Origin of the sequence: Halomonas sp., assembly GCF_034520545.1 — a bacterium.
GTDB lineage: Bacteria > Pseudomonadota > Gammaproteobacteria > Pseudomonadales > Halomonadaceae > Halomonas.
On the sequence record NZ_JAXHNN010000010.1, the window covers coordinates 512,334 to 623,788 of the forward strand.

The 111,455-nt window shown below is 64.5% G+C and carries 114 protein-coding genes, 4 tRNA genes and 2 pseudogenes (2 of these 120 cut by a window edge); 67 read left to right on the forward strand and 53 right to left on the reverse strand.

Features of this window, described 5'->3' with window-relative positions; translation table 11 throughout:
* The 5 genes from leuS to U5L98_RS11010 all read left to right on the forward strand — a co-directional run.
* Nucleotides 1-217, forward strand: partial view of a leucine--tRNA ligase gene (leuS, locus tag U5L98_RS10990; protein WP_322558343.1) — the end only. Its footprint begins 2,366 nt before the window's first position; 217 of the gene's 2,583 nt are visible here — the last part of the coding sequence; its start codon lies beyond the left edge, outside the window; its stop codon occupies nt 215-217.
* 26 nt (nt 218-243) lie between these two features.
* A complete protein-coding gene (gene lptE / locus U5L98_RS10995) occupies nt 244-735 on the forward strand; it encodes an LPS assembly lipoprotein LptE (protein ID WP_322558344.1) in 492 nt (163 codons plus the stop codon).
* Nucleotides 736-745: 10 nt separating this feature from the next.
* Nucleotides 746-1,804 (forward strand): DNA polymerase III subunit delta, encoded by a 1,059-nt coding sequence (holA, locus tag U5L98_RS11000; RefSeq protein WP_322558345.1) that lies wholly within the window; start codon nt 746-748, stop codon nt 1,802-1,804.
* A 239-nt stretch (nt 1,805-2,043) separates the two neighbouring features.
* Nucleotides 2,044-2,439: a PA2779 family protein gene (locus U5L98_RS11005; protein WP_322558950.1), complete on the forward strand. Its 396-nt coding sequence runs from the start codon at nt 2,044-2,046 to the stop codon at nt 2,437-2,439.
* Between the two features lie 97 nt (nt 2,440-2,536).
* Nucleotides 2,537-3,430, forward strand: a complete 894-nt coding sequence (locus U5L98_RS11010) for a PA2778 family cysteine peptidase (RefSeq protein ID WP_322558346.1) — start codon at nt 2,537-2,539, stop codon at nt 3,428-3,430.
* 341 nt (nt 3,431-3,771) lie between these two features.
* Here the strand turns inward: U5L98_RS11010 and U5L98_RS11015 are convergent.
* A tRNA-Ala gene (locus U5L98_RS11015) sits at nt 3,772-3,847 on the reverse strand.
* Nucleotides 3,848-4,077: 230 nt separating this feature from the next.
* Here U5L98_RS11015 and uvrY point away from each other — a divergent pair.
* The 8 genes from uvrY (at nt 4,078) to nadB (ending at nt 10,460) form a co-directional block, all read left to right on the forward strand.
* Entirely contained in the window at nt 4,078-4,725 is a 648-nt protein-coding gene (uvrY, locus tag U5L98_RS11020) for a UvrY/SirA/GacA family response regulator transcription factor (RefSeq protein ID WP_322558347.1), read from the forward strand.
* Between the two features lie 68 nt (nt 4,726-4,793).
* A complete protein-coding gene (uvrC, locus tag U5L98_RS11025) occupies nt 4,794-6,608 on the forward strand; it encodes an excinuclease ABC subunit UvrC (protein ID WP_322558348.1) in 1,815 nt (604 codons plus the stop codon).
* 66 nt (nt 6,609-6,674) lie between these two features.
* Entirely contained in the window at nt 6,675-7,226 is a 552-nt protein-coding gene (pgsA, locus tag U5L98_RS11030) for a CDP-diacylglycerol--glycerol-3-phosphate 3-phosphatidyltransferase (protein ID WP_322558349.1), read from the forward strand.
* Between the two features lie 64 nt (nt 7,227-7,290).
* Nucleotides 7,291-7,365, forward strand: a tRNA-Gly gene (locus U5L98_RS11035).
* Between the two features lie 115 nt (nt 7,366-7,480).
* Nucleotides 7,481-7,554, forward strand: a tRNA-Cys gene (locus U5L98_RS11040).
* 35 nt (nt 7,555-7,589) lie between these two features.
* Nucleotides 7,590-7,679 (forward strand) — tRNA-Leu (locus U5L98_RS11045).
* 58 nt (nt 7,680-7,737) lie between these two features.
* A complete protein-coding gene (locus U5L98_RS11050; protein ID WP_322558350.1) occupies nt 7,738-8,883 on the forward strand; it encodes an FUSC family protein in 1,146 nt (381 codons plus the stop codon).
* Nucleotides 8,880-10,460, forward strand: a complete 1,581-nt coding sequence (nadB, locus tag U5L98_RS11055; RefSeq protein WP_322558351.1) for an L-aspartate oxidase — start codon at nt 8,880-8,882, stop codon at nt 10,458-10,460. Before U5L98_RS11050 ends, nadB begins: the two co-directional genes overlap by 4 nt.
* 34 nt (nt 10,461-10,494) lie before the next feature.
* On the opposite strand, the gene U5L98_RS11060 is transcribed toward nadB, so the two are convergent.
* Nucleotides 10,495-10,893 (reverse strand): protein YgfX, encoded by a 399-nt coding sequence (locus tag U5L98_RS11060; RefSeq protein WP_322558352.1) that lies wholly within the window; start codon nt 10,891-10,893, stop codon nt 10,495-10,497.
* Nucleotides 10,853-11,146 (reverse strand): succinate dehydrogenase assembly factor 2, encoded by a 294-nt coding sequence (locus U5L98_RS11065; protein ID WP_322558353.1) that lies wholly within the window; start codon nt 11,144-11,146, stop codon nt 10,853-10,855. Before U5L98_RS11065 ends, U5L98_RS11060 begins: the two co-directional genes overlap by 41 nt.
* 224 nt (nt 11,147-11,370) lie before the next feature.
* Here U5L98_RS11065 and U5L98_RS11070 point away from each other — a divergent pair, with 224 nt between their 5' ends.
* The 3 genes from U5L98_RS11070 to lapB are packed head-to-tail and all read left to right on the forward strand — an operon-like array spanning nt 11,371 to nt 13,210.
* Nucleotides 11,371-11,667 carry an integration host factor subunit beta gene (locus tag U5L98_RS11070; protein ID WP_089849146.1) on the forward strand — a complete coding sequence of 99 codons (297 nt, stop codon included), beginning with the start codon at nt 11,371-11,373 and terminating at the stop codon, nt 11,665-11,667.
* Nucleotides 11,668-11,718: 51 nt separating this feature from the next.
* Complete coding sequence (locus U5L98_RS11075) at nt 11,719-12,024, forward strand: LapA family protein (RefSeq protein WP_322558354.1); 306 nt, start codon at nt 11,719-11,721, stop codon at nt 12,022-12,024.
* Nucleotide 12,025: 1 nt separating this feature from the next.
* Nucleotides 12,026-13,210: a lipopolysaccharide assembly protein LapB gene (gene lapB / locus U5L98_RS11080; protein ID WP_322558355.1), complete on the forward strand. Its 1,185-nt coding sequence runs from the start codon at nt 12,026-12,028 to the stop codon at nt 13,208-13,210.
* A 6-nt stretch (nt 13,211-13,216) separates the two neighbouring features.
* Here lapB and pyrF read toward each other — a convergent pair whose 3' ends face one another.
* Nucleotides 13,217-13,918: an orotidine-5'-phosphate decarboxylase gene (gene pyrF, locus U5L98_RS11085; protein ID WP_322558356.1), complete on the reverse strand. Its 702-nt coding sequence runs from the start codon at nt 13,916-13,918 to the stop codon at nt 13,217-13,219.
* A gap of 212 nt (nt 13,919-14,130) precedes the next feature.
* Between pyrF and U5L98_RS11090 the strand changes: the two genes are divergently transcribed.
* Nucleotides 14,131-14,421 carry a ComEA family DNA-binding protein gene (locus U5L98_RS11090; RefSeq protein ID WP_322558357.1) on the forward strand — a complete coding sequence of 97 codons (291 nt, stop codon included), beginning with the start codon at nt 14,131-14,133 and terminating at the stop codon, nt 14,419-14,421.
* A 78-nt stretch (nt 14,422-14,499) separates the two neighbouring features.
* Here U5L98_RS11090 and U5L98_RS11095 read toward each other — a convergent pair whose 3' ends face one another.
* Nucleotides 14,500-15,261: an SDR family oxidoreductase gene (locus U5L98_RS11095; RefSeq protein WP_322558358.1), complete on the reverse strand. Its 762-nt coding sequence runs from the start codon at nt 15,259-15,261 to the stop codon at nt 14,500-14,502.
* 221 nt (nt 15,262-15,482) lie between these two features.
* Between U5L98_RS11095 and U5L98_RS11100 the strand changes: the two genes are divergently transcribed.
* The 4 genes from U5L98_RS11100 to U5L98_RS11115 all read left to right on the forward strand — a co-directional run bounded on the left by U5L98_RS11100 (nt 15,483) and on the right by U5L98_RS11115 (nt 19,217).
* The gene (locus U5L98_RS11100; RefSeq protein ID WP_322558359.1) at nt 15,483-16,007 is read left to right on the forward strand and encodes an FxsA family protein; all 525 of its coding nucleotides are present in this window, start codon (nt 15,483-15,485) and stop codon (nt 16,005-16,007) included.
* A gap of 210 nt (nt 16,008-16,217) precedes the next feature.
* Nucleotides 16,218-16,511: a co-chaperone GroES gene (locus tag U5L98_RS11105; protein WP_133484406.1), complete on the forward strand. Its 294-nt coding sequence runs from the start codon at nt 16,218-16,220 to the stop codon at nt 16,509-16,511.
* A 63-nt stretch (nt 16,512-16,574) separates the two neighbouring features.
* The gene (gene groL / locus U5L98_RS11110) at nt 16,575-18,221 is read left to right on the forward strand and encodes a chaperonin GroEL (RefSeq protein WP_322558360.1); all 1,647 of its coding nucleotides are present in this window, start codon (nt 16,575-16,577) and stop codon (nt 18,219-18,221) included.
* Nucleotides 18,222-18,482: 261 nt separating this feature from the next.
* Nucleotides 18,483-19,217: an RNA methyltransferase gene (locus tag U5L98_RS11115; protein ID WP_322558361.1), complete on the forward strand. Its 735-nt coding sequence runs from the start codon at nt 18,483-18,485 to the stop codon at nt 19,215-19,217.
* On the opposite strand, the gene U5L98_RS18995 is transcribed toward U5L98_RS11115, so the two are convergent.
* From U5L98_RS18995 to U5L98_RS11175, 13 genes are all read right to left on the reverse strand, one after another.
* The gene (locus U5L98_RS18995; RefSeq protein WP_416208237.1) at nt 19,212-20,084 is read right to left on the reverse strand and encodes a Na+/H+ antiporter NhaC family protein; all 873 of its coding nucleotides are present in this window, start codon (nt 20,082-20,084) and stop codon (nt 19,212-19,214) included. The genes U5L98_RS11115 and U5L98_RS18995 overlap by 6 nt on opposite strands.
* Nucleotides 20,085-20,561, reverse strand: coding sequence for a hypothetical protein (locus tag U5L98_RS19000; RefSeq protein ID WP_416208238.1), 477 nt, complete (start codon nt 20,559-20,561; stop codon nt 20,085-20,087).
* Between the two features lie 285 nt (nt 20,562-20,846).
* On the reverse strand, nt 20,847-21,869 hold the full coding sequence (locus U5L98_RS11125; RefSeq protein ID WP_322558362.1) for a DUF4105 domain-containing protein: 1,023 nt from the start codon (nt 21,867-21,869) through the stop codon (nt 20,847-20,849).
* A 51-nt stretch (nt 21,870-21,920) separates the two neighbouring features.
* Nucleotides 21,921-22,889, reverse strand: coding sequence for a branched-chain amino acid transaminase (locus U5L98_RS11130; protein WP_322558363.1), 969 nt, complete (start codon nt 22,887-22,889; stop codon nt 21,921-21,923).
* Nucleotides 22,890-22,910: 21 nt separating this feature from the next.
* Nucleotides 22,911-24,020, reverse strand: coding sequence for a class II histone deacetylase (locus tag U5L98_RS11135; RefSeq protein WP_322558364.1), 1,110 nt, complete (start codon nt 24,018-24,020; stop codon nt 22,911-22,913).
* On the reverse strand, nt 24,017-24,958 hold the full coding sequence (locus U5L98_RS11140; protein ID WP_322558365.1) for an ornithine cyclodeaminase family protein: 942 nt from the start codon (nt 24,956-24,958) through the stop codon (nt 24,017-24,019). Before U5L98_RS11140 ends, U5L98_RS11135 begins: the two co-directional genes overlap by 4 nt.
* A gap of 1 nt (nt 24,959) precedes the next feature.
* On the reverse strand, nt 24,960-25,316 hold the full coding sequence (locus U5L98_RS11145; RefSeq protein ID WP_322558366.1) for a RidA family protein: 357 nt from the start codon (nt 25,314-25,316) through the stop codon (nt 24,960-24,962).
* 26 nt (nt 25,317-25,342) lie between these two features.
* On the reverse strand, nt 25,343-26,377 hold the full coding sequence (locus U5L98_RS11150) for a histone deacetylase family protein (protein ID WP_322558951.1): 1,035 nt from the start codon (nt 26,375-26,377) through the stop codon (nt 25,343-25,345).
* Between the two features lie 11 nt (nt 26,378-26,388).
* Nucleotides 26,389-27,666, reverse strand: a complete 1,278-nt coding sequence (locus U5L98_RS11155; protein ID WP_322558367.1) for a TRAP transporter large permease — start codon at nt 27,664-27,666, stop codon at nt 26,389-26,391.
* Entirely contained in the window at nt 27,663-28,208 is a 546-nt protein-coding gene (locus U5L98_RS11160; protein WP_322558368.1) for a TRAP transporter small permease, read from the reverse strand. Before U5L98_RS11160 ends, U5L98_RS11155 begins: the two co-directional genes overlap by 4 nt.
* Before the next feature lie 132 nt (nt 28,209-28,340).
* The gene (gene dctP, locus U5L98_RS11165; RefSeq protein WP_322558369.1) at nt 28,341-29,414 is read right to left on the reverse strand and encodes a TRAP transporter substrate-binding protein DctP; all 1,074 of its coding nucleotides are present in this window, start codon (nt 29,412-29,414) and stop codon (nt 28,341-28,343) included.
* Nucleotides 29,415-29,502: 88 nt separating this feature from the next.
* The gene (locus tag U5L98_RS11170; RefSeq protein ID WP_322558370.1) at nt 29,503-30,348 is read right to left on the reverse strand and encodes an AraC family transcriptional regulator; all 846 of its coding nucleotides are present in this window, start codon (nt 30,346-30,348) and stop codon (nt 29,503-29,505) included.
* An 88-nt stretch (nt 30,349-30,436) separates the two neighbouring features.
* Entirely contained in the window at nt 30,437-30,796 is a 360-nt protein-coding gene (locus tag U5L98_RS11175; RefSeq protein ID WP_322558371.1) for an FCD domain-containing protein, read from the reverse strand.
* Here U5L98_RS11175 and U5L98_RS11180 point away from each other — a divergent pair.
* Both U5L98_RS11180 and U5L98_RS11185 read left to right on the forward strand, forming a co-directional pair.
* Nucleotides 30,750-31,517, forward strand: a complete 768-nt coding sequence (locus tag U5L98_RS11180) for a DMT family transporter (protein WP_322558372.1) — start codon at nt 30,750-30,752, stop codon at nt 31,515-31,517. The two genes, U5L98_RS11175 and U5L98_RS11180, sit on opposite strands and share 47 nt — an antisense overlap.
* A gap of 13 nt (nt 31,518-31,530) precedes the next feature.
* Nucleotides 31,531-32,637, forward strand: coding sequence for a pyridoxal phosphate-dependent aminotransferase (locus tag U5L98_RS11185; RefSeq protein ID WP_322558373.1), 1,107 nt, complete (start codon nt 31,531-31,533; stop codon nt 32,635-32,637).
* 77 nt (nt 32,638-32,714) lie between these two features.
* Here U5L98_RS11185 and U5L98_RS11190 read toward each other — a convergent pair whose 3' ends face one another.
* A complete protein-coding gene (locus U5L98_RS11190) occupies nt 32,715-34,706 on the reverse strand; it encodes a winged helix-turn-helix domain-containing protein (RefSeq protein ID WP_322558374.1) in 1,992 nt (663 codons plus the stop codon).
* Nucleotides 34,707-34,925: 219 nt separating this feature from the next.
* On the opposite strand from U5L98_RS11190, the gene U5L98_RS11195 reads away from it, so the two are divergent.
* The 12 genes from U5L98_RS11195 to U5L98_RS11250 all read left to right on the forward strand — a co-directional run bounded on the left by U5L98_RS11195 (nt 34,926) and on the right by U5L98_RS11250 (nt 45,589).
* Nucleotides 34,926-35,543 carry a DUF1326 domain-containing protein gene (locus U5L98_RS11195; RefSeq protein ID WP_322558375.1) on the forward strand — a complete coding sequence of 206 codons (618 nt, stop codon included), beginning with the start codon at nt 34,926-34,928 and terminating at the stop codon, nt 35,541-35,543.
* Between the two features lie 23 nt (nt 35,544-35,566).
* Complete coding sequence (locus U5L98_RS11200) at nt 35,567-36,325, forward strand: DUF2182 domain-containing protein (protein WP_322558376.1); 759 nt, start codon at nt 35,567-35,569, stop codon at nt 36,323-36,325.
* Nucleotides 36,326-36,473: 148 nt separating this feature from the next.
* Entirely contained in the window at nt 36,474-37,682 is a 1,209-nt protein-coding gene (locus U5L98_RS11205; RefSeq protein WP_322558377.1) for an MFS transporter, read from the forward strand.
* Nucleotides 37,679-37,804: a hypothetical protein gene (locus tag U5L98_RS11210; protein ID WP_322558378.1), complete on the forward strand. Its 126-nt coding sequence runs from the start codon at nt 37,679-37,681 to the stop codon at nt 37,802-37,804. Before U5L98_RS11205 ends, U5L98_RS11210 begins: the two co-directional genes overlap by 4 nt.
* 78 nt (nt 37,805-37,882) lie before the next feature.
* On the forward strand, nt 37,883-38,968 hold the full coding sequence (locus U5L98_RS11215; protein ID WP_322558379.1) for a patatin-like phospholipase family protein: 1,086 nt from the start codon (nt 37,883-37,885) through the stop codon (nt 38,966-38,968).
* Between the two features lie 200 nt (nt 38,969-39,168).
* Nucleotides 39,169-41,964 (forward strand): monovalent cation/H+ antiporter subunit A, encoded by a 2,796-nt coding sequence (locus U5L98_RS11220; protein WP_322558380.1) that lies wholly within the window; start codon nt 39,169-39,171, stop codon nt 41,962-41,964.
* Nucleotides 41,964-42,302, forward strand: coding sequence for a Na+/H+ antiporter subunit C (locus U5L98_RS11225; RefSeq protein ID WP_322558381.1), 339 nt, complete (start codon nt 41,964-41,966; stop codon nt 42,300-42,302). The genes U5L98_RS11220 and U5L98_RS11225 overlap by 1 nt, the downstream gene beginning before the upstream one ends.
* Nucleotides 42,299-43,822, forward strand: a complete 1,524-nt coding sequence (locus U5L98_RS11230) for a monovalent cation/H+ antiporter subunit D (RefSeq protein WP_322558382.1) — start codon at nt 42,299-42,301, stop codon at nt 43,820-43,822. The genes U5L98_RS11225 and U5L98_RS11230 overlap by 4 nt, the downstream gene beginning before the upstream one ends.
* Nucleotides 43,819-44,325 carry a Na+/H+ antiporter subunit E gene (locus tag U5L98_RS11235; RefSeq protein WP_322558383.1) on the forward strand — a complete coding sequence of 169 codons (507 nt, stop codon included), beginning with the start codon at nt 43,819-43,821 and terminating at the stop codon, nt 44,323-44,325. Before U5L98_RS11230 ends, U5L98_RS11235 begins: the two co-directional genes overlap by 4 nt.
* Entirely contained in the window at nt 44,322-44,591 is a 270-nt protein-coding gene (locus U5L98_RS11240) for a K+/H+ antiporter subunit F (protein WP_322558384.1), read from the forward strand. Before U5L98_RS11235 ends, U5L98_RS11240 begins: the two co-directional genes overlap by 4 nt.
* Complete coding sequence (locus U5L98_RS11245; protein WP_322558385.1) at nt 44,588-44,932, forward strand: Na+/H+ antiporter subunit G; 345 nt, start codon at nt 44,588-44,590, stop codon at nt 44,930-44,932. The genes U5L98_RS11240 and U5L98_RS11245 overlap by 4 nt, the downstream gene beginning before the upstream one ends.
* A 96-nt stretch (nt 44,933-45,028) precedes the next feature.
* Nucleotides 45,029-45,589: a flavin reductase family protein gene (locus tag U5L98_RS11250; RefSeq protein ID WP_322558386.1), complete on the forward strand. Its 561-nt coding sequence runs from the start codon at nt 45,029-45,031 to the stop codon at nt 45,587-45,589.
* A 62-nt stretch (nt 45,590-45,651) separates the two neighbouring features.
* Here the strand turns inward: U5L98_RS11250 and U5L98_RS11255 are convergent, their stop codons facing one another.
* A complete protein-coding gene (locus U5L98_RS11255; RefSeq protein WP_322558387.1) occupies nt 45,652-46,557 on the reverse strand; it encodes a helix-turn-helix transcriptional regulator in 906 nt (301 codons plus the stop codon).
* 119 nt (nt 46,558-46,676) lie between these two features.
* Between U5L98_RS11255 and U5L98_RS11260 the strand changes: the two genes are divergently transcribed.
* The 3 genes from U5L98_RS11260 to U5L98_RS11270 all read left to right on the forward strand — a co-directional run bounded on the left by U5L98_RS11260 (nt 46,677) and on the right by U5L98_RS11270 (nt 48,993).
* Complete coding sequence (locus U5L98_RS11260; RefSeq protein ID WP_322558388.1) at nt 46,677-47,381, forward strand: ABC transporter permease; 705 nt, start codon at nt 46,677-46,679, stop codon at nt 47,379-47,381.
* Entirely contained in the window at nt 47,378-48,103 is a 726-nt protein-coding gene (locus tag U5L98_RS11265; RefSeq protein WP_322558389.1) for an ATP-binding cassette domain-containing protein, read from the forward strand. The genes U5L98_RS11260 and U5L98_RS11265 overlap by 4 nt, the downstream gene beginning before the upstream one ends.
* 74 nt (nt 48,104-48,177) lie before the next feature.
* Nucleotides 48,178-48,993, forward strand: a complete 816-nt coding sequence (locus U5L98_RS11270) for a substrate-binding domain-containing protein (protein ID WP_322558390.1) — start codon at nt 48,178-48,180, stop codon at nt 48,991-48,993.
* A gap of 57 nt (nt 48,994-49,050) precedes the next feature.
* Here the strand turns inward: U5L98_RS11270 and U5L98_RS11275 are convergent, their stop codons facing one another.
* Nucleotides 49,051-50,010, reverse strand: coding sequence for a LysR family transcriptional regulator (locus U5L98_RS11275; RefSeq protein WP_322558391.1), 960 nt, complete (start codon nt 50,008-50,010; stop codon nt 49,051-49,053).
* Nucleotides 50,011-50,136: 126 nt separating this feature from the next.
* Between U5L98_RS11275 and U5L98_RS11280 the strand changes: the two genes are divergently transcribed.
* The 7 genes from U5L98_RS11280 (at nt 50,137) to U5L98_RS11310 (ending at nt 61,083) form a co-directional block, all read left to right on the forward strand.
* Entirely contained in the window at nt 50,137-51,078 is a 942-nt protein-coding gene (locus U5L98_RS11280) for a sodium-dependent bicarbonate transport family permease (RefSeq protein ID WP_322558392.1), read from the forward strand.
* Between the two features lie 244 nt (nt 51,079-51,322).
* Entirely contained in the window at nt 51,323-52,492 is a 1,170-nt protein-coding gene (locus tag U5L98_RS11285; RefSeq protein WP_322558393.1) for an isovaleryl-CoA dehydrogenase, read from the forward strand.
* Between the two features lie 101 nt (nt 52,493-52,593).
* Nucleotides 52,594-54,201: a carboxyl transferase domain-containing protein gene (locus U5L98_RS11290; protein ID WP_322558394.1), complete on the forward strand. Its 1,608-nt coding sequence runs from the start codon at nt 52,594-52,596 to the stop codon at nt 54,199-54,201.
* A 7-nt stretch (nt 54,202-54,208) separates the two neighbouring features.
* On the forward strand, nt 54,209-55,039 hold the full coding sequence (locus tag U5L98_RS11295; RefSeq protein WP_322558395.1) for an enoyl-CoA hydratase/isomerase family protein: 831 nt from the start codon (nt 54,209-54,211) through the stop codon (nt 55,037-55,039).
* Nucleotides 55,036-57,069, forward strand: coding sequence for an acetyl/propionyl/methylcrotonyl-CoA carboxylase subunit alpha (locus U5L98_RS11300; protein ID WP_322558396.1), 2,034 nt, complete (start codon nt 55,036-55,038; stop codon nt 57,067-57,069). The genes U5L98_RS11295 and U5L98_RS11300 overlap by 4 nt, the downstream gene beginning before the upstream one ends.
* Nucleotides 57,070-57,333: 264 nt before the next feature.
* The gene (locus tag U5L98_RS11305) at nt 57,334-58,233 is read left to right on the forward strand and encodes a hydroxymethylglutaryl-CoA lyase (RefSeq protein WP_322558397.1); all 900 of its coding nucleotides are present in this window, start codon (nt 57,334-57,336) and stop codon (nt 58,231-58,233) included.
* Between the two features lie 2,469 nt (nt 58,234-60,702).
* Nucleotides 60,703-61,083, forward strand: a complete 381-nt coding sequence (locus U5L98_RS11310; RefSeq protein ID WP_322558398.1) for a hypothetical protein — start codon at nt 60,703-60,705, stop codon at nt 61,081-61,083.
* A gap of 171 nt (nt 61,084-61,254) precedes the next feature.
* On the opposite strand, the gene U5L98_RS19005 is transcribed toward U5L98_RS11310, so the two are convergent.
* Nucleotides 61,255-61,425, reverse strand: coding sequence for a TIR domain-containing protein (locus tag U5L98_RS19005; RefSeq protein WP_416208239.1), 171 nt, complete (start codon nt 61,423-61,425; stop codon nt 61,255-61,257).
* 1,894 nt (nt 61,426-63,319) lie between these two features.
* Between U5L98_RS19005 and nfo the strand changes: the two are divergent.
* Nucleotides 63,320-64,170, forward strand: a pseudogene (gene nfo / locus U5L98_RS11315) (deoxyribonuclease IV).
* A gap of 303 nt (nt 64,171-64,473) precedes the next feature.
* Here the strand turns inward: nfo and U5L98_RS11320 are convergent.
* From U5L98_RS11320 to U5L98_RS11330, 3 genes are all read right to left on the reverse strand, one after another.
* A complete protein-coding gene (locus U5L98_RS11320) occupies nt 64,474-65,262 on the reverse strand; it encodes a LysR family transcriptional regulator (protein WP_322558399.1) in 789 nt (262 codons plus the stop codon).
* A gap of 151 nt (nt 65,263-65,413) precedes the next feature.
* Complete coding sequence (locus U5L98_RS11325; protein WP_322558400.1) at nt 65,414-65,746, reverse strand: AMP-binding protein; 333 nt, start codon at nt 65,744-65,746, stop codon at nt 65,414-65,416.
* A gap of 251 nt (nt 65,747-65,997) precedes the next feature.
* Nucleotides 65,998-66,366 (reverse strand): AMP-binding protein, encoded by a 369-nt coding sequence (locus U5L98_RS11330; protein WP_322558952.1) that lies wholly within the window; start codon nt 66,364-66,366, stop codon nt 65,998-66,000.
* A gap of 188 nt (nt 66,367-66,554) precedes the next feature.
* Between U5L98_RS11330 and U5L98_RS11335 the strand changes: the two genes are divergently transcribed.
* Nucleotides 66,555-66,692, forward strand: a complete 138-nt coding sequence (locus U5L98_RS11335) for a hypothetical protein (RefSeq protein ID WP_322558401.1) — start codon at nt 66,555-66,557, stop codon at nt 66,690-66,692.
* A gap of 457 nt (nt 66,693-67,149) precedes the next feature.
* On the opposite strand, the gene U5L98_RS11340 is transcribed toward U5L98_RS11335, so the two are convergent.
* From U5L98_RS11340 to U5L98_RS11350, 3 genes are all read right to left on the reverse strand, one after another.
* The gene (locus U5L98_RS11340; RefSeq protein ID WP_322558402.1) at nt 67,150-67,764 is read right to left on the reverse strand and encodes an enoyl-CoA hydratase-related protein; all 615 of its coding nucleotides are present in this window, start codon (nt 67,762-67,764) and stop codon (nt 67,150-67,152) included.
* Nucleotides 67,765-67,790: 26 nt separating this feature from the next.
* Nucleotides 67,791-67,946 carry a hypothetical protein gene (locus tag U5L98_RS11345; RefSeq protein WP_322558403.1) on the reverse strand — a complete coding sequence of 52 codons (156 nt, stop codon included), beginning with the start codon at nt 67,944-67,946 and terminating at the stop codon, nt 67,791-67,793.
* A gap of 154 nt (nt 67,947-68,100) precedes the next feature.
* The gene (locus tag U5L98_RS11350; protein ID WP_322558404.1) at nt 68,101-68,238 is read right to left on the reverse strand and encodes a hypothetical protein; all 138 of its coding nucleotides are present in this window, start codon (nt 68,236-68,238) and stop codon (nt 68,101-68,103) included.
* Between the two features lie 457 nt (nt 68,239-68,695).
* Between U5L98_RS11350 and U5L98_RS11355 the strand changes: the two genes are divergently transcribed.
* From U5L98_RS11355 to U5L98_RS11375, 5 genes are all read left to right on the forward strand, one after another.
* Entirely contained in the window at nt 68,696-69,751 is a 1,056-nt protein-coding gene (locus U5L98_RS11355) for a solute carrier family 23 protein (RefSeq protein ID WP_322558405.1), read from the forward strand.
* The gene (locus U5L98_RS11360) at nt 69,676-70,017 is read left to right on the forward strand and encodes a hypothetical protein (protein WP_322558406.1); all 342 of its coding nucleotides are present in this window, start codon (nt 69,676-69,678) and stop codon (nt 70,015-70,017) included. Before U5L98_RS11355 ends, U5L98_RS11360 begins: the two co-directional genes overlap by 76 nt.
* 119 nt (nt 70,018-70,136) lie before the next feature.
* Nucleotides 70,137-70,856: an FAD-dependent oxidoreductase gene (locus tag U5L98_RS11365; protein WP_322558407.1), complete on the forward strand. Its 720-nt coding sequence runs from the start codon at nt 70,137-70,139 to the stop codon at nt 70,854-70,856.
* Nucleotides 70,857-70,994: 138 nt separating this feature from the next.
* Complete coding sequence (locus tag U5L98_RS11370; RefSeq protein WP_322558408.1) at nt 70,995-71,258, forward strand: hypothetical protein; 264 nt, start codon at nt 70,995-70,997, stop codon at nt 71,256-71,258.
* Nucleotides 71,255-71,566, forward strand: a complete 312-nt coding sequence (locus tag U5L98_RS11375) for a hypothetical protein (RefSeq protein ID WP_322558409.1) — start codon at nt 71,255-71,257, stop codon at nt 71,564-71,566. Before U5L98_RS11370 ends, U5L98_RS11375 begins: the two co-directional genes overlap by 4 nt.
* Before the next feature lie 9 nt (nt 71,567-71,575).
* Here the strand turns inward: U5L98_RS11375 and U5L98_RS11380 are convergent, their stop codons facing one another.
* From U5L98_RS11380 to U5L98_RS11395, 4 genes are all read right to left on the reverse strand, one after another.
* Nucleotides 71,576-71,878 (reverse strand): type II toxin-antitoxin system RelE/ParE family toxin, encoded by a 303-nt coding sequence (locus U5L98_RS11380; RefSeq protein WP_322558410.1) that lies wholly within the window; start codon nt 71,876-71,878, stop codon nt 71,576-71,578.
* On the reverse strand, nt 71,866-72,123 hold the full coding sequence (locus U5L98_RS11385) for a type II toxin-antitoxin system Phd/YefM family antitoxin (RefSeq protein ID WP_022990189.1): 258 nt from the start codon (nt 72,121-72,123) through the stop codon (nt 71,866-71,868). Before U5L98_RS11385 ends, U5L98_RS11380 begins: the two co-directional genes overlap by 13 nt.
* 110 nt (nt 72,124-72,233) lie before the next feature.
* Nucleotides 72,234-74,147, reverse strand: a complete 1,914-nt coding sequence (locus U5L98_RS11390) for an ABC transporter ATP-binding protein (protein ID WP_322558411.1) — start codon at nt 74,145-74,147, stop codon at nt 72,234-72,236.
* Between the two features lie 109 nt (nt 74,148-74,256).
* On the reverse strand, nt 74,257-74,820 hold the full coding sequence (locus U5L98_RS11395) for a LysE family translocator (RefSeq protein WP_322558412.1): 564 nt from the start codon (nt 74,818-74,820) through the stop codon (nt 74,257-74,259).
* 43 nt (nt 74,821-74,863) lie between these two features.
* On the opposite strand from U5L98_RS11395, the gene U5L98_RS11400 reads away from it, so the two are divergent.
* On the forward strand, nt 74,864-75,163 hold the full coding sequence (locus U5L98_RS11400) for a hypothetical protein (protein ID WP_322558413.1): 300 nt from the start codon (nt 74,864-74,866) through the stop codon (nt 75,161-75,163).
* Nucleotides 75,164-75,202: 39 nt separating this feature from the next.
* On the opposite strand, the gene U5L98_RS11405 is transcribed toward U5L98_RS11400, so the two are convergent.
* The 4 genes from U5L98_RS11405 to U5L98_RS11420 all read right to left on the reverse strand — a co-directional run bounded on the left by U5L98_RS11405 (nt 75,203) and on the right by U5L98_RS11420 (nt 82,825).
* Complete coding sequence (locus U5L98_RS11405) at nt 75,203-76,075, reverse strand: DMT family transporter (protein ID WP_322558414.1); 873 nt, start codon at nt 76,073-76,075, stop codon at nt 75,203-75,205.
* A gap of 112 nt (nt 76,076-76,187) precedes the next feature.
* Nucleotides 76,188-79,232 (reverse strand): efflux RND transporter permease subunit, encoded by a 3,045-nt coding sequence (locus U5L98_RS11410; RefSeq protein WP_322558415.1) that lies wholly within the window; start codon nt 79,230-79,232, stop codon nt 76,188-76,190.
* Nucleotides 79,229-80,290, reverse strand: coding sequence for an efflux RND transporter periplasmic adaptor subunit (locus U5L98_RS11415; protein ID WP_322558416.1), 1,062 nt, complete (start codon nt 80,288-80,290; stop codon nt 79,229-79,231). Before U5L98_RS11415 ends, U5L98_RS11410 begins: the two co-directional genes overlap by 4 nt.
* Nucleotides 80,291-80,599: 309 nt before the next feature.
* Nucleotides 80,600-82,825 carry an OsmC domain/YcaO domain-containing protein gene (locus U5L98_RS11420; protein ID WP_322558417.1) on the reverse strand — a complete coding sequence of 742 codons (2,226 nt, stop codon included), beginning with the start codon at nt 82,823-82,825 and terminating at the stop codon, nt 80,600-80,602.
* 190 nt (nt 82,826-83,015) lie between these two features.
* Here U5L98_RS11420 and U5L98_RS11425 point away from each other — a divergent pair, with 190 nt between their 5' ends.
* The gene (locus U5L98_RS11425; protein WP_322558418.1) at nt 83,016-83,285 is read left to right on the forward strand and encodes a hypothetical protein; all 270 of its coding nucleotides are present in this window, start codon (nt 83,016-83,018) and stop codon (nt 83,283-83,285) included.
* Here the strand turns inward: U5L98_RS11425 and U5L98_RS11430 are convergent.
* Both U5L98_RS11430 and U5L98_RS11435 read right to left on the reverse strand, forming a co-directional pair.
* A complete protein-coding gene (locus U5L98_RS11430) occupies nt 83,282-83,764 on the reverse strand; it encodes a GFA family protein (RefSeq protein WP_322558419.1) in 483 nt (160 codons plus the stop codon). The genes U5L98_RS11425 and U5L98_RS11430 overlap by 4 nt on opposite strands.
* Before the next feature lie 178 nt (nt 83,765-83,942).
* Nucleotides 83,943-84,521, reverse strand: coding sequence for an acyloxyacyl hydrolase (locus U5L98_RS11435; RefSeq protein ID WP_322558420.1), 579 nt, complete (start codon nt 84,519-84,521; stop codon nt 83,943-83,945).
* Nucleotides 84,522-84,647: 126 nt separating this feature from the next.
* Between U5L98_RS11435 and U5L98_RS11440 the strand changes: the two genes are divergently transcribed.
* A complete protein-coding gene (locus U5L98_RS11440) occupies nt 84,648-85,313 on the forward strand; it encodes a CIA30 family protein (RefSeq protein WP_322558421.1) in 666 nt (221 codons plus the stop codon).
* Between the two features lie 186 nt (nt 85,314-85,499).
* Nucleotides 85,500-86,819: a peptidoglycan-binding protein gene (locus U5L98_RS11445; RefSeq protein WP_322558422.1), complete on the forward strand. Its 1,320-nt coding sequence runs from the start codon at nt 85,500-85,502 to the stop codon at nt 86,817-86,819.
* A gap of 100 nt (nt 86,820-86,919) precedes the next feature.
* Here U5L98_RS11445 and U5L98_RS11450 read toward each other — a convergent pair whose 3' ends face one another.
* Nucleotides 86,920-88,206, reverse strand: coding sequence for a GGDEF domain-containing protein (locus tag U5L98_RS11450; RefSeq protein WP_322558423.1), 1,287 nt, complete (start codon nt 88,204-88,206; stop codon nt 86,920-86,922).
* A 90-nt stretch (nt 88,207-88,296) separates the two neighbouring features.
* A complete protein-coding gene (locus U5L98_RS11455; RefSeq protein WP_322558424.1) occupies nt 88,297-88,566 on the reverse strand; it encodes a CDGSH iron-sulfur domain-containing protein in 270 nt (89 codons plus the stop codon).
* A gap of 180 nt (nt 88,567-88,746) precedes the next feature.
* On the opposite strand from U5L98_RS11455, the gene U5L98_RS11460 reads away from it, so the two are divergent.
* Entirely contained in the window at nt 88,747-89,652 is a 906-nt protein-coding gene (locus tag U5L98_RS11460; RefSeq protein WP_322558425.1) for a cation diffusion facilitator family transporter, read from the forward strand.
* A gap of 30 nt (nt 89,653-89,682) precedes the next feature.
* Here U5L98_RS11460 and U5L98_RS11465 read toward each other — a convergent pair whose 3' ends face one another.
* Both U5L98_RS11465 and U5L98_RS11470 read right to left on the reverse strand, forming a co-directional pair.
* The gene (locus tag U5L98_RS11465; RefSeq protein WP_322558426.1) at nt 89,683-91,323 is read right to left on the reverse strand and encodes an MBL fold metallo-hydrolase; all 1,641 of its coding nucleotides are present in this window, start codon (nt 91,321-91,323) and stop codon (nt 89,683-89,685) included.
* Nucleotides 91,324-91,339: 16 nt separating this feature from the next.
* Nucleotides 91,340-91,786, reverse strand: coding sequence for a PaaI family thioesterase (locus tag U5L98_RS11470; RefSeq protein WP_322558427.1), 447 nt, complete (start codon nt 91,784-91,786; stop codon nt 91,340-91,342).
* Nucleotides 91,787-91,934: 148 nt separating this feature from the next.
* On the opposite strand from U5L98_RS11470, the gene U5L98_RS11475 reads away from it, so the two are divergent.
* On the forward strand, nt 91,935-92,378 hold the full coding sequence (locus U5L98_RS11475) for a RidA family protein (protein WP_322558428.1): 444 nt from the start codon (nt 91,935-91,937) through the stop codon (nt 92,376-92,378).
* 4 nt (nt 92,379-92,382) lie between these two features.
* Here the strand turns inward: U5L98_RS11475 and U5L98_RS11480 are convergent, their stop codons facing one another.
* From U5L98_RS11480 to U5L98_RS11500, 5 genes are all read right to left on the reverse strand, one after another.
* A complete protein-coding gene (locus tag U5L98_RS11480) occupies nt 92,383-92,769 on the reverse strand; it encodes a hypothetical protein (protein WP_322558429.1) in 387 nt (128 codons plus the stop codon).
* Nucleotides 92,763-93,854 carry a mechanosensitive ion channel family protein gene (locus U5L98_RS11485; RefSeq protein ID WP_322558430.1) on the reverse strand — a complete coding sequence of 364 codons (1,092 nt, stop codon included), beginning with the start codon at nt 93,852-93,854 and terminating at the stop codon, nt 92,763-92,765. The genes U5L98_RS11480 and U5L98_RS11485 overlap by 7 nt, the downstream gene beginning before the upstream one ends.
* A gap of 29 nt (nt 93,855-93,883) precedes the next feature.
* Nucleotides 93,884-94,135, reverse strand: a complete 252-nt coding sequence (locus tag U5L98_RS11490; RefSeq protein WP_322558431.1) for a hypothetical protein — start codon at nt 94,133-94,135, stop codon at nt 93,884-93,886.
* Between the two features lie 45 nt (nt 94,136-94,180).
* Nucleotides 94,181-95,245, reverse strand: coding sequence for a L,D-transpeptidase family protein (locus U5L98_RS11495; protein ID WP_322558432.1), 1,065 nt, complete (start codon nt 95,243-95,245; stop codon nt 94,181-94,183).
* A 185-nt stretch (nt 95,246-95,430) separates the two neighbouring features.
* Entirely contained in the window at nt 95,431-95,787 is a 357-nt protein-coding gene (locus U5L98_RS11500; protein ID WP_322558433.1) for a hypothetical protein, read from the reverse strand.
* Between the two features lie 151 nt (nt 95,788-95,938).
* On the opposite strand from U5L98_RS11500, the gene U5L98_RS11505 reads away from it, so the two are divergent.
* The 6 genes and pseudogenes from U5L98_RS11505 (at nt 95,939) to U5L98_RS11530 (ending at nt 102,500) form a co-directional block, all read left to right on the forward strand.
* Complete coding sequence (locus tag U5L98_RS11505) at nt 95,939-97,093, forward strand: ChaN family lipoprotein (protein ID WP_322558434.1); 1,155 nt, start codon at nt 95,939-95,941, stop codon at nt 97,091-97,093.
* On the forward strand, nt 97,090-99,063 hold the full coding sequence (locus tag U5L98_RS11510) for a M1 family metallopeptidase (RefSeq protein WP_322558435.1): 1,974 nt from the start codon (nt 97,090-97,092) through the stop codon (nt 99,061-99,063). The genes U5L98_RS11505 and U5L98_RS11510 overlap by 4 nt, the downstream gene beginning before the upstream one ends.
* Before the next feature lie 79 nt (nt 99,064-99,142).
* Nucleotides 99,143-99,550: a glutaredoxin gene (locus U5L98_RS11515; RefSeq protein ID WP_322558436.1), complete on the forward strand. Its 408-nt coding sequence runs from the start codon at nt 99,143-99,145 to the stop codon at nt 99,548-99,550.
* A 270-nt stretch (nt 99,551-99,820) separates the two neighbouring features.
* Nucleotides 99,821-100,830, forward strand: a pseudogene (locus tag U5L98_RS11520) (chloride channel protein); the annotation flags it as partial.
* Between the two features lie 216 nt (nt 100,831-101,046).
* Nucleotides 101,047-101,403: a CBS domain-containing protein gene (locus U5L98_RS11525; protein WP_322558953.1), complete on the forward strand. Its 357-nt coding sequence runs from the start codon at nt 101,047-101,049 to the stop codon at nt 101,401-101,403.
* 20 nt (nt 101,404-101,423) lie between these two features.
* Complete coding sequence (locus U5L98_RS11530; RefSeq protein ID WP_322558437.1) at nt 101,424-102,500, forward strand: extracellular solute-binding protein; 1,077 nt, start codon at nt 101,424-101,426, stop codon at nt 102,498-102,500.
* Here the strand turns inward: U5L98_RS11530 and U5L98_RS11535 are convergent.
* The 3 genes from U5L98_RS11535 to U5L98_RS11545 form a co-directional block, all read right to left on the reverse strand.
* On the reverse strand, nt 102,497-103,702 hold the full coding sequence (locus U5L98_RS11535) for a methyltransferase (RefSeq protein WP_322558438.1): 1,206 nt from the start codon (nt 103,700-103,702) through the stop codon (nt 102,497-102,499). The genes U5L98_RS11530 and U5L98_RS11535 overlap by 4 nt on opposite strands.
* A gap of 462 nt (nt 103,703-104,164) precedes the next feature.
* Nucleotides 104,165-104,905: a hypothetical protein gene (locus U5L98_RS11540; RefSeq protein ID WP_322558439.1), complete on the reverse strand. Its 741-nt coding sequence runs from the start codon at nt 104,903-104,905 to the stop codon at nt 104,165-104,167.
* A 114-nt stretch (nt 104,906-105,019) separates the two neighbouring features.
* Entirely contained in the window at nt 105,020-105,301 is a 282-nt protein-coding gene (locus U5L98_RS11545; protein ID WP_322558440.1) for a DUF503 domain-containing protein, read from the reverse strand.
* Nucleotides 105,302-105,439: 138 nt separating this feature from the next.
* Here U5L98_RS11545 and U5L98_RS11550 point away from each other — a divergent pair, with 138 nt between their 5' ends.
* The 3 genes from U5L98_RS11550 (at nt 105,440) to U5L98_RS11560 (ending at nt 106,953) form a co-directional block, all read left to right on the forward strand.
* On the forward strand, nt 105,440-106,105 hold the full coding sequence (locus U5L98_RS11550; RefSeq protein ID WP_322558441.1) for a glutathione S-transferase family protein: 666 nt from the start codon (nt 105,440-105,442) through the stop codon (nt 106,103-106,105).
* A gap of 87 nt (nt 106,106-106,192) precedes the next feature.
* A complete protein-coding gene (locus U5L98_RS11555) occupies nt 106,193-106,582 on the forward strand; it encodes a gamma-glutamylcyclotransferase family protein (protein ID WP_322558442.1) in 390 nt (129 codons plus the stop codon).
* Entirely contained in the window at nt 106,567-106,953 is a 387-nt protein-coding gene (locus U5L98_RS11560; RefSeq protein WP_322558443.1) for a hypothetical protein, read from the forward strand. Before U5L98_RS11555 ends, U5L98_RS11560 begins: the two co-directional genes overlap by 16 nt.
* Before the next feature lie 127 nt (nt 106,954-107,080).
* On the opposite strand, the gene lpdA is transcribed toward U5L98_RS11560, so the two are convergent.
* The 3 genes in view from lpdA to aceE are tightly spaced (at most 17 nt apart) and all read right to left on the reverse strand, a layout consistent with a single transcriptional unit that may run on beyond the window.
* Nucleotides 107,081-109,186, reverse strand: coding sequence for a dihydrolipoyl dehydrogenase (gene lpdA, locus U5L98_RS11565; protein WP_416208240.1), 2,106 nt, complete (start codon nt 109,184-109,186; stop codon nt 107,081-107,083).
* A 14-nt stretch (nt 109,187-109,200) separates the two neighbouring features.
* Nucleotides 109,201-110,502 (reverse strand): dihydrolipoyllysine-residue acetyltransferase, encoded by a 1,302-nt coding sequence (gene aceF, locus U5L98_RS11575; protein WP_322558444.1) that lies wholly within the window; start codon nt 110,500-110,502, stop codon nt 109,201-109,203.
* Nucleotides 110,503-110,519: 17 nt separating this feature from the next.
* On the reverse strand, nt 110,520-111,455 hold the end of the coding sequence (aceE, locus tag U5L98_RS11580) for a pyruvate dehydrogenase (acetyl-transferring), homodimeric type (RefSeq protein WP_322558445.1). The gene runs 1,728 nt beyond the window's last position; 936 of the gene's 2,664 nt are visible here — the last part of the coding sequence; its start codon lies off the right edge, out of view; the stop codon is at nt 110,520-110,522.

The following is a 111,455-nucleotide window of genomic DNA, read 5'->3' on the forward strand; positions in this document are numbered from 1 at the left end:
GGTCGACGAATCGGCGCTGGAACGCGAAAGCATCGAGCTGGTGGTGCAGGTGAACGGCAAGCTGCGTGCGCGCATCGAGGCCGATGCTGGTGCCACTAAGGAAGCCGTCGAGGCCCAGGCGCTGGACGCCGAAAACGTCCAGCGCCATATCGAAGGCAAGGCCATCCGCAAGGTTATCGTGGTGCCCGGCAAGCTGGTCAATATCGTGGTCGGCTAAACGCCGCATACTGACGGGAGAGACCCATGCAGCGCCGAACCCTACTACTACTCGGCCTCGCCGCCGGCGCCTCCCTGGCGCTGGCCGGTTGCGGCTTTCGCCTGCGCGGCCTCGACCAGCCGATGTTGGCCAGCGACGCCCTGGCCCTGGAAGGCGCTGACAGCGAACTGGCCCGGCAGGCCGCCCGGCGCCTGGTGCGTGCCGGCACTCGGATCGATGACCAGGCGGCGCTCGTGCTCAATCTGGGACGTGAGACTTTCCGTGAGCGACGCCTCAGCGTGCTCGACAGCGGACCCCGCGAACTTGAGATCTCCCTGGAAGTCCCCTTCTCCGTTCAGCGCCGAGACGACGGCGCCTACCTGCTCGACCAGCAGCGCCTGGAAGTCAGCGAGCGCATCACGGTCAATGATGATCAACTGCTGGCCCAGGATGACCTTCGCGAGGCCACTCACGACCGGCTGCGTGACAATGCCGTACGCCAGTTGATGGAGCGCCTGCGCGCGCTGGACACTCAGTGAAAGAGCTTTTGTGAAGATCTTCCCGGACAAGCTTCCCGAGGCGCTGGCCAGGAAACTGCCCCCGGTCGTGATCGTCGCCGGCGAAGAGCCGCTGCAACACGTGGAGGCCTGCGACGCCGTTAGGACCGCCGCCCGTCAGGCCGGAGTCGAGGAGCGCGAGATCCTTCACGTGGAGGCCAACTTCGCCTGGGGACGCTTGACCGAAGCCGCCGCCAACCTCTCGCTGTTCGCCACGCGGCGGCTCATCGAAGTGCGGCTTGGCAGCGGCAAGCCCGGCCAGGAAGGCGCCAAGGCGCTGCGCGACTATGCCGAGTCCATAAAGGGCAGCGACGATATCTTGCTGCTCTCCACCGGCAAGCTCGACTACCGCGAACAGAAGAGTGCCTGGTTCAAGGCCCTGGACAAGGTGGGGCTCTTCGTGCCGGTCTGGCCAGTAGACGTATCGCGCCTGGGTTTCTGGCTGCGTGACCGCGCCTCCCGCCACGGCCTCTCCCTGGACCTCGATGCAGCAAGACTGCTTGGTGAACGCACCGAGGGCAACCTGCTGGCCGCCGATCAGGAACTGCAGAAACTCGCCCTTATGCTTCCTGCCGGCGCGCGCGTCGGGCCACGCGAAATAGCGGGTGGTGTAGAAGACAGCGCCAGATACGACGTCTTTACCCTGATGGACGCCTGTCTCAAGGGCGAGCGTGCGCGAGTCACGCGGATCATGGCCGGCTTGCGCGGCGAAGGGGTCGAGCCTCCCATCGTGCTCTGGGCGCTATCCCGGGAACTGCGCATCTTGCTCTCAATTCAGCAGCACCTTGATCAGGGCCAGAGCCTGGAACATGCCTGCAAGGCACAGAAGCCGCCAATTTTCGAGAAGCGCCGCCCCGCCTATCAGCAAGCCATCGCAAGGCTGCCGCTTAAACGACTGCACAAACTATTACTTTTTGCCCAGCGCCTGGACCTGGCGATCAAGGGGGGCAGCAGCGTGCCGCTGTGGGATGGCCTCCACGACCTGGCACTGACGCTTTCTGGCGGGCGAGGCCTGCTCGCCGAGCTGCCCTCGTCCTACCGCATCGGCTGACCGCCACTGCGTACATGTCGAGGCGTCAAACACTCCATCGCATCGCCGTCGAGTCGAAGCGTCAAACCGTTCGCTCCTACAGTAGCCTCGATTCCGATTTCCCTCCCACAAGGGCATGAAATGTCACGGCATTCCGTCCTATACTCAGACGGCATCGTTGCTTCGTAGTCCTGCATGGAAGCCGCACCGACGAAGCCTGGAACCGGAAGCCCATCCCGACAAGAAGGAACACCGCCATGATGAAGAAACTCTACCGCTATCTCAGCCCGCTGCTGATCGCCGCGCTGGTGCTAGGTAGCCTGCCCGTTGCTGCTGCCCCCACCACTCCAGGGAGTGGCCTGGTCACCACCCAGGAAGCCCTGAATGCCGAAAGGTCCCAGGGAGATCGGGAACGGATTCACGAAATCCTCGCGCGTGACGACGTGCAGAAGCAACTCGTCGCCCAGGGCGTCGACCCAGCAGAGGTTGAAGCCCGCGTGGCCGCCCTCTCCGATGCGGAAGCCGTCCAAATGGCCGATCAGCTCGAGCAGCTGCCGGCCGGCGCCAGTGTGGTCGGTGCCCTGTTCGCCGTCTTCGTGATCCTGCTGGTCACCGACATCCTCGGCCTGACGAACGTCTACCCGTTCGTCCGCTGATAGGGAGTGTCGCATGACTCCATGCCCCACCAGGCATTTCGCGAACACCACCCTCTTGAACGCCCGCCTTGCGGGCGTTCTCGCATTGGTGATATTGATGCTTGCGATGGCCGGCTGCGCCAGCACGCCCCAGCTAGCCGAGACCACAAGACGTGAGCTACCCCGCGAGACCCTGCTCGAGGATATTCCCTTCCGCGCGCAGCGCGACTACCAGTGCGGCCCCGCCTCGCTGGCCATGGTACTAAACGCCTCCAACGTGCCGGTAGCGGTCGACAACCTGATTCCACAGGTCTTTCTGCCCGAACGTGAAGGCAGCGTGCAACCGGAAATGCTGGCCACCGTGCGCCGCCATGAGCTTATCCCCTTCGTGATCGACGGCAAGCTCGATGCCCTGCTTACCGAGATAAACGCCGGGAATCCGGTGGTAGTGATGCAGAACCTCTCGTTGCCTGCCTGGCCGGTCTGGCATTATGCCGTGGCCATCGGCTTTGATCTGGACGCGGAGACCCTGACCCTGCACAGCGGCATGGAGCCGCAGCGCGTCGAATCCTTCAAGCGCTTCGATGCCACCTGGGCTCGCAGCGATCGCTGGGCCTTCGTTGCCCTGCCCCCAGGCAAGATGCCGGTGACCCATGAGGCCGAGAGCGCCCTGGATGCCATCGCGGACTTCGAGCGCGTGCAAGGTGCACAGGCCGCCCTGCCCGCTTGGGAATCCCTCGTCGACCGCTATCCGAGGCATGCCATGGGGCATTTCGCCCTGGGCAATGCCCGCTACGCCAACGGCGACCGCCAGGGCGCCGTCGCAGCGTTCGAAGGAGCCGTGGAACAGGACCCCGACCTCGCCGTCGCCTGGTTCAATCTGGGGCTGCTATATCGCGAGTTAGGGAAAAACGACAAAGCAAAAGAAGCCTTTCAGAAAGCCGCCGCTCTGCCCGGCGCCTGGCAGAACCAAGCCCGCCAAGCCCTCGATAGCCTGAAGATTGACGATTAACCGTAGCCTACGACATCGTGCTCAAGCGAATCTGCGAGCCGGTAGATAGCCGGGATGGTGTACGAGTATCCATCCGTCTTCAAACGGGTAGAAAGGACCGCGAGAGCCTTTTACTGACTGAATGATATCGGACTAACGGGCGTGGCCATTTTTGGTTGTGCAGGGTTTCTACCTTCTCGCGGAAGCCCTTTATTGCGTAGATTTTCGTCCCGGAAAAGCGCGAGTAATTGTTGAAGATTTTGCTCGGCCATCGACAAACGACCCTACTCGCAAAACAACCCTACTCGCAATAAAAAGCCCCCTGGCGGGTTACGCCAAAGGGCTGATTCAGATGTTCTTTTTGGTGGAGCCTAGCGGGATCGAACCGCTGACCTCAACACTGCCAGTGTTGCGCTCTCCCAGCTGAGCTAAGGCCCCACAGTGTTCGCGGATTGCTTGAACGAGGCGAATGATACGCAGCCCCATCAGGAGCGTCAACCCCATGCTGGCAATTTCACTCTTCTGCCTTTGACCAATTCTCCTTAGGGACGGGATGTGCCACCCTGCCTAGACTGGTACCTGGCCAGCTGGCACGTTGGTGCCTTAGTACTTGGCCAGGTCCCGCCCAGGGACGAAATCCATCCACTACGTTTTCAGGAGCGTCTGCGTTGATCAGGGTTCTTGTAGCCGATGACCACCACCTGGTTCGGACCAGCATCGCCCACCTACTGAATGCCGAACGCGGGATACGCGTGGTGGGTGAGGCCGCCGATGGCGAGGAGGCCATTACCAAGGCACGCAAGCTCGAACCGGATATCGTGCTGATGGATATTCGCATGCCGGGAATCGGCGGCCTGGAGGCCACCCGCAAGATCAAACGCTTCGCCGGTGACATCCGCATCCTGGTACTGACGGCCTTTATCGAGGAGACCTTCGCTCAGCGCCTGCTCGAGGCCGGTGCCCACGGCTTTATCAGCAAGGGCTGCCAGCACGAGGAGATGGTCGAGGCGATCCACTGCGTGTTCGGCGGCAAGCGCTATGTCAGCCCCGAGATCGCCCAGCGGCTGGTGCTGTCGCGCATCGATGCGCCGGACAATCCCTTTGACCAGCTCTCCCAGCGCGAGCTCCAGGTGGCGATGATGGTCGTCAACTGCCAGCGCGTCGCCGACATCGCCGATCGGATGTTTCTCAGTCCCAAGACCGTCAACACATACCGCTACCGAATCTTCGAGAAGCTCGGCGTCACCTCTGATGTGGAGCTGACCCACCTCGGCCTGCGCCACGGCCTCGTCGACGGTTTTACCGACGCCGATTGAGCGCCTTTCCGATGGCCCGGATCTGGTAGCATGAAGGTCCTGTTTTCTTTCCCCGACACGCCGTCTCCATGAGCTTCGATTCCCGCGACTTCCTCGGCAGCGTCAGCGAATCCCCGGGGGTCTACCGCATGCTCGATGAGCACGGCGAGACCCTCTACATCGGCAAGGCGCGTCGCCTGAAGGCACGTCTGGCAAGCTACTTTCGCGGTGCGCTCAACACCAAGACGCAAGCCCTGGTCGGGCGCATTGCCGACATCCAGGTGACGGTGACCAATAGCGAGACCGAGGCGCTGCTCCTCGAACAGACCCTGATCAAGGAACTACGTCCGCCGTACAACATCCTGCTACGCGACGACAAGTCCTACCCCTTCGTCTTCGTCAGCGACCGCCACCCCTTCCCCGCCCTGGAGTACAAGCGCGCCCGGGTGCGACGCGAGGACGGCCGCTACCTCGGCCCCTACCCCAGCAGCGGCGCCGTGCGCGAGAGCCTGTCGCTGATGCAGAAGATCTTCCGCATCCGCAACTGCGAGGACAGCGTCTTCGCTCACCGTACCCGCCCCTGCCTGCAGTACCAGATCCAGCGCTGCAGCGCCCCCTGTGTGGGCTACATCAGCGAAGCGGACTATCGGCGCGACCTGGAGCATGCAGTGATGTGTCTCGAGGGCAAGAGCGACACGGTGACCCACGAGCTGAGTGAGGCCATGGAAGTCGCCAGCGCCCGCCTGGATTTTGAGGAGGCCGCACGGCTGCGTGACCAGGTCCAGCATCTGCGCCAGATGCAGCAGCGCCAGTTCGTCGACACCGGAGGCGGCGATGCCGATGTCTTCGCCCTGGCCAGCCGCCCCGGGGCATTGTGTATCTCGGTGCTCACGGTACGCCAGGGCCGCCTGCTGGGGGCCAGGCACCATGCCCCAGCCAACGGGCTTGACCTGGGCCCCGAGGCACTGCTCGGCGACTTCATCAGTCAATTCTACCTGGGTCAGGCCAGGGAGATTCCGGCGGAGGTGATTACCAGCCATCCGATACCGGATACCGAGCTAATCGCCCAAGCACTCGGTGAACGCGCCGGCAAGCGCATTCGCCTGACCAACCAGGTCCGTGGTCATCGCGCCCAGTGGCGGGAACTGGCTCGCACCAATGCCGAACAGCAGCTGGCCAGCCAGTTGGCCAGCCAGACCCAGCTGTCGAAGCGTTTCGCGGCGCTGCGCGAAGCCCTGGAACTCGAGGACACCCCTCGCCGACTGGAATGCTTCGACATCAGCCACAGCCATGGTGAGGCCACAGTCGCCTCCTGCGTGGTGTTCGACGAGAATGGACCGCGCAAATCCGACTATCGCCGCTTTAATATCGAGGATGTCGCCGCCGGTGACGACTATGCCGCCATGCACCAGGCTCTCACCCGCCGCTTCAAGCGCCTTGCCGAAGGAGAGGGCGAAAGCCCGGACATCCTGATCGTCGATGGTGGCAAGGGACAGTTGAACATGGCCCGGGAGGTGTTCACCGAACTGGGCGTCAGCGGCATCACCCTTCTCGGCGTGGCCAAGGGCACGACGCGCAAGGCGGGCCTCGAGACACTGTTCGTCGAGACCGTCGATCGCAGCCTGGATCTAGACGGTGCATCCCCAGCCCTGCACTTGATCCAACACATTCGCGACGAATCCCACCGATTCGCCATCGCTGGCCATCGGGCACGACGCGACAAGACGCGTCGAACCTCCACCCTGCAGGAGATTCCGGGTGTGGGGCCGCGTCGGCGACGCGAACTGCTGCGATTCTTCGGCGGCCTACAGGGGGTCAAGCAGGCCAATCGCGAGGAACTAGCCCGTGTCCCCGGCATCAGTGCCACTCTGGCCGAAACGATTCATCGCGCCCTGCATGGATGAGTAGAGCCCCGAAGGATAGAATAAGAGGGTTTCCGGTATCTCCCAAGGCAAGGATCGCACCTCCCGATGAACATACCCAACCTGCTAACCCTGGCCAGAATCCTCTTCATTCCGCTGCTGGTGGTGTTGTTCTACCTGCCCTTCGCCTGGAGCATGCTGCTCGCCGCCGCCCTGTTCGCCCTGGCCGCGATAACCGACTGGCTCGATGGTTATCTGGCCCGACGTTGGGACCAGTCCACGCCCTTCGGTGCCTTCCTCGATCCGGTCGCCGACAAACTGATGGTGACCGTGGCCCTTGCCCTGCTGATCGAACGCTACGATGCCATCTGGCTGACCCTGCCGGCTCTGGTGATCATCGGCCGTGAGATCGTCATTTCGGCCCTGCGCGAGTGGATGGCCGAGATGGGCAAGCGCGGCCAGGTGGCCGTTTCGTGGATCGGCAAGGTCAAGACCACCTTGCAGATGATCGCTCTGCTGGTGCTGCTGGCCTTCGCCCCGGGCACCCCCATCGCTCTACTGGGCGTGGTGACCCTCTACATAGCGGCCCTGCTGACCCTCTGGTCGATGTTCCTCTACCTCAAGGCGGCATGGCCGCACCTGAGCAGCTCGATGCGCTGAGGAGGGAGTGACAAAAAGTGTTTGACAGTCACCGACTTATCCGTATAATTCGCTTTCGAGTCAGGCGGGAATAGCTCAGTGGTAGAGCATCGCCTTGCCAAGGCGAGGGTCGCGAGTTCGAATCTCGTTTCCCGCTCCAGACTCGAAAGCAGTAAAAGAGTCATTGTGTGCGATAGTGAGGGTCGCGAGCTGGAAGGCCAGCCCCGTCGAATCTCGTTTCCCGCTCCATTCCCCACGAATGGTACGACTCATGAGGCTGGATGGCAGAGTGGTTATGCAGCGGACTGCAACTCCGTGTACGCCGGTTCGATTCCGACTCCAGCCTCCATCACTCCCCCAGCTGCCCCCGCTCGGAACCGTGCCGCCCGGATGGCGAAATTGGTAGACGCAAGGGACTTAAAATCCCTCGGAGGCAAACCCTCCGTGCCGGTTCGAGCCCGGCTCCGGGCACCAGCTTTTAAGCACCCTTCTGGAAAGCGTCGGGCGCGACCCTCCAACGGGACGCCATGACATGATCCTGCCGCGCCTTCGCGACCCCTATTTCAATTACCAGCATCGGCGCAAGCTGCATGTGCTGCGCATCGTAATGGCACTATGCATCACCTTCGGCATCATCGAATTCTTCGCCGTTCAGCATAGCGGCTGGGCACTGGTCAGCACCATCATGGTGATGGGCAATCTTCCACATATCGGCGGTGTGCTCGACAAGGGACGCCAGCGTCTGCTGGGCACCTTGCTCGGCGCTGGATGGGGCCTGTTGCTGATCCTGCTGCCGCTGCCCTGGCCGCCGCTCGCTCCCCTTGCCGCCCTGGCCGGCATCGCCGTTGCCACCTGGTTGACCTTCAGCAACCGGCATGGCTACAGCGGCCTGATGTTCGCCATCAGCCTGCTGCTGGTGATCGGTGACGGTACCCGGGAACTCGATATCGCCCTGTGGCGCGCCTTCGACGTGCTGCTCGGCACCCTGGTAGGCATTACCGTCACGGTGCTGGTGCTACCGCAGAAGGCTACCGACATGCTGCGCTTCATGCTGGCCGACAACCTGGACCGCATGGGCCGTCTCTACCATGCTCACACCTCGGCCACGGCGGCCCCCGACATCGATACCCGCGAGATGCTCAAGGCCACCAGCAGCCTGCTGGTCAAGCAGCGCGGCCTGGTAGATGCCATCCATCGCGAGAAACGACTGAGTCGCCAGGAGCTTGATGACCTGATCTCGCTGCAGCGGCGTATGCTCTCCACCGTCGAGCTGCTGCTTGAGACTCACTGGACAAGCCGAGACGGACATGATCGCATCGACGCCATGACCGGCCTCCGGGAAGAGCAGCATACCTTGGCCCGCGGCATCGGCACCCTGGCCTTCCAGGTGCGGACCGGCCAGCCGGTCAACGTGACCATCACCCCCTTCGAGCTGCAACGCCACGCCGAACTGGCCGCCAATAGCCGGTCAGCCGATGGCCGCGTGCTGTTCAGTCCCAGCGGCTACCTGTGGCTCAATCGGGAACTGGCACGCCTAACCGCGGACCTCACCCGGCGATTGGGCGGCCTCGAACGCCTACCCAGCCGGCGGCTGCGTCGCCGAGCACCCCACCACGGTCTCACCGAGGACCTCTCCGCCATGACGCGAGCCACCAAGCCAGATAGGAAAGGCAGATGACAGACGGCAAGCATGAGGTGCTGGTCATCGGCGGCGGGGTCGCCGGACTGGTACTAGCGCTGGAGGTGGCCGACCACCGCAGGGTCACGCTGCTGCGACCGGCCAGTGATGACCAGGGCGCCAGCCGCTGGGCCCAGGGTGGCATCGCCGCCGTACTCTCTCCCCAGGACGACATCGAGGCCCATGTGGCCGACACCCTGGTGGCGGGAGACGGCCTGTGCGACGAGCAAGCAGTGCGCTTCACCGTGGAGCAGGGGCCCTCGGCAATCGAGTGGTTGCTGTCGCTGGGCGTTCCCTTCACGCCGGACTCGAGTACCGATACCGGCTACCCCTACCACCTCACCCGCGAAGGGGGGCATGGCGCGCGGCGCATCATCCACGCCGACGATGCTACCGGCCGTGCCGTGGTCGAGACACTCAGACAGCATGTCGAGGCGCACCCCAATATCCGGAAATACGGTGAACTAGATGCCATCGGACTGATCGGCGACAGCGAGGGCCACTGCCGCGGGGCACGCTGCCTGGACGCCGGCGGCCGGCTTCACGAGCTGTTGGCCGAAGACACCGTGCTCGCCACCGGCGGGGCCAGCGGCCTCTATCGTCATACCACCAGCCCCCAACCCGCCAGCGGCGAGGGTATGACGATGGCCGCCGAACTCGGCGCCGAACTGATGAACCTGGAGTTCCAGCAGTTCCACCCCACCTGCCTGTACGATCCCGAGGGCCCTGCCTTCCTGGTCAGCGAGGCGGTGCGCGGCGAGGGCGGGCTGTTGATCAACGCGGCGGGCGAGCGCTTTATGCCAGCGCTGGACCCCCGGGCCGAGCTAGCTCCCCGCGACATCGTTGCCCGGGCCATTGATGCCGAGATGCAGCGCACCGGCATCGACCATGTCTTTCTGGACATCCGTCATCTCGGTGAAACTGCCATCCGTCAACACTTCCCGACCATCCATGCCCACTGCGCCAGTCGTGGGCTCGACATCGTGCACCAGCCGATACCGGTGGTGCCGGCTGCCCACTACAGCTGCGGCGGCATTGCCACCGACCTCGGCGGTACCACCACGGTCCCGCGGCTGCACGCCATCGGCGAGGTCGCCTGCACCGGTCTGCATGGGGCCAATCGCATGGCCAGCAACTCCCTGCTGGAGTGCCTGGTCTATGCCCGGAGCTGTGCACGACGGCTTCACACCGCCGGGACCCTGCCGATTGCCGAGCTGACTCCGGCGCTGTGGGGCAATCAGAAGGTCTCCCTGGACAGCATCGAAGAGATCCGCGAGACGATGCGCCAACTGATGAGTGCCCGTATGGCCATCGTGCGTACCGATCAGGGGCTGGACGAGGCTGCCCGGGGTCTGGCGCAGTTGCATAACCGTCTCGCTTCCCAGGTGAAGAGTGCCGCGCCCTCGGTGCCCCTGACAAACCTCTGGCATGCACTTCGCCTGGCGCGCCTGAGCGTGAACTGCGCCCGTGCAAGACGCGAGTCTCGCGGCCTGCACTTCAACCCGGATTGCCCGATACACGGCGATGAAAACCCGCACCCTTCGCGAATCCGGCTGCAGGCCCTCGAGGAGATGTGATCCGCTGCTGCTTCTCTGGTGGAAACCGGCAACTTCAAGGGAGTGGCGACAGTTCCCGGCGAAGGCGGCGAAGCGATTCGGCGTCGCTGCTGTCGGGCCACAGCCACAACCGACGCCCCTCGACCTTCAACCCGATCAGCCAGGGGCCGAGGTAGTCGCAGCGCAGGCTCACCGGACGCCATGCCTGGTCGGCGCTGTCCCGCCATGACCAAACCACGCCGCCCGCCGCCTTCGGCGTGCCACGCAACTCGCCACGCGGGCAGTACCTAGCCAGCGTCAGCAATACCCCACCTAGCACCAAGGCAGCCAGCATGCCGGCCCAAGGCGATGCCACCACCGCCATAAGACCGACAACCGACACGGCCAGCAGACCATGGGCGGCCAGCGACAGCCTAGAGGTTACGATAGCGATCGTTGTCTGTGGTCTCGGCATGCTCGACGATCATCTTGACGATGCGCCGCCGGGCGGGGTCCTCGGGCCATTCCCGGCGCATCAACCAAGCGAACAGGTCCTGATCCTCCTCCTCGATCAATGATCGAAAGGCCGCCTGGTCCGCCTCGCCCAGACCGCCATAGCACTGCTCGAGGAAGGGAATCAACAGCAGGTCCAGTTCCCACATGCCACGGCGCGAGTGCCAGTAGAGGCGCTTGCGGAGGATGGCTTCCGGAGACGAATCGTCGCTCAAGGTCGGCCTCGTTGTGTTGGATGAGTGTGGTGTCAGTATACCCGAGCCCTGCCCTGCCGGCAGCCCGCCGGGCCTTCGCTGACCTCACTCTGCCCTCGCACGGCCCTCGGATTCGAGAAAAGGTCGTAGTGCGTTGTTTTCTCGACACTTGCACAGTATGCTTTGAAAAAAACAACAATGCCGGGATCGCGTCGACCCAGGCTGGACCGCACGGAGTAGAGCCGATGACCAAGTCCGAACTGATCGAACAGATCGCCATGCGACAGCCTGAGCTGTCGGTCAAGGAAGTCGAGGCGGCAGTACGCCTGATCCTCGACGACATCACCGACACCCTGTCCGAGGGAGGGCGCGTGGAGATCCGCGGCTTTGGCAGCTTTTCGCTGCACTATCGGGAGCCACGGGTGGGTCGCAACCCCAAGACGGGGGAACCGGTCGCACTCGATGGCAAGTTCGTGCCACACTTCAAGCCCGGCAAGGAGCTGCGCGAACAGGTGGATGCCAGCCGCGCGCTCGGCTACTGAGCGGCGCCCCGCGACCGCCGACTCTCCTTCAACCGACATGGGAACAAGCACATGCGTTGGCTAAAAGGCCTGATCCTGGCCATTATTCTGCTGGCGGTGCTGCTGATCGGCATCCTCTTTGCCGTCAACAACCAGCAGGCCCTGCCCCTCAACCTAATCTGGATCGAGCTGCCTGCAGCCTCGCTCTCCGTCTGGCTTCTGGCCTCGCTTGCCGTGGGTGTGCTGTTGGGCATGCTCGCCATGAGCGGCGTCTACCTGCGCCTGCGCACCCTGCTGACCCGCGCCCAGCGGCACAACCATCAGCAGCGCAAGGAGCTCGATCGCCTGCGTGTCCAGGAGATGAAGGAACTCCCCTAGAATGCCCGATGTTTTCCTGCTGGCCCTGCTGGTGGTGGCTGTCGCCATCGGCTGGTGGTTGGGCCGCCGGGAGCGCCAGGGAGCCGGCAGAACATCAGTGCCACCGGCGCTGCCGCGGGACTATTTCGTCGGCCTCAACTACCTGCTCAATGACCAGCAGGACCGGGCCATCGAAACCTTCATCGGCGCGCTGGAGGTCAACAGCGAGACCATCGAGACACACCTGGCGCTAGGCAACCTCTTTAGGACCCGGGGCGAAGCCGACCGCGCCCTCAAGATCCACCAGAACCTGCTCGCACGCCCGACGCTGACCGCCGGGCAAAGTGACAGGGTACAGCTCGAGCTCTCCCGCGACTTTCTTGCCCTGGGGCTGCTGGACCGCGCCGAGCGCTTACTGCAGAGTCTGGTGCGCGACAGCCAGGATGACGAACTTCGCGATACGGCAAGGAGGCTCCTGGTCGACCTCCTGGAACGGGAGGGCGAATGGCAGGCCGCACTGGATGTCGCCCTGCCCAGGCTGGTCCGTCAGCACGACGACATCCGCCGCGCGGCGGCGCACTGGCTGTGCGAGCTGGCCGAACAGGAGCGTCACTCGGCCAGCCCCGTACTGGCCAGGCGCCACCTGCGCCAGGCGCTGAACACCGATCCCCACTGCGTGCGCGCCAACCTGCTGATGGCCGCCATGGAACATGACACCGGTCACTACAAGCCGGCCATCCGGCTGCTCAGACGAATTCCCGACCAGGATCCCGCCTTCACTCCTGTCATCCTCGACCCTCTGACCCGCGCCTATCGCCTGCTGGACGACGAGGAGGGCCTGATCCGCTGCCTGAGGGAACTCCTCGAGCAGTCACCCAGCACCAGCCTGATCACCCGCCTGGCCGAGACATTGCGTCATCATCACGGCGATGACCGGGATGCCCTGACGCTGGTCACCGGGCAACTCGACCGGGAGCCGAGCCTGGGCGCTGTACACTACCTGCTGTCCCTCTACCGTCACGACGCCAAGGAAGATGAGGACGAGCGCCTCGCACTGCTGCAGCACCATATCCACACCCTGGTGCAGACCTTGCCTCGTCACCGCTGCCGGCGCTGCGGTTTCTCTGGCGAACGGCTGCGCTGGCAGTGCCCCCGCTGCCGCAACTGGGGCACCACCAAGCCCATCACCGGCATCGAGGGCGAGTAGCCGGGCTCAGCCGCCCGAAAGCTCGCTCTCGATGGCTGCCAGGGCGGCCATGGGATCTTCTGCCCGGGTCACCGGGCGCCCCACCACCAGATGGCTACTGCCGGCAGCCAGGGCATCGGCCGGGGCCATGACGCGACGCTGGTCGCCGTGCACGGTAAAGATCGGCCGAATGCCGGGCGTGACCTTTAGAAACGCGTTGCCGCAAAGATCGCGCAGACGTGACGCTTCCTGGGGCGAGCAGACCACCCCGTCCATGCCGCTGTCACGGGCCAGCACGGCCAGACGATCGACCTGGTCGGCAGGCGACGCCTCGAAGCCCACCTCCGCCAGGTCAGCGGCCTCCATGCTGGTCAGCACCGTCACGGCGATCAGCCGGGTCGCCAGCCGCTGGCGATCCAGACGCTCGCGGGCCGCCTCCATCATCCGGCGGCCACCGCTGGCATGGACATTGACCATCCACACGCCCTGCTCTGCGGCGGCCTGGATTGCCCCGGCCACGGTGTTGGGAATGTCGTGAAACTTGAGATCCAGGAACACTTCGAAACCGCGCCCGTGCAGCGCATCGAGCACCTCGGGCCCGCTGCGGGTAAAGAGTTCCTTGCCCACCTTGAGCCGGCAGCGTGAGGGATCGAGGCGATCGGCCATGCACAGGGCGGCATCCAGGGAAGCAAAATCGAGGGCGATGATCAGGGGGGAGGCGGTGGGCACGGCAGGCTCCTGACGGGATGGGAGAGCATCCCAGTATATCAGCCATGGCCTACAGGTCATGTCGGCGAAATCGCAGCCTTTCTTACGCAATCGCTGACATCACACGGCGGCATTAGATGACAAGGGCTGCGCCGCGGGCACACTAGCTTGAGAAGGGAAGACCGACACTCCGTAGTGGCGGCCAACAATCATCGGGAACAAGGAGAGGAATCATGAACAACATCATCAAGCGCCGCCTGTTCGGACTGCTGCTGACCATGCTGCTGGGCTTCACCCCCTTGGTCGCCGGCCAGGCCCTGGCCCAGGATATGGAGCCGATCAACGTCAACACGGCAGACGCCGAGTTACTGACCGAACTGCCTGGTATCGGGGAAACGCGCGCCGCCGCGATCATAGAAGACCGGGAAGCCAACGGCCCTTACGAGAGCGCCGAGGACCTGACACGGATCAGCGGAATCGGCGAAGCTACCGTAAAGGGATTCGCCGACCAAGTAACATTCTGAACAGGGCCATGTCTCACAGCCCCGACGACGCCGGCCGCACGACCGGCGTCGTCGGGCAATCGCTGGCTGGAGAGTTGTCTAGAGTCGCAAACCGCCATCGCACTCGATCACGCGTCCCGTGAAGTAGTCGTTGGTCATGATGAAGGCCACGCTCTCGGCGATATCATCAGGCTGACCGAGCCGTCGAAGCGGTACCCCCGCAGTCAACTTGTCGAGCATGTCCTGACGCATCGAGGCGGTCATGTCCGTTTCGATGAACCCCGGTGCCACCGCCCCCACGCGAATACCGTAGCGTGCCAGCTCGGTTGCCCAAGTCGTGGTCAGCGCCACCACCCCGGCCTTGGACGCGGCATAGTTACTCTGGCCCATGTTGCCGGCCCGAGAGATGCTCGAGATATTGACGATAACGCCTTGATGGCCCGCCTCTATCATCTGTACCGAGGCCTCGCGTCCGCACAGGAAAACTCCCGTCAGATTGACATCGATCACCTGTTGCCACTGCTCCACCGGCAGGGTCTTCTCCACCTTGCCATCCTTGGCCTTGACGAGCAGGCCGTCGCGCACGATGCCCGCATTGTTGACCAGTCCATGGATAGGGCCCAGCGATGACGCGATGTCACCGAACGCCTGCTTAACGGACGCCTCATCGGCTACGTTGACCACGAAGCCGAGGGCCTCGACTCCCTCGGCGTGAAGGGCGGAAACGGCGCTGTCCAGGCTATCGCCATCCATGTCCATCAGGGCGAGCTTCGCTCCCTGCGCACCGAGTTGACTTGCCATGGCCAGGCCGAGGCCGCGGGCGCCGCCGGTGATGGCGATGACGCTGTTGTCGAGTTTCATAGGCACTTCTCCAGGAGATGGGAAGTCGCGCTGTCGGCGCGATTGCCGGGCAGCCGCCGGCAGAGGGGACCAGCTGCTGGTGCATCATTGTTATGATGCACTGCACCATTACCATAACGAATCATGGAAGGAATTTCCATCAATTCATCACGACACGGCGATGGCTTGAATTCCCTCGCCCCGCCCCAATCACCGGCGGAACTGTCATACGCGGAGTCATCATGCCCTTTCTCGTTGTCTTTACTCTCTTCGCCCTGCTCGACTTCGTCATCCTGTTTTCCGTCGGCAGCCATATCGGCCTACTGAGTACCCTGCTACTGGTCCTCGCCACTGGCTTCATCGGTCTGCACCTCATCCGCAGGGAAGGTGTCGCCACCTTCGCCCGAGCCCAGGAGCGCATGTCCCAGGGAGAAATCCCATCGGGCGAACTGTTGACCGGTGCGGCACTGATCTTCGGCGGTGCGCTGCTGATGGCACCCGGCTTTCTGTCCGATGCTCTGGGATTCATGTGTCTGATCCCCAATGCACGGCGTCAGCTGGCCAGAATGCTGGGCTGGGTGGGGGTACGCATGAAGGGCCTGCACCTGCATGCCCGGACCTACCGCCCGCGCGAGGGCACCGATAGCGACTGGCAGCAGGCCGGCCCGCGTCGGGAATTCCGGGAAGAACGTCAAAAGGATCAGCACAGCGGCCAAGCGCAAGAGCCTCTGGAAGGCGAGTTCATCTCGCGTGACGACTCGCGCTGAGCGGGGCACAAAAAAATTTCAGCTGGGGCCTTGAAAGGCCAATGCAGAGCCCCACTTATCCGACAGCATCAGGATTCGGCACGGGCTAACCCCCGGGCCATCGACACGGAAGGCGAACCTCGCCTCCACCCCGCAGCTTGACTGCGGGTTGATGATGAAAACCGCCAGGGCAACGCCCTGGCACTGCAAACCATCAGGAGAACGTGAGCAATGAACATCCGTCCCTTGCACGATCGCGTCGTGATCCGTCGCGTTGAAGAAGAACAGAAGACCGCTGGCGGCATCGTGCTTCCGGGAAACGCCCAGGAAAAGCCGACTCGTGGCGAGGTCCTTGCTGCCGGTAACGGCCGGATCCTCGACAACGGTGATGTCCGCCCGCTCGACGTCAAGGTCGGTGACACCGTGATCTTCAAGGATGGCTTCGGCGTCGAGAAGCAGAAGATCGACGGCGAAGAGGTGCTGATCATGAGCGAGTCCGACATCCTGGCCGTTGTTGAAGGCTGAACCCGGACACGACCCGCAACTGCTCGATACTGACGTTCACGAACTCACAGGAAATATACGAAAATGGCAGCAAAACAAGTCAAGTTCTCTGATGATGCCCGCAAGCGCATGGCGCGCGGTATCGATGTCCTGGCCAACGCCGTCAAGGTGACCCTGGGGCCGAAGGGTCGCAACGTGGTCCTGGAGAAATCCTTCGGCGCACCGACCGTCACTAAAGACGGTGTCTCGGTAGCCAAGGAAATCGAACTCAAGGACAAGTTCGAGAACATGGGCGCCCAGATGGTCAAGGAAGTCGCTTCCAAGACCTCCGATGTGGCCGGTGACGGTACCACTACCGCAACGGTTCTGGCTCAGGCCATCGTCACCGAGGGCATGAAATCCGTGACCGCGGGCATGAACCCGATGGACCTCAAGCGCGGCATCGATCAAGCCATTACGGCTGCCGTCAAGGAAGTCCAGGCACTGTCCGTGCCCTGCACCGACTCCAAGGCCATCGCCCAGGTCGGCACCATTTCCGCCAATGGCGACGCCCGCATCGGTGAGATCATCGCCGAGGCCATGGAAAAAGTCGGCAAGGAAGGCGTGATCACCGTCGACGAAGGCCGCGGCTTCGAAGACGAGCTGGATGTCGTGGAGGGCATGCAGTTCGATCGTGGCTACCTGTCGCCCTACTTCGTCACCAACCAGGACACCATGGCGGTCGAGCTGGAAGACCCCTATATCCTGCTGGTCGACAAGAAGATCTCCAACATCCGCGAGTTGCTGCCGACGCTGGAAGCCGTCGCCAAGGCAGGCAAGCCGCTAGTAATCGTCTCCGAGGACATCGAGGGCGAGGCACTGGCCACCCTGGTGGTCAACACCATGCGCGGCATCGTCAAGGTCGCTGCCGCCAAGGCACCGGGCTTCGGTGACCGTCGCAAGGCCATGCTTCAGGACATCGCCATCCTTACTGGCGGCACCGTGATCTCCGAAGAGGTCGGCCTGACCCTCGAGCAGGCAACCCTGGATCACCTGGGCACCGCCAAGCGCGTGACCATGACCAAGGAGAACACCACCATCATCGATGGTGCCGGCCAGGACGGTGATATCGAAGCACGCGTCAGCCAGATTCGCGCGCAGATCGAGGAAACGTCCTCCGACTACGACCGCGAGAAGCTCCAGGAGCGCGTTGCGAAGCTTGCCGGCGGTGTCGCCGTCATCCGCGTCGGTGCCGCCACCGAGATGGAGATGAAGGAGAAGAAGGCCCGCGTCGAGGATGCCCTGCACTCCACTCGCGCCGCCGTCGAGGAAGGCGTGGTGCCAGGGGGCGGTACCGCCCTGGTGCGCATCCTGGCCAAGGTCGCTGAGACCAAGGGCGACAACGAGGACCAGAACCACGGCATCGCGCTGGCCGTACGTGCCCTGGAATCTCCGCTGCGCCAGATCGTGACCAATGCCGGCGAAGAGGCTTCCGTCATCCTCAACAAGGTGAAGGAAGGTGAAGGCAACTACGGCTACAACGCCCAGACCGGCGAGTTCGGCGACCTGTTCGAGATGGGCGTGCTGGACCCGGCCAAGGTGACCCGCTCGGCCCTGCAGTCTGCAGGTTCCGTCGCCGGCCTCATGATCACCACCGAGTGCATGATCGCTGACGATCCGGACGAGAAAGAAGCCGGTGGCGCCGACATGGGCGGCATGGGCGGAATGGGTGGCATGGGCGGCATGATGTAAGCCAGCCCCCTGCCCCAGGCTCTGCCCTTCCAAGCAAGGCCTGAGACAGACCCCGCCGGTGAGAGCCGGCGGGGTTTTTTGTTGCCAGCGCCGAGCCACAAGCGCCAAGGAACCCAGAGCAAGGCTTGGCGGCTTGGCGGCTTGGCGGCTTGGCGGCTTGGCGGCTTGGCGGCTTGGCGGCTTGGCGGCTTGGCGGCTTGGCGGCTTGGCAATGTAAAATGTCCCCCTTGTCCACCTCACCACCAGGCCTGTCCTAGCCCCATGCTATCGAACATCCGCATCGTCCTCGTCCAGACCTACCACCCCGGCAATATCGGCGCCTCGGCCCGGGCCATGAAGACCATGGGCCTGAGCGATCTGGTGCTGGTTACGCCCCGGCAGTTCCCCGACCCCGAGGCCTCACGACTGGCAGCAGGCGCCGAGGACCTGGTGGATACAGCGCGGGTGGTCGGCTCGCTGGCGGAGGCGGTAAGCGACTGCGTGCAGGTGGTCGGGGCCAGCGCGCGGCTGCGCAGCCTTCCGCTGCCCCACTTCGACGAGCCCGACGAGATGGCCCGGGACCTGGTGGAACATGCCGCCGACGACCCGGTGGCGCTGGTCTTCGGCCGCGAGCGCTTCGGCCTGACCAACGACGAGATCCGCTGCTGCAGCCACCAGGTGAGCATTCCCGCCAATCCCGACTACGGCATCCTCAACCTCTCCCAGGCGGTGCAGGTCCTGGCCCACGAGCTCTTCACCGCCTGGCGGCGCCGCCCCGCCAGCGGCTACCGCCCACCTCGGCCGTCGCAGGAGCGCCAGCCGACGCGCGAGCAGCTCGGCCACTTCCACGAACACCTGAGCCGGGTGATGCAGCGCAGCGGCTTCATCAATCAGCCCCATGCCCGTACCGAGGCACAACTCGAGGCCCTGTTCGCCCGCGCCCAGCCGAGTCGCAAGGAGCTCTCACTGCTGCGCGGCCTGCTAGCCTCCCTGGAGGACCACCTGCCAGATTCATAACGTCATCGCCGCTAGCCAGCCGAAGGCAATCAGCGGGATGTTGTAGTGCAGGAAGGTCGGCACCACGCTGTCCCAGATGTGATCATGCTGGCGGTCGACGTTGAGCCCCGAGGTCGGCCCCAGGGTAGAATCCGAAGCGGGCGAGCCGGCATCGCCCAGCGCCGCGGCGGTGCCCACCAGGGCCACAGTGGCCAGCGGCGAGAAGCCGAACTGCAACGCCAGGGGCACGAAAATGGCCGCAATGATCGGGATGGTGGAGAACGAGGAGCCGATGCCCAGGGTGATGAATAGCCCCACCAGCAGCATCAGCAGTGCGGCCAGACCGCGGTTATCGCCGATGACCGCGACGCTGGAGGCCACCAGGGTTTCGATCTGACCAGTGGCGGTCATCACCGCAGCGAAGCCCGAAGCGGAAATCATGATGAAGCCGATCAGCGCCATCATGCGCATCCCGCTGGTGAAGAGGTCATCGGCTTCGCGCCACTTGAAGATGCCGCCTACCGACAGCAGGGCGAAACCTACCAGGCCACCCAGCACCATAGAGCCAGTGTAGAGCTGGATGCCCAGGGCAGCGACGATGGCCAGCACCGACATCATCAACCCCAGGGTGTGAGTTTCATGGGTCTCCGGATGATGGTGCGGCATGTTGGTGGTGGCGACATCCAGCGCCTCGTAGTCGCGGGGCCGACGGTAGCTGATGAACACCGCCACCAGCAGGCCGAGTGCCATACCGCCCACCGGCACGCCCATGGCCAGGGGCACCATGCCGCGACTTATCTCGAGTCCCAGCGCCTCACCGGCCTGGTTGATGTTGGCCAACAGGATGTCATTGAGAAAGATTGCCCCGAAGCCCACCGGTAGCGGCATTTAGGGGGCTGTCAGACCGAAGGTCAGTGCGCAGGCCATGGCCCGGCGATCCAGGCGCAGCTGGTTCATCACCTTGAGCAGTGGCGGGATGAGAATGGGGATGAAGGCGATGTGCACCGGAATCAGGTTCTGGGAGGAGATCGCCACCAGCAGCACCGCGCCGAGTAACAGATACTTGACCACGGCCTTTCGGTTAACGGTAGCCTCCTGCCCCAGCAAGGCGATCAGTCGCTTGGCCAACAGGTCCGGCAGCCCCGAGCGCGAGATCGCCACCGCGAAGGCCCCGAGGGTTGCATAGGCCAGCGCCACCTTGGCGCCGCCGCCCACCCCGTCGTTGAAGGCCGCCAGGGTCGCCTCGATGGAAAGCCCGCCGACCAGCCCCCCGACCAGCGCACCGACCACCAGCGCAAAGACCACCGAGACCCGTGCCAGCGACAGGCCCACCATCACCAGCACCGCAATGATTACTGCATTCATGACAGCCTTCCCGAAAAAGGAGTTGGATTGAGACGAAACGGCGCAGGATTCTACCAGGAGCAGGCCCTGCCTGCCGGCACGGCTCACACCGATGTCATGCCACCGTCATCCGGCCATCACGTCGCTGTCACGGGGATCGGCGATAACATCGGGGACGAGCAAGGGATACTGCCGGGCATGTCGCCAGGGACGCGAGGGGGCTGGACGCCCCCCAGGGAGAACGGCATCGGGAGGATGCCCAGGGAGGAGAGAGATGCCGCCACGACGCACGCGTCGTGGCGTTTTTCATGGGCGACGCTCCGAAGGCTCCCAGCCGGGAACCCCCTCGCGTATGCGGCGGGAGAAGTCATGGCCATCACCGGCCCGCCGGGCACGCTCGGTGATATCACCACGCCGGCGCAGCTCGTGCAGGGAATAGCCCGAGACCAGGCCGCCATGGTCATGGATGTAGCTCGGCAGCAGGCCGCTGAGCAGCAGGCGATGGTCCATCGGCAGCCCCTCGATGATCCGGCGCATCATGGCGAACACCAGGGTGGTGCAGTTGGCGGTGATGGTATGGTAGAAGCGCGGCTCGCGCTCCAGATCGTTGGCAGCCGCTACCAGGGCCAGCAGCAATTCTCGACGGGCGTCGGGCGAGAGGGTGACATGGTAGAGGGTGACTCGCTCACCACGCACGTTACTGCGCAGGCGCACGGCGTCGCGCTCGTCGGCGGCGATGATCGCCAGCTCATATTGCTTGAAGAAGCCCCCGATCTCCGAGAAACGCTCGTAACGCTCGCGACGCACCTCCACCGAGAAGGCCACGAAGTCGTCCTCGCCCGGTACCTGGCCGGAAAAGCCGAAGGAGACCAGCACATGGGCGATCCCCGGCCGACCCCAGCTCGAGACGAACAGATCAACCGCCTTAAGGCGATGCAGGTCGTAGACGCGCCGCTCCCAGCCTCCGCGAGCATCGTCAGGCGTCTGCCAGTCGAAGTGACGCACGCTATGCAGGGTCAGAAGATGTCCTTCGACGTTTCCCGTCGCAAGATGGGCAACATCGTCGGCCCAGTCCAGGTGCTTCGCCGGTGTCAGGCGTCGCCACCAGGACAGCAGCGCCATCATCTGCACCGCCATGGCGCAAAGCGGCCCCAGCCGAGCTCCCTGCCAGGCCAGCCAAAGCCAGAAGCTTCCCGCCAGCAGCCAGAGCCCTACCACCAGCCACCTCCCGAGCCGCGGAAGTGCTATGCGATATCCCAGCGCCAGCGCCCCCCAGAGGGTAGCGAACAGCAGCGCCAGGCGCAGGATGCCATCCAGCAGGGCCATCATCGTCGTCGTCCTTGCAAGAGGGACCGGAGGTCAACCTCGGCGGGCGGCGTCTCAGGCTGCGGTCAGCCAGCCGGCGAAGCCCTGCAGGTCATCCCCCAGCTCACCTCGGGTGACACGGTGATAGAGCCTCTGCAGCCGGGCGGTCAGTGACGCCTCGGCAATGGGTTTGTCCGGCGGCGGCGCCCCGGCTCGGGCGCCGATGTGTCGACCATCGAGCTCACGCAAGGGCAGCAACTCGGCCGCAGTGCCGGTGACGAAGGCCTCGTCGGCAATATAGAGCTCGTCACGCGTGATACGTCGCTCGCGCACCTCGATGCCCAGCACCTCGCGTGCCAGATGAATCACGCTGTCGCGGGTGATGCCCTGCAGGCAGGAGGTCACCTCAGGGGTATGCAGCACGCCATCGCGGAGCAGGAAGATATTGGCCGCCGAGGCCTCAGCGACATAGCCCTCCGGGTCGAGCATGATCGTCTCGTCGAAGCCCGCCTTCACGGCAGTGTTGAGCGCCAGCATCGAGTTGACGTAGTGGCCGTTGGTCTTGGACCGACAAAGGCTGATGTTGACATGATGGCGCGCCCAGGAGGAGGTCAGCGCGCGCAGGCCGATCGATGCGGCCTCCGGTGAGATGTAGTCTCCCAGGTCCCAGGCAGCGACCATCACGTGCACGGTAAGCCCCTTGGCACGCAGCCCTAGGCCCTCGGCACCGAGGTATACCGTCGGCTTGAGGTAGGCATTGGTCAGGCCGTTGCGCTCCAGACACTGGCGCTGGGCCTGTATTAGAGCCTCGGCATCGAAAGACAACGGTATATCGAGGGCGTGAGCACTATCCAGTAGCCGACGGGTGTGCTCTACCACCCGGAACAGATGTGTGCCACGCGCTCCCTCATAGGACCGTACGCCCTCGAAGCAGCCCATGCCATAGTGCAGGGAATGGGTCAGCAGGTGGGTACGGGCATCGCGCCACGACAGCCATTCGCCATCATGCCAGATCCAACCGTCGCGGTCGTAAAGAGGTGTCATGAAGTTGCGTTCCTTGTCGAATCAGAGCCGACCGGCCGCGGCCCAGGCCGCGCGCCAGGCGTCGATCAGCTCGCGTTGATGAGGTTGCAGGGCCTGGTAGGCCCAGGCGGCGATCTCTTCGTTCTGGGGGTCGGGCACTGCAATGGCGCTGTCGGCCAGTGTCTGGAGGACCGCATGGCCGCACAGTGGGACATAGCCTTCCGAATAGCCGCCCTCGTGGACCACAACCAGTCGACCCGCGCAGCTTCGTTCGGCCAGCGCGCGAACCTGGCGGGTCATGCGCGCGAAGGCCTCGCTGTTGAGCAGCATCTTGCCCAGCGGATCCTTGGCACAGGCATCATAACCGCAGGCCACGACGATCAACTCAGGCTCAAAGGCCTCGATCGCCGGCAGCACCAGCTCGCTCATGGCGTGATCGTAGGCCCCGAGGCCGCAGCCCGGCGGCAGCGGCAGGTTGAGGCAGGCGCCCTCGCCGGCTCCCTCTCCCTGCTCATCGAACGTGCCGGTGTCCAACGGGAAATTGCCTGCCTGGTGAATCGAAACCGTCAACACGTCAGGATCCGAATAGAAGGCCGCCTGCTGCCCGTTGCCGTGATGCACGTCCCAGTCGAGGATCGCCACGCGCCCTACCTGGCCCAGGGCACGCGCCCGCATCACGGCCACCGGAATATTGCCCAGCAGGCAGAAACCCCGCCCGTAATCGGCTTCGGCATGGTGCCCCGGGGGACGACAGAGCGCGTAGGCGCGCTGCAACTCTCCGTTGGCCACGGCTTCTACCGCGGCAATGGCCAAGCCCGCCGACTGGCGCGCAGCGGCCAGGCTACCTGGTGTGTAGGGGGCACAATCGCCGCCATCGCCACCGCGTCCTCGATCGCCGACCTCCAGCGCCGTCAGATAGCGGGCTGAGTGGAAGCGCTCGAGATCCTCGCGGGTGGCCGGCAGCGGTTTACACACCGCCAGCTCGTCGATCAGGCCGGAAACTTCCAGCAGGTTCTTCAGCCGCCGCTTGCTCTCCGCGCTCTCCGAGGCAGGCTGCGGCTGCAGGAACTCGCCGGGGGCCGAGAAGACCCCGATGGCGCCCGGGTCGTGCCAGAAGCAGCGCTCGTGCCAGAAAAAACCCGCCGCCGTCATTCGTGACCCTCTTGATACTCCCAGACTTCGATGGCCGCGGCCAGGTCCTCCAGCGACGCGCCCACCGACTTGAACAGCGTGATGGCGTCAGCGGAGGAGCGCCCTGGCCGCTCGCCACGCAGCAGCTCGGCGAGGTCGCCGCGGATGGCGTCGAAGGTGAAGCCCCCTTCGTCGACGGCCTGCAGGATGTCGCCCGCCTCGCCCCGCGCCCCGGCATAGGTATCGACGAACACCTCGCTGCGTGCCAGACACTCGGCATCGGTCTCGCGCATGGTCGGCCGGAATGCACCGATCAGGTCGAGATGGCTGCCGGGAGCCAGCCAGTCGCCGCGAATCAACGGCTCGCTGGAAAGCGTCACACAGCTGATGATATCCGCTTTCCGGGTTGCCACCTCGAGGTCGGTGACCGCCGCAGTGTCGAAGCGCTCGGCGTAGTCGTCAGCCAGTTGCTCGGCCTTGTCCGGGTTGCGTCCCCAGACCCGCACCCGGGTGATGGGACGAACCGCCGCGTGGGCCTCGATCACCATGGGCGCCAGCTTGCCGGTGCCCACCACCAGAAGAGTCGCGGCATCGTCCCGCGCCAGTTCCCGGGCCGCCAGGGCCGAGGCCGCCGCAGTGCGCCGCCGAGTCAGTTCGCTGCCGTCGATGCACGCCAGGGGGCGCCCATGGGCACCTTCACTTAGCAGATAGACGCCGGCGATGGCCGGAAGCCCATGGTCGGCGTTCTGTGGGAAGACATTAACCATCTTTACGCCGATGTATCCGGCCCGCTCCCAGGCCGGCATCAGCAGCATGGTGGCCTCGCCATCGGGGCGATGCATGGCGTGATGGTGACGAGGCGGCGACTCCACACCCTCGCGAAAGGTCATGGCCAGTCGCTCGACCAGCGCCGGCCAGGCCAGAGAGGCCGACACCTCCTCGGCGGTGATGATTCGCATCTCAGGCCTCCGGGAGTGCCGCGGTGACCATGATCTCCACCTTCCACTCGGGCTTGGCGAGCTTGGCCTCGACGGCGGCACGCACCGGCGGACGACCCGGGACCACCCAGCCATCCCAGGCGGCATTCATCTGGTCGAACTCGGCCATGCTGGTGACCCAGATCTGGGCAACGACCAGGTGCTCCTTGGAGGTGCCGGCCTTGGCCAGCAGATCATCGATGCGGGCCAGCACCTGCTCGGTCTGGCCGCGCATGTCCGCAGAGGGGTCGGACGGCACCTGGCCAGCCAGGTAGACGGTACCGTTGTGCACGGTGATCTGGCTCATGCGGGCGTTGCTGTCGTGATAGGTGACGGTCATGGCGTGGTCTCTCGTCGGGGTGGCAGTCAAGCTGCGGTATAGCCGCACAGGAAGGCGGCCAGATTGTCGCCCAGGTGCTCGGTGGGGTAGCCCCCCTCCTGCACCAGCACGGTGGGCAGCGCCAGGGAGGCGAGGCGCCGCCCTACAGTGATGAAGTCATCGGTCTCCAGGGCCAGGCCGGCCAGCGGGTCATCCTTGTGGGCATCGAGCCCCAGGGCAACCACCAGCGCCTGAGGGCGGAAGTCCGCCAGGCGCTCGATCAACTGATCGAGCGTCGCGAGGAAGGTCTCACCATCGCTGCCAAGGGGCAACGGCAGGTTGACGTTGGCCCCCTGCCCTTCTCCCTCGCCGTGCTCATCGGCCCCGCCCCAGAAGAAAGGGTAGAAGTCGGCGGGATCGGCATGCAGCGAGCCGGTCCAGACATCGCCGCGGTGATAGAAGATGTCCTGGGTACCGTTTCCGTGATGCAGATCAACATCGAGAATCGCCACTCGCTCATGGCGTTCGCGCAGCACCGTGGCCGCCAGCGCCGAATTGTTAATAAAGCAGAAGCCCCCGGCCCGCTCGGGGCCGGCATGGTGGCCCGGTGGCCGGCACAGGGCATAGGCCGAGGGTTCGCCGGTCAGCACGGCATCGGCGGCGGCCTCGGCGCTTGCGGCACTGGCCAGGATGCCGGCAAAGCTGTCGGCGGTCATCGGACAGGCCATATCGTGCATATGCCAGCCCACCTGCCCCACCGGATGGCGGGGATAGTGATGCCCGCCACCGCAGGGGTGGACGTTGGGCGCCACGATCTCCGCGGCGTTCGGCAGCTCCCGCCAGCGGGCATGAATGGTCTCGAGGAAATCGAGATAGCGCGGCGCATGAATCCTGGCCAGGCGGTCTCTCAACCGCGGACTGTCGACATCGGTGGGTGGCGTCATGGAGAGGCCCATGGACGACAGTCCCCGTGTCAGCAGCTCGGCCCGCACCGGCCCTTCCGGCGAGTCCACAGGCCGGCCGCGCAGCAGGAAGGTCGGCGGCGCGTGGCGCTCCTGGTCGGGATGGTAGAAGAGCTTGATCATGGGGTTCCTTAGCCCAGCAGTGAGGGAATCCAGGTGGAGAGTGAGGGGAAGATGACCAGCAGCAGGATCACGGCGAGGAAGGCCACATAGAACGGCAGCGAGGCTGCGATCGCCCGTTCGAATGGCACGTTGGCGATCCTCGCCGCCGTCATCAGCGTCATCCCCACCGGTGGCGTCACATTGGAAATATTGAGCACCACGATCATCAGGATGGCGAAGTGAAGCGGATCCACGCCCAATTCGATCATCGCCGGTACCAGCACAGGTGCCACCACCACCAGGGCCGGCAATACGTCCATGACGGTGCCGATCAGGATCAGGATCAGGCAGACCATGATCAGTTGCAGGAAGGTCGAGTCGCTGAAGGTGGTGATCATACCCGCCGCATCGCGCGCAATGCCGGAACGGGTCACGAACCAGCCTAGCACTGCCGAGGTCGCCAGCAGGAAGAACACCACCCCCGAGAAGCGTACCGTCACCACCAGTGAATGCCAGATCTTGCGCCAGGTGAGATTGCGATAGAAGACGACGCCAATGGCGATGGCATAGACGGCAGCGAACCCCGAGGCCTCGGTGATGGTAGTCAGGCCCGAGAGGATACCGCCAAGGATGATCAACGGCACGATCATCGCCGGCAGAGCCACCAGGAAGGCCACGGCCGCCGCCTTGAGCGGCGTGGGCGCCTGCTTGGGGTAGCCCCGCTTCCAGGCCAGGAAGAAGCTGACCGCGAGCAGCGCCACGGCCATCAGCAGGCCGGGAATGATCCCGCCGGCGAAGAGATCGATCACCGAGATGTCGCGCAGCAAAGTCGCGTAGACCACCATCACCACGCTCGGGGGGATGATGGGGCCAATGATCGACGAGCAGGCAGTGATCGCCGCAGCATATTCGGCATCGTAGCCCTGCTTTTTCATCTCCGGGATCATGATCTTGCCGATCGCCACGGTATCGGTAATCGCTGCCCCGGTCAGGCCGGCGAAAAACACCGAGACCGAGATATTGACATGCGAGAGCGAACCGCGGACACGCCCGAAGAGAGCATTGTTGAAGGCGATCAGCTTGTGGGTCAGCCCACCCTGGTTCATCAGCTCGGCAGTGAAGATGAAATAGGGCACGGCGATCAGCAGAAACCCCGAGACACCGGAAAACATGCGGTCGGCGATGATGCCGAGCATGCGCTCGCCGCCCATGGCGAAACCTCCGGCCAGCCCCGACATGGCCATCACCACGGCCACCGGAGCGCCGATCAGCAGAAGCACAACAAAAATGATGATCGCGGGCGTCATGAGCGCGTCTCCCCGTCGTTGGACTCGATAAGCTCATCGATCAGCGTTTCATCGTCGATGAAGTGTTCCAGCAGGTCGAAGCCCTGAACGAGGTGAAGCAGGATGATGACCCCACTGATCGGCACCACGATGGCAGTGAACTTGCTGTGAATCTGGATCTGGTCCGAGACCATGTAGACGAGGCTCGATCCCTCGAAGTAAACCCAGCCGTACCAGACCAGCATCAGGGCGAACAGCGCGATGATGGCGAGGCAGAGACCGGCTGCCACTTTGAGCAATACCCGAGGCAGACTCCGCACCAGCAGGGTCATGGCCACGTGTTCGCCATAGCGCAGAGAAATGGTCATCGATAGAAAGCCGATCCAGGGCAGGAAGAGCCGCGCCAGGGAGTAGGTCCAGCTCAAGGTACTGCCAGTCGCCAGCTTGTAGACGAAGGCGGTGAAAGAGATGCCCAGCATGAACAGGATACAGGCCACACAGAGCACGATGGCGACCTGGTTGACGCCGTCACTCAGGCGGCGAAGTGGGGCGAGAAGACTCATGGTTGACCCTCGGGGCACGCATCGACCAACGGCACGCACCCGACAGGTGGATGACCATCATGCCAAGGGGGGGGCGTCGGCCAGCGATTCGCCCACCCCCATGGCACCGTGTATCGTTTCCTTCCTCAGAGCTTATTCGCCATAGCGGTTGGCATCCTGCTCGACCACTACCTCGCCGACCCGTGCCACTTCCTCGAGGAAGGCATCGACCTTTTCGGCCTCGATGCCGAAGTCATTGACGATCCAATCTCTCCACGCTGGCCGGGCGATCTCGGCCATGCGCTGGCGCTCCTCGGGGGGCATGATGTAGCACTCCTCGAAGCGCTCGCAGGACTCCTCCCAGCTGGCGGTAGCCAGTGCGCCTGACATGCCATGGCCGATCGCGATGGCCTCGCGGGCCGAGGTGACGATGGCCACCTGCTGCGCCTCGGTCAGACTCTGGAACCACTCCTCGCTGACCAGCCAGGCGGCACTGTTATAGACGTGGCCGGTCAAGGTGGTGTAATCGGTGACCGCATCGAAGTTGTAGGTGACATTGAGCACCGGGGCATTGAACTGGCCGTCGGCCAAGCCGGTTTCCAGTGCCGTGATCAGCTCGCCCCAGGGCAGGGGCGTGGCCGAGGCCCCCAGGGCCTTCATGATCGCCACATGGCCCGGATTCTCTTCGGTGCGGATATTGAGACCTTCGAGATCCTCCACCGTCTTGATCAGCCGCTCGTTGTTGGTGAAGGCCACGAACCCGCCGCCATCGTCGAAGGTCCCCAGATAGCGCATGTTGGCCTCTTCGATGGTGCCCGACATGAAGTCGGCGAACCACTCGCTGTCGAAGAAGGCCCAAGCCTGGCGCCAGTTATCGAAGATAAAGGGCGCGGTCATCATCTGATAGTCATCGTAGAAGGACGACATGGCCCCGGTGGTAATGATCGTTGACTGCAGGGTGCGTCCGCCCTGGACCTCGGAGGCGGTCTCCACTTCAGAACCCAGCTGTCCTCCACCGAAGATCGACACGGTGATCTCGCCATCGGTGCGCGTTTCGACCAGGTTCTTGAAATGGACCAGCGCCGGATAGACCTCGTTGTTGCTCATGTCCTCGGGAAGAAGAGTCGAGATGGCCATCTCCGTGGACTGGGCCTGCACCTGGGTGCTGGCGATGGCCAAGGGCAGTGCGGCCAGCGCCAGAGCGCCGGGGAGTGTCTTCGCTTTCATGGTCAACCTCTCGTCATATTGTCTTGTCATTGTCACGAGTCTGTCTCGCTCTCCCTACGGGGACAAAACGAGACAGCTGACCTTCAGACTAGGCCGACTCTGCCCCCTTCGCTTGCCCGGAACTGTGATGCTTTTGCCCGAGACTCAGCAATACCTCGCCCTCAAGGCGCGCCCGGGAGGGCGAGACATCGAAGCGTCGGCGGTAGGCACGAGAGAAGCTTCCCTGGTCACTAAAGCCCACCAGGGACGCGATATGGCCGAGACTCAGGCCGCTGTGGACGACCAGGGTGCGGGCGTGATCCAGGCGCCGCCGCTGGACATAGGCCAGCGGCGTCACGCCGGTCAGCTCCCGGAAGCAGGCGTGAAAATGCCCAGCGCTCAGGGCACAGAGCGCGGCCAACTGCTCGACGCGGATCTCGTCGGCGAGGTGGTGATCGACCCAGGCGTCCAGACGCGCCAGGTCGAGGCGCTCGCTGAAGCCCGGGCCGGCGGCCACGCCAATATCCCGAGGCAGAGGCTCGGACTCGAGATGCAGATAAAGCGCCCGAAGCAAAAGTGCGGCGATCTCGCTGTGCAGAGCAGGGCAGCACTCGAGCTGCTGCATCAGACTCGCCGCCAGGCGGTTCAGACGCGGCGGCACTGCGAAAAAGCGCGGCCGCTCGAAGAGACGCCCGATCGCCTCGCCATCGCGCAGTGCCGCCAGACTGCTGGCAGGAATGTCGAGCACGAAGGTGCGGTTGCGACCATCGCCCCGGTAATCATGGTGATGGCCACTGGGGATCAGGCAGCCCCGAGTGCCGGTGATGCGATCCCCCCGCCCTTCGATGGAGAGCTCGGTGGTCCCGCGAGTGGCGAGGATGAGCTGATGGTGATCATGGGCATGGGCCACATACTCCTTGCCCAAGGTGGCGGCGCGAAGATCGAGAAATGACATCGGGAATATCGCCTTCCAGTCACCATTTACAGCGTCAAGATGGCGCGATGAAAGGTTGAAAGCAAGCCGGGTGGTCAGCACTGTCCGCTCATTCGCGAGGCCTCTCGATGCCCTGAACCACGTAGTCTCGCGCCACGCCGATATGGTAATCGATGGCCTCACGACAGCGTGGACCATCGCCGCTGGCCAACGCATCGAGGATCAAGTGATGGCTCTCGGCAATGGAGTCGGGGGCCTCGTGGGTCTTGGTGATCAGAGTGATACATAGCCGCAACTCGTGAGCCAGATCATCGAATGTACTGAGCAGACGGCGGTTTCCAGCTGAGGCGATCAACAAGCGGTGGAAGGCCAGGTCCTCCTCGATGCGCTGACTTTCATCACCGCTACCCCGCTGGCGAGGCTTGCCGCTTCGTGTGGCGCGCCAGGAGTGGCCATGGCTCGCGGTCACCGGACTGTTCACCATCCTCGGCTTCAACCTGGCCATCGCCTTTGCCCAACTACGCATCCCGACCTCCCAGGCGGCAATCATCGCCTTCACCATGCCGTGCTGGGCGCTGCTGATGGCGTGGGGGCTGCTCGGCGAAAGGGTCAGGCCACGCCAGTGGCTGGGGCTGGCCACTGGCCAGATGGGGCTGGTCGTGCTGCTCGGGCCCGCGGCGCTGGCAGCCCAGACGGAGGATCTCATCGGGCCCGTCATCGTGCTCGGTGCCGCCCTTTCCTGGGCGCTGGGCACCGTGCTGATCAAGCGACGAGGCCATTGGGAGAGTCACCCGGTGGTGATCACCGGCTGGCAGTTTGCGATCTGTGCAGCACCGATGATCGGTCTGGCGGCATGGTGGGAATCGCCGCCCCCGCCCGGCGACTGGCTCGACACGACTTGGCTGGCACTCGGTTACCACCTGGTGTTCTCGATCTGCCTGGCGCAGATGCTATGGTTCCATAACGTCAACCGTCTCACCCTGGGCCAGTCCACCATCAGCACCCTGATCATTCCGGTCGTCGGTGTCCTCAGCGCCAGCCTGCTGTTGGGAGATCCGCTGACGCTGCAGGTGGTGATAGCCCTGCTGCTGATACTGGCTGCGATTGCCGTCGTCATGCTCGGCAGGCGCCGCCTTGACCGCGATCCGCCTCCGACCGACCGCGACGAAATGCCCTCGGACCACACCTGACTGGGAGTTCACGATGCCCCGTTTTCCCGACCACCTGACCGGCGACGGTCCCACCAACCCCTTCCCCGGAATCCGCGTGCTGGAGCGCCGTCTGGGCCGCGAGATCCCCCACCGCCTGGGCTCCAACGAGGGACTCGACATGCCCCATCGTGCCCTGCGCGAGCATTTCGGCGACGCCATGGTCGAGCATGCCTACTGTTACGGGGATTCGGAGGCGCTAGGGGTCCGTCAGCGGATCGCCGACCAGCAGGGCATCCCGCTCGAGGCCCTGCTGGTCGACGCCGGGGCCGACAGCTTGATCGCCCTCGCCCTGCGCACCGTGGCCGAGCCCGGCACCGTCGTGGTGGCCACCGGCGGCACCTACCCCACCTTCGGCTACTTCGCCCGGGGCCAGGGCTGCCGGCTGGTCGAGGTACCCTACGAGGAAGCGCCCGGCCGCCTCGCCCCCGACCTCGAAGCCCTTTCCGCCGCTGCCAGGCGGGAACAGGCACGGTTGGTCTATCTGGCCAATCCCGACAACCCCGGCGGCCACCTGCATGACGACGCGGCCGTTCGTCGCCTGCGCGAGACGCTGCCCGACGACTGCTGGCTGCTGCTCGACGAGGCCTATCACGACTTCCGCGATGATGCCGAGTCGCCCTTCGCCCGTGAGGTACTGCCCGGGGTGATCCGCCTGCGCACCCTCTCCAAGGCCCATGGCATGGCGGGCCTGCGCATCGGCTATGCCATCGCCGAGCCCGAGACCCTGGCGATGATGATGAAAGTACGCATCCACTATGCGGTCTCGACGCTGACCCAGGCCGCCGCCGAAGTGGTGCTGGACCATCCCGACGAGACCCGCGCGCACATCGCCGCGGTGCTTGAGCGCCGGGAGCGTCTGGCCGAGCACTTCCGCGAACTGGGTGCCGAGGTGCTGCCCAGTGCCACCAACTTCATCGGTATCCGGCTGCCCAGCGCCGAGCTCGCCGAGCGGATCAACCGGGAACTGCTCGAGGCCGGACGGCTGATTGCCCGCCCAGCGCACCCGAACCTCGGCCACGTGCTGCGCATCACTGCCGTGGAGGATGCCCTGGTGCCGGGCCGGCTGGAGATCCTGGAGCGGGCCCTGAAGCAGGGGTGAGACTAAAAGGGGCGCTGAGTCGCACTGATGCTGAGTCGCACCAATGCACTCGGTGTTTCCTCAGCAGCCCCCTGCGTTCACGGTTCAGGGGGGCAGGAGTCGCCACGGCGGTAACGGTAGCCGACGCTGGTCACCGTCTCGATGCAGCCTGCCTCATTGCCCATCTTGCGCCGCAGTCCTACCACCACCGCATCCACCTTGTTGCTCCAGCCCATATAGTCGCTTTGCCATACCTCCTTCAGCAGCCGCTTGCGGGAGACCGCCTCGCCTTCGCGGTCGAGCAGGAAGGAGAGCACACCGAATTCCAGCGGCGTCAGGGCAATGCGGCGATCATGGCGAATCAGCTCGTGCGCCTGTCGATCCAGCCACTCGATGCCGCCACCCACCCCCAGCTCGGCGGCGGCCAGCCCAGCCAGCCAACCGTCCACCGATCGCGGTCCGAAATCGAGTACCGCAGAGGCGTGCTCGACACCGTCCAGGATGACGCTGCGGGTCGGCAGTGGTCGGAACCCCAGCGTCTCGGCGACCGCCGCATAAGGGGAGAGGTCGGCGAGCACCAGATAGACACGACGCAGAGCCGGACGCATCTCCATGTAATCCCGCTTTAGGGCCAACCAGCAGGCAGCCTGGACGTCGCCCGGGCGTTCGCCGTCATCGCGCCCCAACCAGCGGCGAATGAACAGCACACGCTGCCCGTCGGGCAAGGGCGAGGCCTTCAGCTCCTCGCACCAGGCCGCGGTGACAGGATCCTCTGCCAGGCAACCGGGTGGCGCCAGGTCGGGATCGAAACGGCAACACAAGCCCTGGCACCTGCCACCGCCATCGCGCACCACGAAGAAGGCCTCGGGCATCGCCCCCCACCATCGCCACAGGGTCCGCACTCCTTCGGGACCTTCATGGCGATGGATAATGTCCTGCAGAGAGGCTGCGTCATCCGCTTGTGCCGGCTCGACCACCAGCTCGGGGCGGTCGGAGGGAAAGAAGGCCTCGCGCACCACGGGATTCTCGATCAAGTAGAGCAGGTCGGCTGTGTAACGCCACAATTCACTGCGCCCCGACCCGGTGACCTGCCTCACCAGGGCCTTCCAGGCGCGACGGCGATATCGACCGTGACGCTGAGGATCCCGAGCAAGAAAACTCCGCTCCAGTGCCTCGCGCACCATCTCATGCAGGTCCAATCCGTCCGGCAAGGCCTCGACGAGATCGAGCGATCGCAGGCGAGCATAGGCATCGGCAGCTGAGATCTCGGGAAACATGGCCTCCAGCAACGGTTCGGTGATGCGACGCACCACGCTGGCACCCTCCACCAGGCTACGCTGAAGCGGGTCGGTGATATCCGCCAGGTAAAGCTCGGTGAGTGCGTCCATGATGTGCTGCAAGGAGGCCTCTGGCAGCCGGAAGCCGGGGCGTGCGGGCAGAGTGGCGCCGGCCAGCTGGATCGCCAGCGGATTACCGTGCAGCCGCCTGGCCAGGGCCGTTGCCTGGGCACCGGAAAACCCCAGGCTTTCCAGCAGCCGCGAGGCATCGGAGATGGCCAGGGGGGCCATCGACAGCACTCGCAGCCCCTGCCCCGCCGGCCCACTGTGCCAGCTCGTCGCCGGTCGATGCCGCCCGCTGAGCAATAGCCGAACACCCTCTGGCAACTGCGGCACCAGGGAAGAGCGCAGCCAGGCATCCAACAGACGCAAGGCCTCGACGCCATCCACGGCAATGACCAGCAGTCGACGCCGCTGCCCTATCAACAGACCCTCCAACAGACCCTCCAACAGGCCTTCCAGGTCATGCAGCGCCTCATGGCGTTCCTGCACTGCTTCACCCAGGGCCGTCAGAAAACCCTCGGGCGTTGGCTCGATACCACCTCCGTCCAGCAACAGGCAACGAACGCCGCTTCGCTCGGCGTCATGCACGAAACGCCCCACCAGGGCGCTCTTGCCGATACCTGCCACCCCGTGGACCCACATCACCCTCGGCCCCGCCTCGTCCAGCAGGGTCGCCAACTGCTCTAGCTCCGCCCCTCGGCCTGCCAGCGTACCGGCAGGGCCCGGGGTCAATCGTTCCAGGCCTGCCATCGGTCCGTCCCGCTTGCCGTGACTCTCCTTCAGCCTAATCCAAGCTCACCATGCCGTCGCCTGGATATCGATTCTCATGGAATTCTCATCGCCTTCTCGAGGGCATCGCGCGGCAAGGCGCTATACATGAAGGACACGGGGGCAAAGGACACAAGATCCCGTGATGACGTTCATCTACAGCGGAAGGCAGCACGACATCGACAAAGAGGAGATTCGATCATGACGACACAGATGACGACACAATGGCGAGTCGAGGGCACCTACTTCGAGGCCTGCACCTGCAAGGGAGCATGCCCCTGCCTGTTCGGAGGGGATCCCACGGAAGGCAGCTGCGACGCCCTGGTGGCATGGCATATCGATCGGGGGAGCATGGACGGCATCTCCCTTGACGGGCTGAATCTTGCCATGGCTCTGCATACCCCGGGAAACATGACCGCCGGCGACTGGAAGGTGGTGGTCTACATCGACGCCAGCGCCAACCAGCAACAGCATGACGCCCTGGTAAACATCTTCGGCGGCAACGCCGGGGGACACCCGGCCACCCTGGCTGGCTTCGTCGGCGAAATTCTGGGTGTCGAGTCCGTACCAATGAGCTACGACATCGAGAGCCGGCATCACCGGCTCGAGGTGGGCGAAATCGCTCAGGCCTCGCTGAACGCCATCGCAGGTCAGAACGGCGAAGAGGTCACCATCAGCGGCCATCCTGTCGCGGTAGCGCCGGGTAATACCGGTACGGTCGCACAGTCAGAGCAAGTCTCTCACCGCGGCTACGGCCTGGATTGGAGCTTCGGCGGGCGTACCGCTTTCTATTCTCCTTTCCAGTACCAGGCCGCGTGAGGAGAAAAGAGAAGGAGCGCGAGATGTCTGCCATTTCCCTGCACACACTACGCCACGACCGCGCCCTGCTCCTGGGCTGTCTGGCCTTGGCCATCGTGTTGAGTTGGTGGTACCTGGTGCGCATGGCCGGAGGCATGTCGGGCATGGATGCCCCCATGCCCTTCCAGCCCTGGGCCACCTTCACCATGTGGATGGTGATGATGGTCGGAATGATGCTGCCAGGAGCCGCACCGGGCATCCTGATGTTCGCCGCGGCACGGCCCCAGGACAGCCCGGGGGCGTCACTGCCCTACCTGTTTGCGCTCGGTTACCTGCTCGCCTGGGTGGGTTACTCGGCCCTGGCCACGACCACCCAGTGGGGCCTGCATACACTGGGACTGTTGACATCCTCCCAGGCCCTGAGTGGCCAAGCACTGAATGACAGTATACTGGCCGGCCTGTTGCTGATCGCCGCTGGCGCCTTCCAGTGGACACCACTGAAGCATGCCTGCCTGTACCGTTGCCGCAGCCCGTTGGGCATGGTCGCCGAGGGCTTCCCTGCCAACCGCGTGCGTGCCCTGCGGGCCGGCACCCTGCTCGGCCTGTACTGCGCAGGCTGCTGCTGGGCGCTGATGGCACTGATGTTCATCGGTGGGCTGATGAGCCTGGCATGGATGGCTCTGATCACCCTGGTCATTCTGCTGGAAAAGGTGGTCTCCCCCTGGCAGCACCTGGCCAATGGGCTCGGCTTGGCATTGGTCGCCTATGGAGGCTGGCTGCTGTTCATGGGGCTCAGTGTATGAGCGGGCCCCTGACGCACAACGCTTCACGCCTGACCGCCGTCGCCACTGACGGCGGTCAGGTAACTGTCTCTGAAAAGCGACAGTGGCAAGACCCGAATTATCGCGCGATAGTGATTTGTCATTAGTCTGCAAACAGGTCACTCCCCGAATGGATGCGCTACGCCGCCACACCCTGCTGATCATCGTCCTGGGCAGCCTGGTCATCTCGCTGGCCATGGGCCTGCGCCATGGTTTCGGCCTCTTCCTCGAGCCGATGAGCTCGGAGCTGGGCTGGGGTCGCGGCGTCTTCGCCTTTGCCTTGGCGATACAGAACCTGCTATGGGGGCTCTCACAGCCCTTCGCCGGCGCCCTGGCCGATCGTTTCGGTGCCTCACGGGTGGTGGTGGTCGGCGGAGCCCTCTATGCGCTGGGCCTGCTGTTCATGGGACTCTCGGAGTCGGCACTGGGCATGACCCTCTCCGCCGGGGTGTTGATCGGCCTGGGCCTCTCCGGCACTACCTTCTCGGTGATCCTAGGTGCCGTGGGCCGCGCCGTACCGCCCGAGAAACGCAGCTTGGCCATGGGCATCGTCAGCGCCGCTGGCTCCTTCGGCCAGTTCGCCATGCTGCCCGGCACCCTCGGCTTGCTGGGCTGGCTGGGCTGGTCGGCGGCGCTGCTGGCAATGGGCGCCATCGCCGCGCTGATGCTGCCCCTCGGTGCCCTGCTGCGCGATCGTCCCTCGGCCAAGGCCGCCAGCGATATCAGTCTGGGCGCCGCGCTCAACGAGGCCGCGGGTCACCGCGGCTTCTGGCTGCTCTGCCTGGGCTTCTTCGTCTGCGGCTTCCAGGTGGTGTTCATCGGCGTACACCTGCCCGGCTACCTGTTCGACAGCGGAATCGGCGTGCACGTGGGCAGCACCGTGCTGGCCCTAGTCGGCCTGTTCAACATCTTCGGCACCTACGCCGCCGGCTGGCTGGGAGGGCACTATTCCAAGCCGCGCCTGCTCACCTGGCTCTACCTGATCCGCGGTGTGGTGATCACCCTCTTCCTGGTCGCGCCGCTGAGCCCCATGAGCGCCTACCTGTTCGGCATCGCCATGGGGCTGCTGTGGCTCTCCACGGTCCCGCTGACCAACGGCATCGTCGCTTCGGTGTTCGGCGTGCAGCACCTCTCCATGCTGGGTGGCATCGTCTTCCTTTTCCACCAGCTCGGCTCCTTCATGGGCGTCTGGCTGGGCGGCTACCTCTATGACCTCCAGGGGGACTACGATGTGGTGTGGAATATCGCCATCCTGCTCTCGTTGATGGCCGCCGCCCTGCACTGGTTCATCACCGAGCGGCCGGTCAACCGCCCCGCCCCCACGGAGGTCGAGGCATGACGCGTTCGCGCCTGCTGTCAATCGCCGCCGCACTCCTCACCGCCATCGCCCTGACGGCGGTGTGGTGGGGATGGCATCACCTCGACGCCGCACAGCTGCTGCTCGGCAGCCGGCTATGTTGAGCGGCATCTCGTCATGCGACATCGGAGGCGGAGACGCCTACACTGCGCCGCAGCATTCACGCTTATTCAGGAGCAAACATGGCGACTGACGAAAAGAAACGGATCGATCTTGCACTGCAGGGCGGCGGCTCCCACGGAGCCTTGACCTGGGGGGTACTGGATCGCCTGCTGGAAGACGAGCGGCTGGAGATCGATGGCATCAGCGGCACCAGCGCGGGGGCCATGAATGCCGTGGTGCTGGCCGACGGGCTGCATGAGGGAGGCCGGGATGGCGCCCGTGACGCCTTGCACACCTTCTGGAAATCGGTCAGCGATGCGGCTCGCTTCTCTCCGATCCAGCCCACTCCCTGGGACCGGCTGATGGGAAACGACAGCCTGGAACATTCGCCGAGCTATCTGTTCTTCGAAAACCTTACCCAGCTGATCGCGCCCGCCAAGCTCAACCCCCTGGGCATCAATCCCTTGCGCGATCTGGTCCTCGAGTTGGTCGATTTCGAGCGGGTCAACGCCTGTCGCAAGGTCAAGGTGTACGTCACTGCCACCAATGTCCGCACCGGCCGCGCGACGATATTTCGCCAACCCGAGCTGACCGTCGATACCGTGATGGCATCGGCGTGTCTGCCCTTCATGTTTCCCGCCGTGGAAATCGATGGCGAGGCGTATTGGGATGGCGGTTACAGCGGCAATCCGGCGCTCTACCCGCTGGTCGATGACCAGGACTGTCGTGACCTGGTGGTGGTCCAGATCAATCCGCTGGTGCGCCAGAAACTGCCGGACAGCGCTCGGGAAATCCTCGACCGGATCAATGAAATCACCTTCAATTCCAGCCTGATCAAGGAGCTACGCAGCATTCAGCTGTTGCACCGCTTGATCGAGGCCGAAGGCCTGGAACTGGAGAGTTACCGTGCCATGCGCCTGCATCTGATTCATGCCGAGCACGATGTCGAAACGCTCAGCGCTTCCAGCAAGATGAATGCCGACTGGGACTTTCTCTCCCGCCTGCATGCCCAGGGACGTGCCTGGGCCGACCAGTGGCTGGAGGCGAACTTTGACGCCCTGGGCGAACACTCGACCTTCGACCTGGATGCGGTCTTCACCGATACCTTTCGCTCAACCTCGAGATCGGATCAACCCCCCAAAGGACATGACGAAGGGAACGATTGATGGGCGGTATCTGAGCAATCGCCATCGCGCTGCTGCCGCCGGCCTTCACCAACCCATGCGGGGCAGGTAATCTCGGGATACCCATCGGCGAGTGTCGACGACATCACCCTCGGTTGACGCCAATCAAGGCAGTCCACTCTAGCTGGGTGTGAAGTGTCGCAAACATTCTGCACTCGATGCTGGACAGGGAGACGAGTCCCATGCCGCTTGCGCTGATCATCCTTCTACCGCTGACGGGCGCCTGCCTGCCCGCCCTCATGCAGGGTCGATCATCGCGCCTGCTGGCCTCGGTCTCGGCGATTCCTGCCCTGTTGAGCCTGCTGCTGTTGCTGAGCTGGTTGCCGCACGTCATGCACGGCGGCGAAGCCATCGTGCAGCAGCTGACCTGGCTGCCGTCGCTGGGCCTCAACGTGGCCTTCCGTCTCGATGGCCTGGGACTTCTGTTCGCCCTGCTGATCACCGGCATCGGCTGTCTGATCCTGCTGTATGCGCGGTACTACTTCGAGGGTAACGACGCCTCCTCGCGCTTCTTCACCCTGATCCTGCTGTTCATGTCGGTCATGCTGGGCATCGTGCTCTCCGAGAACCTGCTCTTCCTGCTGGTTTTCTGGGAGTTGACCAGCCTGATCTCCTTTTTGCTCATCGGCTTCAATACCGACCGCCAGGCAGCCAGGCTGGGCGCGCGAATGTCACTGGTGATCACCGGCGGTGGGGGGCTGGCACTGCTCGGTGGCCTGGTGCTGCTGGGCCAGGCCGCCGGCGGCTATGAGCTCTCCACGGTGCTGGCGGCGGGCGATCGCATCCGTAGCCACGAGCACTATGGGTTAATGCTCAACCTGATCCTGGCGGGCGCCTTCACCAAGTCGGCACAGTTCCCCTTCCACCTCTGGCTGCCCCACGCCATGACGGCGCCGACCCCGGTCTCCGCCTACCTGCACAGCGCGACAATGGTCAAGGCGGGGCTGTTCCTGCTCGCCCGGCTGCACCCGGCACTGGGCGATACCCCGGAGTGGTTCCACCTGGTCACACTGACCGGCATGCTGACGCTGATGGTGGGTGCCTTCGTGGCCATGTTCATGCATGACATGAAGGGGCTGCTGGCCTATTCCACGGTCTCGCACCTGGGGCTGATCATGCTACTGCTGGGATTGGGCACCCCCATGGCGCTGGCGGCAGCACTCTTCCACCTGGTATGCCATGCACTGTTCAAGGCACCGCTGTTCATGATGGCGGGCTACGTGGATCGCGCCACCGGCACCCGCGACATGCGCCAGATCAACGGCATGTGGCGCTTCATGCCGGCAATGATGGTGCTGACCGGCATCTCCGCGGCCGCCATGGCGGGCCTACCGCTGATGAGCGGCTATCTAAGCAAGAAGATGCTGTTCACCGAGAGCCTGGTGGTCACGGCACCCGACTGGGCGATCGTAGTGATTCCCGTCTGGGTGACCCTCGCCGCGCTGTTCTCGGTGGCCTATTCGATCCGGATCTTCCACAACGTCTTCTTCAACGGCAGGCCCGTCGACCTGCCCGTGTGGCCCCCAAAAGGGCCCCGCCCGGCAGCCCTGTCGCCCATCGCGCTGCTGGCCCTGGCCACGCTGCTGGTGGGGCTGGTGCCGGAGCACGTCTATTCCGCCCTGATCCAGCCAGCCTTCACCGCCGCCCGCCAGGTGCTTGTCGATCCCTACGACTTCTCGACGCTGGGCGGCAGCGTGCCCATGGTCATGAGCCTCGTCGCCCTGGCGGGTGGCGCGCTCTTCTACCACATGCGCGACCCGCTGTTTCGCCTGCACGCTAGCCTGCCGGAGGTGGACGCCAAGGAGATCTTCGACTGGATCATGCGAAGCGCCACCGCCCTGTCCCAGCGCCGAGTCTTCCAGCTCGAGAACGGCTCGCTGCAGCGCTACCTGGTATTCATCCTGCTCACCGTGCTGTTGCTGGTCGGTCTGGAGCTGCTGGCCGTCGACCGCTGGAACGGGGGCGTGACGCTGGCCCCGCTCGATCCGTTGACCGTACTGGCCGCCATCCTGCTCTGCCTGGCGGCGATCGGCGTGGTGGTCTATCACCATTTCCGTCTGCCGGCCCTGCTGCTGCTCGGCGTAACCGGGCTGTTCGTCACCGTCACCTTTGCACGCTTCTCGGCGCCAGATCTCGCCCTGACCCAGCTGATGGTGGAGGTAATGGCGGTGGTGATCATGATGCTGGCGCTCTCCTTCCTGCCTCAGACGTCACCCAGGGGGTCGACATCCTTCAGGATGGGGCGCGACCTCGCCATCGCGGTGCTGATGGGCATCGGGGTAACGGCCTTCAGTTTCGCCATCCTCACTCGCCCGCAGAAAACGATCTCCGACTTCTTCCTTGCCAACAGCGTGCCCGGCGGCGGCGGCACCAACGTGGTCAACGTCATCCTGGTGGACTTCCGTGGCTTCGATACCCTGGGCGAGATCACCGTGCTGGGCATCGCCGCCCTGGCGGTATTCGCCTTCACTCGCGACCTGCACCTCAAGGAGCGCGTGGTGGATACCCATCCCGGCCATTGGGTCGCCGAGCCTCATCCGATCATGCTAAGCACCGTGGCCCGTCTGGTGCTGCCGATCGCCCTGCTGGTCTCGGCCTATATCTTCCTGCGCGGCCACAACCTGCCCGGCGGCGGCTTCATCGCCGGGCTGATCACAGCAGTTGCGCTGACCCTGCAGTACATGGCGGGCGGGCTGGTCTGGGCACAGGAACGCATGCTGTCGCCGTTCCGGCCATTGATCGGTGCCGGCATCCTGATCGCCGTGTTCACCGGTCTCGGCAGCTGGCTGTTTGGCTACCCCTTCCTCACCTCGGCCCACGGCCACGTAAGCCTGCCGCTGATTGGCGAATTCGAGCTAGCCACCGCCATGCTCTTCGACCTCGGGGTCTATGCCACCGTCGTCGGGTCGACCCTGCTGATACTCGCCAACCTCGGAAAGCTGATGACCGTGGCCGGCCCCGGCAAGGAGATCGGCTGATGGAACTGCTCTACGCGATTACCCTCGGCGTGCTGACCACCTGCGGGGTCTACCTGCTGCTGCGGGCACGCACCTTCACGGTCATCCTGGGGCTGACGCTGCTCTCCCATGCGGTGAACCTCTATTTGTTCGCCTCGGGGCGCCTGGTCGCCGGGGCACCGGCCATCGTCGGCCTGACGCCAGAGTCGGCCGACCCGCTGCCCCAGGCCCTGGTGCTCACCGCCATCGTCATCGGCTTCGCAATGACCGCCTTCGTGGTGGTGCTGGCCCTCAAGGCTGCGGTGGAGCTACGCAACGACCACGTGGACGGTGAGAATCCCGACGAGGACCGCGCATGAACCACGCCCTGATCCTGCCGATACTGCTGCCGCTGATCACCGGCGCCGGGCAGCTGCTGTTCTACCAGGCCCCCTTCGCCCTGCAGCGTCTGCTGGGCTTCGCGAGCACCTTCTGGCTGGTGCTGCTGGGGATCTGGTGCCTGCAGATCGCCGGCACCGGCGAACATGTTCTCTACCACGCCGGCGACTGGCCGGCACCGTTCGGCATCGTGCTGGTCCTCGACCGACTCTCCGCCATCATGCTGGCGCTGACCGCCGTGCTGGCCCTGCCGGCACTGCTCTATGCCTGTCGCGGCGACGATGCCCGGGGACCGAATTTCCATGCCCTCTTCCAGTTCCAGCTGGCCGGCCTCAACGGCGCTTTCCTGACCGGCGACCTGTTCAACCTCTTCGTGTTCTTCGAGATCCTGCTGATCGCCTCCTACGCCCTGCTGCTGCATGGCGGAGGCCGCGCCCGTAGCCGTGCCGGGCTGCACTACGTGATCATCAACCTGGTGGGCTCGGCGCTGTTCCTGATCGCCCTGGGTACGCTCTATGGCCTCACCGGCACCCTCAACATGGCCGACCTGGCCCTGCGCGTCGCCGAAGCTCCGCCAGGCGATGCACCGCTGCTCGCCGCCGCCAGCCTGGTGCTATTGGTGGTGTTCGGCATCAAAGCCGCCATCCTGCCGCTGCTGTTCTGGCTGCCGCGCGCCTATTCGGCCGCCAGCGCCCCGGTCGCCGCGCTCTTCGCCATCATGACGAAGGTCGGCATCTACGCCATCCTGCGCGTCTTCCTGCTGGTCTTCGCACTGGGCGAGACGCCGGTCAGCGAGACCGCCTGGGGCTGGCTATGGCCACTGGCGCTGCTGACCCTGGCGCTGGGCGGCGTCGGGGTACTGGGCTCGAACAGCCTGCGCACCCTGACCGCCTACCTGGTGATCCTCTCGGTGGGCACTCTGCTGGCCACCATCAGTTTCGCCACCGAGGCAAGCCTCGGCGCCGCCCTCTTCTACCTGATCCACAGCACCGGCATGACCGCGGTCTTCTTCCTGCTGGCCGACCTGCTGGGCCAGCAGCGCGAGGAGGGCTACGACCGCTTCTCGGCGACCGGCCCCATCGGGCATCGCTGGCTGCTGGGCACCCTGTTCTTCATCGCCGCCATCGCCATGGTGGGCCTGCCCCCCTTCAGCGGCTTCGTCAGCAAGGCGTGGATCCTGCAGGCGAGCGCGCAGGAGCCCCAGGGATTCTGGCTATGGGGCGTGCTGCTGGCCGCCGCGCTGCTGACCCTGATTGCCGTCAGCCGCACCGGCAGCAGCTGGTTCTGGCGACCCGGTGAGATGGCCAAGCCCTATCCACTCGAACGGGGCCCGCTGACGCTGGTGTCCATCATGGTCGGCCTCAACGGGATTCTGGCAGTATTCGGTGACCCGGTGATGGGCTACCTCGAACTGACCGCAGAGCAGCTGCTCGACCCGCAAGCCTACATCGCCGCCGTGCTGCCAGAGGCCAATGCTGCCAGCCAGGAGGTCTCACCATGACGTCGTCATTCCGCTCCCGGCAGTACTGGCTGCCGCGCCCTCTGTTCTCGCTGTTCCTGGCACTGCTCTGGCTGGCGATGGTCAATGATTTCAGCGTGGCGCATGCCTTGATGGGGCTGGCCCTGGGCGTGGCCATTCCCTTCATGACCCACGCCTTCTGGCCCGAGGAAGCGAAGATCAAGCGCCCCCTGCCACTGCTGCGCTACCTGCTGGTGCTGCTGGCGGATATCTTGCGCTCCAACCTGGTGGTGGCGATGCGCATCCTGCGCCCGGCCCGGCACCTGAGACCAGGCTTCTTCGTCTATCCGCTAACGCTGGACGACGAGTTCGCCATCACCATCCTGGCCAGCACCATCTCGCTGACGCCCGGTACCGTGTCCCTCCACTACGATGCAGAGGCCAACACTTTACTGGTTCACGCCCTGCACCTGGAGGACGAAGAGGAGGCCATCGCCACCATTCGTGAGCGTTACGAGCAGCCTCTCGAGGAGATCTTCCGATGATTGCCGTCGTGATACCGATCGCCATGGCGCTCTTCACCATCGCCGCCCTGCTCAATCTCTACCGCCTAGCCATCGGCCCGGATATTGTCGACCGGATCCTCGCGCTGGACACCCTGATGATCAACAGCATCGCGCTGATCGTGCTGGCAGACATCTGGATGGGCCTGGGCATACTGTTCGAGCTGGCCCTGCTGATCGCCCTGATGGGCTTCGTCAGCACCGTGGCCATGAGCAAATACCTGCTTCGGGGGGACGTCATCGAATGACCAGCATCGACATGCCGTGGTATCTGCAGCTCATTGTCGTCGCCTTCCTGCTGTTCGGCGCCCTGGTCGCGCTGATCGGCTCCTGGGGGCTGGCCAAGCTGCCCGACTTCTACACACGTCTTCATGGCCCTACCAAGGCCAGCACCCTGGGCGTCGGCTGCACCCTGATCGGCTCGCTGCTCTACTTCAGCCTCCAGCAGAACGGCGTCTCGGTTCAGGAAGCCCTGGTGACGATCTTCCTGTTCGCCACCGCCCCGGTCAGCGCCCATATGATGGGAAAGGCCGCCCTGCGCCGGCGTCTGAAGGGTGTGCCGGGAACCCGCAACATGCCCGAACGGTAGCGCAGGAGGAAGCAGAAGGTGTTGAAGGCCGTCGACGACGGAAGGCAGGATCATCCTAAGCGACGCCGACACGACAGAACCCAAGGAGACCCTGACATGGTCACCCCCGCCTACAAGGCCCCGTTTCCCGTCGAAAAGGCCCGTCGCTATCTGGAGCCCGGCCCCATCGTGCTGGTCTCCTCCGCCTGGCAGGGCGAATGCAATGTGATGACGCTGGGCTGGCACACCGTCATGGCCTTCTCGCCCTCGCTGGTCGGCTGCCTGATCTCGTCGGGCAACCACAGCTTCGAGCTGGTACGCCAGAGCAGGGAGTGCGTCATCAACCTGCCCACTACCGCACTGACCGACACCGTCATCGGCATCGGCAATAGCAGTGGCGCCGAGATCGACAAGTTCGCGCGCTTCGGCCTCACTACCGAACCGGCCGATCGAGTCGGCGCGCCTCGGATTCGCGAATGTCACGCCCACTTCGAGTGTCGGCTGGTCGACGACAGCCTGGTCGACCGCTACGACTTCTTCATCTGGGAGATCATCGCGGCACACGTCGCCGAAACGCCGGCCTATCCCGAGACCCTGCACTACACCGGCGATGGCATCTTCATGGTCACCGGCGAGGTAATCGACCGGCGCCAGCAGTTCCTCCCCCAAATGCTGTGAGCCACCTAGGGAGCCGTCTGACATCATCACCCAGGTCCCCGTGACCTGGTGTTGGGTGACTCTTAGGCGTTGTGGACCACCCGCCCCAGTTCGCTGATGTCATAGCCGCCCAGCGCCTCGGCGCGCTCGGCGAAGCGCACCTCCCGGGCGAAGGCCAGCAGCCGTTGAATCGGCGGCTCGAAGTAGCTTCGTCGCCTCAGGGCCAGGTCGAAGGCCTCCTCATGCAACGGCACGAAGGCCAGTCCCTGGCGGCGAGCCGCCGCCTCGACGCCCAGCCCCGCATCCGCCTCGCCCTGGCGGATCGCCAGCGCCAGGTCGTCCTCGTTGAGCGACGGATGCTCGGTAAAGTGCAGCCGGCCGGTATCGATCCCCGCCCGCGCCAGCAGCCATTCCAGCAGCCGATGGGCACCGGCGTCGGGCTGGCGATGGCCGAGACGCACCGAATCCTGCGCCAGGTCCTCCAGCGAAGCGATGCCCAGCGGGTTGTCCGGCGCCAGCAGCAGCCCCTGGCGACGCCTCACCCAGCGCATCATCACCAGGTCGCGCATGCCGGAAAGCCCCAGTGTCTCCGGCCGGTTGTAGCCGCCGCTGTGCTCGTCCAGCAGGTGCAAACCGGCCACCATCGCCTCGCCGGCCAGCAGGCGCCGCACCCCGTCGCCGCTGCCGTGGCACAGCAGCGCCAGTCCCGCTCCGCTCTCGCGTACCGCCCACTCCAGCAGCGGGTCCTGGCTGCCTGCCAGCACGGCGGGCACGGGTCGGCTGCTGGCCCGGTCTCCCTCGAGGTGGTTCATCAGCCAGAGATCGATGCTCTGTCGCGGAAACAACAGCTTGCCGGTGACGCGCACGCAGGGCAGCGCCCCCTGGCGCACCAGGTCATAGACCTTGCGCTCCTTGAGGCGCAGGTAGTCGGCCACCTCGGCGGTGGTCAGGTAGGCGCGAGACGCACTTCCCGGGTCGGTTTGCCTCATGCAAGCCCCCTGATGACGAAATAACTGTCGTTATCCTGCATGGTACTGCATGAATTACTGCGTTGGATGCGTGACCGAGAATTAACGCACAAGATGCAAGAAGACCGCAGGAGCGCACGATGCCCGACGAGCCCAACGCCTTCCAGACCGCCCTGGCCCTGATCCTGGGCCGCGATCCCGACCTGATCGGAATCGTGGCGCTGTCTTTGCAGGTTTCGCTCTCCGCCGTGCTGATCGCCGCGCTGATCGCCCTGCCGCTCGGCGCTGCCTTGTCGCTGTGGCGGTTTCCCGGCCGCGGGGCGCTGATCGTGATGCTCAATGCGCTGATGGGGCTGCCTCCGGTGGTGGCCGGGCTGGCAGTCTACCTGCTGCTTTCACGGGCCGGGCCGCTGGGCGAATTCGGTCTGCTGTTCACCCCGAGTGCCATGGTGATCGCCCAGGTGATCCTGGTGCTGCCGATCATCGCCGCCCTGACCCGCCAGCAGGTCGAGGAACTCCATGGCGAGTACCGCGAACAGCTCGCCTCCATGGGTGTGTCGCGGGCGCGACGCATCCCGACCCTGCTGTGGGATGCCCGCTTCGGCCTGACGACCGTGATGCTGGCCGGCTTCGGCCGAGCCAGCGCCGAGGTCGGGGCGGTGATGATCGTCGGTGGCAACATCGACGGCGTCACCCGGGTGATGACCACCGCCATCGTGCTGGAGACCAGCAAGGGCAACCTGCCCCTGGCGCTGGGTCTCGGCATGGTGTTGCTCGTGCTGGTCGCCCTGGTCAATGCCGCCGCTCACCTGGTCGGCGAGACGGCACAGAGGCGGCTGGGATGAACGACCTCAGGCGGCTACCCGAGACAACCCTTCCTTCGCTCGCCCTCGAGGGCGTCGGCTTTGCCCATCGCGGCCAGACCCTGCTGCACCCCCTCGACCTGCGCCTCACAGGCTACCAGCGCACCCTGGTAATGGGCCCAAACGGCGCCGGCAAGAGCCTGCTGCTGCGCCTGGGCCACGGCTTACTGGCGCCTTCCTGCGGCCAAATAACATGGGAGGGACGCCCGCCGAGGCAGGCGATGGTCTTCCAGCGCCCGGTACTGCTCAAGCGCTCGGCACTCGCCAATCTCACCTATGCCCTGGCGATCAGCGGCACGCCCCGCCGTCAGCGCAAGGTGCTGGCCCGCGAGGCGCTGGAACGTTTCGGTCTGGCCGCCCTGGAGAAGCGCCCGGCGCGGGTGCTCTCGGGTGGTGAGCAGCAACGCCTGGCCCTGGCCCGGGCCTGGCTGGTTGAACCCGAGGTGCTGTTCCTCGACGAGCCCACGGCCGCCCTCGACCCGGCCGGCATCCAGGCGGTGGAGTCCGCCGTGCACGACTTCCATCGGCGCGGTACGCGCATTTTGATGACCACCCACGACCTCCAGCAAGCACGCCGCCTCGCCGACGAAATCGTGCTGCTCTTCGGCGGCCGGCTGGTCGAGCACACCCCGGCCGAGCGCTTCTTCGCCGACCCTCAGACCCCGGAAGGCAGGGCCTTTATCCGCGGCGAGCTGGTCTGGTAACCCGACACGCCTGCCACGCAGCCCTCTCGAGAACCCATAAGCTCAAGAGCCCGAAAGCAAGAAGGAAACGCACCATGAAGAAGGCAGGACGCAGCCTCGCCGCCATCGGCTTGACGTGGTTCTCGTTGAGCGCCTCGGCCCAGGACGAGCTCGGCTTCATCATCCTGGCCTCCACTACCTCCACCGAAAACTCGGGCCTGTTAGACGCCATCATCCCGCCGTTCACCGACAGGAGCGGAATCGCGGTACGCGTGGTCGCCGTGGGCACCGGCCAGGCCTTCGAGATCGCTCGCCGCGGCGATGCCGACAGCCTGCTGGTGCACGACACCCGAGGTGAGGAGCGCTTCGTCGAGGAGGGCTATGGCATCGAGCGCGCCGACGTGATGTTCAACGACTTCGTGATCATCGGTCCCGGCGACGACCCGGCCGGCATCGCCGACGCGGAATCGGTAGCAGCGGCGTTTTCCGCTATCGCCGAGGCCGAGGCGGCTTTCGCCTCGCGCGGTGACGAAAGCGGCACCCACCGCGCCGAGCTGCGCCTGTGGGAGACCGCCGGTGTCGAGCCGAATGGCGCATGGTACCGCGAGCTGGGCAGCGGCATGGGCCCGACGCTGAACACCGCCGCTGCCATGGACGCCTATGTGATAGCCGACCGCGCCACCTGGGTCGCTTTCGACAACCCCCAGAACCTCGAGCTGCTGTACGAGGGCGACGAGGCGCTGTTCAACCAGTACGGCAGCGTGCTGATCGACCCCGAGCGTCATCCACATCTCAAGCACGACCTGGCCGCGCAGTGGCACCATTGGCTGCTCTCCGAGGAGGGCCAGGCCGCCATCGCCGACTTCGAGGTCAACGGCCAGCAGCTGTTCTTCCCCAACGCCACCGAATAACTCTTCAGGGTAACTCTTTAGGGTCAGACCCTTCAGGATACTTAAGGTTCTGGATACTTAAGGGTCTGACCCTAGCCCTGCCAGCAGGCCCGCCAGTTCGTTGCACAGGAAACGAGCCTCGACGCACTCACCCAGGTGTCCCTCGGCGAAGCGCAGCAGGCCCAGCGCCGCATGGGGAAGCCGCCGATCGCGGCGCACGATGAACTGCCAGTGGCTTTCGATAGGCAGCCCCGTCACCGGCAGAATCGCGATGTCGGGGTGCTCCGGTGGCAGCACATGCTCGGAGAGGACGGCAAGCCCCATCTTTGATGCCACCCCGACACGAATCGCCTCGTTGCTGGCCATCTGCAGGGTCGGCCCCAGGCTCAACCCCTGCTCCTGCAGCCAGCTCTCGAAGAGCATTCGCGTGGCCGAACCGGGTTCGCGCAGCAGGAAACGCTCGCCCAGCAGCTCGCTCATCGCCACCCGTTCGCGGCCCGCCAGCGGGTGACCCTGGGGTGCCACCACCACCAGAGGATTGCGCAGAAAGCGGCCGGCCCGGGCATGGGCGAGCGAGGGCGGGTGGCTGAACACATAGAGGTCGTCGTCCTGCCGCTCGAAGCGGGTCAGCACCTGGCGGCGGTTGCCGATGTGCAGGGTGACGTCCACCTCCGGAAAGGCCTGGCTGTAGGGCCCGAGCAGGCGCGGCAGCACGTACTGGGCGGTATTGACCAGGGCGATGGAGCAGCGCCCCCGCTCCCCGCCACGCAACGAGGCCAGGTAACCCTCGACGTCATCGAAGCGCCCCAGCACCTCACGACTCGCTCGGTAGAGCTCGCCGCCTGCTTCGGTGGGCACCAGGCGTCCCTGGCGGCTCTCGAGCAGCGGCTCGCCTACCGTCTCGGCCAGGCGACGCAGCTGCTGGGAAACCGTGGGCTGGGTCAAGTGGAGCCGGCGCGCTGCCTCACTGACCGAGCCGGCGCGCACCACCGCCACATAGACCTGCAGCAGACGAAACGTCAGGTGACGGATGTTCATCGCGGAAGTGCCTCCACCAAGTTATAGATAATCTTCCATGTTGCAGTGCCAAAGAGTTTATTGGAATCAATGCCCATGGCTTCGCAGAATGCGTGGCGTTTTCCCTCCGCTACCCGAGACCTACCAATGCCCGATATCGTGGTGATGTTCTTCCTGCTCGGCCTGCTCGCCGGGCTGGTGAAGTCCGACCTGACCATTCCCAAGGCCGCCTACGACACCCTGAGCCTGCTGCTGATGCTGACCATCGGCCTCAAGGGTGGCATGGCCTTGTATGGCAATCTGGGCTGGTCGATCGTTCCCGAAATGGCCGCCGTGGCGGCACTCGGCGCACTGATCCCGCTGGTGCTGATGCCGGTACTGCGCCGCCTGGTGCGCCTCTCCGCCGCCGACAGTGCGAGCCTCGCCGCCCACTACGGCTCGGTGAGCGCCGGCACCTTCGCCGTGGCGCTGGCCTTCGCCGAGGGGCGCGACTTGCCGGTCGGCGCCGAGGTCACCCTCTATCTGGTGATGATGGAGCTGCCGGCGATCATGCTGGCCATCGCCCTCTATCGCCGCTATCAGGGCTCGCAGCCTGGCGAGGCGATCAGCGGCCTATGGCACGAGACATTGACCAACCGTGGCGTCATTCTGCTGGCCGGCGGCGTGGTGATCGGCACCCTCTATGGCCCCCAGGAGGGCTCCAAGGTCACCGAACTGCTGATCAACTCCTTCTATGCCGTGCTCGCTCTCTTCCTGCTCGAGATGGGCTTGACCGCCGCCGAGACCCTGCGCCCACTGCCCTGGCGCCACTGGCGGCTGCTCACCTTCGCCCTGGTGGCCCCGCCGCTGCTCTCTCTGGCCGGCCTAGCCGTCGGCCTGGCACTGGGCCTGCCCGCCGGCTCGCTGCTGATCCTCACCGCGCTCGCCGCCAGCGCCTCCTACATCGCCGCCCCGGCCGCCATGCGCACCGCCATCCCCGAGGCCAACATCGGGCTGGCGATGCTCGCCTCCCTGGGCCTGACCTTCCCGCTCAACGTGATCATCGGTATCCCGCTCTATCACCAGTTGATCACCTGGTTGACGAACTAAGCGCCCGAGACCGGCCACCGGGCGGTGGCCGGTCTCATTTCTTACTCCTGACCTCTCACGCCTGACGTCTCATTCACTTTCTTCTACATTCGTCTACATTCCTCGAAGTCGTGAGAACCTGCACTTTACGTTAACGTCAACCTCGCCTAATCTTGTGCCATCTGCCATCTTGATGGCACCACTTTGCCTATGGCGCCGACCGCCCGAGCGGTCGGCGCCTCACTGACAAGAACGGGAGCCCGCCATGCAAACGCCCTACAAGCCCCTCGATTTCGGCCTCGACGACGAACTGAACATGCTGCGCGATCAGGTCAACGCCTTCGCCCGCGACGAGATCGCCCCGCGCGCCGCCGAGATCGACGAGAAGAACGAATTCCCCAACGATCTCTGGCAGAAGTTCGGCGACATGGGCCTGCTCGGCATCACCGTGTCGGACGAGGACGGCGGTAGTGGCATGGGCTATCTGGCGCACTGCATCGCCATGGAAGAGATCTCACGGGCCAGCGCCTCCGTGGGTCTCTCCTACGGTGCCCACTCCAACCTCTGCGTCAACCAGCTCAAGATCAATGCCAGTGCCGAGCAGAAGGCCAAGTACCTGCCCAAGCTGATCAGTGGCGAGCATGTCGGTGCGCTGGCCATGTCCGAGCCGGGCGCCGGTTCCGACGTGGTCTCCATGAAGCTGCGCGCGCGCAAGGATGGCGACAAGTACATCCTCAACGGCAACAAGATGTGGATCACCAACGGCCCGGAAGCCAACGTGCTGGTGGTCTACGCCAAGACCGACCCGGAAGCCGGTTCCAAGGGCATCACCGCCTTCATCATCGAGAAGGACATGCCCGGCTTCTCCACCGCCCAGAAGCTCGACAAGCTGGGCATGCGCGGCTCCAACACCTGCGAACTGGTGTTCCAGGACTGCGCAGTGCCGGAAGAGAACATTCTCGGTGAGCTGGGCAAGGGCGTGCGCGTGCTGATGAGCGGCCTGGACTTTGAACGCACCGTGCTCGCCGCCGGCCCCATCGGCATCATGCAGGCGGCCCTGGATGTCGTGGTGCCCTACGTCCACGAACGCAAGCAGTTCGACCAGTCCATCGGCGAGTTCCAGCTCGTGCAGGGCAAGATTGCCGACATGTACACCACCCTGAACGCCTGCCGCGCCTATCTTTATGCCGTGGCGGCCGGTTGCGACCGCGGCCAGACTTCCCGCAAGGACGCCGCCGGTGTCATTCTCTACTGTGCGGAGAAGGCTACCCAGGTGGCGCTGGACGCCATCCAGCTGCTCGGCGGCAACGGCTATATCAACGAGTACCCCACCGGCCGCCTGCTGCGCGACGCCAAGCTCTACGAGATCGGCGCCGGCACCAGCGAAATCCGCCGTATGCTGATCGGCCGCGAGATCTTTAACGAATCAAAATAAGCTAGAAGCTGAAAGCTTGAAGCTGTAAGAGGCGACGACCCTCCCCACGGGGTTTCTTCCAGCTTCCGGCTTCAAGCTTCCGGCTCATCTCGGAGAGATGTATGGCAATCCTGAACACCCAGATCAATCCGCGTAGCGACGTCTTCCAGGCCAACGACGTCGCCATGCGCCGCGAGGTCGGCAAGCTTCGCGAGCTGACCGCGGCCATCGCCCAGGGCGGCGGCCAGAAGGCCCGCGAGCGCCATGAATCTCGCGACAAGCTGTTCGTTCGCGACCGCATCGACCACCTGATCGACGAGGGTTCGCCCTTCCTCGAGTTCTCGTCGCTGGCCGCCCATGAGGTCTACGATTCGGCGGTGCCCGCCGCCGGCGTCGTCACCGGCATCGGCCGTGTCTCCGGGGTGGAGTGCGTGATCGTCGCCAACGACGCCACGGTCAAGGGCGGCACCTACTTCCCGCTCACCGTGAAGAAGCACCTGCGCGCCCAGGAGATCGCCCGCAAGCATCGCCTGCCGTGCATCTACCTGGTCGATTCCGGCGGCGCCTTCCTGCCCCGCCAGGACGAGGTCTTCCCGGATCGCGATCACTTCGGCCGCATCTTCTACAACCAGGCCACGCTCTCCGCCGAGGGCATTCCGCAGATCGCCGTGGTCATGGGCTCCTGCACCGCGGGCGGCGCCTACGTGCCGGCCATGGCGGACGAGTCGATCATCGTCAAGGAACAGGGCACCATCTTCCTAGGCGGCCCGCCCCTGGTGAAGGCCGCCACCGGCGAGAGCATCAGCGCCGAGGACCTGGGTGGCGCCGACGTCCACGCCAAGAAGAGCGGCGTGGCCGATCACTACGCCGAGAACGATGCCCACGCCCTGCAGCTGGCCCGTGCCTGCGTCTCGCGCCTCAACTGGCAGAAGCGTGGCCAGCTCAAGATGCAGGAACCCAAGCCGCCGCGCCTCGACCCCAGCGAGATCTACGGCATCGTCGGCACCGATCTCAAGAAGCCCTACGACGTCCGCGAAGTGATTGCGCGCATCGTCGACGACTCCGACTTCGACGAGTTCAAGCGCTACTACGGCGACACCCTGGTCACCGGCTTCGCCCATATCCAGGGCTACCCGGTGGGCATCGTCGCCAACAACGGCGTGCTGTTCTCCGAATCCGCGGTCAAGGGCGCGCACTTCATCGAACTCTGCGCGCAGCGGAAGATCCCGCTGATCTTCCTGCAGAACATCACCGGTTTCATGGTGGGCTCCAGGTACGAGCACGAGGGCATCGCCAAGCACGGCGCCAAGCTGGTCACCGCGGTGGCCTGTGCCAAGGTGCCCAAGTTCACCGTGCTGATCGGCGGCAGCTTCGGCGCCGGCAACTACGGCATGTGCGGCCGCGCCTACGAGCCCAACCTGCTATTCATGTGGCCCAACGCCCGCATCTCGGTGATGGGCGGCGAGCAGGCCGCCGGCGTGCTCTCCCAGGTCAAGCGCGAGCAGATCGAGCGCGAGGGACGCGAGTGGACGCCGGAGGAAGAAGAGGCCTTCAAGGTGCCCACCCGCGAACAGTACGAGCACCAGGGCCACCCCTACTACGCCAGCGCACGGCTGTGGGACGATGGCGTCATCGACCCGCTGCAGACACGCGAGATCCTCGGCCTGTCGCTGGCCGCCGCCATGAATGCCGAAGTGGAAGAGACACGCTTCGGCGTGTTCCGGATGTGAGGTCGAGATGACGCAGACATATTCCCGACTGACGATCGACGACCGCGGCGTGGCCTGGCTGACCCTGGAGCGCCCGGACGTTCACAACGCCTTCGACGACAGCCTGATCGCCGAGCTCAATGCCCACCTCGAGCGCCTCCACGAGGCCGCCCGGCACGGTGAGGTGCGGGCGGTGGTGCTGGGCTCCGAGGGCAAGAGCTTCTCCGCCGGTGCCGACCTGAACTGGATGAAGCGCATGGTGGAGTACGATTTCGAGGGCAACCTCGCCGACTCGCGCAAGCTTGCCGCGCTGATGCACGGCCTGGACACCCTGCCCTGCCCCACCCTGTGCCGCGTGCAGGGCGCCGCCTTCGGCGGTGCCGTGGGCCTGGCCGCCTGTTGCGACATCGTCATCGCCTCCGAGAAGGCCAAGTTCTGCCTCTCCGAGGTGAAGATCGGCCTCTCGCCGGCGGTGATCAGCCCCTACGTGCAGCGTTCCCTGGGCGAGCGTCAGACGCGCCGCTACGCGCTGACCGCCGAGGTGATGGACGCCCCGACCGCCCTGGCGCTGGGCCTGGCCCACCGGGTTACCGGGCATGACGAGCTCGACGACGCCGTGACCGCCATGCTCGACACCCTGCTGGCCGGCTCGCCCCAGGCGCAGCGCGCCACCAAGGCGCTGCTCGCCGAGGTTGCCCGCACACCGGACAGCAAGACCACCCGCGAGCACACCTGCCGGGTGATCAGCGAGCTGCGCGTCAGCGCCGAGGGCCAGGAAGGGCTGGCCAGCTTCTTCGAGAAGCGCCGCCCTACCTGGACAAACGATAGCGACACGACCGCCACGGAGCGACGCTCATGAGCCCCAACACCTTCGACACCCTGCTGGTCGCCAACCGCGGCGAGATTGCCTGCCGCGTGATGCGTACCGCGCGTGCCATGGGCCTGCGCACCATCGCCGTCTACTCCGACGCCGATGCCAATGCCCGCCATGTGCGCGAGGCCGACGAGGCCATTCGCCTCGGCCCCGCCGCGGCCCGCGAGAGTTATCTCAAGGTCGAGGCCGTGGTCGAGGCCGCCAAGCGCAGCGGCGCCGGCGCCATCCACCCCGGCTATGGCTTCCTCTCCGAGAACGGCGCCTTCGTCGAGGCCCTGGACAAGGCCGGCATCGTCTTCGTCGGCCCGCCCGCCTCGGCCATCGCCGCCATGGGCGACAAGTCCGCCGCCAAGGCACGCATGGCCAACGCCGGCGTGCCACTGGTACCGGGTTACCACGGCGACGACCAGGACGACGCCCTGCTCAAGGCCGAGGCCGACAAGATGGGCTACCCGGTGCTGCTCAAGGCCAGCGCCGGCGGCGGCGGCAAGGGCATGCGCGTGGTGGAGTCCAGCGAGGGCTTCCAGGCCGCCCTGGACGGCTGCCGCCGCGAATCCCAGGCCGCCTTCGGCGACCAGCGCATGCTGATCGAGAAGTACCTGACCCAGCCTCGCCACGTCGAGGTGCAGGTGTTCTGCGACAGCCACGGCAACGGCGTCTACCTCTTCGAACGCGACTGCTCCGTGCAGCGCCGCCACCAGAAGGTGCTCGAGGAGGCCCCGGCTCCGGGCATGACCGCCGCACTGCGCCGCGAGATGGGCGATGCCGCGGTGCGTGCCGCCAAGGAGATCGGCTATGTGGGCGCCGGTACCGTGGAGTTCCTGCTCGACGTGGATGGCTCGTTCTTCTTCATGGAGATGAACACCCGCCTGCAGGTGGAGCACCCGGTCACCGAGATGATCACCGGCCAGGACCTGGTCGAGTGGCAGCTGCGCGTGGCCATGGGCGAGGCGCTTCCCCTCATGCAGGAGGAGCTGACCATCACCGGCCACAGCTTCGAGGCGCGGCTCTACGCCGAGGACCCGGAGCAGGACTTCCTGCCCGCCACCGGCACCCTGACCCGCTTCGCCATGGACCTGGAAGGAGCGGGTCTGGATCCCGCCAAGGTACGCCTGGACAGCGGCGTGGAGACCGGCGATGCCGTGTCGATGCACTACGACCCGATGCTCGCCAAGCTGATCGTTCACGGCGACGACCGCGCCCAGGCACTCTCGACCCTCAACCGTGCCCTGGCGGCGCTGGACGTGCAGGGCGTGGTAACCAACCGCGCCTTCCTGCAGCGGCTGGCGACGCATGAAGCCTTCCGAAAGGCGGATCTGGACACCCGCTTTATCGAGAAGAACGAGGAGACGCTTTTCGCGCCGCGCCGCTACAGCATCGAGGAGTATGCCGGGGCCGCCCTGGTGGGCCTGAACCAGCTCTCCCGCGAGTGCGAGAGCGACTCGCCCTGGGACCGCCACGACGGCTTCCGCGTCAACGCCCCGCGCACCATTCGCATCTCCCTCTGCGACCCGGCCCATGCCCAGGACGATGACGACTCCGAGGCCGTGGTGGTGGTCGAGGGCACCCGCGAGGACAACAGCGGTCCCTGGCACCTGACCATCGGCGGCGAGACGCTCACCGCGCGCCTCGACCCGCTCGCGGGTGACGCCGTGGCCATGACCCTGGACGGCCACCGCCGCCGCCTGCAGGCGCGTCGCGACGGCAACGTGGTGGTGATGGTCGACCCGCGCGGCGAGACCCGCCTGTTCTGGCGGCGCATCGACGCTATCGACCACGGCCACCACGAGGCGGAATCCACGCTCACCGCGCCGATGCACGGCACCGTGGTGGCTCTGCTGGTCGAGCCCGGCGTGCAGGTCGAGAAAGGCATGCCGCTGATGGTCATGGAAGCCATGAAGATGGAGCACACCATGTCCGCCCCCGCCGACGGCCATGTGGCAAGCTTCCACTTCCAGGCCGGCGACACCGTAGGCCAGGGCGACGTACTGCTCGAATTCGCCCCCGACGAATAATCGGGGGTTTGCAGCAGCGCTACCCCTCGTAGGAGCGCTGCTCGCAGCGCGAAGGGTTTGCCCTTCGTAGGAGCGCTGCTGGCAGCGCGAAGGAGTTTGCCCCTCGTAGGAGCGCTGCTCGCAGCGCGAATGGAGGCCGCAGGCCTCCCCTGGTGCCACCCCTATGCCAACAACGCGTAGGCCCGGTAAGCGTGAGCGCACCGGCCGGATCTCACTCGATGCGAGGTCACCTTATACCGCCTACGCGAAAGACGGAGAGATACCATGGCCTTCCCCAAACACGTCCGCCTGGTCGAGGTCGGCCCCCGCGACGGGCTGCAGAACGAGCCCGAGCCGATCAACACCACCACCAAGCTCGAGCTGATCGACCGCCTCGGCGCGGCCGGCCTTAGCTACATCGAGGCGGCCAGCTTCGTCTCGCCCAAGTGGGTGCCGCAGATGGCTGACCACCGCGAGGTAATGAAGAACCTCGTCCGCCGCGACGGCGTCACCTACGCCGCCCTCACCCCCAACCTCAAGGGGCTGGAAGGCGCGCTGGAGTGCGGCGTCGAGGAGGTCGCGGTGTTCGGCGCTGCCTCCGAGGCCTTCTCGCAGAAGAACATCAACTGCTCCGTCGCCGAGTCCCTCGCCCGCTTCGAGCCGGTGCTCGAGCGCGCCCAAGAGGCCGGCGTGCGGGTGCGCGGCTATGTCTCCTGCGTGCTGGGCTGCCCCTACGAGGGCGAGATTGCCCCCGCCAAGGTCGCTGAGGTGAGCAAGGCGCTCTTTGAGATGGGCTGCTACGAGGTCTCGCTGGGCGACACCATCGGCACCGGCACCCCGCTCAAGGCCAAGCGCATGATCGAGGCCGTGAGCCGCGACATCCCCATGGACAAGCTCGCCGCCCACTTCCACGACACCTACGGCCAGGCGCTCGCCAACCTCTACGCGGTGCTGGAGGAAGGGATCGCCGTGGTGGACAGCTCGGTCGCGGGCCTCGGCGGCTGCCCCTACGCCAAGGGCGCCTCCGGCAACGTAGCCAGCGAGGACGTGGTCTACCTGCTCAACGGCCTCGGCATCGAGACCGGCATCGACCTCAACGCCCTGGCCGACACCGGCACCTGGATCACCCAGACCATCGGCCGGCCCAACCGCTCCAAGGTGGGGGTGGCACTGGCTGCCAGGTAATCGCTACGCCAACACGCAAAAGCCCCGAGCCAGGTGACTGACTCGGGGCTTTGTTTTTTAGCAGTTTAACGCCAGTGGTAATGGGCGCAACGGAGCGCAGCGTAGTGCCGGTCGGCTTCACCTACTGGTTAAGTGACTCATGCCCCAGCTTACGAAGCAGCACATGGATCGTTTCGCCAGATGGTCGTTGCGAACGATCCAGCTCAGCCGCAATGCCGCGTCATCGCCCGTTCTCTGCTGATCGTTGTGATGACGAATCCCAAAGTTATTGGCGAGGTTAAAAAGATCCTTTTCATCTTGTTTTGTGAGGACAGTATTTAACCTGCGGCCTTAGGATAACTCCAACACATCGGCCAAATCCCGAACGGCCTGCACGTCCGATCATCAGTGGTCGAGCCACGCCTGCGATATCGGTCAATACAGCGGAACTCACCCTCGACTTTATATTGTCGTCATTGGAGGGAAAACATCGGCCTCGAAAAGTCGGCTTCAAAAGCCTTTTTCAGGCTCGTGCAACATTTCACCTTGTGGCGAAAGCTCAAACGACCCTTTATACAGAGCTAGTAACTCGTTCATGGTTTGGGCGAATTCGGTCTCCACCTTCAGATTTACTGAAGGTTTCCCCAGTGCATGCGGCAGCCGGCAAAGTCGTGGTAGGTGCCGTCTATTGGTTTCGGTAACGTTTTGATAGAGATACTCGATAAGATCGAAGACATCATCCTCGCCGTAATAGCTGGCAGATTACTTTCAATGGGCCGAGATTACCGTGCTTCCGCACCCTTAATAGGATATCCAACTCTACATCGGGAACCTTTCCCGGGACTGGACCCAATATCAACACAGGCCGCAGCCTGAGACACCAGTCAAAATAGCCTCCCTCTCGGGAAATTCTGGAATGCTCTGAAGAACAGATCCAGAAACTACTGGGAACTCAAAACCCTCAGTGTTTTTGTTCTTCCCGGTTCTGACCGAATAAAACGTGTGTGCCATCCTTGTACCTACTAACGCTTGGGTTTGCGGCACACCCGAGCACGAGCGAAGGTGCGTCCGGCAACGGCCACTGGTTATGTGCTGTCACATCAGGAATGCGACAACCATTCTACTGTGTAAGCTTGCTCCGATCGGCGAGGTGAATATCTTCTTATCATCATCACGAGACTCATGCCATTCCATAGCCACCGTCGCCTCTGCAATTGATTCTCTTGCATCTACTTGGGCACTGCGACGGCGCATAGGTTGAAGACGATCCACACCCAGGGTTGCCGTTAGACGTACGCCGACGAAATCATCATCACCGTGTTTAAATAGGGATTGACCACCTGATGCTCACGCATGAAGGTCACAGCATTTTCGGACAAAGCTCCAGCCGAACGCCGTGACCGAATATCGTGGTCTAGCGCCAAAGCAGGCTTTATCGGTTCCTCCGCAGCCCGAACCGAGAGATCGTGCTGATTCTGCCAGTTCGAAGAAGGCGAGTTCCTTTGCGTAAGCGACTTGCTGAGTCAGGCACGAATATCGTCAACACTGTGCTTTCTAAGCTCCGAGTTAACGGCTTCCTCATTCTGGGTCAGCGATTCTCACCGTAGCTGGGTCATTGCTGCTCCACTGCGGAATGTAGGCTCCAGCAAACTGCGGATCAAAACATTTCCGCCTTTCGGTACAACATTCTGCTTTTGTGGCTTCCCTCTTATCCACCGCCTTCTTAAGCCCGGCGAGCGACGATTGCGTGCCTTTACATTCAACGACACTCTATCCCCAAAAGAATCCTCGGCGATGTAACTAGGCGACTTCGAGGGTCCTCGGCGAGCTGAGTGTGATGGCGCCATAAACCAGGAGAGAGCACGTTCATAACCCAATTCGCACCGGAAAATCTTTGGAATCCAAGAGTTTTACGTAATACCCATGAAGTTAGACCTACGCCGAGCTCATCGCTAGCCACCGTTTTTTGATGCGGATCCACGTTGGACGAGTCTTCACAAAGCCATAGTGGTGTAGTCGTTGTAAAGCGCAGAAATAGCGGAGCCATGCCCAACAATCAGCCAAAGAAAGCCCTGAGTAGTAGGGGATCTAGTCCAGAGACCCATAAAAACCAAAGCTGCATCCAGGTCTACAGCGAAGGGCCCCAGCCAGCGACTGCTGTGAGTGGCTGAGGTGGGGTAGAAGGAAGAGTCCATGAGTTAGAGTCAACCTCGATCAGCACAGTTTTCTGATTTTGTGTCAATGATAAAGCTCAATCTTCATATTAATGGCACATAACGATGGTTATCACGGGCGCCAGTTGCAGTGAAGTGAGGAAGTTCGGCATCCGCGTGGCACTGCTGCTGGTCAGCTATCCATCCTTGGCAGTGAGCCTGCTCCCAGATCGATGAAGGATGCTGGAAACAGGGTTTAAAGGCAAGGGCGGTGCCCTTGCCAGGGCTTCTGCAACTGAAGGTCCTTTAAGGAAAGTTTATCTCACGGGCATCCTCCTTGACAGAGCCGCTTCAGCGTACTGTTGATGCCGCGCTTTCCTATCTTCAATGTCTGACGCTCGCTGCAGCTCTCCTGCGTCAAATGCGTCCAGAATTTCCTGCTCTTCTTTATCCAGCCTGCTCATTTTGGACCTCCCAAATAGGTTTTGGTCGCTTTCCGGCTCGGAATGATCGTTTTCAGAAAAACCTCATCCTCCGACTCCACGAAGGGGACCAAATAGGCATACCCCTCTATCTCAATCACATGGATTTGCTGGCCCGGATACCGTTCCTGATTCGGATGCTCGAACGTGTCCAGGATACCCCCTACCGAGATATGCAAAACTACATCCTCGAAAGAGATATTCCGTTCCTCTTGGAGAAGCCTGTTCTTCTCTGAGTTCCATGTGATCGGTTTCATAAGCCAGAGTGTAGCACATTGTGTGCTTTATGTACTCAGGAGCTAACGCGGAACACAGCGGCATCCCGTCAGGGACGTGCGGCGGCCGCAGGCCGCAAATTGATGCGCCTTGTTACGTTTTAATTAAACCTTCTCGCTCCAACACGCGTCTTATTTCTTCAAATGCTGCAGATATGCGCCCCGGAGGGAACCTGATTTGAGATAAACCGACGATGTTTGTAAATTCTCGGCATCCCTGCTCAAGAAGAAGATTATGGCCCTTCTTGGGCCTAACTTACCTTGAAACAAACCAACTTCATGCACTACGTTTTGCCTTGGCACGGAGCAGTAGCGTCTAGTGCTGATCTTCCGCAGTCATTATTAGAAAAGCAAAACTTGCCGAATCTAACATGCTGGAGATTCTCTCGACCCCAAGAGAGTCCTGCAACCGCCTCGCGGTTAAACTCATCCCAAGGCAAAGATAAACGATCGCTGAGAAAGTCTCTGACCAGCTCCCGCCAGATCGGCGATTTGGCTTGATGCTGATAAATACCTGCGATCCCGAGTTTTGCCGTAAAAACGAAGCGGCCCCTACGCGCTCAATTTCGGAAACGAATTGTTCCAATAGCATGACACGTTGGGCAAGCTCTTTACTTGGATCTACGTGATACCGATATAAGTCTGTTAGTACAGGGAATTTAATGACAGGGTGACCTTCTCCATACATTTTTTTCAGGTGTGATTGAACACCGCTACTCCACATCTTGAGCTGGCTGATTTTTACGTCGCCCTTCCCAAAGAATAGTCTTTGCTTTCTCAACGAATCTGAGAAGCAAGGCCAGCGCGGGTGTCCTTTCTTCAATTGGAGATTCCAGCGTTACTCCTTATTTGTAAACATAACGCCGCAAACAACGGCGCGAACGCAGCGAGCGTCCGGTGCCGCCAGGCGCGTATTGATTTGCCTTGTTAGCGTTTACCAAAAACTTCATCCATGATATCGAAAAAAGTGACTTCTTTGGGGTTTACCCACATCCTCAATCATCTTTTGTAAGTCGATCTGGATAGTCGGCTACTCACTGGAATTTTCTTGGTCCTCGCCTCTTCAAAGACTGGTTCTGCGCCTTTTACTTGATATTCAGGATCGATTGCCTCGATTTCAGAAATTAACAACTTCGTTACATTCTCCCCATCTGGAGTGAAGCGCTCCGGTTTCAGTTTTATAGATTCGTGAGTTTCGTTGAAATTAAGAACCAAATCCCACGGCGGCAAGGTTTGTAATTATTAGAGAAATTTCATAACATAGCCAAGAATTCTGATGACCGAATTTTCGTGCATTGCATAGACAAGTTGGTTTTCATCCTGGGACAACGTACAAGCTCCATCCCAATCCCGAAAAGTTTTCTGAATAGACTCACTGTACTCTCCTGTATGCTAACAGTGATCGGACTGCACGCTCTGATATTGGATTAACACGTCTGCGCGCTCATCAACGTTATCGAGCACGTTTCTTCGCACCTAACTTATTTATTTGGCGAAACACTGAAGCACAATTAGGTCACATATGCCGAATTCGCGCGCTTGCTCGTTTTTGCCGGCACCCATAGCAATGTATGCATATCCAAGTATCAAGAGGAAGGCCTTATGGCGTCGCACCGCAGGCCGCCAAAGCTGATGGACCGAGTCAGGGCTACCATGCGTGTAAAACGCTACAGCCGCGCACTGAGAAGACCTAATGCAACTGGAGTCGCTACTTCATTCGCTTCCACGGGGTGCGGCACTCCTGCCGGCATGGGCGGCGCGGAGGTACGCGCCTTCCTGGAGCATTTGGCGGTGGAACGCCAGGTGGCAGCGGCGGCGACGCAGAATCGAGGCGCTGAATGCCGAGCGTCCCGCTGTCGGCACGTTCTCGGTCAGCCCTTGGAGGATATCGGGGAATCCTCACGCGCCAGGCGGCCGCGACGATTTTCGGAAGTCTTGCCCGACGTTGGACGCGATACTCAGGATTCAGCCACGCTACCGCCCCTACCTGGGCATGTTCACGACCTGCAGCCATCCATGCGGTAGTCCTTGCGTGTCGCGCTGCGCCTTCCTGCCTCCCTGCCGGGCTATCCCACTAGCAGAGCTCGGAGGTGAGCCGGTAGTGGCGGATAGCAAAGTCACCTTTGGTCGTGGTGCGGCGTCCTGCGGGCGCCAGATCGGCGAGGCGGTACAGAACCGATGAAGGAAGGAGCCCTGCGTGAAATACCTCGGAGCCCACGTCAGTGCCGCCGGCGGCCCCGACCAGGCGGTGTTGCGCGCCGTGGAGATCGGCGCCGATGCCTTCGCCCTGTTCACCAAGAACCAGCGCCAGTGGCATGCCAAGCCGCTGACCGACGAGGCCATCGAGGCCTTCCGCACGGCCTGCGATAAACACGGCTTCGGCCCGGGGCAGATCCTTCCCCACGACAGCTACCTGATCAACCTCGGCCACCCGGAGCGCGCCGGGCTCGAGAAGTCCCGCGCGGCCTTCCTCGACGAGTTCCAGCGCTGCGAGCAGCTCGGCCTCACCCTGCTCAACTTCCACCCCGGCAGCCACCTGAAGAAGATCAGCGAGAGCGAGTGCCTCACCCGCATCGCCGACTCCATCAACCAGGTGCTCGCCGAGACCCGCGGCGTGACCGCGGTGATCGAGAACACCGCCGGCCAGGGCACCAACCTGGGCTGGCGCTTCGAGCACCTGGCCGAGATCATCGACCAGGTCGACGACAGATCGCGGGTCGGGGTCTGCATCGACACCTGCCACGCCTTCGCCGCCGGCTACGACCTGCGCACCCCGCAGGCCTGCACCGCCACGCTGGATGAATTCGACAAGGTGGTGGGCTTTAAATACCTGCGCGGCATGCACCTGAACGACGCCAAGAGCGCGTTCGCCAGCCGCGTCGACCGCCACCACAGCCTGGGCCAGGGCAACATCGGGCTGGACGCCTTCACCACCCTCATGCGCGACCCGCGCATCGACGAGATCCCCATGGTGCTGGAGAACCGATCGAGCCGGCGATCTGGGCCGAGGAGATCGCCTGGCTCCGCGCTCAGGTCGCCAACACCTGAGTAATGCCGCGAGCCGACGGCCGCCAGGCCGAGACCCGACACTCAGGCAGGCATATTGGCCTCATCCAACAACCATTCACGAAACTGTCTAGCGATGGGTCGATCCTGGCTTTCGCCCGCGCTAACCACGTAGTACGCCTGGTCACAGTTCAGCGGGCGGTCGAACAACTACCGCCAACTTTCCTGTGCATCAACTCCGCCTGGTGTAGATCCCGACTGCCGAGCAGGACGCCCTGACCGGCTATGGCCGCCTCCAGCGCCAGCAGCCCGTTGCCAAATCGCAGCTCCCGAAACGCTCCGACTTCACATCCCTGCTGCTTGAACCACTCTTTCCAGCCGCAGGGTTCGTCGAAGCGGGTAAGGGTACTGTCGCACAGCAACGGCAGCCCGCAGCAGTGCGTCGACATCGTCCACGGTGGCGGCCAGTTCAGGTGTGCACATGGGCACCAGCTCCAGACCCATCAGCCGCTGCGACTCAACGCCGGTATATTGGCCGTAACCGAGTCGAACGGAGACGTCGATGCCAGCGCGCTTGAGATCGGTCACACCGAAGGCGCTATCACGGAGGCGATCCACCGTATGAACACTCGCCTGCAGCCGCACTTCGGCGTCCGGGCAACGGGCGTAGAAACGGTGCAGGCGTGGCACGATCCATTTGGTGGCGAACAGAGGTTCGGCGCACACGGTGACGATCAGGCGCTCTTCTCCATAGGCGCGGATCTTGTCCACCGCACGACCCAGAGCCTGAAACCCCTCATGCAGCTCCGGAAGGGCCACACGCGCGGCCTGGGTCAGGCTGACTCGCCGGTGATGGTGGACGAACAGGTCGACGCCGAGATACTTCTCCAGCGCCTTGACCTGGTGGCTGATCGCCGCCGGCGTGACGTTGAGCTCCTTGGCGGCCGCAGCAGTTCTCGGGTTCGCGCGGCGACCTCGAAGTAGGAGAGTGCGATCAGCGGTGGGCGTCGTGACATGGGCAATACTCGGCAGGGATGCGGTGGGGCAGTGCGCGATCCAATGACGCGTTCGACGGCGAACTGACCCGCGCCGAGGGCGAAAGTACAGGCCGCTCCTCGGCAGCTTCCACCCCACCCTGCCGAACGACTCAGGCAGAAGAAGCAGGGACTGAGCTGCTGGCGCAGCAGGAACTTCTGGATCTTTCCGGTCGAGGTGGTCGGCAACGGGCCGAAGATCACCTTCTTGGGCGCCTTGAAGCGGCTGATATTCTCCTACAGGAACGCGATCAGGGCCTCGAACTCGAACTCGCTGCCGGGCCGCAGCTGGACGAAGGCCGCCGGGACTTCGCCCACTCGGCATCCGCCATCGCCACCACGGCCGCGATTTCGACGTCGTCGTGGCGCTGGATGATGTCCTCGACCTCCAGGGAGGTGATGTTTTCCCCGCCCGAAATGATCACGTCCTTCAGCCGGTCGCGGATCTTGATGTAGCCATCCGATTCCGCCACGGCCAGGTCCCCGGAGTGGAACCAGCCGCCGGCAAAGGCTTCGCTGGTGGCGGCCTCGTTGCGCAGGTAGCCCTTCATGACGATATTGCCCCGGAACACGATCTCGCCCACCGCTCGCCGTCGGCGGCAACTGCTGGCTCCGCCAGACCTGGTCCAGCACCGCGACGCTTTCCTGCAGCGGGTAGGTCACCCCGACGCCGTTGAGCCGGACCCGCTCCTCCAGGGGGCGTTGATCCCAGCCATCCTGCTTGGCGCAAACCGATGCGGGGCCATAGGTCTCGGTCAGGCCGTAGACGCGTGCGGAGCCCCGACGATCTTCTCCATCCGCTCCAGCACCGACGCGGGCGGCGCCGCCCCGGCGATCAGCCCCGACACCTTGTGCTCGATCGCGCCGCCGCAACGGCATCGGCGATCATGGCGTGGACGACGGGCGCACCGCAGTAGTGGCTGACCCGGTGCTGCCGGATCAGGCCCAGGATCACCTCCGGGTCGACCCGGCGCAGACAGACGCTGGTGCCGCCGATCGCCGCCAGTGTCCAGGGGAAGCACCAGCCGTTGCAGTGAAACATCGGTAGGGTCCACAGGTAGACCACCTCCCGGGGCAGCGTCCAGGACAGGACGTTGCTGACGGCATTGAGGTAAGCGCCGCGATGGTGGCTGACGACCCCTTGGGTCGCCGGTGGTGCCGGAGGTATAGCCCGCAGCGCACCATCCCACTCGTCGGCCGGCAGCTGCCAGTCGTCCGCTCCGGTTGCTCGGCCAGCAACGCCTCGTACTCCAGCTCACCGATGAAGCGCTCTTCGCCCTGACTCGGGTCGGAGACGTTGATCACCGTGGGCGCGGGTCCTTCCAGCCGAGCGAGAGCCTTTTCGACCACGTCCGCGTACTCGGGATCGACCAGCAGCAGGCGCGAACGGCTATGGTCAAGAATGAAGGCCACCGCTTCCGGATCGAGACGGATGTTGATCGCATTCAATACCGCGCCCTGCATGGGCACGCCATGGCTTACATGGCCGGAACGTTCGGCAACATGACGGCCACCGTATCGCCTCGCTGATACCGAAATGCTGCAACGCCAGTCTGCAGCAGCGGGAATAGGTCTGCTTCCAGCTGTAGCGTGTCTGTTGAGATCAGCGCCGTCCGGTCGGGAGACACGGCGGCAGCCCGCTTGATGAAGCTCAAGGGGGAGAGCGGTACACGATTCGCCGGGGATTCTCGAGGTGGTATCGAAATGGCAAATCACCAGCTGGTCTTACCCCTGTTGTTGTAATGAAGGGTTCAACATCCCGGGCTTTAAACCGGCACTTCGATTCTCTGGCGCACGCTGTGGCGCTACTCCGCCCAAGCGGGTTTACGCTTGGCCAGAAAGGCATCAATCCCCTCGCCTGCGTCAGGGTGCATCGATGTTCCCGGCGATCACCTCGCCGGCAAGGTCGGTAGGCGTCGGGCAACGCCATTCGACGCTGGGAATGGAACATGGACTTGCCGAAGCGCGCCTGCCGCCGGGCCCTCGCTCAGGATTTGTTCCACCTTGTCGGCCACCGGCAGCGTCCAGGTCGGCATCCTCGGTGACGCCACTGAAGGAGCCCGCACGCCAGCGCCGTGTCAGCATCGATGAAGTCGCCGGTCACCAGCATGTCGAATGCCCGCTTGGCAGCGACGTTGCGTGACAGCGCCACGGCGGGGGTCGAGCAGAACAGGCCCACGTTGATGCCCGAGACCGCGAAGCGGGCCGACCGGGCGGCGATGGCCAGGTCGCAGCTGGCCACCAGCTGGCACCCGGCCGCCGTGGCCATGCCCTGGACCTTGGCGATGACCGGCACCGGCAGCGCAACGACGCTCTGCATCAGCCGGCTGCAGCTGCGAAACAGCGCCTGGTAATAGGACTTGTCAGGATTGGCTCGCATTTCCCGCAGGTCGTGACCGGCGCAAAACCCACGCCCCGCGGCACCGATCACCACACAGCGGACAGCGGAGTCGGCGGCGATCGCGTCCAGCTCCCGCTGCAACTCGGTCAGCATTGCTTCGGACAGAGTGTTGAATTTATCCGGCCTATTCAACGTGAGATAGACAGCTCCGTCTTGATCCTCCCTGAGAAGAATATCTTCCGAATATTGATTGTGATTCATGGATGACTCCCGCCATAGATGGCTGGTTACAGATGGTTGATCGTCACCTCGGCGGTGACCGAATTGCGGATGAAACAGTTCTTGTGGGCGTTGGCGTGGATCCTGGATATCGCCTTCTGATCCGGTATCTTGTCGCCACCGAAGGTGATGCGCGTCGACAGCACGATCCTCGTGATCGCCATCCCTTTCCTGTCGTCGCTTTCGAGATGGCCGACCGGCTCGCCCGTCAGCGCACTCGACCTGATAGCCCGGGAATTCGGCGATCGCCAGGAAGAACAGCATGTGGCAGCTGGACACCGCACTGACCAGCATCTGCTCCGGGTCGACGCAGCTGGATCACCCTGGATCGACCGACGCAGACGTGTCCATCTGCTGGCCACCGTTCAACGTCACGCAATGGTTGCCGTAGTAGGTGTTGGCATCGGTTTCATGGGGGTTGTGCTGCCAATGGATGGCGGATTGATGAACTGACATGGATAAACCTCCTGCGTGTAATGACGTCACCGTAAGCGATTCGGGAAATCGCCGTAAAACGACGATTGCTAAGCAGCTGGATTAGCCTGGCTAACGTGAAGTCCTGCAGTCCGCTTCACCGGCGTGCTTGCATGCTCTGTCGAGACCAGCGGGGATCCATCGGCCGAACATCACCCACTGAATTACGCACAGTAAGCCAAACACTTAGAAATGATCGCTTTACCCTGCACAGGGCCCCGGCCAGTCTGTCGCTGACCTGATGCATCCAGGTTAGCGACATGACAGCAACATCATGTTCACAGCGCTCTAACCAGCCTTGTCCATTCAAGCCGGAGACGAACCAGAACCGACAACTCCCAACCACCCAGGCACGTCTTTACAAACAAAGCACCCTATAAAAAGACGAGGAGTCCATCATGTCTTTGATAGATCGCAAGTACGGAGAGGAGCATCCTTATTGGGCGGCGGTCCCTTCAAGATCCGCCTACCCTTCATTCATTACCGCTGGGAAGCCGCGGAAACCGTCGAGTTTTCATCATGTCCGCGGTCTCGCTGGATGATTCACTCGCTGCAGCAGTACCTGGGCGTGCCCGACGATGTGGCGTTGGCATTCGTGGTGGTCTGCGGCGTCGGCTTCATGCTACCCAATCTGTTGGGGGTCCCTTTCGTCCCCGGCTGGATCACCCCTGCCATCCCGGTGGTCCTCCTTTTCATCGGTCAGTTCGAGGCCGGTCCCGAGGCCATCAGGGCCCTGGTGGGGCTGCAACTGGTGATGACCTTCATCTTCTTCTTCCTGGGTATCACTCGCCTGGGCACCAAGTTGGTCAACCTCATCCCCAGTTCCATGAAGGCGGGCATCCTGCTCGGCGCCGGCATCGCCGCCATCACCGGGGAGATCTCCGAGGGCGGTCGCCTGGCCAACACCCCCTGGGCGCTGAGCATCGGTTTTGCGGTCACCGCCTACACGCTCTTCTCCCTCTCCTTCCGCGATCTGGTCGAGAAGAATCGCTGGGCCAAGATCATCTCCAGCTACGGCATGGTCCCCGGCACTCTGGTCGCCATAGGCGTCGGCTGGGTGATCAGCGAATATCCCCTGCCGGCGGTGGAATTCGGCCTCACCTCCCCGGCCTTCACCGAGATGTGGAACTACCTGCCCTTCACGGTGGGCTTCCCCGGCCTGGATATCCTGTGGATGGCGATTCCCACCGCGATCATCGCCTACATCATCGCCTTCGGCGACATCATCGTGGGCCAGAGCCTGCTGGCCCGGGTCGATCACCTGCGTCCCGACGAGAAGATTGAAGTCAACGTCGTGCATATCGTCACGGGCATTCGCAACCTCATTCACAGCCTGTTTTGCCCCGATGCCTTTCCGGACCGCTCTTCACCGGCGTCATGGCCACCATCGCCGAGCGCTACCGCTACGGTCGATCGGCCATGGACACCATCTACAGCGGTGCGGGGGTGTTCTGGATCGTCGGCTTCCTGGCGCTGTTCATGCTGCCCCTGGTGACCCTGTTCAAACCGGTGCTGCCGATCGCCCTCTCCATCACCCTGCTGATCACGGGCTACCTCTGCATCACTGTGGCGGTGGAACAGGTCAAGGACGCCACCGCCATGGGGGTCGCCGGCATCATGGGGGTCGTGCTGGCGGTTATGGTGCAGCCGGGCTGGGGGTCGGTGTCATCCTCTACCTCATCATCGAACGCAGCAGAAGCATCGGCCGAACACGCCGAAGACGAACCCGAAGAGCCTATCCACCGAGGAGAAGGCCGCTGACTTCGGCAATTCCTGACCTCTCCCTGAAGAGGTCACCGGCGATTGGCTCAGTAGGCCAATCGCCTGCCACCGCCCACCGGATGAACGCCCCGTTGTTGCCATCGCAGCAGTGCGGGCGCATGAGCGAAACCACCATGAAGACCCTGAATGTTGAATACGCGATCGTCGGCGCCGGCACCGCGGGACTCGGTGCCTACTCGAAGATCAGCCGCAGGACCGATAGCCTGGTGATGATCCAGGACGGGCCCTACGGCACCACCTGCGCCCGGGTCGGCTGCATGCCCAGCAAACTGCTGATCACTGCTGATCACGCGCACCACCTGGCCACCAGCGAGTTTTTCGGGGTGTCGGCCTCGGGTAGCGTAGATGGCCGAAAGGTCCTCGAACGGTTGCGCCGGGAGCGGGATCATCGATTCGTCGCCAACAACCTCCGCTACGTCGACAAGATTCCAGCCCACCACAAGCTGGAGGGGCGCGCCCGGTTCATCGCACCGGGCCGGCTCAGGGTGGGTGAATCGGTCGAGGTAAGGGCACAAAGGATCATTCTCGCCTGCGGTTCGCGGCCTGCCATCAGCACAGTATTCGAGCCCGTGATGGCCCGCGTCCTTACCAGTGACACGGTCTTCGAGCTGGAGGACCTACCCCGCTCAATCGCCGTGATCGGCATGGGCGTCATTGCACTGGAACTGGGGCAGGCACTACATCGGCTGGGCGTCGAAACCGCAATCTATGGCCGCTCCGGAACGATCAACGCCCTCACCCACCCGGCCATGCAACAAGAAGCGCTCGACATCCTCGCCAACGAACTCGATCGCGACCCCAGTGGCCGAGCGGTATGAGCACCTGGGAGGACGCGGAAGGTGCCTGGATCGAGTACGAGCAGTCGAACGGCCAGCGGGTCACCCGGGTGTTCGAGGATACTGGTCGCCACGGGGAGGGTCTCCAACGTCGACCAGCTGGGGATGGCGCATAGCGGCATGGAACCCGGTGAAGCCGGTGCGGTAACAGCCGATCCACAGACGATGCGCTGCGCTGACCATCCCGTGTTTATTGCCGGGGACGCGACCGACCACCTGCCGGTGTGGCACGAGGCCTTCGACGAGGGACGTATCGCCGCCGACAACGCCTTGAGCTACCCGGAACCCGCGCTGCCGCGCCAGCCGCCGTTGATGGTGCTCTTCACCGACGATCGCCACCATCGGCCAGAGCTTCCGACAACTTCAGGGCCGAGAGGATCGTGATCGGCGACCTGCCGTTCACCAGCCCCCGGCATGTGGTCTGGAACAAGGTCCAGGGGCGTATTCAGGTCTACCTGGACCCGTGGAGCGGGGTCATCCTCGGTGCCGAGTTACTGGGGTACCAAGCCGAGCACCTGGCCCACCTGCTTGCCCTGGCCATCACACACAACATGACGGCGGAACAGGTACTGTCGATGCCCGTCTACCATCCCAGTGCCGAAGAACTGCTGCGGGAGGTCTTGATCGATGCTCAGAAAAAGCGCAAGCATCACGCGGTTGAGGCCATGAGCGTTTCGGAAGAGATCACCTAGACATGATGTCTAGCTGCTCCCCAGCATGAACGCACGAAGCTGCCGTTCCTCTCGCATAACATAGAGGACGAGAACCCGCCTCTCATCTTGACGATAAAAAATGCGACACGGTGGAACCACTACCTCCCTGTATACCGAATCAGGGAGCTCTGGAGGAATCCGTCCGGATTGAGGAAAATCTTCCAAACGCTCGATTTTATCGAAAACTTCCTGGACCAGATGCATGGCGGCAGCAGGATTATCCAGAGCAATGTACTCGGCGATTGCATCCACTTCTTGAAGGGCCGGCTCGGTCCAGATTACTTCAGCCATTTACTCATTTTCTCCCTGGCCTCACTTTGGCTGTACGTTCTTCCCTCAAGTACAGCGCGCTCTCCACGTGAGAGCCCCTCAAGCAGCTCAAGCCGACGCTGCATGAACTCGTAATCCTGCACATCAACAAGATAAGCGGATGGCTGGCCATGTTCAGTGATCAGTACCGGCTCTTTGGACAGATGCAGGTCTGCCAAGATTTTTGTGGCTTGGCGTTTGAGGTTTGTAACAAGCTCAACCTTCATGGGCTCACCCTGATCCGGATAGAAAGTGACACTATAGTATCACTTTGCGGGTGAGACAATCACAATGCGACGACCTACGCCATCCATGGAATACGCCTGCATGCCGCCGGCTACGACCTGCGCAGCCCGGAGGCCAGCACCGGCTCGGCCTCGTCATCGATATCCTCGCCGATGAATCCGCCGGACTGGCGCCGCCACAGTGCGGCATAGAGACCATCCCGGGCCAGCAGTTCCCGGTGGGTGCCGCTCTCCACGATCTGGCCCTCGTCGATCACCACCAGGCGGTCGAGCATGGCGATGGTGGAGAGGCGGTGGGCGATGGCGATCACCGTCTTGCCCTCCATCAGCGTATAAAGCTGCTCCTGAATCGCCGCCTCCACCTCGGAATCCAGCGCCGAGGTGGCCTCGTCCAGCACCAGGATGGGCGCGTTCTTGAGCAGCACCCGGGCGATGGCGATGCGCTGACGCTGGCCGCCGGAGAGCTTGACGCCGCGCTCGCCCACATGGGCATCCAGGCCGCGGCGCCCCTGGAGATCCACCAGGTCGTGGATGAAGGTGTCGGCATGGGCGCGACGCACCGCCTCCTGGATCTGCGCTTCGCTGGCCTGGGGGCTGCCGTAGCGGATGTTGTCGCGCACCGAGCGGTGCAGCAGAGAGGTGTCCTGGGTGACCATACCGATATGCCGGCGCAGGGACTCCTGGGTCACCTCAGCGATATCCTGTCCGTCGATCAGGATGCGTCCTCCCTCCAGGTCATAGAAGCGCAGCAACAGGCTGGCCAGCGTCGACTTGCCGGCCCCGGAGCGGCCGATGAGCCCTACCTTCTCGCCAGGGGCGATGGTCAGCTCGAGGCCATCGAAGACGCGAACGCCCTCCCCGTCCGGGCGCGCATAGCCGAAGCGCACGGCGTCGAAGCGTATCTCGCCCTCCGACACCGCCAGCGCCCCGGCATCGGACGCGTCCTGCACCGCTGGCTCCCGGGCGATGGTGTTGAGGCCATCCTGTACCGTGCCGATGTTCTCGAACAGCCCGGCCACCTCCCAGAGAATCCAGTCGGACATGAAGCGGATGCGCATCACCAGGGCGATGGCCACGGCGATGATGCCCAGCGAGACCGTCTCCAGGTACCAGGCGCCGATGGCCATGGCCGCCACCCCGGTCAGCAGCAGGGAGTTGAGCAGGGTCAGGCTGACGGTAAGGCCGGTGGCCAGGCGCATCTGTCGATACACGGTGCCCATGAAGCCCTCCATGGCATCGCGGGCGTATTCCTGCTCGCGACGGGTATCGGCAAACAGCTTGATGGTCTGGATATTGCTGTAACTGTCGACGATGCGCCCGGTCATCACCGCCCGGGCGTCGGCCTGGGCCATGGAGACGGCCCGCAACCGCGGCACGAAACCCCACATGATGGCGATATAGCCGGCCAGCCAGAGCACCAGCGGCAGCATCAGCCAGGGCTCGGCGCGGCCCATCAGCAGCATGGCGCCGGTGAAGTAGACGAGCACATAGACCATCAGGTCCATCAGCTTCATCACCGTCTCGCGCATCGCCAGGGCGGTCTGCATCACCTTCTGGGAGACTCGCCCGGCGAACTCGTCCTGATAGAAGGCCAGGCTCTGGCCGAGCATTTGGCGATGCGCCAGCCAGCGGCCGATCATCGGGTAGTTGCCGAAGATGCCCTGGTGGGTCACCAGCGCCTGCAGCAGGGTCAGCAAAGGCAGGCCGACCACCACCAGCGCCGCCATGCCGGCCAGGCGCCAACCATGCTCGTCGAAGAAGCCCTCGCGCTGAGCATCGGAAAGCCAGTCCACCAGGTCGCCCATGTAGCTGAAGAAGAGCACCTCCGCAGCCGAGACCAGGGCGGTAAGCAGCGACATCACGATCAGCAGCGGCAGCACCGGCCGCGAGAAGTGCAGGATAAAGGCGAACAACCCTTGGGGCGGAGTCCCCTGCTTTCCCTCGGGATAGGGGTTCACCAGGGTCTCGAAGGTGCGAAAAAGGGAGTGAAAGAGAGAACGAAACATGGCGGCAGTCCGGTTGCATGGAGTGACTCAGGCTCGACGTTCACGAGCCTCGTACAGGATTGCCAGGCCGAACGCCGATGATGGAATACCCGCAGGCGCTGGATACCGTTCAACCCAGTATAAACACTACGCAGGCGGCGGTGAGCGCGCCCATCACGCCGTTGAAGACCCGCCAGGCGCGCGGGGTGTCGAGCCAACGGCCGATCGCCGTGCCGAAGCCCGCCCAGAGCGCAATGCAGGGAAAGCCCACCAGCTCGGCAAAGCCCGCCAGCAGGAGCGCGTTGACCAGGATATCGCCCTCCTCCGGCAAGAAGCCGGCCATCAGCGCCAACCCCATCACCCAGGCCTTGGGATTGGCGAACTGGAAGGCCGCCGCCTGCAAGAAGCTCAGCGGCCGCCCTTCGCCACGCCGGCGCAGATCCGGCGGCGGCGCTGTGGCGATGCGCCAGGCCAAGTAAAGCAGATAGCCGCTGCCCAACACCCGCAGGGTGGTCTGCACCAGCGGATAGCGCTCGAAGAGCATGCCCAGCCCCAGGGCGATGCCGGCGAACAGCAGGAAGCAGCCACCCAGGATGCCGAGCATGTGGGGCAACGTACGCAAGAAACCATAGTTGGCCCCCGAGGCGGTGAGCATCACATTATTGGGCCCCGGCGTGATGGTCATGGAGATCATGTATAGGGCCGCGGGACCCAGAAAAGCCACAGCTTCCAACATATTGCACCCGTACAATTTTAGAGATATTGCCGATTTCGCCCCCACAGGCCGCCCCCATGGCAACAACCTCTGGCTGCCACTGCCAGAAGGCCTGCGCGCCGCCGAGCTGCTGGCCGCCCTGGAAGACCGCGGGGTGCGCCTGACTGGCCCGGAGCCCTTTTGCGTGGGCAGCCAGCCGGCGCCCCAGGCAGTGCGGCTGTGTCTCGGTGGGGCCAACTCGCGAGACGCCCTGACGCAGGCTCTGAAGGCGGTGACCGAGACCCTGCAAGCGCCACCGCCCACCCCCTGGCGGACGCTCTAGACGCCTACCTACGGCGGGCGAAATTCTGTGGCGAAGAGCTTACCGGGCGCTCGAGGAGACGCTCAGCGTGGTCACCGTGACCAGAATCAGACCCATGCCGATGAGCTGTATCGCGCCCAGGCTTTCATCGAGCACCACGACCCCGAACAACGATGCCGTGACCGGCTCGACCATCGCCACGATGGACGCCACGGCCGGGGCGGTATAGTTCAGCCCCACGATATAGAAGATGAACGACACGCCTGCACCGAGCACGCCCAGGGTGACGAAGAGCGGCCAGCTCGGGGTGCTCAACGCCGACAGGGTCTGCTGGGTATCGCCGAGCGAGAACAGTATGAGCGCGAGCACCGCGAAGGCGATGACGAGAATGGCCTGGGGGCTGCCGTGGGGCGCGGCATACTTGAAGCCGAAGATGAAGAGCGCGTAGGAGAGCCCGGAAAGCAGGCCCGCGGCAACGCCGATGGGGGTCACCCCGTCCGGCTGGATGTCATAGATGCGCGTCAGCAGCACGATCCCCAGCATGACCATGGCGATGGCGACCCACTTGAGCAGCGTGGGCTGCTCGAGCCTGAGAGCAAAGGAGACGAGAAAGACGAAGACCGGCGCGCAGTACATCAACGTCGCCGCCACCGCCACGCTGCCCTCGGAAATGCTGATGAAATAGAAGGTGAAATTGCCGGCCACGCCAAGGCCGGCTATCGCCGACCAGAACCATAGCCGGCGATCGGACAGGCCACTGCCACCCGGGCGAAGCGCCAGCCAGACGCCCACGAACACCAGCCCGATCGCGCCCCGATAGAACGAGACGACAAGGGGGTGCCAGCCATCGGCCATGAGCACGCCGCCGATGCCGCCAGACAGCCCCCAGAACAGCGCGGCCAGCATCACGAACGCGGTGCTCACTCTTGCCATGGGGCCTCCTTGCTGGCGCCGGTATGTCGGCGGCTCGATGAACGGGTGGCGGTGCGCGCCACGACAGCGAGTAGGATGAGCCGACTCGGCCGCAGTGGCAACACGGCGGGCGTCAGTCGGCACGCGCGGCGATGCGGTACCAAAGGGCGTAGAGCGCCGGCACGAACAGCAGGGTGATCAGGGTGCCGACGGCCACGCCACCGATCAGCACATAGGCCAGCGGCCCCCAGAAACTATCCAGGGTAAGCGGAACGAATGCCAGCATCGCCGCCACTGCCGTTAGCACGACCGGGCGGGCGCGCTGCACGGCCGCCTCCACCACGGCATCGCGCATCGCCATCCCCTCCTTGGCATTGTCCGCCACCTGCTGGGTCAGGATCAGGGTGTTGCGCATCAGGATCCCCGCCAAACCGATCAGCCCCAGCGTTGCCACGAAACCGAACGGCTGGTTGAACAGCAGCAGCGCCGCCACCGCGCCGATGAGCCCCAGCGGCGCGGTGGCCACCACGATGAAGGTGCCGGCAAAGGAGCGCATCTGCAGCATGATGAAGATCAGCATCAGCACCACCATCAGTGGCTGCAGGGCCTGGATCGAGGACTGCGCCTTGTCCGACTGCTCGACCGAGCCGCCGATCTGCAGCTGATAGCCGGCGGGCAGGCGCTCCCGCACTGCCGCCAGCGCCTCCCAGACCTCGAGGGTCACATCGTTGGGCTGCGCGCCTTCGATATCGGCATTGACGGCCACGAACGGCTGACGGTTGTAGCGCTTGATCACCGGCTCCTCGAACACCGTCTCCAGTTCCCCGAGCTGGGTGAGCGGTATCCGCCGCCCCTCGCGGTTCACGACCTCGAGGCTCTGCAGGTCGGCAACGTCCTGCGCGGCGCCACGCCCCACGGCGGGCACCAGGCGGATACCGTCGCGCAGTTCGGTGATGGTCATGCCGTCCAGCTGGAACTGCAGCTGGCGCGCCACCTCGTCCGGCGTCAGGCCGATGAGCTGCAGCCGGTGATGATCGATCGCCAGGTGCAATCTTGGCACACGCTCGTCCCACTCCAGGTGCGGGTCGCGCGTCGCGGGGTGCTCGGCAATCACCTCGCGCACCTCGTGGCCAATCTCGCGTAGCCGGTTCGGCTCGTCGCCCAGCACGCGAATGCTCACCGGCCAGTCCACCGGCGGGCCATAGAGCAGCTTCTGTACGCGCACCCGCGCCTCGGGGAAGGCGCCATCGGCAATGCGCTTCTCGAGCCTTTCGATCAACCGCTCGCGCGCCTCGACCCCCTCGGTCACGGCGATCAACTTGGCAAACGCCGGGTTGGGCTGTTCGGGATTGGCGGAAATGAAGAAGCGCGGCGCGCCGGCGCCCACGTAGGCGGAGAGCGATGCCACGCCCTCGGCCTCGCCGATCAGTGCCTCGAGCCGACGGGTCGTCGCATCGGTCGCGCCGATGGCCGTGCCCTGCGGATGGTAGACACTGACCAGCACCTCGGGCCGGTCCGAGCTGGGGAAGAACTGTTTCTCCACCGGGCCGGCCATGCCCGCCACGGCGGCCACCAGCAGAGCCACCGTCACCACCACCACGCTCTTGCGGAAGCGCACGCAGGTGCTGATGACCCCGCGCAGGCGCCGATAGCCGCGCGACTGGTAGGCCTCGTGCTCACCATGGGCGACCTTCTGCTCGGGCAGCAGCTTGACCCCCAGGTAGGGCGTGAACACCACGGCCACGATCCACGACAGCAGCAGCGCGATGCTCAGCACCCAGAAGATGTTGCCGGCATATTCGCCCACCGCTGACTGCGCAAAGCCGATGGGCACGAAACCGGCCACCGTGACCAGGGTGCCAAACAGCATCGGCGCGGCGGTGACGTTCCAGGCGTGGGCGGCGGCCTCGAGGCGGTCCCAGCCCTCCTCCATCTTCACGATCATCATCTCGATAGCGATGATGGCATCGTCGACCAGCAGCCCCAGAGCGATGATCAGCGCCCCCAGGGTGATGCGGTCCAGGTTGATGCCCATCGCCAGCATCACCACGAAGGTCAGCGCCAGCGTCACCGGAATGGCGATGCCGACCACGATGCCGGCACGCAGCCCCACCGCCAGCATGGTGACCAGCATCACCACCAGCACGGCGACCAGGAACTTCACCTGAAAGAGGTTCACGGCCCCGGCGATGGCCTGTGCCTGATCGGTCATCACCTCGAGCGACATGCCCAGCGGCAGGCGCTCACGCTCCTGCTGCCAGAAGGCATCAAGCCGTTCGCCGAACGCGAGGCCGTTCTCGCCGTTCTGCATCACCACGCCCAGCAGCAGCGCCTCCTCGCCGAAGGCGCGCACCCGATAGCTCGGCGGGTCTTCATAGCCGCGGGAGACCTCAGCGATATCGCCCAGGCGGATCAATCGCTCGCCGATGCGGATGGGCACCTCGGCCAGCGCCTCGGGGTCCGAGAGGTCTTGATCGAGCCGCAGGTACATCCGGGGACCATCCGTGTCCACGCGCCCGGCGGGCAGCAGGCGGTTATGCGCCTCGATGGCGGCGAAGACGGCCTGGGGTGAGATCCCCAAGCTTTGTAGCCGGGCCAAATCGAAGTCGACGTGCATGCGCTCCTGCCGCTCGCCCAGCACCTGCGCCTTGTTGGCCCCCTCGACGCGCTGCAGGCGATCACGGATCGCCTCGGCCTCGCGCACCATCTCACGCATCGGCATGCCCGGGGCGCTCAGGGCGACCAGCGAGAAGTAGACGTCGCCGAAATCCTCATTGATGAGGGGGCCGATCACGCCATCGGGCAGGGTCCCGGCGGCATCCTGCATCCGGCGGCGTACCTGGTAGAAGCGTTCCGACATCTCCTCGCCGGGCGTGTAGTCCTCGAACTCCACCTTCATGTCGGCCCGCCCGGGGCGAATGGTCGTCTCGATCCGATACAGATCATCTACCTCCTGGATGCGCTTCTCCAGCGGGTCCACCACGCTCTCCTGCATCTCCTCCGGTGAGGCGCCGGGCCACAGCGCCGACACCATCATCACGCGCACGGTGAAGTCCGGATCCTCCGCACGCCCCATGGAGGCGAAGGCATAGAGCCCCGCCAACAGGGCGATCACCAGGAAGAACAGCGTGACGGCGCGCTCGCGGACGGCCAGCGCGGAGAGGTTGGGAAAGCTCACGGTGTGCCCTTCTCGTCCAGCGGGCGTACCGCCATGCCCGGCGTGAGCAGGTGGGTACCCAGGCTGATCACCGCCTGACCCGCCTCGAGCCCCTCGCCGCTGACCCGGGCGTGCTCGCGGGTGATGCGCTCCACGGTCACCGCCAGCGGTTGCGCCTGGCCCTCCACGATCTGCCACAGCTGGGCGCCCTCGCCACGCTCATCCAGGGCCGCCACTGGCACGGAGAAATGCCCGTTGGCCTCGGCGTCGTCCAGGGTGAAACGGGCCTCGACGATATTGCCCAGGCCGCGCTCGTCGAGGGGCGCCTCTAGCCGATAGCGGGCGCGCCAGGTGCGACTCGCGGGGTCGGCGGCACCGGCCACCTCGCGGCGGGTAAGCGGAATGCGGCGCTCGCCCAGCAGCAGCTCGCCGGTTTCAGGCGGGCGCGACCGGGCCGGAAAGTTGACCTCGACCTCATGCGGCCCCTCCTGCGCCAGCGTGGCAACCGGCTGGCCGACGCCCACCACCTGGCCCGGTTCGCCGCTGACCTCGATCAGCATGCCATCGGCCTCGGCGCGCAGGGTCGCGTAATCCAGCGCGTTGCGGGCCTGGGCCACGCGAGCACTGGCGGCGTCACGGCGGGTGGTGGCCTCGCGCACGCGCAGCTCGGCGCGCTCGAAGGCCTGGCGGCTGAGGTAGTCCTTCTCCAGCAGCTGCCGGTCGCGAGCCAGATCTGCCTCGGCCACGGCCAGTGAGGCCTCGGCCGCTGCCAGCTCTGCGCGCGCCGCGCCAAGCGCCTCTTTTAGATCGCTCGGATCGAGGGCGAACAACACGTCTCCCTGACTAACCGCCTGCCCGGCATCGACGTGGCGCGTGGCGATCCGGCCGCTGACCTGGAAGGCCAGAGGCGTTTCATAGCGGGCGCGCAGCACCCCGGTCAGCGAAAGCGATGGCGCCGTATCTGCCGCAAGCGCCGTGGTCTTGACCCAGCGGGGCTCGGCGTCCGTCGATGACTGCGGCGTCTGCTCTTCACACCCAGCCAGCAGCAGCATCAACAGTGATAGGGCGAGGTATCGCATCGCACATCCTTGGTCGTGGCGGTGACGGTAGGCCGCGCAGACAGTCGGGGCACGGCTCAGCCCGTGGTGGCGGGGCAATGGAAGACAAAGCCACCAAGGGATTCAAACAAAGATTTTAAACGATCATACCTGATGCAGGCTTGAGACAATCGGACGCACCGTCACCCCGGGCCTTCATCTGCCGACCGCCTTTCGCACCCACCCTATCTAGCGCATGCCTGCGCATGGCGCCATAACGCAACGCCCCCACGCCAGGCAGCTGGCGTGGGGGCGTTGTGATGCAGGGCGTTGTCGACGACCGGCGGCGCGCTACGCCTCCGCCATGGGTAACCTGGCCTTGGCAGCACGCGCGTCGTGCAGTTTCTGATAGCTCTCGATCAGGCGCTGGTGCTTCTCCAACCCCTCCAGCGCCATGCTGGTGGGTTCCAGGCCGTGGAAGCGCACGCTGCCATTCACCGAGCCCACCACCGCTTCCATGGTCGCCTCGCCGAACATGCGCCGGAAGTTGTGCAGGAAGTCGTCCAGTTCCAGCTCGTCATCGAGGACGATCTCCAGTACCGCACTCACCGCGCGATAGAAGAGGTTACGCGCCACGGTGTTGTCGTTGTACTGCAGGAAGATATCGACCCGCTCCAGCGCTTCCTCGTGCTGGCCCAGCGCCAGGTTGATCAGCAGCTTCAGCTCGAGAATGGTCAGCTGACCCCACTCGGTGTTCTCGTCGAACTCGATGCCGATCAGGGTGACGATGTCCTGGTGGTCGTCGATCTGGGTCTCTTCCAGGCGTTCCAGCAGATCGGCCAGTTGCGCGTCGCTGAGCTCGTGAAGGTGGAGGATGTCCTCGCGGAACAGCAGGGCCTTGTTGGTGTTGTCCCACACCAGGTCGTCCACCGGATAGACCTCGGAGAAGCCCGGTACCAGGATGCGGCACACCGGTGCGCCCAGGTCTTCATGGACGGCCATGTAGGACTCATACCCCAGCTCCTCGAGGATGCCGAACAGGGTCGCCGCTTCCTCTGCGGTACTGCTGGAACCGCTGCCGGAGAAGTCCCAATCACAGAACGCGACGTCCGGGCGGGCGCTGAAGAAGCGCCAGGAGATCAGCCCGGAGGAGTCGATGAAGTGCTCGACGTAGTTGTTGGGTTCGGTGACGGCCAGCGAATTGAAGGTGGGCGGCGGGAAGTCGTTGAGGCCTTCGAAGCTGCGGCCCTGCAGCAGTTCGGTGAGGCTGCGCTCCAGCGCCACGTGGAAGCTCGGGTGCGCGCCGAAGGAGGCGAAGACACCGCCGGTTCTGGGGTTCATCAGGGTGACGCACATCACCGGGAACTGCCCGCCCAGGGAGGCATCCTTGACCAGCACCGGGAAGCCCTGGGCCTCCAGCGCCTCGATGCCCTCGACGATGGCGGGGTAGCGCGCCAGCACCTCCTGGGGCACATCGGGCAGCGCCAGCTCCTCCTCGATGATCTGCTTCTTCACCGCGCGCTCGAAGATCTCCGAGAGGCACTGAACCTGGGCCTCGGCCAGGGTGTTGCCGGCGCTCATGCCGTTGCTGAGGTAGAGGTTCTCGATCAGGTTGGACGGGAAGTAGACCGTCTTGCCATCGGACTGGCGCACGAAGGGCAACGAGACGATGCCGCGATCCGCCCGACCGGAATTGGTGTCGACCAGGTTCGAGCCACACAGCTCGCCCTCCGGGTCGTAAAACTCGCGGCAGTGGTCGTCGAGGATCTCCGCGGGCAATTCGTCGTTCGGGCCGGGCTGGAACCACTTCTCGTCGGGGTAATGGACGAAATCGCTCGCCGCGACCTGCTCGCCGAAGAACTGGTCGTTGTAGAAGAAGTTGCAGCTCAGCCGCTCGATGAACTCGCCCAGCGCCGAGCAGAGCGCACTCTCCTTGGTGGCGCCCTTGCCGTTGGTGAAGCACATCGGCGAGGCGGCGTCGCGGATATGCAGCGACCACACATGGGGCACGATATTGCGCCACGAGGCGATCTCGATCTTCATGCCCAGCGCCGCCAGATGGGCGGAGAGGTTGGCGATGGTCTGCTCCAGCGGCAGATCCTTGCCTTCGATCCAGGTACCGTTCTCGTCATTCGCCTCACCCAGCACCTTGCCCATCAGCAGCGCCTGGGCGTCCTCGTCGATGTTCTCCACCGCCTCGACCTGGAACTCCGGGCCCGTCTGCACCACCTTCTTCACGGTGCAGCGGTCGATGGAGCGCAGGATGCCCTGGCGGTCCTTGTCGGAGATATCCTCGGGCAGCTCCACCTGGATCTTGAAGATCTGCTGGTAGCGATTCTCCGGGTCGACGATGTTGTTCTGCGACAGGCGGATGTTCTCGGTGGGAATGTCCCGCGCGTTGCAGTACACCTTGACGAAGTACGCCGCGCACATCGCCGACGACGCCAGGAAGTAGTCGAAGGGCCCCGGCGCCGAGCCATCGCCCTTGTAGCGGATAGGCTGGTCCGAGATGACGCTGAAGTCGTCGAACTTGGCCTCCAGGCGGAGGTTGTCGAGATAGTTGACCTTGATTTCCATGGGGCACCGGGGGAGTTGGCGTGGGCAGAACGAGGGCAGAAAACCCACCATTATCCAGCTTTTCCGGCGGAGTGTCATGAAGAGGTTACAAGATCCCACCGTCACTTGAACATGACACCGCGTCTTGGCTTCATGGATATTGACGGGTCCGGTCCGGATATGAAGTGAGCAGAACACAGCCATAGGGCTGATGCTCGCCCTCGGACTGGTTCATCACATCCTGCGCAAGCGGCGTTACAGCGATTCGACCTTCCAGCAGGATACGCTGCCGGCCCACCTCGGCCACCGGCTTGGCGGGAGCGTGCAGACAGGGGTGCCGGCCGATCAGCCGCCAGCGACGCCGTTCCCGGACCCGAAGCGTGTGGTCTGGCGGCTGGAAGTCAACACCGAACTGCCCGGCGTCGATTACCGCGCGGTGTTCGAACTCCCGGTTGTCGCCCCGCAAGCGGACCCGGCTTAACCCCGGTCGTCCTGCTCCAGCCCCCGCCGCTGGTGCCATTCGGCGATGCTCTCCGCGGGGTAGCCGGCAAAGCACTGGTCGTTCTCGCGCGCCTCGACCTCGACCCAGCCGGCCTTGCTGTCGAGCAGCAGGTGGACTCGCTCGGGCGGGATCGGCAGCTCGCTGTCGATGGCCGAGGCGAAGGGGTGCACCAGCTCGGGCCAGTGGGGATCAAAGACCCACAGTGCGCTGGCGCAGTGCCGGCAGAAGTGACGCTCGCCGGCGCTCTGCTCCCCGTCTATCACCGCGCGATAGACGCCCTTGTGTTCACCGCCCTCGACCTCGAGGGTCTCGGCACGCCCGCTCAGGTTGATGGCATAGCCGCCACCACCCGCGGTCTTGCGGCAGATCGAGCAATAGCAGCGCTGGTAGGGATAGGGGTGGGGGGATTCGACGCGGAAGCGAACCGCGCCGCAGTGGCAGGAGCCTTCGAGTCGCATGGTGTCTCTCCGTGGGTGTGTTAATGATGACTGTGTCTTGACCCGGCGCCCTGACCGTCTAGGCCACCGCCTCGACCTGGAACTCCGGACCGGTCTGCACCACCTTCTTCACGGTGCAGCGGTCGCTGGAGCGACGCCGCCTGCGTGAGAGACGCCGCCAGGCACCAGCCGCCGAAGCTCAATAACGGTAGCGGAACTCAATCATGTGGAAATCCGCCCCGGTCGTATCAGGTCCATTAACGCCGGCATCGGAATAGTGCAGAAACCGATAGCCGAGCCCCAGCTGTCGATATAACGGCCCCCCGATGCCCAGGGTCAGGGCGAACTGGAAGGGCCCACCATAATCCTGCGTGCCGAAGCGATGCCGACTGAACAGGGCGCCACCCGCGCCCAGGTCCAGGAGAAAGCGCCCATCTTGGCTCCCGAGCGTCAACTCCGGGATGACCGACACGACGAGCGCATTTTTCCCACTGCCCCGCAACAGGCCGGCACTCGCCATCAACCGGGTGCCCATGCCCCAGCCCGACGTGGAGTAGCTCTCCCAAGGCAGCGCGACGTTGGCCGATAGGTCGTACTCCTTGAAATCCTCCGGCGCCTGATCCCCCAGCAAGGTCTTCTCCGAGACTCGGGCACGCAGGCTGAGACTCTGCAATTCCAGATCACCGGCGGAACTCGACGTGGTCGCGAGCAGGCAAGCGAGGACGATGGGTAACAGCTTGAAAGCGACTGAATGGCGAGATACTCCGATCACTGGCATCTGGCCTCCCTGGGAAAGACTTACCGATCAGGATCATGTTAGCTGCGCGAAGGAGCATCCGCTCGCGCCATGCGACACGGCGCCTACCGTGTCGATCCGCTTGCCTGACACCATAAGGAACCGTTTATGAAGCGATGCCACCTGACCACCCGGATACTGGCCGCTGCCAGCCTGGCGGGCATTTTTATGATGGGCATGGCCGTCGCCGATGGCTACCACCACGACGCTCACGTTAACGTGATCGCGCAGGCCGACCCCGAGGAAACAGCAAACGACGCAACTCAAGGTGAGCCCATGACCTATCTGATCGACTTCCAGGCCCCGGACGAATCGAGCCGCTGGCGCGCCATCAATGATAACGTGATGGGAGGTATTTCCCGGGGCGGCATGCAGGTGGAAGACGACATTGGCGTCTTCAGCGGCGAGATTTCGCTCGAGAACAATGGGGGGTTCGCCTCGGTGCGCCGCGAACCCGAGGCGTTCGACCTGAGCGATCATGAGGGCCTGGCGCTCCATGTTCGTGGCGACGGCCGCCGCTATCAGCTGCGCTTGCGCACCGACCAGCTCTTCGATGATGGTGCCTACCGTGCGCTGTTCCAGCCACCGGCCGGCGAGTGGCAGCGTATCGCCCTAGCCTGGCGTGAGTTCGAGGCCGTCTTCCGCGGCCGCAGGCTGGAGGATGCACCACCGCTCGACCCCGGTGCGATCCAGCAAGTGGGATTTCTGATTGCCGACAAGCGGCCTGGGCCCTTTCGGCTCGAGGTGGCGTGGCTCCAGGCGATGAGCAAATAACCTTTTCGCCAGCCTCGACCGCAGCACGCCCTGGCCGCGCGATCACGCAACTTCCTCTTCCTGGTGATACGCTCAGAGAGTGGGGTGTCTGTCGCCTGCCCGGAACAGCCGGTCAGGCAGCGGCATTCCTGCCGTCCCGACATTCGGATATCGTGGATAGCAAGCCCGTTCAAAGGAGGCATCACCGTGATCATCAAGGGACTCGCACTCAGTCTTATCCTCTTCGGTTCCGTCGGACTGGCCAGCGCCGATTACGCCGACGGAATGCGCTACTACGAACAGCAGGAGTACCGCCAGGCACTGCAGGAATTCGGCAAAGCAGCCAGAAGCGGCGATACCGATGCCCAGTACATGCTGGGCCGCCTGTACGAGGCTGGCAACGGGACCGTCCAGGACTTCGTGCAGGCTCACAAGTGGTACAACCTGGCCGCCGCACGCGGTCACAGCCATGCCGGGGAGGCACGCAACTCGCTGGCCGAACGCATGACGGCCGCTCAGATCGCCGAAGCGCAGCAGTCGGCGCGTGGCTGGCAACCGGAAGAGCAGAAAGCAGAGGAATCCTCTTCACAGGCGACACAGCGTTCGCGGCCCGATATCGAGAGCCTGACGGACCGGCAAGGCATAGCCGAAATACAGCGTGAGCTCAATCGGCTCGGCTATGACGCCGGCCCGGTGGATGGCGCCATGGGAAGAAGGACCCGCAGTGCGATACGCGAGTATCAGGCCGACAAGGGCATTGCCCGGAACGGCCGCGCCTCGGCCGAACTGCTGAAACGCTTGCGCCAGACGGAAAAGGAAGAGGTGGCCGCCCCTTCGGAGCCGCAACCCGAACCCGAGTCTCGGGTTGTCCTGCAGGACGACTTCGGCGACGGCGATTTCCGTCGCAATCCCTCCTGGACAGTGCTCAGCGGCGACTTCGAGGTCGAACAGAACGGCCTGCGCAGCATCGTGGAGATGCAACGGACGTCCCAACGCGAATCTCGCCGTCTCAGCTCCGAGCGGCCGGAAGAGATCGGTCTGGCGATGTTGGAGCTGATCCTCGAGCAGACGGGCAATGCCAGGCAAGGTGAGGTGTCCGCCCCGGTGGAACCGGCGCGCATCTTCGTCAATTCCCCCGTCGACAACGCCTTCAGGATGGAGCTGGAACTGGCCTCCCGGCAGCGGCCTGGCAGCCTGGAGCTGGGGCTCTTCCAGGGTAATCGACCCAACGGCACCGGCTATCGCCTGGTCTACACTGCCGACTCGCGCCCCGGACTAAGCCTGGTCAGGCTGATTTCCGGAAGCGCCGAGGTGGTGGCTCGCCACGAGGGCAGTCTCGACCTCGAGGATGGCAGGTTCCACCGCCTCGTCTGGACGCGTGACGAGGACGGGCGGATGCAGGTCCGCGTGGATGACCAGCGCCTTATTCAGGCAAGGGACAACGGCCTGCGCGATCCCTTCCAGGGCTTCGTGCTGGCCAACCAGGGAGGCGATTACACCCTACGGAGGATCAGACTGGAGGAGTAGCGCCTGCACCAGCGCCCCAGGCCATCAATTGTCCAGGGTTCTGGCTCCCGATCCAGAAAACGTGCCGCTTCCAGGGAGGCGGCACTTTTCTCGGTATCCATCAGGGGTTCCCGTTGTTCTTCTGCTTTTCATCGTTGGCCTCCATCCACCGGGCCCGACCTGCTTCCTTGGCCCGGTACATGGCCTGGTCGGCCAGCCGATAGATGGTCTCGGAATCCGGACCCGGCCCGGGAGCTCGGCACAGCAGACCCGCGGATGCTGTGATGTGCCGATGCGGGCCACCGGGGGAAGGAACTTCCATGGACTCGATGGCTTCAAGCAGCCTATCGGCCATCAATGCGGCTTCGCTCCGATCGCGGGGACGGAACACGATCCCGAATTCCTCCCCGCCCAACCGGAACACATGATCCTCGGCACGATTGAATAGCCCTTGCACTGTCTCCGCGACCCGCTGCAGCAGTTCATCCCCTTTGGGGTGGCCGAACGTGTCGTTGTACGCCTTGAAAGAATCCATATCGAGCATCAGGAAAGCGAACATCCGGTCATCGGAACGCCGCCTCATCTCCCGGCTGATCACTTCATTAAAGGTGTAGCGGTTCTGCATGCCGGTCAACGGATCATGAGCGGACTGGAAAGCGAGGGTATCTCTCAGCGACTTCAGCCACGCGATGGACTGTTGCCGACTGCGCAAGTACAGGGCCATCACTGCTGCCTGGAATGCCATGGCGAGCGTAATGGACAGCGCACCATCCAGCACGGCAACCGTATCTTCGAAAAACCCTCCGGTATTGGTCAGGATGACGGCATATAGACACAGGACCATCAGCGCTGTGCCGATGCTTGCTCGATAAACCGAATCCAGTAACAGATAGGCAGGCGCCGGGTAGATCAAGGGTATGGTGACGGCGAGGACACCCTCTCCTCTTGCCACAGCCAGCAGTAGAAGGAGGACGAACAGGGAGAGGTGCGTCAGTTTGGCCATCACCTCGAGCGGTGCTCCTGCGCGCAACGCAATGATCACACCCAGCGTCACGGCGATGCCCAGCAGGTCGGTCGCAATTCGCAGCGTTGACCAACCGAGCGAGCCGGTCGAATCGAGTACAAGGAAGAGCAGGAAAGCCACGCACCCCGCACCAGCCATCACATTCATGATGCTCAGACGGAGATAGTCCGGATCTTCCAGCGTGGAGCGCCCACCCGAGGTGATGAAATTCTTCCACAATACCGACCTGGCCCCGTACGCCATAGCATCCCGATACGCGCGTATCGCCTCCAAGGGGTATTTGAGCTTAGGACTGTCGTCGGCCTGCAGATCGTCGACGACAAAAACATGTCGTCCCTCAGTGGCGAGTATAGGAGAGAAAAGGGCTACGCCCCCGATTTGCAAGGCTCACGCCGCCGGGTTCGACTCCCGAGTGGAGGCTTCAGTGCGAGACCATGATCCAGGCCAGGTATTCAGGATATGGCGGGCAGCCGGTCAAGGCGCTTCCTTGCCCACCTGCTCCTGACTGAACTGCTTGTGGGTTCCGTCGCAGTAGGGCGCGTTGCCGGTCTGCTTGCACTGGCACAGGTAGGCCTCGCCATCCTGCTCGGCCTCGAACACCTTCGGAGTGAAGCCCGTGCCCTTATGGGAGCCATCGCAGAAAGGCTGCGTCTGGGAATGGCCGCACGCACAGAAGGCATACTTCTTGCCCTTCTCAAGCGTGACTGGCTTTGGTTGGTTGTCGGCGATGACGGGCTGGCTCATGGAGCCTCCTGGTGTCGGGATGGAGGGTGACAGTCTGGATGAGGGCCTGTGGCCTTGGCAATCTCGAGCGGGCTAACGATGCTGACGCCGCAGCGCCGAAGGCAACCGAAGGGCGACATCCTCTAGCCCGCCATTTCCCACTCGGCTAGGCTGGAACGCTTTCAGAATCCGAGACCCACCATGCAAGCCACCCTCGAGCAGCGCGCGCTGAAGCTCTCCATTTTCGTGACCCTGGGTGTTTCCAGCCTGGGGGTCATCTTCGGCTTGCTCGCCGGCTCGCAGTCGATCCTCTTCGACGGCGTCTTTTCCACCATCGACGCCGCCATGTCCGGGCTGGCGCTCTTCGTGGCGCGGCTCGCCGTGCGCGAGGCCAGCGACCGCTTCCAGCATGGCTACTGGCACCTGGAGCCGCTGGTCGCGGCGCTCAACGGCAGCATCCTGATGCTGCTCTGCTTCTATGCCTTCCTCACCGCCCTGCTTGATCTTCGCGAGGGCGGCCGCGAACTGGCCTTCGATCTGGCGATCGGTTACGCCGTGGTGGTGGCCATCGTCTGCTTCGTCATGACCGGCTACCAGCGGCGCATCAATCGCACCGCGGATTCCGAATTCGTGCGTATCGACATGCAGGGCTGGCTGATGGCGGCGCTGATCACCACCTCTCTGCTGGTGGCCTTCATCATCGCCCGCTTCCTGCAGGGCACAGACTGGGCGCACTTCACCCCCTACGTGGATTCGGTATTGCTGATGGTGCTGACGGCCAGCTTCATGCCGGTGCCCATCGGCATCGTGCGCCGCGCCATGAAGGAGGTACTGCTGATCGCGCCGAGCGGAATCGACCGCGAGGTACATGCGGCCATGGCGCCGGTGATGGCGCGCGACGGCCTGCTGCGCTACTACAGCCATGTCGCCAAGGCCGGCCGCGGCCACTATATCGAGATCCATATCGTCACCACGCCCGAGTACGGCCAGGGCCAGGGCATCGCCGTGCTCGACGAGATCCGCGAGCAGATCAGCGCCGGGCTGAGCCCGCCGCCGGAACGGCGCTGGTTCACCGTGGCCTTCACCGCCGATGAGCGCTGGGCGTAGGCCAGACGGCCACCCGAGCGTGAGCGGCTCTCAGTCCTCCCGGAAGACCCACTGCCCCGCCTGCTGCTTGACGCGCCCCTCGCCCTCGAGCTTGAGCAGATGGGCCAGCGCCGAGCGCGCCGCCACCCCCAGCTTGCCCTCGGGCACGTCATCGTAGGCGTGGCGCGTCAGCGCCTCCAGGCTCGCCGGCCCGTGGCGCGCCAGGGCCCGGAGCACCTTGTGTTCCCGGGCCAGGCGATGGGTGACCAGGAAGTCGATGGCGGCGTGGCCTTCGCCGATCAGGAAACCGTGGCCCGGGGCGATGGTGTCGAAGGGTTCATCTCCGAGGGCGTGCAAGGCAGCCACATAGGCGGCCATGTCGCCGTCCGGCGGGTTGATCACCACCGTGGAACCCTGCATCACCTGATCACCGGCGAACAGCAGCCGCGCAGGCTCCAGCAGGTAGCAGAGGTGGTTGGAGGCGTGCCCGGGCGTATGCAGTACCTTCAGCATGCCCGCAGGCGTTGCGAGACGCTCGCCGTGGCGGGGCCGGTCGTCCGGCACGAAACCGGCGTCCTGGCTGGCACCGAGCGGAGGCGGCAGACCCACCAGCCGAGCGCCGGTGCGCGCCTTGAGCCAGGCCGCTCCAGGCGAGTGGTCGATATGGGTGTGGGTCACCAGCACCCGGGAAATCCTTCCGCCGGCCAGTTCAAGCAAGCGTTGCAGATGCGCCGGCTGCTCGGGGCCAGGGTCGATCACCAGGTGATCGTCGCCGTCGCCCAGCAGGTAGCTGTTGGTGCCGGGGCCGGTCATCGCCCCCGGATTGGGCGCGGTCACCCGGCTCACCCCCGGCGCCAGTTCGACCGCCCTGCCGGGCTCGATCTCAGCGCTGGCCGTGCCCTGCCGTTGCGGGTCCAGGCGGCGCACCTCCGCATAGGCCGGGGCATCCGGCTCCACCTGCCAGGCGGCCCCGCCCTTCCGGGCCGGCCAGGGGCGGCTGGGATGGTGGGTCGGCGGGTTGGCATGGGCGTAGCGCAGCAGCGCCTCGGCGGTGGAGAAGTCGGCGAGCAGACGCAGGGTGCGCAGGGTAGGATAGCCCAGCGAAAGACGGCCCTGGCGGTGGTCCGAAAGCACCCGGGCGGGTGTGCGCCAGAGATGATCGATGGTCTCGCTGCCGTCATGCGACGCCTGCTGGTCCGAAGGCGCCAGGGCCACGAAGAAGCGCGTATCGAAGCGCCGCGGTGCGCCACGGGGCGTGACCCAGTGACCCAGGTAGGCCAGCCGGTCCAGCGGCAGCCCGAGGCCGTAGCGCTCGCACAGCGCGCGGAAGCTCGTTTCCTCGCGCCGCAGGGACTCGCGCCCCTCGCTCAGCACCGGATGGTCCGCTGGCGGCAGGTGCCCCTGGCCATCCACGGCCAGCAGCAGGCCCGCCTCCTCGAAGCACTCGCGCAGGGCCGCAATCATGTAATCGGCTCCCCCCTCGTCGAGGCTCAGGGTCTGGCTGATGGCGGCATCATCGCGGCCAGAGGCAAAGGCTCGAACATCCGGGTCCTGCGGGTCCACAGCCCCACCGGGAAACACGAAGTAGCCGGGCAGGAAGGCCGCCTGCCAGGTGCGCTGCAGCAGCAAGACCTCCAGCCCTCGTCGCTGTCGCGCACCAGGGCAAGAGTCGCGGCAGGGCGTATCTCGCACTTTCGCTCGTCGGCCATCAGCGCGGCTTGACCACGGCCAGGGTTACCGAGGCCTTGGCCACCAGCGTCTCGGCGCCCGGGCCGCCGAAGACCTCGGATTCAACGACGGTCAAGGTTCGTCCGGGCTTCAGCACCCGTCCCACGCAGCGCAACTCCGGCCCGCTGGCCGAGCGTAGCAGGCTGATCCTGAATTCGGCGGTGAGCACGATCGCTCCCTCGGGGATCAGCGTGGCGCCCGCGGCGCCGGCGGTGTGGTCGGCGATGGAGGCCTGCACGCCGGCATGCACGAAGCCGTCCTGCTGCTGGTGGTCCTCGCGCACCGCCAGGCGCGTCACACATAGCCCAGGAGCGATCTCGTCAGACTCGAGGCCCAGCGCCCGGATGAAGGGTGATGCCTTGAGAATGCGTTCCACCTCGGTTCGGTAGTCGGCATGGGCGGGTACGAAGTCTGATGCGGGCGCCATGGGGCCTCCTGGGCGGGAAAAGGATCGGTCAACAGCAATACCACACCGGCGGCGAGGGGCACAGCCTCCTGGAAGCCGGCGCGTTGAGGCGATGGCTCTGACACCAGCTAGACTCAGGAAGTGTCAGCACCTCAGACAGGGAACCCCCATGCCGAAATACCACAACGATGCCACCCTGCCCATCCCGCTCTTTCCCGGCAGCCATATGGTGATCGACGACGACTACGTCTTTCTATCGGGGCTGACTGCCGAGGATATCCAGGGCGGCGAAACCATTCTTGGCAACATAGCGGAGGAGACCCGCCTGGTGATGCGAAGCATCCAGCGCATGCTGGTCTCCGCCGGTTGCGGCATGTCCGACGTGGTGCGCGTCGACGTGCACATCACCAACCTCGAGCTGATCCGCGACATGGACGCCGCCTATGCGGAGTTCTTCGACTCGAGACGCTATCCGGCGCGCACCTGCACCCAGTCACCCCGCCTCTACGGCTCTGCCCATGTCGAGATCACGGTGATGGCGCGCCGTCCTGCCGAGGCCGAAAACGAGGAGAGAGAGGAGGACTCGGACTCCGAGGATTCCTCCGACACCTGAACGTCTACTCCGACGATGGCCGTTCGCCATCGGGCGGTGACGTTTCGTCGATATCCTGCACAGTCGCCGATCGCGTGATGTGTCGGTGTGCCACGTTGTCGCCCCGGGCAATGTCGTGATGGCTGAGCGCCACCACCTCCCTGGGCCACCACTCGGGGTGCTGGTCGCCGATGAAGGCCAGCAGCTTCTCGCGGACCTTCGCCTCCGCTTCCCAGGCACCTACGGCCTCAGGGCCCATCAGATAGAAGGAGACCTCCTGGGTGGCCTCATGCTGGCCGGTGACGAAACAAGCCAGTTTATGATGATCGATGACCTGCTCCTCGGCCATCGCGAACTCCTTGAACTTCTCTCTCAAGGTCGCCACATCGGCGCTCAGATGAAGCGTTAGCACGATGGTTCGATAGAGCTTGGCATGCTTCGCGGAGAGATTCTGGTAGGCTTCGAGACGAAGTACTTCGCCGGTACGATCAGGCGCCGCTCGTCCCAGGTCCTCAGACGAATGAAGGTATAATCGATGGCTTCCACGTAACTCCACTGGTCCTCGAAGACCACCAGGTCACCGATGCGGATCGTCTTGGTCAGAGAGACCTGAAAAGAGGCCAGGATATTGCCGAGCAAGGCCTGGCCTGCGACCCCCACCAGCACCGTGAGGACACTGGCCGAGGCCAGCAGCGTCATGCCAAGAGTCTCGAAGAGGCTGACCTGGGCGATCACGAAAGCGGCTACGCCCACCACGGTGACCAGGATCACCGCACGACGCAGTGCGTAGAGGGTGGTCAGCAGCTTGCGCTCGTCGCGGTGCTTGGTGTCGTCGATCTCGCCCACGAGCCGCCGTGTCATCCGGATCAGCAGGGTATCCACAAGCCGCACCGCTATCAGGCCGATGCCCCAGGCCATGATGATGATCAGAAGCGCCCGCAGGGTGGAGGTTGAGCGCCAGAAGGAGACCACGTAGTCGAGCAGCCACTGCGCCAGCAGCGTCAAGGAGACGAGAGCCAATGGCAGCTGAATCATCTGGGCAAAGATGCTGAATAAGCCTGAGGGGAGTAGGCGAGCCATCAGGCCAACCAGTGTATGGATACCCCACCCCACCACCCCAGCAATTAATAGGAAGGCCGGGATGGCGACCCACTCCCAGAGCTTCAACATGCCGAAGGAGCCCTGGAAGCGCTCAGGGATATGACCCTCGAGCCAGGAGGGGCCATATGCCTCGTAGAGCCTGGGGATCGCGCTGATTGTCTCCGGTCCGATCAGCCAGACGGGGTCTTGCTCCCCTGCCCGGTAACGGGCAACGCGCAGCAGATCGTTCTGCCCATCGGCCTCGAGGGTGGCCAGCTCCACGTTGCGCCGCGTCTGGCCGGCGCGGGGGTTCTGGCCTGAAGCGTCCTCGACCATGGCATCCTTGCGCGCGGAAATGCCGGAGACACTGAACCACTGTCCCCGCTGAAAGACGGCGGCAAGCTGCCTGGCCAGCATGGCGCCTTGCTCGGCCTGCTCCTCTAGGGTCAGACCGTTGAGGTTAAGGTGATCGGCCGCGACCGAATCAGTCCTCCTGTTCGGTCAGTTCCAGGAAGCTGCGCACCGCGTCCCGCGGGTTCGCGGCGTGCAACCTCATCGGGCGGCTCGCCAAGACCGGCATTCACCGCATCAACGGTGTACCAATTTTTTTCCTCGTCCTGCTCCTGCTCCTGGGCCACGCCGAGGATGGAGACGGCCATCAACACCACGAGCAGAAACCATGCAAGGGAGGTCTTCATGCGAGTCCTTCCTGTGTTGTCGTGAACTCCCTGTTCCGTTGCTCGTCACCCCTCCTGGTGGGTTTCCAGCTGGCCGTGCCAGGGCCGCATGGCCAAGATCTCGTCGAACCACTGCAGCGGCTCGGATTCGATGGCGTCATCCGGCCGTGGCGCCAGCGCAACCGGCTGCCAGCTGCTGGACTCCAGAGACTCGCGCAGCCGGGCATAGTCCACTGGGATGTCGATCGCGGCCTTATCCGCCTGCAGCTGGCTCAGTGCCTCCAGCAGGTCACCCATGCCGTTTTCCTGCTCATCCAAGGGCTTGAAGGACTGCACGTAGAGACGCTCACCTTCACGGCCCACCTTCACCGGCATGTCGATGATGTTGACACGCTCGCCGACCTGAATGCGCGAGAAGAGCGCCTCGATGGTCTCCGGCATCATGCGAATGCAGCCGCGGCTGGCGCGCATGCCGATGCCGTCCGGACGGTTGGTGCCATGGATCAGGTAGCCCGGGATGTCGAGCATGATGGCGTGCTGACCCAAGGGGTTATCCGGCCCGGGCGGCACCACTTCGGGCGGCGGTTCACCGTTTTCCCGGGCTTCCTGGCGGACCGACGCGGGCGGATACCAGGCCGGGTCCTTGAGCTTCATGGTGGTCTGGGTCACGCCCAGCGGGGTATCGAACCCCTCCCGGCCGATACCTATGGGATAGGTTTCCACCCGAGGCGTTTCACCTTCCGCAATGTCCGGATAATAGTAGAGGCGCAGTTCGGGCAGGTTGATCACCATCCCCTCGCGGCGCTCGGGCGGCAGGATGTAAAGCGCCGGGATCTCTACCTCGGTGCCCGGCTCGGGCGCCCAAAGGCTGACGTTCGGGTTGGCGTTACGAATCTCCTCGTAGCCGACGTTATGCTCACGGGCGATATCGAGCAGCGTCTGACCCTGCTGCGTCTCGACGTGATAGACCTCACCCACCATGTTGCCCGATTCAGGCAGCGGATAGTGGCCGCGGGGCCACTCCTCCTCGGCCATGGCCGCCGCCGACGGGCCCAACAGCGCAAGGGACAGGACCAGGGGTCGGCAGCGCCTGGCCAGGGAGAAAATCGCGGAAGCGTTCATGGGGGTCATGACTCGACGTCGTTTCGGGGAAGGGGTCATTTCAAGAACAGTGTTTCACGGCGTCCGAGCTCCAGCAACCGGCAAACAAGCCAAGCCCGTGGCCCGTGGCGGGAAGAGAAGCGACCGCCCATAGTCGGTAGCACAAGAGTTGGCTCGGGCATGCCATCGCCTTCGACAAGCGCCCGCAAAAGGCATCACTCGCCCTTCAGTCGCTCGACGTTCTCGAGTGTCAGCCGCCGCCCCTCGGTGGTCGAGAAACGGAAGTGGCCCTCGACCCGCACGGCCTCGCCCAGGTGAGGAGCGATCCGTTCGTGAGGGAATATCTCGACCCGGTTGAGGTCTTCGTCCTCGATCCAGTAGTGCAGCGGATCCTCGAAGTGACGCACCACGCCCCGGGTGGCGACCCGGCTGTCGTCATGAGCCTCGGGGTTGTTCACCAGCACCGGCAGAGGCACCTCGGAGACAGGCGCCTCTCCGCCACAACCTACGAGCAGCAAGGCGACTAGCAATGTCGCCCCCAGGCGGCCGGCGCTTATCCGGCGTTGTTCCATCACGATTCTCCCGCTGGTCGATGGTCGTCCGCCATGGAGGACCCCGGCGCCAGTATCGCCGAAGCGTCACTGCGCCGTCATCGCTGCGGCGCTTTTCGTCCACGGAGGTCCGGGGTAATGTGGGTCAACGTCCATCCACCGAGAGTCGCCGATGACGCGATCCCGATCCTTCCCCGTCCGTTCCCTGTGCTTCTGTGCCGCCCTGGCCTGGCTGGCCCCGCTCTCCGCCCTGGCCGATAACTGTCCCGCTCCCGGCCAGTGGCAGGTTGCCGAGGGAGAGTCGCTGACCACCGCCGGCCTAATGGCCGAGTTTGCCGAAACAGATGTAGTGCTGCTCGGTGAGCAGCATGACCGCCTCGATCACCATCGCTGGCAGTTGCACACCCTGGCCGCCCTGCATGCCCATCGTCCGGAGATGGTGATCGGCCTGGAGATGCTGCCCCGCGAGGCCCAGCCTGCACTGGACGCCTGGGTGGCCGGCGAGCTCGATGAGGGGGCCTTCCTCGAGCAGAGCGACTGGCATCGGGCCTGGGGCTTCGATCCCGACCTCTACCTGCCGATCCTGCACTTCGCGCGCATGCAGCGCATTCCGCTGCTGGCGCTCAACGTTACCCCCGAACTGCGCGGACGCCTGGCCACCGAGGGCTGGGAGGCAGTGCCAGAGCAGGAACGCTTCGGCCTCACGCCGCCGGCCCCGGCACGCCCCGCCTACCGCGAGTCTCTGCAAGCAATCTACACCCAGCATGTCGACCGTGACGACGACCCGGCGGATCTCGAGCGCTTCATCGCGGCGCAGCTGGTCTGGGATCGCGCCATGGCCACGGCCCTGGTGGATGCCGCCGCGAACGGCAACCTGGTGGCGGGACTGATGGGCGAGGGCCACCTCGCCAACGGCGACGGCGTGCCTTACCAGCTCTACGATCTGGGCCTGCGTGATCACCGTAGCCTGCTGCCCTGGGCGCCAGGACCCGACTGCCAACCTCCCCTCGAGCAGGCGGATGCCCTTTATGTGCTGGGTGACGAGTCCGCCTTTCAGCTATCGGACCCACCGCGCCTGGGCGTGCTGATCGGCGAGCAAGCAGACGGCGTGCGCATCGAAGGCATTGCGCCCGGCAGCGTGGCCGAGTCCGCCGGCCTCGCGACGGGCGATGTCATTGTGTCCGCCGCCGGCCTGCCGATGACGGAACCCACCGATCTCACCGCCGTGGTCAGTCGCCAGGCCCCTGGCACCCTGCTGCCGCTGGAGATCCGTCGCGACGGTGAGCGGCAGGACATGCTGGTCCGCTTCCCGGTCGACTCACCATGAACCGCCCTGCCCAGCGGCGGTCGAGTTGGCTGCTCGCCCTGCTCTGGCTCTCGGTCGCGGGACTCGCCTGGAGAGTCGCGGAAGCGGATCCCGCCACCCGCACCCTGATCATTCGGCTCGACCCGGCCACACGCGATCTTCAGGGCGAACTGCGCCAGGTACTGCCGACGGGGGGAAGCTTTCGCCTTCTTGAGGGCCTGTCGGTGACCTCCGCCCGGCGCGGCGACGAGGTTATCGCGGTCGCCCGGGATGCCGAGGGGCACTGGCGGATATCACCGGGCGGCAATTCTGGCGACGGCGAGGTCCCCGTGATCCTTCGCTGGCGGGGCACCCTGCCCGAGGCCGGCGAGCGCGACCGCCATCGCGTGGCCGTCGGCGGGACCCTGTTGCCGAATCACGCTGGCTGGTACCCGCACCTGGGCGACGCGGCGGGGCCCCTGTGGCTGACGGTCAAGGTGCCGGAAGGACAGCGCGCCGTGGGCAGCGGCTCGCTTTTGGAGGAGCGATGGGTCGAGGGCGATTATCAGGCCCGCTTTCACCACCCTCGCACTCGCGAAGTGGAAATCGCCGCAGGACCCTGGAAGCTGCGCGAACGCGAGGTCGAAGGCGTCAGGTTGCGAACCCTTTTTCCTGATGACCTGGACACCGCCTTTGCCGAAACCTATCTGGAACGAACCGCCGCGCACCTCTCCCTCTTCCAGGCCCGACTGGGTCGGCTGCCCTATTCGAGTTTCGCCGTCGCCGCCTCGCCCGCGCCGGTGGGCCTCGCCTTTGCGGGTTTCACTTTGCTCGGCGAGCGCGTCATCCCGTTGCCCTTTATCCCCCACACCTCGCTGCCCCATGAACTGATGCACGCCTGGTGGGGTGCCGGAGTGAAGGTCGACTACTCGCGCGGCAACTGGTCCGAGGCCCTCACCACCTACCTGGCCGACCACGCCCTGGCGGAGCAGCGGGGCGAAGCCGAGACGATGCGCCGCCGCTGGCTGGTCGATCTGGCCGCCCTGCCCCCCGGCCAGGAATCTGCCCTGGTGGCGTTCCGCGGGACCCCCGACCCCGCCGGCCGTCTCATCGGCTACCAGCACGGTGCCCTGCTCTTCCACATGCTGCGCCAGCGTATCGGCGACGAGGCCTTCGATCGCGGCCTGCGCCACCTGGCCGATACGTGGATGCACCGCACTGCCGACTGGTCGGCGCTGATCGACGCCTTCAGCGAGGCCGCCGGGGAGCCCCAGGGGCCCTTTCTCGATCCCTGGCTCACTCGTCCGGGCCGCCCTTCCTTACACCTGGAAGCGGTCAGGGTAGAAGCCGGTGAGCGCGGCGACAGGCTCGTTGGCGAGCTGGTCCAGCGCGGCCGTCATGCCCCCTGGCCGCTGGTCGTGCCGCTGGTCGTGCAAACCGAGGATGGCCCCGTCCGCCTCACCCGGCGGATGGAGGGCGAGCGACAGTCGTTCGAGGTGCCCTTGGCATCGCCTCCCCTGGCCCTTGAAGTGGACCCCGAGGCCGACCTGCTGCGTCATCCTGGCGCGACGCCGTCCATCCTACGCCAGCTGACGCTGGACCCGACCACCCGGATACTGGCCCTGGATGACGCCTACCACCCCTTGGCCAAACGGGTGTTGGGGCACGAGGCCAACACGTTCAGCGCATCCGACGACCTCAAGGCCGAGGAGATCGAACCACTGCTGGTGATCGGCACCACCACGGCTGTTCAAGAGTGGCGCCAGGCCAACGACCTGCCCGCACCGTCGCAGCTGCAAGAAACAGCGGGACAGGCGCGTTTCTGGATGGTGCCCGGACGTCCGATCGGCCTGCTCAGCGGCGACGACGCCAATGCCCTGGCCCGTCTCGCCACCTCGCTTCGCCATCACGGCCAGCGCAGCTACGTGGTGCAGGGGCCCGACGGCCGAACCACACAGGCAGGTACCTGGACGGTCGAGGAAAACCCGCTAAGAATCACCTTCACCCGCTGACGGGATGGCACCGCAGCGTCCGGGCAGGCATCATGGTCGCCCCTGGTTCATCCATCATCCGCGAGGTTCATCACTGCCGATGAGAATCCTGATTCGCACCTTCTTTCGCGGCCTGCGCCTGGTACTGGCGCCGGTCATGCTGATCTCCGAGAAACTCTCCACCCCTCAGGCCATCGAGCGCAGCCCTGAAGAACAGGCCCGGGTCGACGAAGCGTGCCGCAACCTGGCGCTCTACCAGTTCCGCACCTGCCCGTTCTGCATCAAGGTGCGCAAGGAAATCGCCCGCCTGGGGCTGAACATCGAGCTGCGCGACGCCCAGCTCGATCCCGAGCACCGCCGTGAACTCGCCGAAGGCGGCGGCCGCGTCAAGGTGCCCTGCCTGAAGATCGTCCATGACGACGGCACCACCGAGTGGCTCTACGAGTCCGACGATATCAACGCCTGGCTGCACCGCCGCTTCGGCAAAGCCGAGGCCCAGGCCGCCTGAAGCGACGCACCACGGGGCGCACGAGGCACGGCCAGCAGACAGTTTACGGCGGCACTTGCCCTGTGCAGGCTGGCCACCTACACATTGAGGATGGATTTCCTTCCAGAACGCATCGCTTCCGGCCGCGGTCCGCTGTCCGTCGTCCGCTTCCTGGGCCTGGTGCTCCTGGGAGCCATCGTCGGCGCCGTCGCCGCCCTGCTCGCCGTGGCCTTCGTCAGCGCGGTGCTGGCCCTCAATGACCTGCTGCTGATCTCGCCGCGCAGCCGCATGATGTTCGACCATCCTGGGCTGTTACTGGCCGCCACGATCGCGGTGCCAGCGCTGGGTGGCCTGTTGGTCGGCCTGCTGCACCTCAAGATCCCCGAGCAGCGTCCCCATACCCCGGCCGACGTGATCGCCGCGGTTCAGACCCGCCACGGCCGGCTGCCTGCACGGGCCGGGGGGCTCTCGGCACTGAGCGCTCTGGTCTCGCTGGGGTCCGGGGCCTCAGTGGGCCAGTACGGTCCCCTGGTCCATCTCGGCGCCACCCTGGGCTCGCTGGTCGCCCGACTGCTGCGCCTGGGGCGCTCCGACGACAACATCACCATCGCCTGCGGGGTGGCCGCGGCCATCGCCACCGCCTTCAACGCTCCTCTGGCGGGCATCGTCTTCGCCCATGAGGTGGTACTGCGCCATTACGCACTACGCGCCTTCGCCCCGGTGGCCGCGGCCGCCCTGGTCGGCTATGTGATCGCCACCAACGTGCTCGACCGCGGCGCCCTCTTCCACGTCGCCGACACCGCCGTACCCCTCCCCTGGGAGTTCGTGGCCTTCCTCGCCATCGGCGGCCTGGGGGCCCTGGTCGCCGGGGCCTACATGCACACCTTCCTGGTGGTCACGCGCCTGGCCAAATCACTGCCGCTGGCCGCACCGCTGCGCCCCGCTATGGCCGGCGCCCTGTTGGGCCTCACCGCGCTGTGGATTCCCGACATCCTCGGCATCGGCCAGGAGACCCTGCGCTTCGCCACCATTGCCGGCGCCTTCGGCAGTGCCGAGCTGCTGCTGGTACTGGTGCTCAAGATCGCCGCCACGGGCTCTGCCTGGGCATGGGCTTCAGCGGCGGGGTGTTCAGCCCGGCGCTGGTCATCGGCACCCTGTTCGGTGCGCTCTGCGGCAGCCTGGTCGGCCAGCTCAGCGGCGCGCCCCAGGAGACCTTCGTGTTCTATGCCGTGTGCGGCATGGTGGCGGTGACCTCTCCGGTGATCGGCGCCCCCCTGACCAGTCTGCTGATCGTCTTCGAACTGACCGGCAGCTATGCGCTGACTACCGCCGCCCTGGCCAGTGTGACCCTGGCCAGCCCCATCGCCGCCCAGCTCTTCGGCCGCTCGCTGTTCGACATTCAACTCGAGCGCCGCGGCCTGGACCTTTCCGCCGGGCGCGGACGTGCCGTGCTGCGCACCACGCCCGTGACCGAGTACCTGAGCGAGGACTGCGTGACCCTGCATCCGGAGACGCCCGTGGCCGAGGCGGTGACCACCCTGTGCCAGGCCCGGCATGGCGAGGGGTACCTGGTCGATGACCAGGGGCGCTACCGAGGCTGCGTGAGCCTGGCCGACCTTGAGGCCGCGCGCGAGTCGGCGAGCGGGCCGGCGCGGGTCGGAGAAGTGGCGACACTGGCACGGCCGGTGTTGCAGCCGGACACCTCGCTATGGGACGCCATGGCCAAGTTGCAGGACGTCACCGGCGAGGCCCTGCCGGTGGTCGACGCCGCCGCGGACGACGCCTTCCGGGGCGTGGTCTTCGAGTCGAGCATTACCCGCGCCTACCTGGCACACGGCGATGAACTGAGACGGGAGGAACATGGCACGGGATAAGCGTAAGGCGGCTGGCGAGCATGGTGTGGCTGGCGCTGTTCGCGACCGCGCCCGGCCAGGCAGACGACGGCGTTCTCAGCGTACTGAGCTGGGGCGGGGCCTACGAGCGCGCCCAGCAGGCTGCCCTGTTCGCGCCCTATACCGCCGCCACCGGCACGCGCATCGAGGTGGCACAATACGATGGGGGGCTGGAGGACCTGCGCCGAGCCGTGGAGGAGGGCGAGGTGCCCTGGGACCTGATCGACATGACCCGCAGCGAGGCGATGGTTGCCTGTGCGGAGGGGTTACTCGAACCGCTCTCGCCTGCCCTGCTCGCGCCAGCCCCGGACGGCACGCCACCCGAGCAGGACTTCGTGCCCGACGCCTTCGGGCGCTGTGCCATCACCCACAGCATCTTCGCTACCGTGGTCGCCTATCGCCGTGATGCCTTCCCCGGCACGCGTCCCGACGGCATCGAGGACCTCTTCGACCAGCAGCGTTTCCCGGGGCCTCGGGCGCTGCAGCGTACCCCGGCGGTCAACCTGGAATGGGCGCTGCTCTCCTATCGCGTGCCTCACGAGGAGCTCTATGGCTTGCTGAGCACCCGGCGCGGCCTCGACCTGGCGCTGGAACGCCTTGACGACCTGGAGGATATCCGCTGGTGGGAGGCCGGCGACACCCCGCCGCGGCTGCTGTCCGAGGGCGAGGTGGTGATGGCCTCGGGCTACAACGGGCGCTTCTTCGATGCCATGGTCAACCGCGGGGTGCCCATCGAGATTCTCTGGGACGGTCAGGTCCAGGAACACGAGACCTGGGCGATCCCTCGCGGTGCTCCGCATCCCGAGGCGGCCCGCGACTTCCTGCGCTTCGCCACTACCACCGAGCGCCTCGCCGACCTGGCAAGGCATATCCCCTATGGCCCGGCCCGTCGCTCGGCGGCCGTACGCGTCACCACCCACCCCGACAGTGGCGTGGATATGCGCCTGCACATCCCCACCCATCCGCTGAATGCCGAACGGGCCCTGACCAAGGACGAGGCCTGGTACGCCCAGACCCTGGGGCGCATCCAGGACTACTTCCAGGCCTGGCTGGCAAAACGTGGGGATGAGGGACGTTAGCCACGCGAAGCGCGCAACAGCAGGTTACGCGGCGTCAGCGCGCGGTCGCAGAAGGTGCCGAGTTCGACCCTGAAGCCCGCCTCCTCGAGGCGCCGCTGGCGGTCCAGCACCAGCCACACCTCCAGCGGGCGACGGAAGAGGTGGCGGACCAGCTCGAAACGGGTGACCTCGGCCTGGCGTTGTTGACCTTCTTGCTCGAAGGCGCCCCAGTCGACGCCTGCCGGTAGTGATAGCCCCTTGCGTTCGGCCGCCCAGCGGCAGAACCCGGCGAAGCTGTCAGGCATTCGGCCATAGGCGAGGCTCGGCACCGGCAGGTAGGTATCCAGGCCCCGTACCTGGCGCTGCAGGGCATCGAAGCCCAGCCGCCAGGCATTGGCGCGCTCACGATGGCGGCGCACATGGCGCGGGGCCGTTACGGTCTCCTGCACCGCCATGGCCAGGTCCTCGCGGGAGAGCGACAAGCCGTGTTCGGCGACCAGCTCGCGCCCGAGTCGCGAGAAGGGGCGATAGTGCGTCTCGATGGTGCGGTGATAGCAGCAGGGCGCCAGGGTCACGGCGTTGCCCTGCTCGGCGGCCAGCTCGATCAGCCGCCCGTGCAGATCGCCGCAGGCATGCAGGGCCGCCACCCGGGTATCCGCCGCGAGCCAGCGGGCGGCGTCGGGGGCCAGCACGTCCTGCTGAGCCAGCCGCACCCGGGCGCCCTGCCGCTCGGCCAACGCCTGGCCGTCCCGGCATAGCGCGGCCTGCCACTCCAGGCCGGTGACCTCGCGATCGAGATGGCGAGCCAGGGTCCGGGCCAGGTGGCCCTTGCCCGCGCACCACTCCAGCAGCGAGGCTTCCGGCTTCGCTGCCACCCGGGGTACGAAAGCCGCGATCTGCTGCCACTTGCGCCCGCCCACGTGCTCGGCCCAGTGCGTTGGTAGGTCCGGCCCCTCGGCGGGCAGCTCGGGGAGCTCGACCAGGGCCGCCAGTTCCGCCACCGGCAGCCACTCGGCCAGGGGAAAATCGGTGGAAGGATCGGCCTGCAGTCGCGCGCATTCGGCGTCATCGAGTGAGCGCAGCCTGTCGGCGAGCTCGGGATAGGCCTCAGCCCAGGGGAGCCGGCGATGCTGGAACGGCATGGGCCGCCACAGCGGCTGCCACTCGGCCAGCAGATCGGTCAGCCGCGCGAAGCGTTCGGCATGGGAGAGGGATTCGGGCATGGCGTATCAATCTCGGCACAAGGGCGCATTGTAGGGACTCCGCAGTTGGCTTGCATGGCCAGGCGCCAGGCGGACCTGGCTCGGCTACGCGAAACGGGCCTGGAGGCCCTGCCCTACCGCGGCGCCTATGTCTGCTCCGTCTGCTCCAAGTTAGCCCTAGGGGGGCTGACCGAGACACCCTGCGTATGGAGCGCACGGTCCGGCGTTCCGGCTTGCTGCGCGATGGCACCGACAGGCGATCCGGAGCTGGTGCCCATTATCGGGGAGACCTTCGGCCTCCAATCGCGACATGAATGTCGCTCCCACAAGTAGGCTTGGTGCCCATTGCCGGGCGGGGCTCCTGTCGCTGTGCATTTCTCACCGTGCATCACTTGCCAGGCATTGCCTGCCTAGTGCCTCACCCTGCACGTCCATCGGGCAGCGCTGAACCTGCCAACGCCGTTGCCGAGGCTCTGAGGGGGCTCAGACCGAAGCAAGCGGTCCCAGCAACGCTTCCGCCAGGTCTTCCGGGAGGCTGAAGCCGCCCAATAGCTTGAGCCCGGCCCACAGGGTCACCTGGTTGGCGGTCAGCAATTCCCGGCCGGTCTCGCGGCTCAGGGCCTCACGCAGGAACAGCGAATTGACCGCCGTATCGGGCACCAGCAGTGGCCGCGAGGCATCGGGATAGCGGGCGCAGAAGCGACGCACCTCCGCGCACAGGTCGGCCCGATGGGAATCGGCGGCATAGGGGCAGTCCAGCGCCTTGTCGTTGACCACGCTGACGCCGCCCTCCCGCAAGAAGCTCACCAGCCGCAGGGTCACGTCGTCGGGGTAGGGACTGAGAAGATCCACCCGGGTATGACCCAGGGCAGCCAGCGCCTCGTGGAAGGCCAGCGCCGTACTGGTGACAGGCACGCCCAGCCGGGACGCCAGGGCCGCACTCTGTTCACGGGCCCAATCGAGCCCACCGATGAAGCTGGCACTGGTGCAGGCCCATACCACAGCCTCGGCACCGCCCTGCTCCACCAGCGTCCTGCCCACCGGGGCCAACCGCTCCGCGTCGCCCAGCGCCAGCAGCGCACCCAACGCATGGTGGCCATCGCTTTGCACCTTGCCCACCCGGATCCTCGACAGCCCGGCCACCTCGTCGCCGAGGGAATACCACTCGTAGTCATCCGGTCCGTCGTCGGGCAGCAGGATGCCCAGGCAGGATTCTTGCGACATGCGATGATCTCCCGGTCTGGCGTTGCACAAATGAATGTTGCCCGAGGGGTCAGGACGTTTCCTCAGGCTATCGCAGGTGCCCCGGCGGATGGCAATAGCCCGAGGGCGTCACGCTCAGAGGAATTCCCGGGTGGCATCCAGCACTCGGCCGTCTACCGTGCGCTGCAGCTTGTCCTCGATCTCGCTGCACAGCGACGTCACCTCCCGCGATGCGCTGCCCACCACCACGAAGGTCCACTCGCTGGCATCGTGGCGGTCGAGATCGCCGCTTTCGCAGACCGCAACCGACGGATAGCGTCCGAAACGCTCGTGCAGGCCACCCATGCGCTGGCGCTTCTCCTTCAACGAGCCACAGCCCGGCAGGGCAATCTTGAGGGTAAGGACAGCGATATGCATGGAGGGCTCCTCTGGCCTTCAAGGGTATCTCCCAGGGTGGCAGCTGGTGCACCCAACGCCTACCCAGGCTGAAGGCAGCATAGTAGCCTTTCCCCATCGCCTGCCCCGACAGGGATCAAGATTACCTCAGGAGACCCCATGATCCGTCTTCACCACTGCGTCAGCGCCCGCTCCTTCCGCCCCCTCTGGATGCTCGAGGAACTGGGGCTGCCCTATGAGCTGATCCTGCACGACTTCCCGCCGCGCGTGCACGACGACGCCTTTCTGGCAATCAACCCGCTGGGTACGGTACCCGCCCTCCTCGACGGCGAGGTATGCATGACCGAGTCGGCGGCGATCTGCCAGTATCTCGCCGCCCGCCACCCCGAGGCTGGCCTGGACGTAGCCAGTCAGGATTCCGCCTATGGCGACTACCTCAACTTTCTGCACTTCGGCGAATCGACCCTGACCTTCCCGCAGACCCTGGTGCTGCGCTACGGCCACTTCGAATCCCCGGAACGCCGACAGCCCCAGGTGGTGGAGGACTACAGCCGCTGGTTCCTTTCCCGGCTGCGGACCCTGGAGCCACGCCTGGAGGCACGGCACTGGCTCTGCGCCGAACGCTTCACCGCCGCCGATGTCTCGGTGGGCTATGCGCTGTTGCTGGCCAGTCACCTGGGGCTGGACGAGCGCTTCAAGCCGAACGTAAGCGACTACTGGGCACGCCTCCAGAAACGCGAGGCCTTCCAGCGGGCCCTGAAGGCCCAGCATGACGCCGCCGTGGCTCAGGGCGTCTCACCGGCGACTGCCATGACGCAAGGCTGAGCCGGGTTGACGACGGCATAGCATCGGGCCAGGCGGCGGGGGTATGCTCTCCACAGCCAGATAACCGCGCTCTGGAGCATTTACGCCATGCATACTCCCGCCCTCGCCGTTACCCGTACGCCACTGGTCGCCGTCTACGGCACCCTGAAGCGCGGGCTGCGCAACCACCACTGGCTGGAAGGCGCCGACTTCCTGGGCGCGGACGTACTCACCTCGGCCACGCTCTATGATCTCGGACCCTATCCCGCCGCCAAGCCCGAGACCTCCCAGGGTATCGTGGTGGAGGTATTCGAGGTCAGCGCCCGGCTACTGGCCGACCTGGATCGGCTGGAAGACTACCGGGTGCGGACACCGAAGCATGGCGACTACGAACGCGTCATCCATACCACCGCCTTCGGTCCCGCCTGGCTCTACCTCTACAACCACGCGGTGGCCGGCTGCCCGGTGATCCGCAAAGGAGCATGGCAGCCGCGCTAGCCCGTGGTATAAGAATCCCCATCGGCAATGTCACCAAGGAGACGGCCATGGTCCGCTTCATCTTTTACCTCGCCCTGCTGGCCGGCCTGGCCTATGGCGGGCTCTACTTCTATTACGGTGTGGAGATCAAGCGTGCCCTCGAACATCGCCTCGATGACCTGGGCCTCACCGCCGTGGAGGTGAAGAGCATCGACTTCCCCCCTATGGCACCCGTGACCAACGACGCCCAGATCAGTGCCGAGGTGAGCTATGGCGGTGCCGAAGCGAGCCTCGACATCCGTGTGATCGGCCACCCGCTGTTCTCCGAGGAAACCCGCCTCGAGCTCGACAGCCTGCAGACCTTCCGACTGACCATCGGCGCCGGCAAGTGACCAACTGCTCGGATCAGCGCATGGGGGATTAGCCAGGATCGTCCTCGAGTGAAACGCCTCCCCTGTTTGACAACCAGTTTGATGGACAGGGGAGGCGAAGTGGCATCAGCGGCCCATGGATTTCAACCTACCGCTTCTTCTGCGGCGGAAGATCGGTACAGACGCCTTCGAAGAGTTCGGCAGCCATGCCGACCGACTCACCCAAGGTCGGATGCGGGTGGATGGTCTTGCCGATGTCGGCCGGGTCACAGCCCATCTCGACGGCCAGGCAAAGTTCGCTGATCAGATCCCCCGCCTGGGTACCGACAATGGCGCCGCCGATGATGCGATGGGTCTGCTCGTCGAACAGCAGCTTGGTGAAGCCCTCGTCGCGTCCGTTGGCGATGGCACGGCCGGACGCGGCCCAAGGGAACACCGCCTTGCCGTACTTGATGCCTTCCGCCTTGCACTGATCCTCGGTCTTGCCAGCCCAGGCGACTTCCGGGTCGGTGTAGGCCACCGAGGGAATCTGGCGGGCGTCGAAGAAGCTCTTCTGCCCGGCGGCGGCCTCGGCGGCCACATGCGCCTCGTGCACGGCCTTGTGGGCCAGCATCGGCTGACCGATGATGTCGCCGATGGCGAAGATGTGCCCGACGTTGGTGCGCAGCTGCTTGTCGGTGGCGATGAAACCGCGTTCGTCGACCGCCACGCCGGCCTTGTCGGCATCGATCTTCTTGCCGTTCGGCGTGCGCCCGACCGATTGCAGGATCATGTCGTAGACCTGCGGTTCTGCCGGCGCATTATCGCCCTCGAAGCTGACTTTGAGGCCGTCCTCCCCGGCTTCCACGGCGGTGGTCTTGGTTTTGAGCATCACATTGTCGAAGCGCGGCATGTTGACCTTCTCCCAGACCTTGACCAGGTCACGGTCGGCGCCGGCCATCAGTCCGTCGAGCATCTCGACCACCTCGATGCGGGTACCCAGAGAAGCGTAGACGGTGGCCATCTCCAGGCCGATGATGCCGCCACCGATGACCAGCATGCGCTTGGGGATGGACCTGAGTTCCAAGGCGCCGGTAGAGTCGACGATTCTGGGATCATCGGGAAGGAAAGGCAGTTTCACCGACTGCGAACCGGCAGCGATGATGCACTTGTCGAACTTCACCACCTGCTTGTCGCCGGTCTGCTCCTGGCCGTCGCCGCTGGTCAGGGCGACTTCGAGATGATGTGGGTCGAGGAACTTGCCGACCCCGCGCACGTTCTGGACCTTGCGTGCCTTGGCCATGCCGGCCAGCCCGCCGGTGAGCTTGCCGACGACCTTTTCCTTCCAGCCGCGCAGCTTGTCGAGATCGATCTCCGGCTTGCCGAAAGTGACGCCATGATCGGCCATGGCACCGGCCTCTTCGGTGACCGAAGCGACATGCAGCAGCGCCTTGGAGGGGATGCAGCCGACGTTCAGGCACACACCGCCGAGGGTGGCATAGCGCTCCACCAGCACGGTCTTCATACCCAGATCAGCGGAACGGAAGGCGGCCGAGTAGCCGCCCGGCCCGGAGCCGAGCACCAGCATCTCGCACTCGATGTCGGCGCCACCGGTATAGGTCTCCCCCGCAGGCGCGGGCGCGGTCGCCGCCTTCTTCCCCGCTCCTTGTGCGGGAGCGGGCTGGGAGGCGGAGGATTGGCCTTCGGCTTGCAGCATCAGGATCGACGAGCCTTTCGAGACCTTGTCGCCGACCGCCACCAGCACCTCGGCGACCTTGCCGGACTTGGGCGCGGGCACGTCCATCGAGGCCTTGTCGGACTCCACGGTGATCAGCGGGTCCTCGGCACGAATCGAGTCTCCGGCTCGCACCAGCACCTCGATGATGGGTACATCGCTGAAATCGCCGATATCGGGTACCCGAATCTCCTCCAGGCTGCCGCCACCATAACCACCACCGGCATCGCCGGGCGCCGCCGAGCCGACCCCGGGTTCATGGACCGCCGGATTCGGGTCGTGGTCCGCCACTCGGGAATTGGTCTCGGCGGGCTCCAGCAACATGATGATCGAGCCTTCGGAGACCTTGTCACCCTCCTTGACCTTGAGTTCACCGACCGTCCCCGACATCGGGGACGGCACATCCATGGAGGCCTTGTCGGTTTCCAGGGTGATCAGCGGGGTTTCGATATCGATCGCATCGCCCGGGTTGACCAGCACCTCGATGATCTCGACATCATTGAAGTCACCGATGTCGGGAACCTTGATTTCAATTGCCATGGTGTCGTTTCCCCTTACATGATGATGCGCCGCATATCGGCGAGCAGGTTGGCGAAATGCACGTTGAAGCGTGCTGCGGCGGCGCCGTCGATCACACGGTGATCCCATGACAGCGACAGGGGCAGCACGAAGCGCCAGTCTGACTGCTTGCCGTCCGGCGAGATCTGCTTCCAGTAGGAGCGACACACGCCCATGATGGCCACTTCGGGGGCGTTGATGATGGGCGTGAAATAGATGCCCCCGATGCCGCCGAGCGAGGAGATGGTGAAACAGCCGCCCTGCATCTGGTCGGGCTTGAGCTTGCCGTCACGAGCCAGCTTGGCCAGCGCGCCCATTTCCTGGGCGATCTCGACCACGCCTTTCTGGTCCGCATCGCGGATCACCGGCACCACCAGGCCGTTGGGCGTGTCGGCGGCGAAACCGATATGGTAGTAGTGCTTGTAGATCAGGTTGTCGCCATCCAGCGAGGCGTTGAACTCCGGGAACTGCTTCAAGGAGGCGACCGCGGCCTTGATCATGAACGCCAGCATACTGACCTTGATGCCCGCCTTCTCGTTGGCCTTGTTGAACTGCACCCGGAATTCTTCCAGGTCGGTGATGTCGGCCTCGTCGTGGTTGGTGACGTGGGGAATCTGCACCCAGTTGCGATGCAGGTTGGCGCCGGAGATCTTCTTGATGCGCGACAGCGGCTTGGTCTCCACCGGGCCGAACTTGCTGAAATCGACCTTGGGCCAGGGCAGCAGATCCAGGCCCCCGCCGCCGGCTGGAGCGCCACCTGCCGCAGCCGCCGGAGCGCCGGCCGCCGCGGGAGCACCGCCCTTGGCGAAGGCCTGGATGTCCTCATTGGTGACCCGGCCCTTGAGGCCGGTCGGCGGCACCCGGGGCAGGTCCACCTCCAGTTCACGGGCCAGGCGGCGAGCCGAGGGGCTGGCATGCACCCGGCTGAAATCCGCGATCTGGCCGGTCGGCGGTGCCGCGGAAGGCGCTGGGGTAGGCGCAGAGGGAGCCGCCGCCGGCTGTTGGGGAGACTGCTTTTCTTCTCCAGCGGGAGCCGCGGGTGAAGGAGAAGACGCTTCGCCTTCCGCCTCCAGCATCAGGAGGGTAGAACCCTCGGAAACCTTGTCGCCGAGCTGAACCTTGACCTCCTTGACGGTGCCGGCCTTGGGCGCGGGCACGTCCATCGAGGCCTTGTCGGACTCCACGGTGATCAGCGGGTCCTCGGCCTGGATGCTGTCACCGGGCTGGACATGGATTTCGATGATCGGGACATCGGTGAAGTCGCCGATGTCCGGTACCTTGATTTCTTGAATGGCCACTGTTGTTCTCCTCCGGCTCAGGCGTACAGGGGGTTGGGCTTTTCGGCATCGATGCCGTACTTGGCGATGGCATCCCGGACCTTGTCGCTCTCGAGCTTGCCTTCGTCGACCAGTGCCTGCAGCGCGGCCAGGGTGACGTAATAACGATCCACCTCGAAGTGACGGCGCAGGCCCTCGCGGCTATCGGAGCGGCCGAAGCCGTCGGTGCCCAGTACCTCATATCGCCGTGGCACGAAGGATCGAATCTGGTCGGCGAACAACCGGATATAGTCGGTGGAGGCGATAACCGGTCCCTCTGTGCCTTCCAGGCACTCTTCGACATAGCTCTTGCGCGGTGTGTCGCCGGGATGCAGTCGATTCCAGCGTTTGACCGCGTGGCCGTCGCGGGCCAGTTCATTGAAGCTCGGGCAACTCCAGACGTCGGCCACCACGCCCCAGTCGTCGCGCAGTAGATCCACCGCGGCGATCACCTCGTTGAGGATGCTGCCACAGCCCAGCAACTGCACCCGAGGCCCCTCGCCCTCGGCCTTGCTGAACGAATACATGCCCTTGATGATGCCCTCTTCGGCACCTTCGGGGAGCGCCGGATGGTGGTAGTTCTCGTTCAGGGTGGTGATGTAGTAGAAGACGTTTTCCTGATCCTGGTACATGCGTTTGAGGCCATCACGCACGATCACCGCCACCTCGTAGTGGAAGGTGGGGTCATAGGCCATGCAGTTGGGGATGAACTGGGCGAACACTTGACTGTGGCCGTCCTGGTGCTGCAACCCTTCGCCGTTCAGGGGAGTGCGCCCCGAGGTGCCGCCGATCAGGAAACCCCGCGCCAGCATATCGCCGGCCGCCCAGGCCAGGTCGCCCACGCGCTGGAAGCCGAACATCGAGTAGTAGACATAGAAGGGGATCATGGTGACCCCGTGGTTGCTATAGGAGGTGGAGGCGGCGATCCACGACGA

Excerpts from the sequence above, each read along its gene's own strand:
- lptE (WP_322558344.1), top strand. The coding sequence starts at position 244 with ATGCAGCGCCGAACCCTACTACTACTCGGCCTCGCCGCCGGCGCCTCC.
- U5L98_RS11005 (WP_322558950.1), top strand. The coding sequence starts at position 2,044 with ATGAAGAAACTCTACCGCTATCTCAGCCCGCTGCTGATCGCCGCGCTG.
- U5L98_RS11010 (WP_322558346.1), top strand. The coding sequence starts at position 2,537 with ATGCTTGCGATGGCCGGCTGCGCCAGCACGCCCCAGCTAGCCGAGACC.
- uvrC (WP_322558348.1), top strand. The coding sequence starts at position 4,794 with ATGAGCTTCGATTCCCGCGACTTCCTCGGCAGCGTCAGCGAATCCCCG.
- pgsA (WP_322558349.1), top strand. The coding sequence starts at position 6,675 with ATGAACATACCCAACCTGCTAACCCTGGCCAGAATCCTCTTCATTCCG.
- U5L98_RS11050 (WP_322558350.1), top strand. The coding sequence starts at position 7,738 with ATGATCCTGCCGCGCCTTCGCGACCCCTATTTCAATTACCAGCATCGG.
- nadB (WP_322558351.1), top strand. The coding sequence starts at position 8,880 with ATGACAGACGGCAAGCATGAGGTGCTGGTCATCGGCGGCGGGGTCGCC.
- U5L98_RS11060 (WP_322558352.1), bottom strand. The coding sequence starts at position 10,893 with ATGCCGAGACCACAGACAACGATCGCTATCGTAACCTCTAGGCTGTCG.
- U5L98_RS11070 (WP_089849146.1), top strand. The coding sequence starts at position 11,371 with ATGACCAAGTCCGAACTGATCGAACAGATCGCCATGCGACAGCCTGAG.
- U5L98_RS11075 (WP_322558354.1), top strand. The coding sequence starts at position 11,719 with ATGCGTTGGCTAAAAGGCCTGATCCTGGCCATTATTCTGCTGGCGGTG.
- lapB (WP_322558355.1), top strand. The coding sequence starts at position 12,026 with ATGCCCGATGTTTTCCTGCTGGCCCTGCTGGTGGTGGCTGTCGCCATC.
- U5L98_RS11090 (WP_322558357.1), top strand. The coding sequence starts at position 14,131 with ATGAACAACATCATCAAGCGCCGCCTGTTCGGACTGCTGCTGACCATG.
- U5L98_RS11095 (WP_322558358.1), bottom strand. The coding sequence starts at position 15,261 with ATGAAACTCGACAACAGCGTCATCGCCATCACCGGCGGCGCCCGCGGC.
- U5L98_RS11100 (WP_322558359.1), top strand. The coding sequence starts at position 15,483 with ATGCCCTTTCTCGTTGTCTTTACTCTCTTCGCCCTGCTCGACTTCGTC.
- U5L98_RS11105 (WP_133484406.1), top strand. The coding sequence starts at position 16,218 with ATGAACATCCGTCCCTTGCACGATCGCGTCGTGATCCGTCGCGTTGAA.
- groL (WP_322558360.1), top strand. The coding sequence starts at position 16,575 with ATGGCAGCAAAACAAGTCAAGTTCTCTGATGATGCCCGCAAGCGCATG.
- U5L98_RS11115 (WP_322558361.1), top strand. The coding sequence starts at position 18,483 with ATGCTATCGAACATCCGCATCGTCCTCGTCCAGACCTACCACCCCGGC.
- U5L98_RS18995 (WP_416208237.1), bottom strand. The coding sequence starts at position 20,084 with ATGCCGCTACCGGTGGGCTTCGGGGCAATCTTTCTCAATGACATCCTG.
- U5L98_RS19000 (WP_416208238.1), bottom strand. The coding sequence starts at position 20,561 with ATGAATGCAGTAATCATTGCGGTGCTGGTGATGGTGGGCCTGTCGCTG.
- U5L98_RS11125 (WP_322558362.1), bottom strand. The coding sequence starts at position 21,869 with ATGATGGCCCTGCTGGATGGCATCCTGCGCCTGGCGCTGCTGTTCGCT.
- U5L98_RS11130 (WP_322558363.1), bottom strand. The coding sequence starts at position 22,889 with ATGACACCTCTTTACGACCGCGACGGTTGGATCTGGCATGATGGCGAA.
- U5L98_RS11135 (WP_322558364.1), bottom strand. The coding sequence starts at position 24,020 with ATGACGGCGGCGGGTTTTTTCTGGCACGAGCGCTGCTTCTGGCACGAC.
- U5L98_RS11140 (WP_322558365.1), bottom strand. The coding sequence starts at position 24,958 with ATGCGAATCATCACCGCCGAGGAGGTGTCGGCCTCTCTGGCCTGGCCG.
- U5L98_RS11145 (WP_322558366.1), bottom strand. The coding sequence starts at position 25,316 with ATGACCGTCACCTATCACGACAGCAACGCCCGCATGAGCCAGATCACC.
- U5L98_RS11155 (WP_322558367.1), bottom strand. The coding sequence starts at position 27,666 with ATGACGCCCGCGATCATCATTTTTGTTGTGCTTCTGCTGATCGGCGCT.
- U5L98_RS11160 (WP_322558368.1), bottom strand. The coding sequence starts at position 28,208 with ATGAGTCTTCTCGCCCCACTTCGCCGCCTGAGTGACGGCGTCAACCAG.
- dctP (WP_322558369.1), bottom strand. The coding sequence starts at position 29,414 with ATGAAAGCGAAGACACTCCCCGGCGCTCTGGCGCTGGCCGCACTGCCC.
- U5L98_RS11170 (WP_322558370.1), bottom strand. The coding sequence starts at position 30,348 with ATGTCATTTCTCGATCTTCGCGCCGCCACCTTGGGCAAGGAGTATGTG.
- U5L98_RS11185 (WP_322558373.1), top strand. The coding sequence starts at position 31,531 with ATGCCCCGTTTTCCCGACCACCTGACCGGCGACGGTCCCACCAACCCC.
- U5L98_RS11190 (WP_322558374.1), bottom strand. The coding sequence starts at position 34,706 with ATGGCAGGCCTGGAACGATTGACCCCGGGCCCTGCCGGTACGCTGGCA.
- U5L98_RS11195 (WP_322558375.1), top strand. The coding sequence starts at position 34,926 with ATGACGACACAGATGACGACACAATGGCGAGTCGAGGGCACCTACTTC.
- U5L98_RS11200 (WP_322558376.1), top strand. The coding sequence starts at position 35,567 with ATGTCTGCCATTTCCCTGCACACACTACGCCACGACCGCGCCCTGCTC.
- U5L98_RS11205 (WP_322558377.1), top strand. The coding sequence starts at position 36,474 with ATGGATGCGCTACGCCGCCACACCCTGCTGATCATCGTCCTGGGCAGC.
- U5L98_RS11210 (WP_322558378.1), top strand. The coding sequence starts at position 37,679 with ATGACGCGTTCGCGCCTGCTGTCAATCGCCGCCGCACTCCTCACCGCC.
- U5L98_RS11215 (WP_322558379.1), top strand. The coding sequence starts at position 37,883 with ATGGCGACTGACGAAAAGAAACGGATCGATCTTGCACTGCAGGGCGGC.
- U5L98_RS11220 (WP_322558380.1), top strand. The coding sequence starts at position 39,169 with ATGCCGCTTGCGCTGATCATCCTTCTACCGCTGACGGGCGCCTGCCTG.
- U5L98_RS11225 (WP_322558381.1), top strand. The coding sequence starts at position 41,964 with ATGGAACTGCTCTACGCGATTACCCTCGGCGTGCTGACCACCTGCGGG.
- U5L98_RS11230 (WP_322558382.1), top strand. The coding sequence starts at position 42,299 with ATGAACCACGCCCTGATCCTGCCGATACTGCTGCCGCTGATCACCGGC.
- U5L98_RS11235 (WP_322558383.1), top strand. The coding sequence starts at position 43,819 with ATGACGTCGTCATTCCGCTCCCGGCAGTACTGGCTGCCGCGCCCTCTG.
- U5L98_RS11240 (WP_322558384.1), top strand. The coding sequence starts at position 44,322 with ATGATTGCCGTCGTGATACCGATCGCCATGGCGCTCTTCACCATCGCC.
- U5L98_RS11245 (WP_322558385.1), top strand. The coding sequence starts at position 44,588 with ATGACCAGCATCGACATGCCGTGGTATCTGCAGCTCATTGTCGTCGCC.
- U5L98_RS11250 (WP_322558386.1), top strand. The coding sequence starts at position 45,029 with ATGGTCACCCCCGCCTACAAGGCCCCGTTTCCCGTCGAAAAGGCCCGT.
- U5L98_RS11255 (WP_322558387.1), bottom strand. The coding sequence starts at position 46,557 with ATGAGGCAAACCGACCCGGGAAGTGCGTCTCGCGCCTACCTGACCACC.
- U5L98_RS11260 (WP_322558388.1), top strand. The coding sequence starts at position 46,677 with ATGCCCGACGAGCCCAACGCCTTCCAGACCGCCCTGGCCCTGATCCTG.
- U5L98_RS11265 (WP_322558389.1), top strand. The coding sequence starts at position 47,378 with ATGAACGACCTCAGGCGGCTACCCGAGACAACCCTTCCTTCGCTCGCC.
- U5L98_RS11270 (WP_322558390.1), top strand. The coding sequence starts at position 48,178 with ATGAAGAAGGCAGGACGCAGCCTCGCCGCCATCGGCTTGACGTGGTTC.
- U5L98_RS11275 (WP_322558391.1), bottom strand. The coding sequence starts at position 50,010 with ATGAACATCCGTCACCTGACGTTTCGTCTGCTGCAGGTCTATGTGGCG.
- U5L98_RS11280 (WP_322558392.1), top strand. The coding sequence starts at position 50,137 with ATGCCCGATATCGTGGTGATGTTCTTCCTGCTCGGCCTGCTCGCCGGG.
- U5L98_RS11285 (WP_322558393.1), top strand. The coding sequence starts at position 51,323 with ATGCAAACGCCCTACAAGCCCCTCGATTTCGGCCTCGACGACGAACTG.
- U5L98_RS11290 (WP_322558394.1), top strand. The coding sequence starts at position 52,594 with ATGGCAATCCTGAACACCCAGATCAATCCGCGTAGCGACGTCTTCCAG.
- U5L98_RS11295 (WP_322558395.1), top strand. The coding sequence starts at position 54,209 with ATGACGCAGACATATTCCCGACTGACGATCGACGACCGCGGCGTGGCC.
- U5L98_RS11300 (WP_322558396.1), top strand. The coding sequence starts at position 55,036 with ATGAGCCCCAACACCTTCGACACCCTGCTGGTCGCCAACCGCGGCGAG.
- U5L98_RS11305 (WP_322558397.1), top strand. The coding sequence starts at position 57,334 with ATGGCCTTCCCCAAACACGTCCGCCTGGTCGAGGTCGGCCCCCGCGAC.
- U5L98_RS11335 (WP_322558401.1), top strand. The coding sequence starts at position 66,555 with ATGGTCAAGAATGAAGGCCACCGCTTCCGGATCGAGACGGATGTTGAT.
- U5L98_RS11340 (WP_322558402.1), bottom strand. The coding sequence starts at position 67,764 with ATGAATCACAATCAATATTCGGAAGATATTCTTCTCAGGGAGGATCAA.
- U5L98_RS11345 (WP_322558403.1), bottom strand. The coding sequence starts at position 67,946 with ATGGCGATCACGAGGATCGTGCTGTCGACGCGCATCACCTTCGGTGGC.
- U5L98_RS11350 (WP_322558404.1), bottom strand. The coding sequence starts at position 68,238 with ATGTCAGTTCATCAATCCGCCATCCATTGGCAGCACAACCCCCATGAA.
- U5L98_RS11360 (WP_322558406.1), top strand. The coding sequence starts at position 69,676 with ATGGACACCATCTACAGCGGTGCGGGGGTGTTCTGGATCGTCGGCTTC.
- U5L98_RS11365 (WP_322558407.1), top strand. The coding sequence starts at position 70,137 with ATGAGCGAAACCACCATGAAGACCCTGAATGTTGAATACGCGATCGTC.
- U5L98_RS11370 (WP_322558408.1), top strand. The coding sequence starts at position 70,995 with ATGGAACCCGGTGAAGCCGGTGCGGTAACAGCCGATCCACAGACGATG.
- U5L98_RS11380 (WP_322558410.1), bottom strand. The coding sequence starts at position 71,878 with ATGGCTGAAGTAATCTGGACCGAGCCGGCCCTTCAAGAAGTGGATGCA.
- U5L98_RS11385 (WP_022990189.1), bottom strand. The coding sequence starts at position 72,123 with ATGAAGGTTGAGCTTGTTACAAACCTCAAACGCCAAGCCACAAAAATC.
- U5L98_RS11390 (WP_322558411.1), bottom strand. The coding sequence starts at position 74,147 with ATGTTTCGTTCTCTCTTTCACTCCCTTTTTCGCACCTTCGAGACCCTG.
- U5L98_RS11395 (WP_322558412.1), bottom strand. The coding sequence starts at position 74,820 with ATGATCTCCATGACCATCACGCCGGGGCCCAATAATGTGATGCTCACC.
- U5L98_RS11405 (WP_322558414.1), bottom strand. The coding sequence starts at position 76,075 with ATGGCAAGAGTGAGCACCGCGTTCGTGATGCTGGCCGCGCTGTTCTGG.
- U5L98_RS11415 (WP_322558416.1), bottom strand. The coding sequence starts at position 80,290 with ATGCGATACCTCGCCCTATCACTGTTGATGCTGCTGCTGGCTGGGTGT.
- U5L98_RS11420 (WP_322558417.1), bottom strand. The coding sequence starts at position 82,825 with ATGGAAATCAAGGTCAACTATCTCGACAACCTCCGCCTGGAGGCCAAG.
- U5L98_RS11425 (WP_322558418.1), top strand. The coding sequence starts at position 83,016 with ATGCTCGCCCTCGGACTGGTTCATCACATCCTGCGCAAGCGGCGTTAC.
- U5L98_RS11430 (WP_322558419.1), bottom strand. The coding sequence starts at position 83,764 with ATGCGACTCGAAGGCTCCTGCCACTGCGGCGCGGTTCGCTTCCGCGTC.
- U5L98_RS11435 (WP_322558420.1), bottom strand. The coding sequence starts at position 84,521 with ATGCCAGTGATCGGAGTATCTCGCCATTCAGTCGCTTTCAAGCTGTTA.
- U5L98_RS11440 (WP_322558421.1), top strand. The coding sequence starts at position 84,648 with ATGAAGCGATGCCACCTGACCACCCGGATACTGGCCGCTGCCAGCCTG.
- U5L98_RS11455 (WP_322558424.1), bottom strand. The coding sequence starts at position 88,566 with ATGAGCCAGCCCGTCATCGCCGACAACCAACCAAAGCCAGTCACGCTT.
- U5L98_RS11460 (WP_322558425.1), top strand. The coding sequence starts at position 88,747 with ATGCAAGCCACCCTCGAGCAGCGCGCGCTGAAGCTCTCCATTTTCGTG.
- U5L98_RS11470 (WP_322558427.1), bottom strand. The coding sequence starts at position 91,786 with ATGGCGCCCGCATCAGACTTCGTACCCGCCCATGCCGACTACCGAACC.
- U5L98_RS11475 (WP_322558428.1), top strand. The coding sequence starts at position 91,935 with ATGCCGAAATACCACAACGATGCCACCCTGCCCATCCCGCTCTTTCCC.
- U5L98_RS11485 (WP_322558430.1), bottom strand. The coding sequence starts at position 93,854 with ATGCTGGCCAGGCAGCTTGCCGCCGTCTTTCAGCGGGGACAGTGGTTC.
- U5L98_RS11490 (WP_322558431.1), bottom strand. The coding sequence starts at position 94,135 with ATGAAGACCTCCCTTGCATGGTTTCTGCTCGTGGTGTTGATGGCCGTC.
- U5L98_RS11495 (WP_322558432.1), bottom strand. The coding sequence starts at position 95,245 with ATGACCCCCATGAACGCTTCCGCGATTTTCTCCCTGGCCAGGCGCTGC.
- U5L98_RS11500 (WP_322558433.1), bottom strand. The coding sequence starts at position 95,787 with ATGGAACAACGCCGGATAAGCGCCGGCCGCCTGGGGGCGACATTGCTA.
- U5L98_RS11505 (WP_322558434.1), top strand. The coding sequence starts at position 95,939 with ATGACGCGATCCCGATCCTTCCCCGTCCGTTCCCTGTGCTTCTGTGCC.
- U5L98_RS11510 (WP_322558435.1), top strand. The coding sequence starts at position 97,090 with ATGAACCGCCCTGCCCAGCGGCGGTCGAGTTGGCTGCTCGCCCTGCTC.
- U5L98_RS11515 (WP_322558436.1), top strand. The coding sequence starts at position 99,143 with ATGAGAATCCTGATTCGCACCTTCTTTCGCGGCCTGCGCCTGGTACTG.
- U5L98_RS11530 (WP_322558437.1), top strand. The coding sequence starts at position 101,424 with ATGGTGTGGCTGGCGCTGTTCGCGACCGCGCCCGGCCAGGCAGACGAC.
- U5L98_RS11535 (WP_322558438.1), bottom strand. The coding sequence starts at position 103,702 with ATGCCCGAATCCCTCTCCCATGCCGAACGCTTCGCGCGGCTGACCGAT.
- U5L98_RS11540 (WP_322558439.1), bottom strand. The coding sequence starts at position 104,905 with ATGTCGCAAGAATCCTGCCTGGGCATCCTGCTGCCCGACGACGGACCG.
- U5L98_RS11545 (WP_322558440.1), bottom strand. The coding sequence starts at position 105,301 with ATGCATATCGCTGTCCTTACCCTCAAGATTGCCCTGCCGGGCTGTGGC.
- U5L98_RS11550 (WP_322558441.1), top strand. The coding sequence starts at position 105,440 with ATGATCCGTCTTCACCACTGCGTCAGCGCCCGCTCCTTCCGCCCCCTC.
- U5L98_RS11555 (WP_322558442.1), top strand. The coding sequence starts at position 106,193 with ATGCATACTCCCGCCCTCGCCGTTACCCGTACGCCACTGGTCGCCGTC.
- U5L98_RS11560 (WP_322558443.1), top strand. The coding sequence starts at position 106,567 with ATGGCAGCCGCGCTAGCCCGTGGTATAAGAATCCCCATCGGCAATGTC.
- lpdA (WP_416208240.1), bottom strand. The coding sequence starts at position 109,186 with ATGGCAATTGAAATCAAGGTTCCCGACATCGGTGACTTCAATGATGTC.